The following is a 113910-nucleotide window of genomic DNA, read 5'->3' as shown; positions in this document are numbered from 1 at the left end:
ATCGGGCCGACCAATTGATCGACCAGGAAGTCGATGTCGGTGTCCGGTGGCAGCTCGCCGCGGTCGAGGGCGCGTCGCAGGGGTAGGCGTTCGCGGTCGCGTTGGTGGTGGAGATGGTCTGTGCGTAGCTTGGTCGCGACGTGTGGATCGTGCTGTGCCTGGCCGGTGAGGGCGCGGAAGACGGCTCCGGCGTCCGAGTTGGTCAGGAATTCGGCGAGGTTGTGCAGGTGGATGCGCAGGTCTTCGGCGAGGTTGCCGGTGTCGGGCGGGGTGAGGTGCTGGGCGGCGTCGTCGGTGAAGGCGTCCAGCAGGATCTCGGTTTTGGACGGCCACCAGCGGTAGATGGTCTGCTTGGCGACGCCGGCTCTGGCTGCGATCCCTTCGATCGTGAGCCCGGCGAACCCGCGCTCGACCAGTAGGTCGTCGGTTGCGTGGAGTACCGCGCGGCGCGCTTGCTCACTGCGCTGATGCCGGTTGCCGCGGTGGGCGGTGTCGCCTGCCATTCGAGTCTCCTCGGAGCTGGAGTGCGGCGTACTCGGCTAGACGCAACGCAACGTTGCGTCTACTCTAGCGGAATGGCCGACGTCGACGACACTGTCTCGAGCGAGCAACCGGACTGCGTCCGCGATCCGGCGAACGGCCACGTCTCGATCGACTGCCTCGGGGACGCCGGCGTGGAGACACGCTGTCGCCCGGGTTCCGCTGCCTGACCGGCGATTCCGGTCCCCTGACGAGAAACGCAACCATGTGCAATGCCTGCGGGGTCGCCACCCACGTCCCTGGATCCGATCCCGAAACCCCCGGTACCGCCCCGGTCCGCAAGTTCGCGGCGCTGCGCAACCGCGACTGCCGGCCGTACCTGTTCGGTGCGGGGCTGGCGATGATGGCCGACAATATCGAGCACGTCATCACCTACTGGGTGCTCTGGCAGAAGTTCCACTCACCAGCGCTGGCGGGATTCGAGGTCATCAGCCACTGGGTGCCGTTCCTGCTGTTCTCCGTCTACTTCGGATCGCTCGCCGATCGCTACGATTGCCGTCGGCTCATCCAGGCGGCGCAGGTCCTGTTCATGGCTGTCTCGGCGGCCTGGGGCGTGCTGTTTCTCACCGGCGCACTGCAGGTGTGGGAAGCGTGTGTGCTGCTCGTGCTGCACGGCTGCGCCGGAGCACTGTGGGGCCCGGGGGAGCAGTTGATGCTGCACGACTTCGTCGGGCGCGAGGAGTTGCCCAGCGCGGTGCGGCTCAATGCCACCTTCCGCAGCCTCGGCATCCTGTTCGGCCCGGTGGTCGGTTCGGCGCTGCTGCTCGGGCTCGGCCCGACCGCGGGCATCTTCGCCAATATCGTGTTCTACCTGCCGCTTACGCTGTTCCTGTTCCGGACCAAGTTCACCGGCCACACGCGCGACGGCCACGTGCCGCGGCCGCGGGTGGGCGTGCTCGATTCGGTGCGCGTGTTCCGCGAGGTCCGGTCGAACCGCACGATGGTCAGCATGATCGTGCTCGCCGGGCTCGGCTCGTTCTTCGTCGGAGCGTCGATGCAGTCGTCCATGCCGATCTTCGCGCACGACCTCGGTGCGGGCGATGCCGGACTGACCTACGGTGTGCTGCTGTTCGCTAACGGGGTCGGCGGAGTCATCGGCGGTGTGCTGCTCGAAGCGACCGGACGGATCAGACCGACGGTCACGGCCGCCGTCGTCAGCACCGCGATCTACGGACTGACGAGCCTGTGCTTCGCCGCCACCACCAGCTACCCGTTCGCAGTCGTGATGCTGGTGATCAGCGGGATAGCCAACCTGGCATCGATGTCGATCGGACAGACCGTCGTGCAACTGCTCGCCCCCGCCGCCGACCGCGGCCGGGTGATCGGGCTCTACGGAGTTTCGTCCAGCGGCCTGCGCGCGGGCAGCGGCTTCACCGTCGGATTGGTCGGAGCGGCTATCGGCGTCCACTGGTCGCTCGGGCTCAGCGCCCTCGCCCTGTGCCTGGGCACCGCGGCCACCGCGCTGTATGTGTGGCGGGGTCGCGCGGCGACCCTGACGACCGGGCAGATGCTTTGAGCGCGGCCTTCTTTCATGCATCCGTCCCGGCCGGGTTGGCCGGATGCGCAGCTGATCGGTGGTTGGGTGGTGCGCACGATGCTCTGCGCCGACAAACAGGTCGCGCGTGCGGACCGCCGCACGAAATGTGTTTCCCCTGATTGATTTTCGATTGATCGACGCTCGGTCGAACTAGACTGGAAGCATCTCGGACGCACAACGGTGTCGCCGTTCTCTTCCCACCAGTGCTGCTGTTCCAATGCCGAAAGCCGGTCCGCGATGTCGCCGTTTTCCCACAAACCTGCCGATACCCGCCTCTGGACCTCCGTCGCGATCGAGGGCGGCGCGTGGTCCGACCAAGCCCCGGTTCCCGGCGCCACCTCACCCACCGCCCCGGCGCTGGCGGTGTTCCAGCACAACCTGTACATGGCTTGGCGCGCAGAAGACAGCACCGACAGCATCTGGCTGTCCTGCACCAGCGACGGTGAAACCTGGTCCACACCTTGGAATCTGCCGTATGTCGGCACTTCCGAGCAGCCTGCCCTTGCCGCGTCGGGGGACGACGGGGTCGAAACACTGCACCTGGCGTGGAAGGGGCAAGGTCGTGATCAGAGCATCTACTGGTCCACCTCGACCGATGGCCAAAAATGGGAGGACCAGCAGATCCTGGGTGGCGCGGAAACCTCTCGAGCGCCGAGTCTTATCGTGTTTCGCGGTGTCCTGCACGCCTTCTGGCGCGGCGGCGAACATCTGATCACCTCGAATCAGAATCTCTACAGCGCCGTCCACGGCGCGACCGGGTGGAGTGCCCCCATGTCGCTGCCCGGTATGGCTTCGGTGGAAAGTCCCGCCCTCGCGGTGCTCGACGACACCCTGTACCTCGCTCATCGCGGAACGAAGGTGCCACTGGACGACGACACGTGGATTCGACTGTGGAGTACCGCGAACGGCGTCTCCTGGATATCGCGGGTCAACCCATCCCAGGCCTACTCCGACCTCGCGCCGGCCCTGGCCGCTCAGGACCGCCACCTACACCTGGCTTGGAAGTCGGCCAGCGGGCCGGAGATCTGGTACTCCGCGTTCGACGGCGACCAGACCTGGCAACCACCGGCACGGACCGCGGCGTTCGAAACCGCCTGCAGCCCAGCGGTATGCAGATTCCGATCCGCCGTCGGCACAGACGAGTTGCATATGGCGTGGCGCGGTTCGACATTGTGAACGGCGATGCGCCACCCCGACCGGCCGGTACCGCGATGGCCGGTACCGCCGCGGGCGTTGTACATCTGCTGGTCACCGCTGTCGAGGAAGACTGTCGGCGCCTGGTCAGGACCACGGCGCCGGGAAACGTCCAGGTCTGCACCAGGGTCAGATCGGCCCAGTTGTCCAGCGCGGTGAAGAACGGCGTGCCGCCACCTACCACGACCGGATGGGTGACGATCGCGTACTCGTCGATCGGCCCGGCCCGCATGGCCACCGCAATCCGTGGCTCGAGGTCATATCCTTTGCGGCGGCCGGCGACTGACATGGCAGCAGGTGGTCGAACTGTGCCGCAGGTGCATGAGTACCCAACGAACTCGGCCGAATTCGCCACGCTCGGCAATATCGTGCATTTGCGTGCGGACTGCTGAGTGGTCCTACAGCGTGCTCGGCGATGCGGCAAGGGGTGGCGAGGCCGAGGCGGATCCGGAACGCGCGGCGAGTTCGGGTCGGGTGCGGCCCGCGTCGTGGCCCACCGGCACCGCGGCCATCGAGAAAGCCGTCGGAATCGCCGGGCAGTGTGCGGCGCGGATGGGCCGGTGACTTCACGATCTGGACGGCCGGTTTCGGGGTGCCCGACCTTTCTCGGGGGTGGCTGCGCGCAACTGCGCTACACCGTCGAGCGCTGGACCGGTGAACGAGTCGAGCCCCGCGCCGAGAATCACGTACTGCGTGAGGGCGTCGGCAATCGAGCGATCCTCGACATACCGCCGCGGGTGCAGACCGCCGCGCGCGCTTCCGTATCCGGTGGACGTGTGTGGCCGACGTGCGGAGGCTGGACTGCACGGGTGGCGGGCGCTGTGTTCAGTGGCGGAAACCATTGCTGTCCGGCTGTGATGGTGTGCCGTACCGTTTCGGCGGCGGGTCGGTGTGCACGGCGAGCACGGCGGTGCCCTGGACCCGGGTGTGGGCGCCGAGGGTCTGCAGCCCGACGGACAACCGCCACGCAACCCTGGCGACGCTGAATTCGGTCCGCTCGTCCATGATCCGGTGGGAGTTGTCCGACTCGGCGTCCGCATCGTCCGGATCGCCCTCGCCGGGGTCGGTGCCGAACATCGAGATATGCAGCATGCGTTGTCGCATGCTGTTCGGCACTGCGGGGGTCTCGTCGGTGGGCGGTGGCCGGCCCGGGCTGCGGTCGATCAGCCAGGCACGCAATTGCTCGGCGTCGCAGTCGTCCGGGCCGATGACAACCCCGTCCTGCAGGTTGCCGTAGGTGGCGTGGTGGACGATCGCACCGTTCTCGGCGACACACCAGCCGGAGAGATAGGCATAGTCGTCCGAGGGCTCGTTGTACCAGTGGGCCGCCCCGAATCGACGGCTCAGCTCCGCGCAGCGGTGGTAAGCGGCCTCGTGCGACTCGTCGAGCATTTCATCATCGGTGAGCACCAGGGTCCAGCCGTCGAGTGCGGGCGTGACGAACACTTCTGGATAGTGACTGGTGTACGGCGGTTGTGCGCTGGTGGTGGGCCAGTCCAGGCTCGCGCGCAGAGCCGTGAGCCGGCGCCGATTCGCCCAGTCCCACATGGCGAATCCGATGCGCAGGGAGACTTCGACCGGTTCGCGCAGGCCGAACGCATCCAGGACGGCGGCCCGATCGGTGGTGGGTACCGCGTACCACGTACCCCGCGGTTGCCGCACGGGCTCGGGGGCCTCGCTGAGCTGTTGGACGCGGAGCAAGCGTCGAATCATGGCCCGATCGGCCGGATCGACCTCGTCCCAACCGATTTCGGCCAATGCCGCCAGCGCGGCGCGCCTGCCTGGGACGCGGGTGCGGCGCACCTGCCGCAATACTCCGGCCACGCCTGGACCCAACCGGACCAGTTGCGCTGTCGCCTCGTTACGCAATTGCTCCACCGAGCAGGACAGCAAGGTCACCAGGACGCGCACCTGTGCGCAGGTTGTTACGTGCTCCTCGCGTGTCTGCTGGTCCGGAGCACAGAACCAGCAACGCACCGAGCCTGACTGCGGCGGCGCGGGCCACTGCGGCGGATACAGCTCGCTGGGTAGCCCTATGGCGGCGGCCAGCCGTGCGCCGAGACCATCGGCCGAGTACGCCAGGACCCGCGCGACCGACGCGAGCACCTCGGACCACGAGGTGCACCCGTCGAGCACGGTGCGGCAATCCGGCCACGCATAGGCGTACTTCTGCGCGCCCAGCACCTCGAGGACGACATGGAAGAAGTCCTGTGGCTCGCCGTTGGCGAACGCCTGGTCATACAGCGTGAGCCAGACACTGCGCCGAACGCTTGGGTCGGGGTCGGTCAACCGAGCCTTGAACTCGGCTGGTTGCACGCTCTCGGGAGCGAAAGCCTGTTGCGTCAGTACACAATCCGGCCACGCGTAGTACAGGCTGTCGTCACCGAGCACCTCGTGTGCCGCCTGCAGCATCCACCGCAGCTGCACGGCGCTGAACCCCCCGACCGGCACCTCGCGCACCGACTTGCGGACCCGCGGATCCCGGTCGGCCAGAGCGGCTCTGTACGCCGTCACACCCATTTCCACGCCCCTGGGTTTTCGGGGTGGGTGCAGCCGGGTTGCGGTGCGGGCCCACGGTGCTGCAGCGGGAACACGGTGGCGACCTCGACCGGTCGCGGCGCAGTGGTGGGGATCATGCAAACCTTCGAAGACGCAGCGATATTCGATTCCGCGTGACGGCGGCGCCGGCACAGTCCAAGTTCCCAGGCTAGCCAATCCACGCCCCGGTTCTCGGTAGCTGCCCTCCGGCCGGCACACCCGGATCCGGGTTTCGGCCGAAACCGGCAGTACGTTTCACGCTGCGGTCCGGGACCCATTCGGTCACGGATCGAACGGACTTGGGCGTGCAACACCCGACCGAGTGCCCTGGCGTAACGCGTAACGCGTAACCGCCACCGGCAGAACGCTTTTCGCGCCCTCACGCCGCGGTAGGGAATAGCTACGAGATCGTTTGCAGGCCAGGAGCTGTGCCCGCTCGAATGCGCACGCCGCACGCATTACAGTACGTGTTCAAGGGGCGGGGAGTAGAGCCACGACGTAGGTGACCGGCAACCCATTCTGTACGCACACGTGATGGCCGGAATCGATGAACCCCAGGCGCTGAACCAGTCGCAGGCTCCGCGTGTTCCATGATTGAACCACCACACGCAGCATGGCTGTTGGATGCGCTCGGCGGACATAGTTGATCACCACACGACCGAAGCTCACACCGTGACCGTTACCGACCCAGATCGGATCCATGCCCACGCCGAGGTCGACCACACCGAGTTCGGCGCCGAGCCCGGGAACTCGCGCTTCTTCTCCGATGCAGTAGAACCCGACCATACGGCTGTCGTCGGCGTCGGCCACGGCCATGTACCCATCGTCTTCATCGGGAAGTTCCTCCTGAGCCGACAGGTTGTAAACCCTCCAGGGGCCGTCGTATCGCCACGCAGCCATGCTGCGAGCGTCTCCAGCGGTCCATGGGCGCACGGTCAAGTGTTCGGGCCATCGGTCACTCATTCGGCCCATCCTCTCTCGATTCGTGGCGCGGTCAAACGAATTAACGACCCGTCGTCGGCATGTGCGTGCGTTGGGAAGTGCTGTCAGCGAGCCGGTTTGGACGGCTGGCCGACGCGCGCCATGCGGCATATGCGGATGTTCGCGTCGACTGAAACCAGCCTGTCGGATTCTCCGTCGCCCTCCTCCCGCCCGCGGCGGGAGGAGGGCGACACGCGGCCTGGGTGACGGCACTCCGTATCCGAACAGCAGCCGACAGGCATTCGGAGCACGCGCTGCTTCCGGATGGCATCGAGAAGAAGATTCACGACGGTGCAGTCGAGGCCCGGGCCCAGTTCCGGTCAGGGATTGACTGCGGTCAGCCTCCATTGGTTGGCCGGAAGATTGCTATACTTCACTTCCTCCTGAAGTGCGAATCCCCTGCTCGACACCATCAGCGTGGTCAGGGAAGCGTCATCCGGATTAGGCTCCTTGATCAATACTTTGCCGTCACCGGCAGATTCGACGCTGAAGCGTGCGGCTTCCGCGCAATTAGCCATGCCGTACATGGGGTCATCGCCTGAACTACCCTGAGGCACGACCCAGACCAGGCATTTGCTCGACCCGTCGCTCTTCACGGTAAATCGACCGTCACTGAACATCTTGCCTCTCGTCCACTGCTGTGACTTCTTGCCTTCCTCGCATTGCTCCATCCCGACGGTATTCATCGCCAGCTCTGTCAGGCACTTCTGGTCGTCGGCGCCCTGCATGGTGAACGAACCTTCCGGAATGAGGTCAGAAGCGATGGCCTGCCCACTGCCGACTACTCCCATCCCTACCGCTGCACACAAAGTGGCCGTCACGCGCACGGCACGATCAATACTCATTGCAACTCCATCGTTAGGGGTGCACCGGCCGATCGGCACACGGTACGACCATCTATTCGGAGCTGCGGCGAATCTGGCTTGCCGCACCGCCGTAGCGTCTGCTCGCACCGTCGACCTGGTCAAGAATGGCCGTCCACCGGCGTCCCGGCGCCGATGGTGTCATCACCCGGCTCCGGGCAGAGCACGCGCTCTGATTGACCAACGCGCGGGTCGCGGCAGAAGAGGATGTTGCGCTCCACGTCTGAGAGGTCTTGGCGGACAACCAATCAGCGGCAGAAACGCCCCGAATGATCAACGGGACGTGGCTGCGGCGAGGGGCCGTCGGGGAACAACTTGTCGGTTTGAGCTTGCCTGCGGTCCCCGTTACCTCGGCAGATGTCGTCAAGGACACGCAAGTGATTCCTCGACGGCCCCAAACGTGAGAAGCGCCCACAACCTTGTCCAGTGATCCAGATCGATGCCAAAGCCGAATCACGAAAAGAGCGGGGCATCGGCGCCTCCGAACATCCGGCCGGTGCAGACACCGACGGCCGCGACGGTGGGCGTCGAAGGGTGAGTCATTATGGCTTGCCGGTGATTTTCAAAGGCCAAGCCACCGACGCATAGAGCGTCTTTGCGGGTTCGAGCCCGAGCTCTTCCTGCCTTAAAGCATCCAACCTCTTCTCGGCTTCTTCCTCGGAAATCCGGCCTTCGGACTGATCAATCTCTACTTGCCCCATATCGTCCCAAATGTCTGATGCCGATCGCCTACTCGTCTGTTCTGCATTGACGACAACCTTTCGGCTGACCCAGCGTGTGCCGTTTTTTACCACGATGCCAGCGCTGTACGGCTTACACGCGGAGTACCAGCTGGAACTGACGTCATAATCGGCTTTCGTGCAGGTGTGATCCGAGAAAGTGGACCCGTGCGTGGTGAGACCGCACGTATTGAAACTCGACTCGAAATTTCCCGCTTGATCGGGGACGGCTGTAGTTGTGTCACCTCTGAGGGCACCCATCGCCGCGTCGGTGCCGATCCGGAGATCAACGGTTTTTCCGGGCATGAAACCGCTGCCTTTGAAGACCGCCGTGAAGCAATCGTGGTCGTTTTTTACAGAGATCTCGGCCGGGCTGACCTTTTCCAGCCGAGGTTCGGGGTCGGCCATTGCGGACGGCGCAACGGTGAGCAAAGCAGCCGCCACAGCGCAACCGGCGCCGGCGAGTCGGAATCCACGATACATTTGCGAACCTCATTCCTGATGTGATGGGTTGCCACTACGTGCTCTCACAATTCGTTGATGTCCCGGTGCTGACGGAAAGCAGTGCAGCGCGTTGTCGGCCCGCACCGCCCCAACGATGCGATACCGCACTACAAACCGCACTAGGACAAGACCTTTCGCTCGGAAGTCGCCGATTAGGTGTTGTGCGTAGATTCGGAGCAGGCACCGCGGCGGATTGGTCGCGAGTCCGACATGCTGGACGCCAACGCTCTTCCGGGCCACCTACCACAACACGACGGCGGCCCGCCATCGATTCAACCGAACCCGGCGCGGGGCAAAGCAAGCGGATTGTGCTGGCGCGCATAAACTCTCGCCACGACTCGCACGCGTCGATACATCCCGTGCGCGGGATCGGGCCAGCTTGCACCCACAGACTTCGCATGGAGCAGGTGTGGTCGCTGTGGCACACGGTAATCGGCAGATGCGGATGTGCTGCGGCGCAGTCATCGTCTCGGCCCACCGTGCCCGGTCGGTCCTGAGGTAACGGTCAGGCCAGGGGCTGGCACTTCCACTCGTTGTCGTATGTCACCTGGAACTGGTCGGCCGCGCCGAACGCGGCTGCGGTGGCAGCGCAGGCTGCTGCTCGCATGGCTGTCGGCTCGGTATCGACCAGGTTCATGCCGGCCCAGATCAATCGCACCGTCCAGTCGGAAGCGTCGATGTCGAGCGTGCCGAGTGCGGCCAGCGCATCGGCTGCTCCTGCGAGCGCCGCGGCGACTTCTTCCCGGTCCCGTTCTGGTTGCACGGACGTAGCATCGGCTGGATCGACCGCCCAGACGACGGCGCCACCGCCAGCCGGATCGGCGTGCGTGAGAACCACTCGGACATACGCGAAAGCACCCCGGCCCCCCGCCTGACGCATCAGCCGGTACTCCCCGACAGACCCGTCCCGTGCCGGCATGAGAGACAGTCTTGCCAAGCGATCTCGGCGAGCACAAGCGTGCGCTCGAGCTGATCCTGGCAGTCGGCGAGAGCGATTGCCTTGCATAGCGTTTCGAGGCCGCGCTGCCAGTACCGGAAACCGGGTCTCGCGTCGGCCGGCGAGTGGGATTGTATGTCTCCGAGAGTGATTGGCGTCTTATCACCCAGGGGTTCGATGGCGGGCTCGTGCGACCGTGGCCATGTCGATCACTCGGATTGCCGCTAACGTGTCGCTTCCACGGAGTGAAAGGCGTTGAGCAGTCCGTAGCCGGATTCGTTGTTCGGCGCGGTGCCGGAGTCGATACCTCCGCAGTTGCTCGTACCGCCTTTCGCGGGCGCCGAGGCGCCGCTGGACAACACCGACAACATCTCCGCATAGGCGATTTGCGGTCTGGCGTTGAGGATCAAGGCCGCGACTCCGGCGGTGTGCGCGGACGCGAACTGGGTGCCATCGCGGGTGGTGTAGCCGCCGTGGTGGTCGGAGGTGGTGATTCCGGCTCCCGGAGCCACGAGGTCCGGTTTGACTCGTCCGTCGGCGGCCGGGCCGCGGCTGGAGAAGGATGCGAGTACATCGGACTCGTCGGTCGCCCCGGAGGCGATGACGCCCGCGGTCGAATCCGCCGGCGACGTGGCAGTTCCGCACTGCGGGCCGTTGTTGCCGATGCCGCCGAACGCGAGGATGCCCGCGGCGTGGAACGCGCGGACTACGTCATCGAAGAACGCGGTCCCACTGCCGCTGTTCCAGCCGATGTTGACGATGTCCGGAGCTTTCGAGCAGTCTGGGTTGGCACCGTCGGTGTCGGTCGGGCACACCAGCCATTGCCCGGCCGCGATGATGTCCGGCTCAGCACAGCCGTCCAGGTCGCATGCCTTGGCCGCGATCCACCTGGCTCCCGGCGCCACTCCGATCCCTTCGCCGCCGACCATGATCCCCGTGGTTCCCGTACCGGTACCGACAGCGTCTTTCGGTGCGGGGGAGTGATCTCGCGGGTCATACCAGCCGTAGTCGCTCCGATATCGAGCGGCCAACGCGGGATGGTCGAGCTGAACCCCGGAGCTCATGTCCGCCACCACGACACCGTGCCCGGTGTTGCCCGTCGCCCATACCTTCGGCGCACCGATACGGTCGATATTCCACTTCACCGAGGCCGCCGCGAGCAGGTCGGCTGTGCTTCTTGCCGCCTGCTGAGGTGCGGGGATGACCTCGACCGTGTCGACACGGCTCACCTCGGGGCGCGCGGCGAGTGGGTCGAGCAGGTCGCGGGAGCCGGTCACCCGGATCGCGTCGACGATCCAGAACGGCTGGAAGTCGGCCTTGGAACGGCGCAGGAAATCGCGTACCCACCGCTGCGAATCGTCGGCGGTCGCCTGCAAGCGCCGCACCACCTCGCTGCTTCTGTCCCCCTTGGCACCGCCGGCCTGCACGCCATCCAGGGCCGCCCCGGCACCGAAGGTGACCATGAACGTGATCGTCTCGCTTTCCGCAGCGGCCGCGCGCAATCCGGGCGATACCTTGCCGCCCAGGCTCGCATGCGCCAGGCCGCTGCCGGCAGGCACGGAGAACAGCACCGCGGCAGCGACTCCGACGACGGCCACGATCCGTCGCCCCTTGTTCGTTCGTCCCATCGGCAACCTGCTTTCCCTTCCGTACGACACGGCCGCTGTATTGAACAGAAGTAGGTTCGTAGCGGTCGAGCTTGCGGATGGTGGTCCGCACAACCGCGGTCCGGCGCGCTTCCGCGGGCCACCACGGGGACCGCGGGCGGAAGATCCCGGTCGCGCTAGAGTTCGGTCGTTCACGAAGACTTGTGTTGATTCGGGGTGTGTGGTGGCGTTCACCAGCCAACAACAGGAAGAACTGCTCGACGAGATCGAGCGGGTTTTACGGGGTGGTTTGCCCGCGGGCGGGTGCGGAGTGTTCACCTGGTCCTCGGTGGGCGATGGGGGCTCCCAGGCCGGGTTCGCGGTTCGCGATAGCGAGGGAAAGCCCATCGCGCATCGCCATCCGGACGGGTTGGCCGACCTGTGCTGGCAGTTGAAGAAGGGCATGCACCGGCCCGAGATCGGGACGTGGTTCACCGTGCGGTGCGAGGTCGACGAAAGTGGTTCGTTCCGTGCTGATTTCGACTACGACGGCGAGCCCTCGATGGGGGCGATACCGGAGCACTACGCCCGGGAGATGGAGTGGTTTCCCCGGGCCGCGGTGCATACTCCGGACTGGTTGAATGCGGTCCTCGATCGGGTTCCCAACGTCTACCTGGGAATCGTCGCCGAACCCGGCGACCGATACGAGGACGAGATCGGCCCGCACCTGGGTGAGGTCGCCGCCGCGTTTCGCCTGGCCGGCTGGGAAGTTCGTCGTGGCTACCGCGGCGAACTCGACCTCAGCATCGAATGGGGGACCCTCGAAACAGTTTCCAGCTACGGACACATTCGGCTGGCGGGCAAGATCGATCCCGAGCGGTGGGCCGTTCTCGTCGACTTGATGACGCGATCGGGTTGGAACGCAGGCGGCGAGCTTTACGAAAACGGCACGGTCGCCGCCGAATTCCATCGACCCGTCGACGGCGACGCACCAGCGGCCGAGTGACACCGCCTCGGCGGGACTGCCATTCGCGCCCGTCGGCGTGGCCTGCTCGCCTCGGGTTCGGTACGAGCGGTTCCGGTTTCGGGGCGGTTTGCCCGGGTAGGCGACCGGCATGGATGGCAACGAGCACGCGGACGACAGCCCAGCCGAGGAGCGGGTCTCGGTATTGCTGATCGCGGATCCGGGCAAACCTGCCGCGGTCGCCGAACGCCTCGCGAAGCGGCTGCCCGCCCGCCTGCTGCGTGGTGACCGTTCTGGGCGGCAGTGGACGGCCCGCGTGCGCCCCAAACCGTATCTCCCCGACGAGCAGGCCGGTCTCGCCGAGGCGATCGACACCGTCGATCCGTCCGCCGAAGCCGAAGACCTGGTTGTCTACCTCACCGATCTGCCCCGCCGCGACGACACCCTGCCGATCGTGGCCGATATCAGTACCGACCACCAGTTCGCGCTCATCTCCGTGCCCGGCGTCGGCGGGCTGCACCTCGAAAATCGCCTCCGCACCGTCACCGAACTCGCGATCAGCCACCTGGTCGGCGACCCGCGACTCACCCCCGCCGGCGCCGAGCGGCAGTTCCCCGCCACGGAAATCCCCGGCGGCACGCGGTATTTCACGCCGCCGGGACTGCGCCGACTGCGCCTGCTCTCGGGGATGGTGCGGGCCAACCGGCCATGGCGATTGGTCACCGGACTCTCGAAGGTGCTCGTCGGCGCCTTCGCCACGGGCGCGGTCGCGCTGGCCACCAGCACCATCTGGATGTTCGCCGACACCATGGGCCCCTGGCGCATGAGCGCGGCAACCATCCTGTCGATCGTGGCGATGATTCTGTGGCTGATCCTCGACCACGAACTGTGGGAGCGCCCGAAATCGCGGTCGGACCGCGATCGATCGGTGCTCTACAACACCGCGACCGTAGTCACCCTGGTCACCGGCGTCGCTGTCTTACACGTCGCTCTGTTCGGACTGTTGCTGAGCACTGCGTGCCTCACCCTTCCCCCGGATCTGTTCGCGCGCATCGTGGGCCACGGAGTGAACTTCGCCGACTACCTCACCCTCGCTTGGTTGCTGGCATCCATCGCGACCATCGGCGGTGCCCTCGGCTCCGGCCTCGAAGACGACACCGCGGTCAAGGAAGCGGCGTACGGGGTCCGGCAGCGCCAACGCCTCGACAAACACCGGAGCAGTTCGGACGCGCCATGATTGAGAGGGCCCGTTCGGGCGAATCGTTTTCCTTACGACACGTCGAGTCCCGGGTTCAGGGCGATCTCCTCGAGCAGCGCTGCTGGCAGGAGGTCGGCGGGGGCGTCGGCGAAGGAGATGTCGATGTGGGTTCCGGATGGGTGGGTGACGGTGACCGTGCGGTCGGTTCGTGGGGTGGGTGCCGGTGCGGCGCTCGGCTCTTCATGGGTCTGGACCACGGTGCCGTCCGGCAGTCGACGGCTCGCGTCGCCGTGCGTGGAGGTGCCGAGGTTTTGCGGGAGCGGTTGCCGGGTGCTGATCACGATGGCCAATCGCGACTGCCCGCCGGGCGTGGTTACGCGAGCCGCCTGGCACACGCCGCTGCCGCGCTCTCCCTGGTGCAGCGCTCCCAACGGCCGGTCCAGGGTCACGCCGTCGAGGGGGAGCTGCGCCAGTACCGCGTTCCATCGGCGAGCCTGGGCCTGATCGATCACCGCGCCGGGTTTGGCGAAGGGCAGGCAGACTTCCGGCGGGCTCGGCGTCCCGGGCGGGACCGGAGCGCTGATGCGTAGGTCGGGATCGGTCACGAGCGTGACGAGTTCATCGATGGCCAAGGGGACTCCTCGGGGACGGCCGCTGCCGTCGGCGGGTTGATCGGTGGCGTTCGCGTGGGCGACCGATCCGTCGGGCAGATATGCCGTGGCGTCGCGCGTAAGGGTGCGAACCCCGTTGATCTCATACCAGGTGTCATCGGTATCCACGATCGTGCCGTCGGGGAGGTGGCGGCGTTCGTCGAGTTCGCCTGCGACGCACGGTGGGATCGGCTTGGTGGCCTGGCGCACGGTCACCGACAGCGCGCCCGCGCGGCCGCCGCGCAGGAGCGTGGCGTTCGCCCTGGTCCACCCGCCGAAGCTCTGGTTCTGCGTGGCATCGCCGAGGATCGGCTGGAACACCAGCGAACGCGTCACCGGGGCGAAGGCGATCTCGACGTCGCCGGGCAGTCCATCCGCCAGCGCCTGCGTCATCACGCCCGCCTTGGGACCGGAGAACCACGGATAGGACGGATTGTCGTAGTCGTGGGTGACGGAGTAAGCCATCCCGAACGTCTGCCGCTCCCGCGGCGGTGCTACGACATCGCAACCGGGGATCCGCACCGGAAACGTGACCGGGGGAGTGACATAGGAGCTGGCCCGATCCGTGGGCTTCGACGACTCCGGCTCGTGCACCAGCCAGGCGACGAGGTAGCCGCCCGCGACGATCGCGACACAGGTCAAGACCACCTTCCAGCGGTGCACCGCCGGATAGGGCCGGGCAGCGTCGTTGTCCTCACCGTTTTTCACGTCCGCCATTGTGGCTGCCGGTACCGACATGTCGCACACTCGTCGGCGCGATCGTCAGCCGTTCATAAGGACATCGCAAGGCTGATGAAGATCATTGAGGCATCCGCGTCCGCGGTGTGACGCAAGGAGAAGCAGTGGGTGGCTTGGCCGATGAGCAGAGCGCGCGGGGTCCGATCTGGGCGCGGCCGCGTTTTCTCAACACGTTGACGTTCGTCACATTCTCGGTGCTGGTGATCGGGCAGGGCATGTGGTGGCTCGGGCATGGCAGACCGTTGTCGTGGATCCTGTTGCCCGCCACGCCGTTTCTGGCATTCCTGCCCTCGGGGGTGATCGTCAGATCGTGCCGGAAACGGTGGACCGCGTGGTGGGCCGGGCAACACGGGTTCAGTTATCACCGTGCGGCCGGCTGGGCGGTACCGGCGTGGAACTTCCCGCCGTTCACCACCCGCCGGGCGCGGCGCAGGCGAATTCGGGACGCGATGCAGGGCACAGTCGGCGCGTACCCGGCGAGCTTCTTCCATCTGACCTGGCTCAACAACAACAGAATCAACGTGAGCACCCACTACCGGAACGTCTTCGTGCTGGACCTGCCCACGGCGCTGCCCCGGTTGACGATGGGCCCGAACTTCGACACCACCGCAGGCACCCGGGTGGAGTTCGAATCCGCCGAATTCAACGGCAAATTCGCGGTGTACTCCGCGAATCCGGCGTTCGCGCATGCGGTTTTCACCCCGCGTACCATCGACCGGTTGATCGACCTCGGCCGGCGCGAACCGGCGGTGTTGCTGACCAAATTCGAGATCACCGGGAATCAGTTGGTCGGCGTGACCACGCTCGGCAACCGTCCGTGGGAGATCACCGCCGTCTTCGACGCGATGCGGGTAATCGCCGACGGAATCCCGCGGTTCGTGTGGTCCGACGGCACGACGACAGCGACCGCTCCGGAAAGGAACGTGGCATGAGCAGCACCGTCGGCATCATCGTCGCCCTGGCGGGAGCGATGATCGTGATCCTCTGGTATTTCGCGGTATACAACGATTTCGTGCGGTTGCGGAACCTGGCGGCCGAATCGTGGCAGCAGGTCGGCGTCGAACTGCAACGCCGTCACGACCTGGTGCCGAATCTGGTCGCGACGGTCGAGCAGGCCGCGGTCTTCGAACGCGGAAGTTTGACGGCAGTGGTCGAGGCGCGCGATCGGGCACACGCCGCCGGCCCGTCGGCGCCATCCCCGAGCCACCGAGCCGCGGACGTCTCCGAGGTCGCCGCTGCGGAGAACGCGCTCACCACGGCCTTGGGGAGCGTGCGCGCGCTCGCCGAGCAGTACCCCACCATGGGCGCCGTCCGAAACTACCTGGCGTTGCAAAGCGACCTGGCCGACATCGAGGACCGGATCGCCGCGGCGCGGCGGTTGTACAACGGCAATGTGCGGGCGCTGAACACGAAGATCGAATCCGTGCCCGCGGGCCTCATCGCTTCGTTCCACCACGTCTCGCCCGCCGAATACTTCGAGATCAGCGGCCCCGAAGCGGGGAAGGCGGCCGACGTCCGCCGACTGTTCGACGCCTCATGACCGCCGGCCGCGGTCGGCGCCGGACCGTGGTCACGCGGGATGTCTTGTCCTGATTACGGATTCGGTTGGTCGGCGGCGCAGCTGATCAGTACGCGGGTGGTGTGGGTGATGTGGTCGCGCAGTAGCTGCTGTGCGTGGCCTGCGTCGCGGGCGAGCACGGCGTCGAGCAGGGCCCGGTGCTCCGCGGCGACGTCGCGGCCGGGTTCGTTACCCATGGACACCGACCACTGCCGGTACAGCTCGGCCTCCTGACGCAGCGACCGCGCCGCGTCGAGCAGCCGCTGGTTGGCGCAACCCGCCAGCAGGGCGTAGTGAAAGGCGGCGTGGGCTTGCGACCACTCGTCGGTCAGGCGGTCCGGGTCCGCCGGGTCCCGATACGGCGCGCGTTCCAGCACGTGGTGTGCCGCGACGGCATCGCCCTCCCAGCGCATGTCACCCTCCAGCACGGATAGCCGCAGGACCAGGGATTCGATCTCCGCCCGCGCCTGCGTGAGCTCCGCCAGGTCGCGGTGCGACAGCGGCCGGACCTGGAAGCCCTGATGCGGCTTGGCCACCACCAATCCCTCGGCGACCAGCCTGGTCAGCACCTCGCGGGTGGCGCCGACGCTCACCTGGTAGCGGTCGGCGAGGTCCGGGAACTTGAGCCGTTCGCCCGGCACCAGCCGACCGCCGAGGATGTCGGCCCGCAACGCCTGGTGGATGCCGTCGGTTCGGGTCGTTCCGCCACTCTTCGTCATGCGCACATTCTAACAGTTTACGAATGTGTCTTGTACTTTCGAAAGTTAGCGGCTAGTTTCGAAAGTGTTGGCAGCCCGGCCGCCCAGGAACCGGAACCCGTTGCCGAGCAGAGCTATTCGAGGAGTTGACATGCGTTCGCACACCCTCCACCGTCCCTCCGTCTTCCGCGACGGGACCATCCTCACCATGGATTCCGCCCGTACCGTCCTCGAAGGTCACGACGTCCTCGTGATCGACGGCCGTATCGCCGCCATCGGCACCGACCTGGTCGTTCCCGACGGCACCGAGGAGATCGACGCCCGCGGCGGCATCGTCATGCCCGGGATGGTCGACACCCACCGGCACATGTGGCAGACCACGACCCGTGGATACGGTGCGGACTGGACGCTCACGCAGTACTTCGTCTGGTACTACCTGAACTGGGGCAAGAAGTTCCGGCCCGAGGACATCTACGCCGGGAACCTCCTCGGCGCGCTGGAGGCGCTCGATGCCGGGGTCACCACCTGCGTGGACTGGTCGCACGGCCTGCGGACGATCGACCATGCCGACGCCGCGGTCGACGCGCTCGCCGCGGTGCCGGGCAGGTTTGTGCTGGCCTACGGCAACATCCAGGACGCACCCGCGAACTGGACGGGCACGCCGGGATTCCGGGAGTTCTTCGACCGCCGGGCCGGCGATATCGAGGGCTTCCAGATCGCCTTCGACGTCACCGGCGATCCGAGTTTTCCCGAACGGCAGGCGTTCGAGGTCGCCCGCGAGCTGGACCTGGCCGTGACCACGCACGCCGGAGTCTGGGGCGCGACCGGCGACGACGCCGTGCGACTGATCCATGAGCACGGCTACGCCGAGGCCAGGACGGTGTATGTGCACGCCTCGACGCTGTCGGCCGACTCCTACGACCGCATCGCGGCCAGCGGCGGATCGGTGTCGGTGTCCACGGAAAGCGAACAGAGTGCCGGGCAGGGCTACCCCGCCACGGCCGCGCTGCGCGCACACGGAATTCCGGTGTCGCTGTCTCTGGACAGCTGCGTGCTCTGCAGCGGCGATCTGTTCTCCGCTATGCGCACGACGCTGGGCGCCGACCGCGCGGCCGAGCATCAGGCGGCGCACGCTCGCGGTGAGACCGTCACCCATGCCTCGCTGCATGCCGAGCAGGTCGTCGAGTGGGCGACGCGAGGTGGTGCGCGAGCGATCGGGCGCGACGCCGAGATCGGCAGCGTGGAGGTCGGCAAGAAGGCCGATCTCGTGCTCGTCCGCAACGACGACTCGCCGGCGATGGCGCCGCTGCTCAACCCGCACGGACACGTCGTCCTGCACGCGCAGCGTGCCGATGTCGACACGGTCCTGGTCGACGGCCGGATCGTGAAACGCGACCACCGGCTGGTCGGTGTCGACCTGGCCGGTGCGCGTCGTGCGGCGCAGGCGACGGTCGACTACCTGCGCGCCGAACTCGGGGAGCAGGCTTGGCGCGAGGGGATGAACCCGGAGATCCCCGAGACCAAGGTCCTCGACAACCCCTACACCTACACCGACTACCGGTCCGCGACCACGCACGGCGACCCCGTGCCGACGCTTCGCTGATCCGTCCGAACTGTTCACCCCTATTGGTCAGGAGCCCACACCATGCGTTTCGCCGCCATCTCGGATCAGCTGTCGCTGATCACCGCGTCCGATACCGTCATCGACCTCGCCCGCGCCAGCGGCGGCAGGTTCAGCCCGAACATTCAGGACGCCTATGAGCGCTGGGACGAGCTGCTCGAGTTCTGCGCGACCGTCACCGAGGCGGGCACACCGCTGTCCGATGTCCCCGCAACGGAATTCGGCAACCCGGCCCCTGGTCCTCGGCAGCTGTTCGCCGTCGGCCTCAACTACGCCGACCACGCCGCGGAGTCGTCGCTCCAGGTGCCCGAGGAACCGGCGGTGTTCACCAAATTCGTTACCTCGCTGGCCGATCCGTACGGGACGGTGACGCTGGTGCCGGGCAAGGTGGACTGGGAGGTCGAGCTGGTCGTGGTGCTCGGCCGCCGGGCGCATCGCGTCGCCGCGGGTGACGCGTGGGGATACGTCGCGGGAGTCGCTGTGGGCCAAGATATCTCGGAGCGCGACCGGCAACGGGTCGGCCCGGCGCCACAGTTCAGCATGGGCAAGTCCTACCCCGGCTTCGGGCCGATCGGTCCGATGCTGGTCACCCCGGACGAGTTCGACGACCCCGACGATCTGGAACTCGGATGCCTGATCAACGGCGAGCATATGCAGAAGGGCCGGACCTCCGACATGGTCTTCCCGGTGCCCGAGCTGATCGCGCGGCTGTCGGCGATCACGCCGCTGCTGCCCGGCGATGTCATCTTCACCGGCACGCCCGCCGGGGTCGGGTTCGGGCGGACCCCGCAGCGGTACCTCGCTGCCGGCGACGAGCTGGTCAGTTACGTGCGCGGCGTCGGTGAGATGCGCCACCTGCTGGTCGCCGGTCACTGAGCGGTTCCGAATTCCCAGGAGACACAATGGCATTACACCGACTGTCGTCGGTCACCATCGGCGTACCCGACCCGGCCGTGACCCGCGACTACTACACCGAATTCGGGCTCGCACCCCGACCGGACGGCTGGCTGGCCACCCGCGACGGCGGCGACCAACTCCGGCTCATCCGCACACCGTCCCGGCGACTGGCCGAAATCGTCATTGGCGCCGACGATTCCGACGATCTCGACGCGGTCGCGGCTCGCCTGCGCCGGCTCGGCCTGCCGGTGGAGCGCACCGCCGACTCGGTCGCCGGCATCGAACCGATCGCCAATTTCCGTGCCGTGGTACGGATCTCGAACCGCATCACGCAACCCGTCACGCCGGCCACCCCGTACAACGGGCCCGGCCGCATCGAACGCAGCGGCACCCGCGCCCCCGGTGTGCTGCGCGAGGATCCGATCCGCCCGCGCAAGCTCGGCCACGCGGTCCTCGGTTCGGTGGACTACGCGGCCACCCGCCGCTTCTTCGTCGACGGGCTGGGTTTCAAGCTCTCCGACGAGATCGCGGGCGAGGGCGCGTTCCTGCGCTGCTCCACCGACCACCACAACGTGCTGGTGCTCAACGCGCCGGTCAATTTCCTGCACCACACCTCGTGGCAGCTCGACGATATCGACGACGTCGGCCGCGGCGCCACCGCCATGCTCGAAGGCAACCCGGAGCGGCACGTGTGGGGGCTCGGACGCCACCACGCGGGCTCGAACTTCTTCTGGTACCTCAAGGATCCCGCGGGCAACTTCTCCGAGTACTACTCCGACATGGACTCGATCATCGATGACCAGCTGTGGACTCCTGAGGTCTTCACCGGCGCCCAGGGCCTGTTCAGCTGGGGCCCGCCCCCACCTCCGTCGTTCCTGCACCCCGAAGACCTCGCCGCGCTGATGACCGGCGCACACCACGCCGGATAGCGGCCTGTACACCAATCGAAAAGGGAGAGATCATGTCTGACCTGTATGTGCCGCAGATCCCGGACAACCTGAACATCCGGTTCGTCGAGAACCGCATCGTCGTCGAACGCCCCGCGCAGGTCGTCTACGACTGGGCGACGACCTGGTCGAATCTGCCGAAGTGGCTGCCCTTCGCGTCGGGAACCGAGGTGCTGCGCGGCACCGAGGGCGTCCCCGCCGAACTCGGGGATGTGCTGCGCGAGTACATCTTTCCGGAATTGAACGAGAAGCCGAAGGAATACACCGTGGTGGCACGGGTTCCCGGCAAGCTGTGGACGGTGGTCGGCCGGGACGTGCTCGACGACGATGTCCCGGCCCCGGCGATGCACGCCATCGCCACCTTCACCACCTTCGACCTCGGCGACGGAACCACCCTGTTCTGCCGGCTGTTCGAGCGGCTGATCCCCGACACCGAGCCGCCCGGCCCGCACCCGGTCGAAGATCCGGCACAGGTGCAGCCCGGACTGGAACTGTTGAAGGCGCACATCGAGGGCACGGCGAACGACGAGGTGACCCGATGAACAGCGACACCACGCTGGCCAAGCCCTACCTGACCGGCCACTACCAGCCGGTGCCGGACGAGGTGACCGCGCACAACCTACAGGTGCGCGGGACCCTCCCGACCGAACTGAACGGCCGTTACTTCCGCAACGGCCACAACCCGAAACCCGGTGACACACCAAAACATTGGTTCAAGGGCGCGGGCATGCTGCACGGCCTGCGGCTGCGTGCCGGGCAGGCCGAGTGGTATCGCAACCGGTGGGTGAAGACGCCCGCCCTCGACGGCGCACCCTATATCCGCGAGGACGGCAGCATCGATCTGACCGCCAGCGTGGCGGGCACCCACATCATCGAGCACGCCGGGCGCATCCTGGCGCTGCAGGAGTCGAACCTGCCGTTCGAGGTGACTCCGGAGCTGGATACGGTCGGCGCCTACGACTTCGGCGGCAAGCTGAAGACCGCGATGACCGCGCACCCGAAGGTCGATCCGGTCACCGGGGAACTGCATTTCTTCGCCTACTCCCCGGTCGCACCGCACCTGATCTACTACATCGCCTCCGCCGCCGGGGACATCCGCCACCAGCAGGTGGTCGAGGGCGCAGGTCCGTCGCTGATGCACGACTTCGCGATCACCGAGCACTACGCGGTGTGGCTGGACCTGTCGGTGACCTTCAACCTCGCCGAAACCTCCGGCATCCCTTACCGATGGGACGACGCCTACCAGGCGCGCATGGGCATCCTGCCGCGCACCGGCGCCGGACCGGTGCGCTGGTTCGACGTGGAACCCGGTGCGATGCTGCATGTTTCGAACGCCTACGAGGACGCGGCCGGGCGGGTCGTCGTGGAAGGCCCTCGGCTGGACCGGTCGGCCTGGGAGACCTCGTGGAAGTGGTGGACCGGCGCGCCCGGATATCCGACCGACCCGGTCGCCGGGGCGCTGCAGTACCGCTGGACCCTCGACCCCGGGCAGGGGGTCGCCCGCGAGGAGATGATGGACTCGCTGGTCACCGAGTTCCCGACCATCAACAACGGCTACCTCGGGCGCCGCAACCGCTACAGCTATGCGGTCGCGTATCCCGGCTCCGGATACGACGGCGTCGGAATCGTCAAGTACGACAACGACACCGGCGCCCGCCTGCTGGCGCCGACCGGCGCGGGCCGGATCCCCGGTGAGGCCGTTTTCGTCCCGGCCGCCGACGCCACGGACGAGGACGACGGCTACCTGCTCACCCTGGTCGGCGACCACGCCGGCACGGCGTCGGAGTTGCTCGTTCTCGATGCGCGCGACTTCACCGCGCCGCCGGTGGCGGTCGTCGAACTGCCCAGGCACGTGCCCGGCGGTATCCACGGATCCTGGATCGCGGACTGACCGGCGTTCCGGCTGCGGCACAACCGAATTCGTCAGTACAACCGCATGTGGCCGTCCGGTAGCCGCCGGACGGCCATATGTGTACGGATCTGGAGATAGATCATGAACCTCCGACGACAGCCCGTCGCCGTCACCCGAACCCCCGGCCCGTCGGCGCGAGCCTGGATCGGGCTCACCGTCCTGGCGACCGCGCAGTTCCTGGTCGTGCTGACCACCTCGATCGTCAATGTTGCCCTGCCCGACATCGGGCGCGGGCTCGAACTGTCACCCGTCGGGCTCTCCTGGGTCGTCAACGGCTACGTACTCGCGTTCGGGGCCCTGCTGCTGCTGGGCGGCCGGCTGGGTGATGTGTTCGGACGGCGTCGGGTATTCCTCACCGGCACAGCGATTTTCGCGGCCACGTCGATCGCGGCGGGGCTCGCTCCCACCGCCGTGGTCCTGCTCGCCGCCCGAGTCGGGCAGGGGGTGGGTGCGGCACTGCTCGCCCCGACCGCGCTCGCATTGGTGCTGACCTTGTTTCCCGCGGGCGCGGGCCGCGCGCGGGCCATCGGGGTATGGGGCGCGGTATCGGGCATCGGCGGCGTCGCCGGCGTGCTGTCGGGTGGCCTCTTGACCGGCGTATTCGGCTGGCGCGCGGTGTTTTTCATCGGCGCTCCGGTGGCGATCGCGGTGCTGGCCGCCACGCTGTCGCTGGTGCCCGCCGACCTTCCGGCGGGCGGCCGGATCGACCTGTGGGGCGCGGCCTTCGTGACCGGTGGCCTCGCCGCACTCACCTATGCGCTCTCGGTCGGTGGACAATACGGCTGGACCGCGCCCCGCGTCCTCGTCCCGCTGGGCGCGGCGATAGTACTGCTCATCCTGTTCGCCGGATCACAGCGGCGGCTGGCGCAGCCGCTGGTCGCGCCCGCGATCCTGCGTATCGGCGGGGTACTGGCCGCGAATATCGTCATGACGCTGCTCGGCGCGGTGTGGCTGGGACTGTTCTACTTCCTCCCGCTCTACCAGCAGAAGGTGCTCGGCTACACACCGATTCAAGCCGGCCTCACCCAACTGCCGCTGGCGATCATGATCACGGCAACCTCCATGATCACACCGAAACTGGCTCGACACCTCAACACCCGCGGCCTGCTGGCCGCCGCCCTGGCACTGCTCGCGGCCGGGCTGGCGTGGCTTGCGCGCACATCGGTCGACGGGCGGTTCCTGACCGGCATCGCCGCCCCGTCACTACTCATCGGCACCGGGCTCGGCGTCGCGTTCGTCCTGCTCACCGCTCGAGCCACGGCCGGCGTTCCCGCCGAAGACACCGGACTGGCAGGTGGTCTGATCAACACCACCCGCCAGATCGGCGGCGCACTCGGACTCGCCGGACTACTCGCCGTCGCCACCGTCACCGGCGACGCCGGACATCGACCCGCGGCATCCCAGCTCGCCCACGCCTACGGCGCCGTATTCACCGCAACCGCCGTCATCGCCGCAGCCGCGGCTCTGCTGTCCGCGATCCTTCGCGACAGACCCGAAGGATAAGTGGCCGGGCCTCGGCCGCAGACCCGCAGGGTAGGCGGCCGGCTCGGAGCTCAGCCCCGAGCTACCTCAGCGGTGTGCGCGGGGATGTAGCGCTCGCCCTTCACCTGATCGCTCAGTGGGTCCAGCGCGGCCAGCGCCTCGGCGTCCAGGGTGAGTTCCAACGCGGCCGCGTTCTGTTCCAGCCGGGCCGGGCTGCGGGTGCCGGGGATGGTCGCCACCGCCACCCCGAGCCGGACGGCCTGGGCGTACACCCAGGCCAGGGCCACCTGGGCCGGGGTGGCACCCAGCCGGTCGGCCACCTCGCGCACGGTCTGCGTGATCGTCTCGTTGGCCTCGCCCGCCGGGCCGGCGAAGCGGGGGTTGGTGCGCCGGAAGTCCTTCTCGCCCAACGTGGATCGGTCCAGGGCGCCGGTCAGGAACCCCCGGCCCAGCGGCGAGTACGGCACCAGTCCGGCGCCCAGCTCGGCCAGCACCGGGGTGATCGCCTCGACGTCGCGGGTCCACAGCGAGTACTCGCTCTGCACCGCGGCGATCGGGTGCACCGCGTGCGCTCGGCGCAGCAGCTCGCCGTCGACCTCGGACAGGCCCAGATGACGGACCTTGCCCGCCTCGACCAGTTCGGCCATCGCGCCGACGGTCTCCTCGATCTCCACGTCCTGGGGCGGGCGGTGGGCGTAGTACAGGTCGATCACCTCCACGCCCAGCCGCAGCAGCGAGGCGTCGCAGGAGCGCAGCACGAAGTCCCTGGCACCGCGGATGCGGCGTGCCCGGTCGCCGGCGCTGCGGTCGATGCCGAACTTGGTGGCCAGTTGCACCCGGTCCCGGCGGCCGTGGATGGCCCGGCCCACCAGGACCTCGTTGTGTCCGGTGCCGTAGGCGTCGGCGGTATCGAGGAACGTGATGCCCAGCTCCAGGGCTCGGTGGATGGTGGCCGTGCCGCCATCCCAGTCGGCGGCGCCGTAGCTCTCGCTCATCCCCATGCACCCCAGGCCCATCGCGCTGACCGTGAGACCGGGTGTGCCGAGTGTGGTTCGGGTGATCATGCGCGGATACTCCTCCTGCCCGGCGGGCCGGGCGGTACCTCGAGAGTTGACGAACGCTTCCGACACTAGGACTTGGAGTGCACTCCAGGTCAAGTCGCCGCCGACGGCGGTGGACCATGCCGTCGGCGGCGACCGCCCGCGACCGGTTACCTGTGATCGCCCACCCGGGTCCGTGCTCGCGTCATGCCATGCCTGCGCCGAAAGAGGTTCGGAGACAGGGGAAGCGGCGGGCGCTCCAGCAGGTCATCGGCAGCACCGGATGCTCTGTGCCGTAGTGCCGGCCCGGCAGACGCCACGGCTGCCGATGAATCTGCGTCCAGCGCACCTGACTACCCAAACGGGCCGCAGCGTCGCTCCGCACACTATTCGGACCTGAGCGCATTCTGGATCGGCGGATCCGGCCGGGCGTACGGGATGTACGCCCGGCAGGAGGGCCTGATCATCGGGTCAAATGCGCCGTCCCACCCGGGCGAGGATGTCGGCCGCCGAGGGGTCGGCCTTGATCGCTTGGTCGAAGGATTCCTTGGGCAGCACGGTGTTTTCGGCCAGGGTTACGGTTGTGGGCGGGTTGTCGTGGTCGGCGGGTAGGGCGTCCCAGAAGTTGCCGATGAAGGCGACGTTGTCCAGGGGCGGGCCGACCTGGAGGACGATCGGCGCGTCGGCGCGGTACACGATGTTGCCGATGACGGTGATCCATGCGGCGCCGTAGTCGGCGTAGAGGCCGAAGTTGTACGACGTGAGGACGTCGCGGATCACGTTGCCCCGGACCATCGCCCCGCCGGCGAACGAGGAGCCCTGCGGTGCGGACAGGTAGATCCCGCCGCCGTCCATCAACACGCTCATGCTCCGTTCGACGAGGTTCCCGAGCACCTGGGTGCCCGCGGTCCGCGCACCGCCGGTGATCACGATGCCGTTGTGCGGTACATCGCGGATCTCGTTGTGCGCCACGGTGATCTCCTCGGAGGCGGTGACCAGGACGGCGGGCGAACCGCGGTACTCGGTACCGATGTGGTGGACGAGGTTGTCCTCGATCGTGACGTGCGTGGAGCCGTGCACGGCGATCCCGCTGCCCGAGATCTCCTCGAAAACGTTTCCCGCGATCTCGACGGCGGTACTGTCGTCGATCCCCAGCCCGCCGGCGCCGAGGCGGGCGAAGTGGTTGCCCGCCAGCACTATTCGGCTGACCGAGTCGAACATGACGTCGGCCGGAAGCTGGGTCGGGGTCGCCGGGACGTGGACGTAGCCCACGTCGGCGCCCAGGTCGATCTTCTGGAATTCGCCGTGCTCGTGGCGGCTGTTGCCGTGGTAATGCAGGTAACCGCCGGTGCGATCGGGGCCCGACCAGTTCGTCTCGGTGAAGGTGAGGCCGCGCAGCGCGATGTCGTGCACGTTCTGCGCGCTGACGAGCGTCTCGAGCACGGGGACGATCACGGTGGTGGTGCCGATCTCCTCGCCGGGCCGCGGACGGTAGTGCAGGACATGTCCGCCCGGTTCGGAGCGGTCCACGGCAAAGGTGCCCGGCTCGTCGAGGAAGGCCACGTTGTGCTCGAGCGCAGTCGGTGCGGCGAGGCCGTCCCAGGTTCCGTCACCTCCCGCGCCGTACCACTTCGAGTCGTAGAGCGACCTGGCGTGATCGAAGGCGGGCTGGGCCATGGTGATGGTGGTCGAGGAGCAGTCGCCGGAGATCGCGGCGACCGCCAGGCGAGCTTCGGACCACGGATAGACGCCGGTGTAGACGAACTCCAGCCCCGAAGGGTCCGGCCACGACTGGGGCTCCACGCTGTCCGTGATGTAACCGGTCGCTGTTTTCGTCACGCGCCCCGGCAGCCCGGTGGTGCGGGCCGCGCGGCCGGCGGGGCGGCCGTCGACGGAGAGTCGCCGGGGTGCCAGCTCGCCGATCGGGGCGGTCCACACGCCGTCGGCGCCCGCGGACCAGCCGGTGATCTCGCGGCCGCCGCTGAGCACGACCTTCTCCTGGTCGGCCGTTCCGTAGCCGTGGGCCTGGTAGCTCACCCGGTAGCCGTTCGTTCCGGAATCAGCCTGCGTGCCATCGAGAATGAGCGGTTCCTCGAGGTGGTAGACGCCGGCTCGGAACGCGACGATGATGTCGCCGGTCATCTCGGCGGTGCGCGCCCGGACGGCTCGCTGGGCCGCGTGCGGGGTGGCGAACGGCCGGTCCAGAGTGCCTGACCAGTCGTCTCGACCATCGGGGGACACGTACAACCTGTTTTCGGGCATGGCGAAGCGCTCCTGAGTGGGGGAGTTTATAATATATACTGAGGTTTATTAGCTAAACACGATCGAGCGGCGAGCGTCAAGGGAGTAGCGGGTGGCTGAAGACGATGCGCAGCTGGATCCGGAACGGGCGATCGCGCTGCTGTGGGGTGCGCCCGAACCGGACCGGCCGGGCTTGAGCCTCGGCCGGATCGTCGCCGCGGCGATCGAGGTCGCGGATGCCGACGGGCTCGGCGCGCTGTCCATGCGCAAGGTCGCGGAACGGTTCGGCACCACGACGATGTCGCTCTACCGCTACGTTCCGGGCAAGGCGGAACTGGTGGAACTGATGCGGGACGCCGTCTACGGGGAGGTGCCGCTGGAGCCGGCGGACGGACTGGACTGGCGGACCGGCCTCGAACGCTGGGCGCGCTGGGTGTGGGAGATCCATCGGCGGCATCCCTGGCTGGTCTTCAGTGCGGGCAGCCGCCGCCTGGCCGGGCCGAACATCATGGCCGAGTACGACCACGCGCTCGACGTCGCCGCACGCGGCGGCCTGGCGCCGGCCCAGGTGATCGCGGTCGTGAATCTCGTGGGCGGGTTCGTCGAGTCGGTCGCGCGGCAGGCGGGGGAGACCGCGGAACTCCAGCGGCGCACCGGGATCTCCCATGAGCGCTGGTGGAGCGAGCGCGAGTCCCTGTTCGAGCGCTTGGACCCCTATCCGGCCTTGGGCAAGCTGTGGGCGGCCGGCGGAATGGACGAGCCGCTCGACCCCTTCGAGTTCGGGCTGCAACGCACCCTCGACGGCGTCCAGGTGCTCATCGGAGACCGGGATCGTGACGAAATCCGTGATGAAATTGATGAAGCGAAGTGTGTGATGTGCGGAAAGCCGGTGACCGGGGCAGCGCGAGGACGACCACGGGACTACTGCTCGAGGGCCTGTCAGCAACGTGCCTATCGCCGTCGTCGCTCGACTTCGTCTTGATACTTCCGCGTCGATACCCGCCACGTGGCCGGTATCGACGCGGACCGGCGGGATGCGCGGACGCGAATCGCATCGACCCGCCGGGTGTCATGCACCGTCCCGACTCAGTCGGTACCGTCCTGCACCGGATAGTCGATGATGATCGCGCCGCCGGTGGCGTAGTTGGGGAGATCGGCCGCCGCCCGGCGGCCTTCCGGCGACTCCCTGGCCGCGGTCATGGCGGCGGCGTCGGTGTAGTCGGCTTCGAAGATCGCGAAGTACGGCGTTTCCTCGTTGGCCGCGGTCACGTCGAAGCTGTAGCGCCAGGCGAGCACGCCGGGGATCTTGCGGACCAGCGGGAGGTGGTTGGTCACGTAGTAGTCGCGGAAGTGGTCGGGGTCGGCGGGCTCGGAATATAGGACGACAAGCTTATGCATGATGCGCAGGTTATGGCCTGATGTGTGGACGAGGGAAAGACCGGAACGGGATAGACTCAGAACGGATCGTTATCAATCGAGGGTGAGGGCACGTGGCGCCGGATACGGTGAGCCTGCGGTACTTTCTGGTGCTGGCGCAGGAGTTGAACTTCACCCGCGCGGCGGCACGGATCGGTATCGCGCAGCCCGCGCTCAGTGCCCGGATGCGCCGATTGGAGGCCGAACTCGGCACGAGTCTGCTGGTTCGGGACACGCGCAGCGTCGTATTGACCACGGCGGGTGCGGCTTTGGCGGAATCCGCGCCGCCCGCACTGGCGGCGCTGGACCGGGCATGGGACACCGCCCGGAACGCGGGCGCCGGCGAATGGGGCACGCTGCGCATCGGATACAGCCTCAGCGTGGGAGCCGAGACGGCACCGGCCCTGGTGGACCGGCTCATTCGCGGCACCCCGGGACTCGAGGTCGGCGCGGTCCCGATGGCGACGCCGGAGATCTCTCCCGCGGTCGCCGACGGTCGCCTCGACGCGGGGATCACCCGCGGTGAGCAGCCGGGTCGTGGCGTGCGCCGGTTCCTGCTGCGGCGCGAGCGCGCCGGAGTCCAACTGGCCCAGCATCATCCGCTGGCCGGATACGCGGAGATCGAGATCGCCGCTGCGGCCGCGTATCCGCTGCGGCTCCCGGATCGTACGGCCAATCCGGTGATCCACGATCAACTGTCCGCGCTGTTCCGCGACATCCGGCCGAGCCCCCGATTCCACACGTCCGCAGTCTCTTTCGACATGTCGCAGCGCGACCTGCGCGACGGGCGCACCCTCGCCCCGGCCGGTGCGGCCGCGGTCGCGACACTGCTGCCCGGTCTCACGTGGCGACCGCTGCGCGGCGCACCCGCCTTGACGATCCACCTGGTACTTCCGCGTGTGCAGTCACCACTGCACCGCCGCATCCGTGCTGTTGCCAAAACCGTTGCACGCGAGTTGGACTGGCTGCCGGACTGACCCGGCGGCTCAGGCGAGATGTGCGGCGTCAGTGCTCGGGCGGGCACACTCGGCGCACCTCGTCGACGAACATCTCGTGGAGCTCGGCCGAGCTCGACGCCTGCCCGAGCCGTTCGGCCGCCCGCCGCTGCTGTTCGGGCAGCAAACGCTCCATGCGTTCCTCCGCCTCGGCACCGGCGAGATAGGCATACCGCCGCGGATCGTCACCGATTCGGATGGCCTGATCGATCACCCACGCCCGCAACGCGATTGCGGTTTCCCGAACGTTCAGCGCCGCCAACGCGTGCGCACCGGCATAGATCACGCCGAGCAGGTCGAAAACGTTGCCCCAGTGCGCGAACACCGCCCACGCGCGTTCGATGGCGAGCAAGGCGGTCCTGGCCGGCGCCGGGTCCGGTTCGGCGCGCAGCAGATTGCGCGCCAGCACCACATCGGCGGTCCCCTGCGCCCAGGCGAACCCGCACTCCGCGGCGCACTCCCGCGCCGCGCAGAGCATCGCCTCGCCATCGGCCTGTTTGTGTTCCAACAGCAGCGTTCCGCCCTCGCACAGCAACGCGCTCGCGTTCATCCAGGGCGCGATCGGCCGGTCGGCGCTTTCGGCCTTGAACCAATTGAGGGTGGCGCGTGCGAGTCTCGTATCGCGGAGCACCAAAGCTCCTGCGGCGCGTCGCAACAGCGCGACGAGCAGCACGGTGCCCGCTTCGGCGCCGGCGGGGTCGTCGCCCAGCTCGACGATGGCCAGGTCGGCGAAGCGAATCGCCTCGACCGCGTCCCCGGCCTCGAAACATATGGACGACAGGGCGATCAAGCCCCGAGCCCGCTCCACGGCGGCGGAACGCGGGCACGCCGCCAGCGCTGTTTCGAGCAGATGCTTCCCACCCGGCAGCGCATCGACACGCATCGAGACCCATTCGACCGAGGACGCGGTCCGCATCGCCGCGACGGGGTGGTGCCCGATGTCGTATTCGATGCCCGCGCGGATATTCGCGAGCTCGGCGCCCAGCGCCGGGAACGCCCCGCCGACGCGCAGGAACGGCCCCCTCGCGACAAATCCGGCGATCAGGTCGCGAACCCAGGCGGCGTGCGCGGCTTCGGTATCGGCCGGATCCGGATCGATGCCGTGGCAGTACCGCCGGACGGTCTCGAGCAGGCGATACCGGGTCGGCCGAGTGGTCACGTCGGCGGCGATGACCGAGCAATCGACCAGCGCGGCCAGCACCGCGAGCACGGCGCGATCGCCGTGCGCCGGTGGCTGCACCGCCATCGCCGCCTGCCAGGTGAACCCGCCCTCGAACGGCCACAGCCGCACCAGGAATGCCCGATCCGCCGGTGCGAGCCGGTCGATGCTCCAGCCGATCGCGGCGTCCAGGCTGGCGTGCGGCGAGATCGAGCCGAGCGGGGTCGCGCCGAGGACGTCGAGCCGATCGCGCAGATGCGTTCGGAGATCGCTCGGCCCGAACGCTCGTGCCCGTGCGGCCGCGAGTTCGATCGCCAACGGGAGGCCATCGAGCAGGCGGCAGATTTCGCGGGTGGCGTCGAGCTCGGCCGGCGCGAGATCTGATCGAGTGTGGTTGGACCGCATCCGGTCGAGAAACAGCTCGACCGCCGCGCCGTCGCCGCCGCGCTCGTCGGCTATCGGCAAGGGGTCGACGGACATGACGTGCTCGCCGTCGATGCCGAGCACACGCCGGCTGGTGGCCAGGACGCGCAGCCGGGGACAGCCGGCCAACAACGACAGGGTCAGCTGCGCCGTGGCGTCGACGACATGCTCGCAGTTGTCGAAAATCAGCAGACCCGTACGACTTTCGAGCACCCTGCGCAGCTGCGAGATGGGCGCGTCATCGATGTGCGCCACCCCGATGGCCGCCGCCGCGGCCGCGACGACCGCGTCGGCCGCGTGCACATCGGCCAGTCGCACGAACCACACCTCCGCGGCGGAGTTCGCGGCGTGCTCGAGTGCGAGCCGGGTCTTGCCCACACCCGCCGGGCCGAGCAGGGTCACGGCCCGGTTTGCGCCGAGGGATTGGTCGAGCCGGCGCAGCTCCCGGGCTCGCCCGATCAACCTCGACAGCGGTTTGGTGAACGCCGGGGCGGTGGAATTCGAGTGTGCCGGCGTCGGTTTCGGCGATCCGACGGCCAATAGCTGTGGTTCGTGAGCCAGCATTTTCTGTTCCAGCGCGCGGAGCACCGGCCCCGGCTCGATCCCGAGTTCCTCGATGAGCAGCTCCCGCACGCGGCGCAGCTCGGCCAGCGCATGACTTTGCCGCCCACTGCGATACAGCCCGAGCGCCAGCAACTCCCACCGCCGCTCGCGATAGGGCGCTTCGGTGACCGCCTCGCTCAACGACGCGACCGCACCGGCGGTGTCGCCGCAGGCCAACCGCGCCGCCTGCCATTCCTCGACGGCGACCTCGCGGAGCTCGACGAGCCTGGCGCGCGCACCCGCCAGCGCCGTCGAATCGCCGAGTTCGAACCATGGATCGCCACGCCAGATGGTCAGCGCCGACTCGAAGGTCAGCACCGCCGCGGCCGCGTCGTCCTCGGCCAGCTGCCGCAACCCGGTTTCCACCGCGGCGACGAACTGACCGCGGTCGGTCCACTCCGGCGGGATCACCAGCGCGTAACCGGCGTTGGTGCGGGCAAGGTATTGACGTCCGCGCGGACCGAGCGCGACGCGCAGCCGGGAGACGACCACACTCAGCGCGGTGGCCAGGTGCCGGGGTTGGTCGTCGCCCCACACGAGCTCGGCCAGCCTGCTGTCGGCGACCGGCGCGCCGTCGCCGACCGACAGGGCCGCCAGCATACGACGCCCCTTCGCGCCGCCGAGGTCCACGACGGCACCGTCCACCTCGACAACCACCGGGCCGAGGATCCGGCAGGTCAGCATTTTGCCAGGATATCGGTTCGGCCCGGGCGGTATTCGAAGCGAATGCCGCCGGGCCGGCTGTTCGCTCCGGGCGCCGGGCCGGACACGGTGACGTGCCCGGGTCGGTCGCCGCCAACCCAACGGGCGACCGATCCGGGCACGCGTGAACCGGCGATCGGGGCTCGGCCACCGATCGCCGGTTCTGCTCAGGGATGTGTCATCGGGAGAGCGTGCCGCGCAGGTCGGCGAGGGTGGCGCGGCGCTCGTAGGCGATCCAGGCGAAGATCGCGGCGAGTGCCAGGGGGAACAGCGCCGTGGCGGGCTGGCCGGCGAGGAACGCCTGGGTGCCGGCGGCGAGCACGGTGAGCACGGACAGGCCGGCGGCGGCCAGGGCGCTCAGGCGCGGCACCAGCAGGCCGATGCCGCCCGCGACCTCCGCGACGCCGATGAAGATGAGCAGCCCGAACGGGATGGTCAGGTTCGCGGGGGCGTTTTCCATCAGGGTGTTCGGTATCACGAGCTTCGGGCCGCCGGAGGCAATGATGAAGAACAGGCCGAGCACGATCTGCAGGGTCCACAGGACGCGGTTGCGGACCTTGCCGGGACGGTAGGCGGCATCGGTGGTGAAGGTGGCGGTGGGGTTTGCGGTGGTCATCGTTCTGGTCCTTCTCGTCGGTCGCGCCGGGTTGGTAGCGCGTTCGAAAGCTGAGACGGAGCGCCGCCGGAGAACTCATCGCTGTCGTTGAAGATTCTTTTCGACCGGGTCGCGCGCCGGCGGCCGGGCGGTGCGACACCTAGCCGGATACCGATGTCGGGGACATACCTATTCATCGATGCTGCTCCCATGGCCTACGTTGTCGCCGCCGTTGTCGTGCTCGCCGTTCTGGTGGTCCTTAATCTGCTGCTCACCTTTGCGGTGCTGCGGCGCTTGCGGATTCACGAGGAGCGGCTGGCGACACCGGGTGCGGCTCGGCCGGGCGACCGGGATGAACTGATCGGGCGGCAGCTGCCGCAGTTCGCCGGAACCGGGGCAACGCGGCTCGTCGCGTTCTTCTCCGCGGGTTGTGCGCCGTGCGTGGAGCAGGCGGCGGAGTTCGCGGAGCATCCCGACGCGGAACGGGTGGCGATTCTGGTGCTGGGGTTGGCATCGGAAGCCGAGCGTCAGCGGCTGCGCACCGCGCTCGGCGATTCGCCGACGGTGATCGGCGAACCGACCGGCGATACGCTGGCCGGGGAGCTGGGCGTGCACTCGTTTCCGCAGTTGCTGCTGCTGGATCAGTCCGGAACCATTGTGGCGGCACGACATTCGCTCGCCGCGTTGTCCGCGGGCGTCGCGTGACGGTGTGGACGCGGTTGCGCACCGCATGGCAGCTGTGCTGGGCGACCGGCCGGGGACTCACCCTTGTTCAGGTGGTGATCACGCTGATCGGGGGATTCCTGGCCTCCGCGGTGACGTGGTCGACGAAGTTCATGATGGACGGGCTGGCCGAGCCGGGGCACTCGCGGCAGTTGGTTGCGGCCGTATCGGTACTGGCGGTGGCGGGCCTGCTCGGCGCGTGCGAGCCGCGCATCGCGGAATACGTCCGGGCCGAACTGAATCGGCGCGCCTACCTGCTGATGAACGACCGATTGTTCACCGCCGTAGGCGAATTCCAGGGATTGGAGCGATTCGAGGATCCGCGGCTGCTCGACCGCATCCGATCCGCGCAGCAGAGCACCTCGAACGCGGTGGCGCCCGCGACCACCGGATTGTTCTCCGCGGTGCGCGATCTGGTGTCGCTGACCGGGCTGCTTGCCACCGTGTATCTGCTGGCGCCGGTGATGGCGCTGATCCTGATGCTGTCGGCGGTGCCGGTGTTCTTCGCGCAGCTGTCGCTCTCGCGCCGGTTCGCCGGGATGCTGGACACGATGTCGGCGTCGAGCCGGCGGCAGTTCCAGCTGAGCGCGCTCAACAGTGATGTGCGGGCGGTCAAGGAGATTCGGCTCTTCGGGCTCGTGGACTTCTTCCGCGAGCGGGTGCTCTCGGCGATCGTCGCGACCAATCACGCACAGCGCGACCTGGATCGGCGGCAGCTGCGGGCGCAGGCGTCGTTGTCCGCGCTCGGCAGCGTGATCGGCGCGGGCGGGCTTGCCTGGGCGGTGTACGCGGCGAGCCGGGGGCGGTTGTCGATCGGCGACGTCTCGGCCTTCGGCACCGCGGTCGCGGCCGCGCAGGCGGCGCTGTCCGGACTGGTCACCAAGATCAGCGGGGCGCATCGAGGGCTGTTGCAGCTGGATCACTATGTGCGCGTAGTGAATATGCCGCCGGATCGGCCCGCGCCCGCGCTGCCCGCTGTGCTGCCCCCGCTGACCGACGGGATCGAGCTGGTCGACCTCTGGTTCCGCTACGACGAGTCGCAGCCCTGGGTGCTCCGCGGACTGGATGCCCGGATCGGGCACGGCGAGTTGGTGGGGGTAGTCGGTCGCAACGGGGCGGGTAAGAGCACGCTGATCAAACTGCTGTGCCGCTTCTACGAGCCCGATCGCGGGGCGATCCGCTGGGACGGCGTGGATATTCGCGATGTCCCGATCAAGGAGTTGCGGCGGCGGCTCGGCGTCCTTTTCCAGGATTTCATGGAATACGATCTCACCGCGGCCGAGAATATCGGAATCGGTGATCTGCCCGCGCTGTCCGATCCGCGGCGAATAGAACAGGCGGCGGCCGCGGCCGAGGTATCGGCGAAGATCGAGACGCTGCCTCATGGTTATGCCACCATGCTCAGTCGAATCTTTTTCAAGGAGACCGACAAGAATGACGCGGAGCACGGCGTTACCCTATCCGGCGGGCAATGGCAGCGCATTGCCATTGCCCGCGCATTCATGCGCGACGACCGGGAACTGCTGATCTTGGACGAGCCGGGTTCCGGCCTCGACGCGGAGGCGGAGCATCGAATACATCGGCGATTGGCGGCACATCGGACGGGCCGGACGAGTGTGCTCGTCTCGCATCGGCTCGGCGCGGTGCGCGACGCCGATCGGATTCTGGTGCTGGACGAGGGGCGGATCGCCGAGGCGGGTACGCATGCGTCTCTGATGGCGCTGAACGGGCAATATGCGCAGATGTTCACGGTGCAGGCGCAGGGCTACGCCGGCACCCGCGCGGGCTGACGAACCCCCGGTCCGGCGACGCCTCCGGACCGGGTGCGCTAGATCATGGGCAGCCCTGGCGGCAGCCGTAGCCACCGCAGGTATAACCGGTGCCGGGGCAATAACGGCATTGTTGGCAACAATACGACGGATAATTATTGTCGTGATCGCACCAGCATTCCAGCTCTGGCGCGGTACAGGCAGACGCGTCCATTTGTGGTACGAACTTCGCCAGCAACCGGTCGCCGGCCCTCCGTGCGATTCCGATCATGAATTCACCTCATATCTCGCCGGCCCGTCCGGCGGCGGACCGATCATAACCACATTGCTTTCGATTACGGCAAGCGAAATTGCAGGAGAAGAATATGAGATCGCTGGGAGTGGTCGCCGCGCTGCTGGCCGCGGGCGCACTGTTCGTCGCGCGGCGAATGTTGGTCCTGGTGAATGTCACCGGCGCCAGCATGGAACCGACGCTGCGCGACGGTGACCGGATCCTGGTTCGCCGCCGCGGTCCCGGCGGCCTGCGCCGCGGCCGGATCGTGGTGCTGATGGCGCCCGCGGCGGCGCAGGGACCGGACTGGCAGTGTCCCGGCTGGCACGTCAAACGTGTGGTCGCGCTGCCCGGTGACCCGCTGCCCGCCGACGTCCCCGCCCCCGACGGGACCGGTCTGGTGCCGCGGGATTCGGTGGTGGTCTTCGGCGACAACCCGTTCGGCGGCGACTCACGCAACTGGGGGCCGTACCGCGTCGACGGTTTCGTCGGCACGCTGGTCTGCCGCACCCGGACCGCCGGCCGGCTCGGATGATCTACCTCGTGCTGTCCTGCCGGTATCTGCTCGGGGGAGTGTTCCTCGTCGCGCTGGTGGGTAAATTGCGAAGTCGCGCAGCGTATTCGGAGTTCGTCGCGGCGACGGGCGCGCTGCTCGGAGCAGGTGGTCGGACGGCGCGGTGGGCGGCGCAGGCGACCATCGCGGCCGAGGTGGTCATCGTCTGCGCGCTGATCGCCGAACCGGCGGCTCGGATCGGGCTCGGGCTGGCGGCGCTGCTGCTGGGATGTTTCAGCGTCGCGTTGGCGCGGGCATTGCGGCGCGGCTCGACCACACCGTGTCGTTGCTTCGGAGCGTCCGCCACGCCGATCCGGATCGAGCACGCGCTGCGCAGTGCGGCGCTCGGCATCCTCGCCCTCTGCGGGTTGCTGATCGATCTGACCCTAGAGACGCACCGCTACGAGCTAGCCGGTGTCGCGGTCTCGGTGCCTGCCGTGGCGGCGGGCATCCTGCTGACCATTCGGCTCGACGACGTCATCGATCTGCTGCGCTGACCCACGGACAACGTTTCGAAGAAAATCCGGCTGGAGGTGTCGGATCGGGTCGGCGGCGTTCGTAGCAGTGTTGAAGCCGCCCAGCGGGGGTGGCGCGAGAAAGGAAAACCGATGACCACCACCCTGACCGTCGACTTCTTCTGCACCCTCGATGGCTACGGCTCGGCCAACGGCTGGCCCGGATACTGGGGCAAGGAAGGCCCCGAGGTCATCGCGGACCGGGTGCGCACCTTCGCCAAGGACCAGGTGCTCGTCTTCGGCGCGACGACGTTCCGGCAGTTCCGCAAGTTCGTCACCCTGTTCGACGAGCCCTACTACGACAGCCTGAACAAGCTGCCGAAGCTGGTGTTCTCCAGCACGCTCGAAGCGCCGCTCGGCTGGGCGAACTCGACCGTCCTCGATGAAGACGCGGTGACGGCGATCGAGCGGCTGAAGCGCACCACGGACGTGCCGATGCGTTCGCACGGCAGCATCTCGCTGAACCGTGCGCTGCTCGCCGCAGGTCTGGTCGACCGGCTCGAAATCCTCATGTTCCCCGCGGTTTCCGGCAGTGCGGGCGAAGCGGCGCTGCTGCACGGCGGGGCGGAGTTGGACCTGGAACTCGTCGAGTCGACCGTGCTCGACGGCCGGACGCACAAGCTCGTCTACATCCCGCACCTGCACACGGCGGTGCCCGAGGGCGCCGGGCCGAAGCTCAGGAACACCACCCAGGTCGCCTGACCGCAGTGTCTTGACAGCACAGGAGAGGATCTTCGTCTGCGCTATCTGGTTTCCGTGATCGATGACAAGGAAAATCCCGGCAGCACGGACCGGCAGCCGGCGATCAGCGAGTTCAACGACCGGCTGATCGCCGATGGGTACTGGGTTTTCGCGGGTGGACTCGCGGACGTCGACACCGCCACGGTCATCGACAATCGGGGCGAGCAGGCGGTGTTCAGTGACGGGCCGTTCGTCGAGTCGAAGGAGTACCTGGCCGGCGTGTGGGTGTGGGAGGCCCCCGATCTGGACGTGGCATTGCGGCTCGCCGCCGAAGCGTCGAAGGTCTGCGATCGCAAGATCGAGGTGCGGCCGTTCCAGTGAACGACATCGAGGAGGCGATCACCCGCGCGCTGCACACGGAGTGGGCCCGGGTGGTCGCCGGCTTGACCAGGCGATTCGGTGATCTCGACATCGCCGAGGAGGCGACGGCCGAGGCGTTCGCGACCGCCGTCGAGCGGTGGCCGGCCGACGGCGTGCCGCCCAACCCCGGCGCCTGGCTGACCACCACCGCCACCCGCAAGGCCATCGACCGGATCCGTCGCGAGAACAAGCGCGACGACAAGCACAAGGAGGCTCGGATGGTGTTCGACGACGACCCGCCCGAGCCCCTCGGCGTCATCGATGACGATCGGCTGCGGTTGATCTTCACCTGCTGCCACCCGGCGCTGGCCATGGAGGCCAGGCTCGCGCTGACGCTGCGCATGGTCGGCGGCCTGACCGTGCCCGAGATCGCCCACGCCTTTCTGGCGACCGAGGCCGCCACGGGACAGCGGATCACCAGGGCGAAGGCCAAGATCAAAGCGGCGCGCATTCCCTATCGGATGCCGTCGGCCGAGGATCTCCCGGCCAGGATCACCGGTGTGCTCGTCGTCTTGTTTCTCGTCTTCAACGAGGGTTACCTGGCGACCGGCTCGGGCACCGATCCGGTGCGGCAGGACCTGACCGCCGAGGCGATTCGGCTCACCCGCCTGATCCGGGCGCTGCTGCCGGACGACGGTGAGGTGACCGGGCTGCTGGCGCTGATGCTCCTGATCGAGGCCCGGCAGCCCGCCCGGGTCTCGGGCACCGGCGAGCTGGTCGCGCTCGACGAGCAGGACCGCGGGGCCTGGGACCAGGAGCTGATCGCCGAGGGGCACCGGCTGGTGCGCGAGCGCCTTGCCGCTGCCGCCGCCGGGGTGGCTCCCGGTCGCTACCAGGTCCTGGCCGCGATCAATGCCGTGCACACGTCCGCGCGCGACATGCGCGACACCGATTGGTCCCAGATCCTCGCCCTCTACGATCAGCTCGTCCGCCTCGACCCGTCGCCGATCATCGCGCTCAACCGGGCCATCGCCCTAGCCGAGCTCGACGGGCCGGAGGTGGCGCTCGCGGCCGTCGACCGGCTCGAGGACAGGCTCGGGGGATATCACGCCTATCACGCGACCCGGGCCGACCTGCTGCGCAGGCAGGGCCGGAGCCAGGAGTCGCGCGGCGCGTACGACAGAGCCATCGAGTTGGCCGGTAATACCGCCGAGACCGCCTATCTGACCCGCCGGCGCGATCAATTGCGTTGAGGCAGTGCGGGTCTCATGTGTCGGATCCGGTCAGCACCGGGCCGAAGCGACGGTCAGCCGGGTCGAAAAGTATTGTGAGCGGCCGTCTTTCAGCGGGCGCGGATGAAGGACAACACGATTTCGGCGGTACCGGTGGGATCCTCGACGAGAGGGGAGTGGCCGACGCCGGGCAGTGTCCGCACCGTCGCACCGGGGACGGTGCGGTACGCGTCGGTGGAGCTCGCGGGGCGCCAGCGGCGGTCCTGTTCGCCGAAGATCACCAGCAGGGGTGTGCCGAGGGCGGTCAGCCGATCCGGCAGCGCCCGCTCGTTCAGGAAGTCGCGGCCGGCCGCCGTGGTCGAGACGAGGGCGTGGTAGGTCATGCCGCGCAGGTCATCGACGAACTGCTGCGGGATCGGGACGTCGTCGGTGGCGAAGGCGCCGCGCAGCGCCTGGCGCAACAGGTCGTCGGTGCGTACCTGCCAAAGTGCCTCTCCGACAAGGGGAGTCGTGAGCAGTCGGCTGGCGGGTGTCTCGGAGATGTCGTCGCCGATGCTGGGCCCGGTGTCGATCAGTATCAGCGCGCTCACCAGGTCGGGGCGTTGTTCGGCGAGCGAGGTGGCGACCAGGCCGCCGGTGGAGTGACCGGCCACGATAGCCCGCTGGACGCCGAGCTGATCCAGCACTCCGGCGACCCGGTTGCCCTGCGCCGCAATCGAGTAGTCGCCGCCGTCGGGTTTTGCCGAGCCGCCGTGCCCCAGCAGATCGAGGCGGATGACTCGGTAGGAGCTGGTCAGGAGCGGCACGAGCCGGTCCCACCAGTGCGTCGAGCCGGCGAGCCCGTGGATCAGGACCAGGGCCGGACCGTCTACGGGACCGTCCTGGGCGACCTGGATCTGTTGTCCCCCGACGGTCAGCGTCGATTCGCCGGTGGCCGCGACACTTCGGTGCGCGGCCACCACCGAGCTGCCCAGCAACAGCAGGACGAGCGCGCCGACCACGGCCGCAGCGTTGCAGCGGCGTCTTGCTCGGTGTTCAGGTACAGGTGAAGTCATGCAGCCACTATCGCTGCCTGCGGGGTTCGGTGGCTTGTACGAATATTCCCGCCCCGTCGACGTGGACGGCGTCGATCTTCGCGATTCAGGCTCGAACCCGCATCGCTTCAGGGCAGCGGTTTGTTGTAGATCATGAAGTCGCAGGGGGTGGCCAATAGTGGGGCGAGATGTGGGTAGTCGTCTTCGAGGGCGCCGCGGCGGACTACGCGATAGCCGATGCGGGTGTACCACTCGGCAAGGAACTTCTTCGCCGGATGGGTCCAATCTCTCGGGACGAGAAGCTCCAATTGCATAGTGTGCGCGCCTTTTTCGGCGCTCTGCCGTTCCGCGAACCGGACCAGGTCGCGTCCGATGCCGCTGCCGCGCCGTGCGGGTGCGGCGACCAGCATGCCGAACTCGCCGAGCCCGTCGCCGAGCTGCTGAATCCGCACCGAGCCCACGAGCTCCCCGGCCGAGTCGTGCGCCGCCGCGATCTCACCCGCCGCGACGAGATCCGCAACCTCCGCGGGCGTGGTGCGCGCCGCCCCGCCCACCCAGATTCCCTCCTCCGCGACCTCGTATACCCGATTGATCAGCGCAGTCAGCTCGGCAACCACGTGCTCATCGGATGCTGCCGCGCTCGAAAGCATTTCGATGCGGACCACGATCACCTCCTCGTCTGCCGGCGGCATCGCCGACGGTCACATGCTCGTCCAGTCAAACCTGTGCCGTCAGGGCATGGTCAAGTCCCCGGGAAGCTGCGTCCCGGCAGAAGTTCAGCTAGGTGTCCTGCGCGGCCAGTGATGGGACGAAGTCCCGTACACTACTCCCATGGCTCGCTGGCAACCCGACGCACCAGGACGGCTTGCCGCCGCTGCCCTCGAGCTCTTCGAGGAGCGCGGGTACGAGAACACGACCGTGGTCGAGATCGCGGAGCGCGCGGGTCTCACCAAGAGCACGTTCTTCCGGTGCTTCACCGACAAGCGCGAGGTGCTCTTCGGCGGGGGAACGGTGGCCGACGCACTCGTCGAAGGGATCGTCTCGGCACCGCCGGAGGCCGGGCCGCTGGCGGCGGTGGCGGACGCCCTAGATGCGCTCGGCCGGACGTTCTTCACCGCCGACCGCCGCGAGTTCAGCGCCCGGCGTCAGGCCGTGTTGAACGCCAATACCGAACTGCGCGAACGCGAAGCCCTGAAGCGGGCCGACCTCGCCGCCTCGATGATCGAGGCACTCGACCGCCGCGGGGTTCCGAATATGACCGCGCGCGTGGCCGCGCAACTGGGCACCCTCGCCTGGGAAATCGCCTACGAGCAGTGGATCGGCACCGGCAACGGCGAGGACTTCGGCCCGCTGGCCCGGCAAGCGCTCGCCGAAGTTCGCCGGATTCGGACGTAGGGTGACATCCTGTGGAATCAGACAGCAACCTGGAGGACTTACGGTCGGTGCTCTCGTGCGTTTTCGAGAAGCTCGGCGCCGAGAGCCTCACCGAGCCCGACCGGGTCGAGTTGGTGGCACGCGCCGAGGTGGTTCAGGACCGGATCGACGCGATCCAGGACGTCTTCGACGACGAGGAGCCCGTGGCCACGTCCGCGCCGGAGTCGCCGGCTGACCGGCTGTTCTGAGGCGGCCGGGCGGTCGACTCAGGACGCGAAGTCCGGGCACAAATGCGTTGTCGCCGCGCTGACGAACAACGTGCCCTGCCCGAACTGGTAAGCCCGTTCGACCGCGGAAACCTCATCGAGCACCGGCACACCCCTGCGCAGGTGGTCACACGTCGCGTAGCCCGCGCTGATCATCTCGGCGGTCGATCGTCCGGGCAGGGTGGCGTTGTTCACGCTGATCTCGTCGACGAACGCCGCTTCGGCGCCGCCCGCGTCGGCCGTCGCGGCGGCGCCGACCGCGGCACCGCCGAGTGCGACGAAGGTCGCGGCACAGGCGATTGCGAAGGTGCGGAGGCGAATTCGGTCGATAGCCATGCTGTCATCCTTGGGTCCGGGCGTCGTTGTCGATGTAGCGTCAACAATCCCGCAGTCGACAGCGCCGGGAAACCCACCCCAGGGCTGACCCTGAACCACCCCTGCCCGCCGGTCCACCTCGAGCCCGCGCACCGCACGCCGGCACCGCGCCACCGTCGTCTCCCGCGTGCGCTGTCGAAGTGCCTCTAGGATGCTCGGCGTGCCAGTCTCCATCGCCGACCTCGTCGGCTACACCGAACGCGACCTCGACGCCGATCTCGCGCGTTGGTTCGCCGCCGCGCCTCCGGTTCGGGTGCCGGGCGAAACCCGTTCGGTGACAGCATTTCTCGCTCGCCTCGCCCCCTCCGATGCCGCAGCATTGAGCGCCCTCGACCGTCGTGTGCGCTCCGGCCTGCTGCCGCAGTTCCTCGACATCTTCGACTGGTCCTACGGCTTCGATTTCGCCGGAAACGATTGCGGTATACGCGATTCGGACTATGTGACCGAACTGACCGACGATGACGTCTATTCGATCGGCGCCGACGGCGGGGGCAACCTCTACGTGGTACTCACCAATGGCCAAGTGGCCGTGTGGTTTCACGAGGAAGAGGTGGTCGAGGGCGGCACCCGCTTCGACAACCTCGACGTCTTCCTCTGGTCCTACGTGCGCTACCGCGCGGTCCGGGACGGCCGTCTCGCGCGCTCGGCGGTCGAGGCCGACTTCCTCGCCCTCGGCCAGGACGGTGCGCTCGACCCCGGCCTGGGCCTACTCCGCCTCATGCGCTAGCGAACTCCGCCATTGCAGGCCAACGGATTTCAGCGACCCAGGCACCTGCGACGGCCGGACCGTCGGCAGAAATTGCTACTCCGCTGCGCCCGCTCGGGTCCCCCATAACCGTCGGCCTGCTGTGGCGGCGTTCGCGCGGTTCACATCGATGTCGAGGGTGTCGTCGGCGAGGCGGTACGGGACGATGATGTCGATCGCCTGCCCTTCGCGATGCTCGAGGGCGACCTTGATGGCCTTGCCCCGGACCGGCGCAGCCGCGTCGACAGCGAAGACGGTCGCCCGCGCCCGTAGTTCGGCGCCGTCACCGGGTAGTTCGAGCCGGGCGCGGATGGCGTCCTCGGTCGTGGCCGCACCGGGCTCGCCCAACGCGCGCAACACGCGTGCGCCGGTCCCGTCGATCACCAGCATGAACGGTGCGAAACTTCCGTATTCGCCCAATGTGTCGGCCGCCGCACCTATACTTGCCTCGAACAGTGTGTCGAGGTCGTCGCGGGCTTGCGGGGAGGCCGAATCTCGCCAATCCAACTGTTCGCTCCAGGGGATTCGTTGCTTATGCGGGGAGGCAGAGCATGGCACAGCAGATCTTACAGGTCGGTCTCGCCCAGTTACGGCGTGGCGCAAGCCGATTCGCCGAACATCATGGGGACTTGTCCGGCGTGATGGCCGATATCCACCGCGGCCACGGCGAGTTACAAGAAACGTGGTCCGGAGCAGCGGCCAGTGCGATCCACGAGGTGTGGGACGACCTGCATCCCCGGATCCGCGCCCATATCGACCGAATCGCCACCTACGCCGAGCAGCTGAACTCGGCCGCGATCACCTACCAGAGCACCGATTCCGGCAACGCGTCGGACATCGGCGGCACCGCGGCGCAGCGGAAGGCGTAGCGACGATGGCGCACCGATACGATCTCACCGAAATGGACCGATTCCTCACCGACCTGGACGTACACATCCGCAGGCTGGAAGGGATGCGCGGTGCCGTCGGGCAGTCCGCCGCCGAGGTAAAACCCCATTTCGTCGGAGCAGGCGGCGACGGCTTCGACACCGCCCATGCCGACTGGCAAACCGAATGGGTCGGGCACCTCGACCAGTTGCGTGCCTTGCGCAAGCAGGTGCACGCGGCCAAGGCCAACTACGCCGAGGCCGAAAGGCTCAATCGCGAGATGTTCGGCTTCGCGGGTTAGTCGATGAGTGCCCGGCATATCGCGGCATTTACGCTGCTGGTCGTCATGACGGGGTGCGGGAGCTCAATGGACGGCCCGCTTCCGGAGCAGACGAGCCCGGACGCGTATTCCTGCGATGCGGAAAAGCCGAGTGGGCAGGTGTTCGTCCGGGAGTCCGGCGGGCGTCAGCCGTTTCCGATCTCGCTGCCCCGGCTCGACGGCTGGGCGGTGAATCCGGTGTCTACCGGCGAACTGTCGGTGGTACGCCGCGATGGCGGCGCGTTCGCGCTGGTGTCGGCAATCGCCGGGGTGGCGCCGCACCGCGACGACGAGGCGAACGTGACCTATCTGGCAGGCCTGGCCGGTGTGCCGAATACCGCGGGCTGGCGCCAGCGAGCCAGTGTACGCGCCCAGGTGTGCGGGCATCGCGCCGTAATCGTGGACGGCGAATTCCAGCAGCCGTATCTGTACGAATCGGAATCGTTTCTGGGACTTGTCGTTCCGTGCGGGGCTAGGACCGCCACGGTTCAGCTGTCCGGTCTGGTGCACGGCGCGAGTTCTGCGTTCGATGACGAGATCGCGACGATCATGCGGAATTTCCAAGTCGGGACCTGCGTGAAGGAATAGATGTCATGACGACAGTGCATCCCGAATGGTATTGGGACGTCGCGCGCCAGCTGGGTGCCTTGAGCACGAGACTGGAGCAGAAGGTCCGCGAACTCGACGGGGGTCTGGACGTGTCCCGCTCGGCCGGCGTGCACTCCACCGCTGGAACCGGTTGGGCCGCTGCCTATTCCCAGTCCGCCACGGACGTCTTCGAGCTCAGCTCGCTCAGCGCCATCGCGGCGGGCAACTTCGCGAAGATGGTGCACGCCGCGGGCGTCAATCACGCCGAGGCGGAGAACAAGAACGCACCGGGCAAATCGCAGATTCCGATCCCGCCCGCGCCGCCGGTGACCAGCTTGCACTATTCGCTGCATCCGACCCGGCTGTGCAACGGCGGCACCGACGACGTTCCTGACCGGTGGTATCTGATCGAGGGGCGGCATCGAAAGGCTTGGGCCGATTGCGATACCGGCAAGATCAACCATGCGAGCCAGATGTTCGGCAAGTTCAGCACCGACTTCAAGAACGTCCAGCTGAAATGCCCGCACAATCCGGATGAGCCGGAGGATGTGCCGATGATCCGGGCGGCGGCCGGTAGCCTGCTGACCGCGCTCGACGACGTCTCGGCGTTCTCCGATTATCTCAGCAAGGCCTGCCACCAGGTCGCGGACAAGTCGAATATCGAGCGGGAGACGATCAAAACGATCCTGTTCTATGCCGAACTGACTATCAACACCTGGAAGGTCACCCGATCGGCGCCGATCCTGAAGTGGTACCTGAAGAGGTTGATCGACGAGTACATCGAAGAATTGAAGAGCCAGGCCGGGCGCGATGTCGATGCATTGCTGACGGAACTGGACGAATTCGTCGACGGCGCGATTCAGCAAACCGGCGGTTCGATGGCCGGCGCGACCGGCGACGTGCAGCTGTTTCTGGCTCCGCTGCTGGGGCGGTATGCGCGCCAAGGATATCCGACGAGTGGTCGCCTGCTCTTCGACAACATTCGAGCCGGGCGCGATGGCGAACTGCGCGCCGGACTGGATCCGACCGCGCCCAAGCGCGCGGTGTACATCAACGGGCGCACCCGTATTCCCGACCGGATCGATGACGTGAACCGGCAGGTCACCGAGGTCAAGAACACCAACGACACGCAACGGTCGGCGGAGCAGATCCGTGACGAAGCCGATTGGGCGGCGCAAAATGGATACACCATGACCCTGATCGTCGATCACCGCACACAACTGGCGCCCGACACCCAGCAACTGGTCAATGAAGGCAAAGTCACCGTGATTCGCGAGGAACTCGACGACAACCTCGGCAAGGGGCAATCGCCGGCGCCGTTCATTCCCAAACCGGGTTGGGGTCCGCCGCGAAGTAACACGGATCCGCGCGGGTCGACGGGGGTGCCGGTGCCATGAGTTTCGAATACGCGCGAATGCCGAAGGGCGACAACTGGCTGGATGAGCTGCCCGCGGGCTACCGTGACGGCCAGAATGGATTCGACCTGCGGATCGCCAGGGAACTCGCCGCGGTCGGCGTGCGCTGCTACACCTTGGACGATCTGGCGAACGGACCGCGGACGATCCCGCCGGCGATTCCCATTTTCGTCGATTGGCTCGAACATCTCGACGAGCGCATTCCCGGGCCCGAAACCCACCACAAATGGGCCATCCGCACCGGGTTGATCCGCAACCTCATCGACCCGGCGGCCAAGCGCAACCGGCGGGCGATCGAGGTCTTGTTCCGCGAGATCGAACGCACCGACGTGCCGCTGCAACCGCACGTCGAATTCTGGGCGGCGCAGGCGCTGGACACCATCGCCGAGCGCGGCGACTACGAACGCATGGTGCACCTGCTGCACACCCTGCCCAATATCGCGTCAAAGGTGCCTATCCTGCGTTTTCTCGGGCGGTTCAACACCGAGGAGGCGCGCGAGCTGGTGCTGCCCTACGTCACTGATCCGAACACCAGGGGTCCGGCGATCAGGGCTTTGGCCCGATTCAAGAATCCGGCCGATCGTGCCCTGGTCGAGCAGTACGCGGGCGACCCGAACAGCCAGGTGCGCACGGCCGTCAAGGCAGCCCTCGGGAAGATTCCGGTTCGATGACCTCCGACTACTCCAGGTTCGGAGCGCAGGGGGCCGAGCTGTTGAACCGGCTTGCGGAGCAGGCGCGCGAGCTCTCGGCGATGGTCGAGGAGGTCGAGGCGCTCGAGGCAGAGGTCACCGACGACCAGCACGCGGTCACCGTGCGCTGCACCGCGGGTGGGCTCGTTCAGGCCGTGACGATTCATTCCGCCGCGCGCAGGCTGAGCAATCAGGTCCTCGGCGAGCTGATCGTCGCGACCACGAATTCCGCGTTCGCCCAAGCTCAAGCCGCCGCGGCGGCGCGCACCGGCGAGTACCACGCCGCGCAGCGGGAGATCAATGAGCAACTGCGTCACCCTGATCCGGCCGCGGCCGCGGCGCTCGCCGAACTCACGGCCAAGATAGGTGGACCTCCAGCGCCCGTGACTCCCGACGAGCAGGACGACGAGGACCGGCACCGCAGGCCCGCCGTCTTCGACGACTAGCCCGGTCGCGTTCCCTCCCCGGCCAGCCCCCGGAGTGGACCCGCCAAACGATGCCCATGAGCGCCGAAGAGAAACCGCGGCGAACCCGTGACCGGAAGGGCCGCCGTCTACGGGGTGCCCGAGGCGGTCGTCGCGATGCCGCCGTCCACCGGGATGATGGCGCCCGTGAGGTAGGAGCCGGAGCGGCCGGCGAGGAACACGGCGATACCCGCCATGTCGTCGTCGCGGCCGAGCCGGCGCAGCGGGGTCGCCGCCGCGATCGTGTCGCCGATGGCATCGAGCGTGGACTCCATCATCTGCGACGGGAACACTCCCGGTGCTACCGCGTTCACCGTGATGTGCTGCGGGCCAAGCTCTCTGGCGAGCACCCTGGTGAGTTGATGGAGTGCCGCCTTGCTGCTGGCGTAGGAGTAGTTGGGCGACTGGGCGACGTGGATGGCGGCGATACTGCCGATGTTGATGATCCGCGCGGGATCATCGGCGGTACCCGCCCGGCGCAGTGCGGGGAGCAGCGCCTGCACCAGCCAGAACGGCGACTTGAGGTTGAGATCGATCACCGTGTCCCAGGCCTCGTCCGGGAACGTCGCCAGCGGTTCGCGCCACATCGCTCCCGCGTTGTTGACCAGGATGTCCAGGCGTTCCGAGTCGGCCTCGACCAGTTCGGCGAGGCGCCGACACTCGTCGTGCCGGGACAGGTCGGCGGGAATCGCTTGCACGTCACCGAATTCGGACAGCAGTTGCCGTGCCGCCGCGCACGCGTCTGCGTTACGTGAGCTGATGACGACGCGGGCGCCCGCCTGGAGAAGACCGCGCGCAATCATCATCCCGATGCCTTTGGTGCCGCCGGTGACCAGGGCGCGCTTTCCGCTCAAATCGAAAAGCTCTGTGTGAGAGTTGAATTGGTTTTCCGCCATGGTTTCCGCTCCTTCTGTCGTGGAAGATTGCGCCGACGTGCGCATGCCGGGCAGCTGAATCGAACTGAACGCCGCGTTGTGTCCGTGGGTGTTGTCGGCGCTTTCGGCTCAACTAGGTTGGCAGGCGATTTCGACGTCCGGGAGACCCTGGTGATACAGGCACTGTGAGACCCTCTTTCCTGGTGCGCGGACTCGGCGGCTTTCTCCGCGGCACGGCAGGGCGTTCGTGTAATGCGTTGGGCGCATTACCATTCCATTCCCACCGCAGCGCCAGGTGGCCGGTGTTGCGTGCCGATTTGACCTCAATACGTGTTGAGGTTGGAGGCTGTCCGCATGCGAGAGATCAGAGTCAGTCGCTTCGGCGGTCCCGAAGTCTTGGAGTTGATCGACGATCTGCCGAGGCCGACGCCGGGTGCGGGCGAGCTCCTGGTGGATGTGGCCGCGGCCGGGGTCGGTTGGCTCGACACTCGGATTCGGGCCGGCCAGGCGCCGTCGGTGTTCGAGGTGACGCTTCCGTTTGTTCCGGGTAGCGCGGTGTCGGGCCAGGTCAGCGCGGTCGGTCCGGGGGTGGACCGCGACTGGGTGGGCACCGCGGTGGTTACCCACGCCATCGGCGGCTACGGCGGCGGATACTCCGACACCGTCGTCGCCGCGGCGGACGCCACCTACTCGATCCCACTGGGCCTCGATCACCGTGCCGCACTTGCCGTGCTGGATGACGGCAGCACCGCCCTTGCGCTGCTGGAGAACACGCCGGTCGCACCCGGAGACCTGGTGTTGGTGCAGCCAGGCCTCGGCGGTCTGGGCAGTCTCCTGGCGCAGCTGGTCGCGCGGGCAGGCGCACAGGTGATCGCGGCGGTCGCGGGAGCCGAGAAGGTCTCGCACGCAAAGCGTTCGGGCTTCGCGGTGGTGGACTATTCGGCGCCGGACTTCACCGGCCAAGTCGTGGCCGTCACGGGCGGCCGCCCGTTGAACGTGGTGTTCGACGGCATCGGCGGAGCGCTCGGCGCAGCCGCACTGGCGCTGATCGGGGACGGCGGCCGATTCTGCGGCTATGGCATGACAAGCGGTACCGAAACCGTCGTCGAGGCCGCCCATCGTCAACGGCTGACGGTCACCGACATGTCCCAGCTCCCGAGTTTCTGGGCGGACGCGCCCCGCAGAATCAGGCAGGTGCTGACCGAAGCCGCCGCGGGCCGCTTGCTCCCACTAATCGGCCAAACCTACCCCCTCACCGACGCCGCCCGAGCGCACGCCGACATCGAGGCCAGATCGGTCGTCGGCAAAAGCGTGCTGCTGCGTTAGCCGCTGCGTGTCCGAATCATGGTGCGAGTTCTAGACAGACGCCCACGCGATCGTCGAGCCGGAGCCCGACACCCGGGCCTGGTTCGCCGTCCAGTTCGATGCGTCCCCCTTCGGCATCTTCGACGTGTTCCCAGACGGCGCCGGCCGGCAAGCCCACCTGGCCGGGGACGTCGCGCCGCCCCACCGCGGAAGCCCGTGCGCCCGGTGCCAGCCTTCGCAGCCGGTCTTGTGCCGCACCACCGGACGTCGCGGCCGGGACCGGGCCGAGATCATGTGCTTCGGGCGGACGGTGGTTCTGCGAACGCGAGGTGGGTCGCGGCGAGCCCGGGGTTACGGGCGAGGGTGGTGGGAGTGGTGCCGGTGAACGCCGAGACGTCTCGATGTAGATGGGATTGGTCGGTATAGCCGCATTCCGCCGCGACCAGGGCGGTGCTGCGGCCCGCGGTCAGCTGGTGGGCGGCATGGTGGAAGCGCATCAGCTTCGCGGCATGCTTGGGCGCTACGCCCACCTGCGATCGGAACTTCGTCCACAGGCGTTTGCGGCTCCAGCCGAGCTCGACGGCCAGGTCATCGACCCGGATCCGGCCACGGCTGGCGGCGATCCTTTCCCACGCCCAGATCACCTCAGGGGCCATCGGCGGTCCCGCCGTGATTCGACGGGTGAGAAATGTATCCGCCACGGTGAATCGATCGCTCCACGACGTGGCCTCGTTCAATTGTTGCCGGATTCTCGATGTTTCCCGGCCCCAGACGGCGTCGAGGTCGATCATGGATTCGAGGTCGGTCGGGCAGCCGCCCAGCACAGTGTGCGCGACCACCGGGGACATGCGCAGCTCCAGGCATGCGATGTTCCGGCCGCGCATTCCGGCTGGGCGGAGTGTGAGACCGGCTGCGAGACTGCCGTGCCGCTGTCTGCCGGCGGGGTCCTCGACGACAAGTGCGCCGTCGCCGAATTCGAGTATCACGGTGATCGATGGGTGCGGGATCACCTGTTGCTCGATCGGATCCGTACGCAGACTGCGGAACCCGGCCATCCGGACGCCGCGGACCGGAGTTGGCCGCGTCGGCCGCACGACATCCCAGGCTGCGTCATCCGAGTGGACCACGCAAACACCCCTATTTCCGGTAGATCACACCACCTGATGCTACGAGCGGATACCCGCCTCATGGTGGATCGACAGACCTGGGAACAAACGTACAAGACGATGTCGTGCCCGGCGCGGACAGTAATACGCGACCGGAATGCGAGTTCGGAGGGAATGTGCCGTGGCGACCGTACGGATGGACATCGAGATCGACGCTGATGCCGATGTGGTGTGGAAGGCGGTGGGCGACTTCGCCACCGCACCCGAGCGGATCACGCCGGGTTGGGTACGTGCGTGCGTGGCCGACGCCGGTGTGCGGGTAGTGACTTTGCGGGACGGGATCATCGTGCGCGAGCGGCTCGTCGCTGTGGACGAGGAACATCGGCGCATCGTGTACTCGATCATCGGCGACACCGTGCAGCCTGTGCACAACAATGCCGCCATGCAGGTCTTCGCGATCTGTCCCGGACGCTGCCGACTTACCTGGATCCACGATGTGTTGCCGGACGAGCTGGCCGGACTGCTGTCCACCAACATGAGCGCCGCCGCCGACGTCATTCGGGAAGCCTTGGCCGCCAATTGAATCGCCGGGCATCTGCGCGCGTACCTCACGGTCGCCGTGGGGTACGCGGCGCTTCGCTCCAGTAGCACCCGTCAAGCGAACGTCTCCCTCTAACTAGTTGCTTAGTTACTAGTGTGTATGACACTATTCATGGGGTTGCCGGTTTACGCCGGACACGGCAGATGGAAGAGACGGAACGCTCATGGGAACAAAGACCGCATTGATCATCGGCGCCGGCATTGCCGGTCCCGTGACAGCGCTCGCACTGCAGCAGGCGGGCATCACCGCGACGGTGTTCGAGGCATACGAGGGCACCGCCGACAACGTCGGCGGCACACTCACTGTCGCTCCGAACGGCCTGGCCGCCCTGAAGACGGTCGGTGCCGATGAGCTTGTGCAGGCCGCCGGACACCGGCTGCACGCCATGGTGATGGAGACCGGACGCGGCCGCAAACTCATGCAGGTCGATGCCCTGCCTGGACTACCGCCCAGCTACGTGATGCGGCGCGCGGACCTGTTCGGTGTGCTGCATGACCACGCGGTCGCGAGCGGCATCACGATCGAGCACGGCAAACGGCTGGTCGACGTCAGCGAGACCACGACCGGCGTGGTCGCGACATTCGCCGACGGCACCAGCGCCGAGGGCGACATTCTCATCGGTGCGGACGGCATCCACTCGACCGTGCGCACCCTGATCGACCACACCGCCCCCAGCCCCGAATACACCGGACTGATGAGCTTCGGCTTCGGCGACTTCGCCGCTGCCACAAGACTTTCCGATGGCGCCGCCGGCGATATCGACGCCATGCACTTCGCCTTCGGCAAGCGCGCGTTCTACGGCTACTGGCGTCAACCCGATGGCAGCGACATGTTCTTCAGTAACTATCCCCAACCGCAGCCGATGACTCTGGCCGAGGCCAAAGCCATCCCCGCCGAACAATGGCTGGCCAACCTCCGCGCCGCACACGCCGAAGACGTTCCGGGGCAGCAACTCTTCGAGCGCACCAGCGTCGACAAGATGATCGTCGCAGGTCCCATGGAGCGCATGCCGCACCTTCCGCACTGGCACCGCGGCCGACTGGTCCTCGTCGGCGACTCGGCTCACGCCCCATCCTCCAGCTCCGGCCAAGGGGCATCACTGGCCATCGAGTCCGCGATCGAACTGGCTCGCTGCCTACGCGACATCCCAGACCCGGCAACAGCATTCGCCGCCTACGAACACCTCCGCCGCCCCCGTGTGGAGGACATCTCCGACAACGCCGCCAAAACCAACAACGGCAAAACCTCCGGCCCCATCGCCAAGGCCGTCTTCGGCCTCGTCATGCCGCTCGCCACCCGCACATTCCTGCAGCCGGAGAAGATGTTCGGCCCGGTCCACCGGTATGTCATCGACTGGGATCAGAAGGTCACGAGCTAATCGGGTCCGGTTGAACCAGGAAGCCGCACCGCGTCGAGGGCGGGTCTCGGCTCTCCGGGCGGCAATGCGCCCGCGATCTCCTCGGCGAGTAGGAAACTGGCCAATCCGTGGCCGTGCTTGGCTCGGCGCACGAGGGAGATGATGTTGTCGCTGAAGGCGTCGCGAACCTTGCGGAAGGCCAGGCGGCCGTCGCGCAGTTCCTCGGCGACGTCGAACTCGCTGAGAAACGCGATGGCCTCGCCGGAGGTGGCCAGCCGTTTCATCGTCTCGATCGAATTGGTGTGGAACGCGGGCTCGATGTCGAGATCGGCATTGGCGAAGGCTTCGGCGACGATGCCGTGAATCACCATCGAGCGGTCGGCGAAGATCAGCGGGTACGGCGTGCACTGCGCCAGCGGGATCGTGTCCATGTGGGCGAGCGGGTGTTGCGGGGAGACAACGACTCCCAGCCGGGTGTTGGTCTGCCAGCAGATCTCGATCTGCGTCGATGACGGAACGTTGAAGCCGAGGCCCAGATCGGCCTCGCTGCGCTCGACCGCCCGCAAGATCTCCAGCGCCGTCATGGTGCGGATGGATATCCGGACCTGCGGATGGCGGGCGCGGAAGGACGTCGCGGCGGTGGCGACGACGCTGCTGGCCAGGCCGGTCATCGTGGCGATCACGACCTCGCCGCTACCGAGGGCGTGCAGATCGCGGATGTCGGCGACCGTCTCGCGGTATTGCTGGAGCGTGCGCCGGATATGCGCGAGCAGCGCCTCGCCGGCCGGGGTGGGGCGCATGCCGCGCGGCAACCGCTCGAACAGCGGTTGGTCGAGCTCGGCTTCGAGCAGCAGGATCTGCCGGTTGATCGCCGATGGCGCGACGTGCAGCCGAGCGCCGGCCGCGCGAATGGACCCGAGCCGGGCCACCTCGTCGATGTATTGCAGCAACCGTGAGTGGAGCACCGCGCCTCCTGAGCAATGTGTACGAAAAAAGAGTACGCGTTGTGCGAAAACGGATGCTTGTCAGCAACGGTACCGATCGCGTTCTATCAGTACCAGGCGAAGCGGCCGCCCGTAGCGACCGCGTTCACCTGCAAGTACCCGAACATCGACGTGAGGACCGCAGTGCTCAAACAAGATTCGACGACCGACGCCCCACGCACAGACGTGGCCGCCGAGGACGATCACGTACGGACGATCTTCGGCATCCTGGAGGGCGAACGGGAAGCAGACCTGCTGCTGCACAACCTCAACATCCTCGATGTGCACAGCGAAACCGTCTATCCCGGATCCCTGCTGGTCCACGGGCAGCGCATCATCGCGCTGAACCCGGACGAATCGATCGTGCGGTTCCGCGAATCCTTCGACGGCGAGGGCCTTTACGCCATTCCCGGCCTGATCGATGCGCACCTGCACTTCGAATCCCAGCTCGCGCATCCGGCGGCGTTCGGCGAAGCCATCGTGCCCAGCGGAACGACCACGGTGTTCGGCGAGACCCTCGACTTCGCCAGCGCGGCAGGCGCGGAAGCGGTCGACGCCGCCCGGGCGCTGTTCGCCGACCACGACAAGCTGCCCTACCGGCTCTACGCCTTCGCGCCGGGAAAGAAGACCTCGCCGGAGGTCACGGAGGCGATGCTGGCGATGGACCCGGTCATCGGGCTGGGGGAACTGGCCCACCTGTCCTACATGACCGGCAACGCCGACGATTTCCGCAAGTCCGCGCTCGGACGAGCGAACGCGGGCTTCGTGAACTGCCACTGGGGTGTCACGTCCCTGTCGGACATGCTGCTCAACTACATGCCCGCGATCGGCGTCGACAACAACCACGACGTCTGGAACGAAGCCGACATCGAGAAGAGCATCCGCTACGGCCTGAACACTCAGATCAAGTTCGGCGTCGGTAGTCCCGAGGTCATTCGAACCATGTTGCGCGCCATCGTGAAACGCCGTTGGCCCGCCGAGAACTTCGCGCTCTGCGCCGACAACATCTCGGTGGATCGGGTACTGCGGCAGGGTCATATCGACTGGGTCGTGTCCTTGGCCATCGAGATGGGCATGCCGCCGATCAAAGCCATCAAGATGGGCACGCTGTACGCCGCGCGCTCTTTCCACAAGGACCGCGACCTCGGCTCGCTGAGCCCGGGGCGATTCGCCGACATCGTCCTGACCGACAGCCTCTCGAAGATCAACCCGCGCTACGTGTTCAAGGGCGGGGAACTCGTCGCGAAGGATCGCACACTGCTCGCGCCGGTCCGCATCGACTATTCGGTGCTGGCCAAGCAACCGAAGCCCGGCCTCGGCGACCTGCGCGCCGAGCAGCTCGACCTTGTCCCACTCGAGCTGTCCGACAACGGAACTCAGGCGAAGGTACTGCTCTTCGACGTGTACGGTCGCGGGCATCTCAAGTTCGCGCAGGAGGTTTGGGTCCCGTACCGCGACGGCGCGGTCGTCCCCGAACTCGACGGCGAGCGGCTCAACCGGATCGCCATCGTGCAGCGGTACGCCGACGGTGCGCGGCACATCGTCAACGGCCTGTTCAAGGGTGTCTCGATCGACAGCGGCGCGGTCGCCACCTTCTGGCCTGCGCCATCGGCCTACTTCGTGGTCGTCGGCACCGACAGCGCCGAAATGCGGGACACCCTCGGGCAACTCGACGGTCTCGTCGGCGGCTGCGTGGTGACCGCGGACGGGCAGGTGAAAGCCGTTCTGCCGCTGGACTTCTACGGCGTGATGGCCGACATGGACCTGGCCGAGCTGGTCGAGGCGACCCGCGCGATCGACGACGCCTTGGCGAAGCTGGGCAATCACAACGAGGGCGAGCCGGTGGTCAACAAACTATTGACCCTGTTCATCTCCCTGGACCGCTTCGGATTCATGAAATAGCCCCGGGATTCTCCCGATACCGCGACAGAGATGCGACCGTCATGCAGCACGACAAAGACGCAGGAGTCGTCGACACCGGAAACAAGGTGCGGCGCTGGATCACCTACGTTGCCGGAATCTATATCCTGACGCTAGGCCTCAGCCTGGCCATCAGGGCGGGGATCGGCATTTCCCCGCAGAGCAGCCTCACCCGCACGATGACGCTGGTGCTTCCCCCGCTCAGTCAGGGCACATTCAACCTCATGCTCGAGGTCATCATGCTCGTCCTGACCTTCCTGGTCCGACCGCGAGCATTCCGGGCGGGCCACCTGCTCTCGATGATCCCGGCGCTGGTCCTGGCCTTCTTGCTCGACTTCAACCTGATGCTCACCGAATGGATCGACGTCGAGCCGTACCTGGGCGATCTGGTGCTGCTGTTCTTCGCCGACGCAATGCTGGCACTCGGCCTCTTCCTGATGATTCGCGCCAATCTGGTGCTGATGCCGATCGACCTGTTCGTCAACACCATCCAGCAGAAGACCGGCCGGAAGTGGGGAAACATCAAAACCGTCTTCGACTGCACCCTGCTTGCCCTTTCGGCGGGCATCGGGCTGTTGTTCCTCGGCGCACCGCATTTCATTCGCGAAGGCACGATCATCAATGCCGTCCTCGTCGGACAGTATGTGAAGGTGTACTTCTTCCTGTACAAGAAGTTCGCGGGGCGAAAGGCGCTCGCTCCGGCTGTCCCTGATCCCGTGGTGGATTAGCGCGCGCCGGCCACCCGGCGGGCTTGCGGTCAGTCACGAAAACGTTTGTGCAGGAATGTAATCACTGCTTCCGGCGGGATGTTGTCCGGTCGGTCGCTGACCTGCCCGTCGCCGATTTCGATCAACCGCCAGACGCCGTCTTCCCGCTGGGCGAAGTCGGCGGTGACGAAGGGGAGGCGGAGGTGGGCGATCAATCGGGTGACCGGGGTGGGATCGAAATCGGGGGTGGGCTGATGCTGGGGCGTGTCGGGGTGCGGGCTGATCAACGCGCAGGCGCCGTCCACCCACCATGTGCGTATCTCGGCCGAGCGGAAACGCTCGAAGCGGCGCAGAACGAATCCACCGGTCAGGTCCGCGTCGCGCAGTTCGCGGAATCTCTGCGCCACCCGCCAGGCGCCGTCCGCGTCGTTCAGCTCGGGGATGAACACCGCCTCGTCCCAGTAGTGCTTCATCGATTTGGTGTAGTCCCGCAGCACCGCGGGGCCGGAGCCGAGTTCGGCACGCGCGCGGTCGAATTCGGCGCGATCGGTACCGGAGGTCCAGACCGCCGGGGGCGTCGCTTCCGCGACCGCGGAGTACCAGCCCGGCAGCTCGTGTGCCCGGCGGTACTGTTCGGGACCGGTCCGCAGGGTGACGCCGCGTCGTCGAAGTGCCGCGGCGAACGCGGCGTACTGCTCGCTGCGCAACATCCAGCCGCGATACCATGCCGCACCGCCCGTTCGCACCGCGCGTACCGCGGCCTCGGCGCCATCGGGTTCGGTCAACGCGTCGTGATCGACCAGCGCGACCTCCATGCCGGCCGCGCGAGCGGCCTCGGCCTCGGCGGCGAAATGCTCGTCGGCGCGACGGGGGCGAAGCACATCGGCGGGAACGAGCAGCAGCATGGAGCCCATCCTGGCGATCGAATCGGTCAGTCTTCAAGTCGATTTCGCGCCGTCCAGGCGGGGGAGCGCTACCCTGTGCTGTTTGCGCCGGTGAAGGGTATTGGGCAGCAAGAACTTTCGCTGCACGCGAGCAGATCGTCACAGCCGGCGGCGAGTGCCGCGCGCAGGGTGTCGCGCACGGCAGTCAACTCGGCGAGTTTCGCGTCGACCTCGCCGAGTTTGGTGACCGCGCGGGCGTGCAGCCCCGCGTCGGCACGACCGGCCACTCGGGTGGCTCGGAGCAGGTCGGCCACCTCGTCGAGGGTGAATCCCAGATGCTGTGCGGCTTTGATGATCCGCAACGTGGCGACCGTCCCCTCCGGGTAGCGACGGTGCCCGCCGAGCGACCGGTCCGGTTCGGCGAGCAGGCCACGTCGTTCGTAATAGCGCAGCGTCTGTATGTTCACCCCCGCCGCGGCGGCGACCTCGCCGGTGCGTAACCCCTCGCTCATCGCGACGCGCCTCCGATCCGCCGTTCGAGGGCATCCAGGATCTCGACCCGACCGATCGGGACGTCGATGTGCACCACCGTCCCGCCGGCGGCCGGTTCGAAGGTGAACGCGAAGAACGAGCAGCAGTCCGTTTCCCGCGCCGCCAGGTCCCGCCCGAGCGGCACGGCATCCGCGTCGATCAGCAGATCCAGGCGGGTCCGACCGGGTCGCTCGGCGCGCAGCACCGAGTCGGTGAAGAACCGATCGAACTCGGCCACTCGCGTCGGCCGCTGAGCGGTCGGCAGGGTGCAGGACTCCGGTACCCAATCGGTCGTCATGAATCCACGGTAAACCTGTACCCAGGTACCGGAGGCAAGCCCGAAATCGGCAGCTATTTCAGGAGTTCGAGCACCGGCGCGAACGCGTCCAGGTCCGGTTCCATCATCGTGAAGTAGGTGACACCGCGCCCGAGACCCGGTTCGCGGACGAGTGGCGTTGCCGGCCTGCTGATCAGGGGTGGGTGCTCGACCATCCGTTGTCGAGGAGGGTGAAGATCTGGTCGAGGGCGGGTTCGGGGTCGGGTCGGCCGTGGACGAGGGTGACGGCCTCGAGCGCGAAATGGGCCAGGGCCTGGCAGGTGGGGTCGTCCTGGGGGAGTCCGCTGTCGTCGGCGATCGCCGCGGCCAGGGCGGTTTCGTGGCGCAGCGACATGCGCCGGGCGTGCTCGCGCAGGGCCGGCGTGGTCTCGATCAGGCGGAGGAAGTCGGCGAAGCGCGGGTCGGCGCGGGCTTGCCGGGACCGTTCGTCGCGCAGCAGCTGGCGCAGCGCCTCGGGGATGGACCGGCCGGCGGGGCGCTCGCGGACGGCGGCGACGAGCGCCGCCTCGCGGTCGGCGTCCTGGTCGAAGACCAGCGCTTCCTTGCCGCCGGGGAAGTGCTTGAACAGGGTGGTCGTCGAGACGTCGGCGGCGTCGGCGATCTCCCGCACCCCGACCGCGTCGTAGCCGCGGGCCAGGAACAGCTCTATCGCCGCGTCGGCCAGCGCTCGGCGGGTGGCGGCCTTCTTGCGCTCGCGGCGCCCGGTCTCGGTCACCTCTCCACTCTAGCGTTCTGTTGAACGGTTCACAAAGTTAAACAGTTGCACTTTTTCAACGGTTGCACTTATTGTTGGAAGCATCCACCGGCGAGCACCCCGCCGGACCAAGCGGGAAGGAACCCTCATGACCACACCTCGAATCGCCATCATCGGCGGCGGCCCCGCCGGCCTGATGTGCGCCCGAATCCTCCAGGGGCACAACATCCAACCGACCGTGTACGACGCGGACGCGGCGGTCGATTCCCGCGACCCTGGCGGCACCCTCGACCTGCACGCCGACTCCGGCCAGATCGCGCTGGAGGACGCCGGGCTGATGGACGCCTTCCACTCGCTGGCCCGCGTCGAGGGTCAGGCCAAAAGCCGCCGGGACCAGCACGGCACCATCCTCGGCCAGTTCATCCCCGCCGAAGGCGACGAGGCGGCCCCCGAGATCGACCGCGGCCAGCTGCGAACCATGCTCTACGAGCACGTGCGCCCCGGCACCGTCCACTGGGACCATCGACTCGCACAGGCGATTCCGCTCGGTAATGGAACGCACCGGCTGGAGTTCACCAATGGCGTGAGCGCCGAGGCCGACCTCGTCATCGGCGCGGACGGCGCGTGGTCCAGGATCCGTCCGCTGCTCACCGACGCGAAGCCGCGCTACCTCGGCGTCTGCTTCCTCGACGCCCGATTCGACGATGTGGATACCCGGCATCCCGAGGTAGCCGCGATCGTCGGCGACGGCCACATGTTCTCCACCGACGGCGACGGCCGCGCGGTGATCGTCCAGCGCAACAGCAACGGTGTCGTCCGCGGCTACATCGCCTTTCGCGCCGAACTCGATTGGTACGTCAAGGTCGGCGTGGACATCACCGACCACGCGGCGGTCCGGTCCTACGTGCTGCGCGAGTTCGACGGATGGGCTCCGGGCATGCGCCCGCTGATCACCGACAACGACAGCGACTACGTGCAGCGCAGTTTCTGGGCCCTGCCCGCCCCGCTGACCTGGAACCGGGTTCCCGGCGTCACCCTGATCGGCGACGCGGCCCACCTGATGGCCCCCTTCGGCGGCCACGGCGCGAACCTGGCCCTGCTCGACGGCGCCGAACTCGCGCGTGCCATCGCGAAGGAGGACACCCTCGACGACGCGATCGCCCGGTACGAGCCGCCGATGTTCCAGCGCTCCGGCGAACTCGCCGCGGCCTCGAACGCCGCGCTCACCAAGTTCTTCGCCACCACCCCCGCCGACGCCCCGCACCTGCCCCCGGACCACGCGCGGGAACACCGGAACTACGAGGCCAGGGCGGCGGAGTACCGGCGCAGGCAGGCCGCGGAGGCTTAGTCGGTATCAAGGAGCGCGGCGAGGGTTTCCGGGGTCCAGGTGAGGTCCGCACCCGGGCGGGTGGCCAGGTAGGCGGCGGTGGATTCGATTGTCCAGCCGTGGGATTCGATGAGACCGACCGCGAGATGGCGTAAGTAGTTGGGGGAGGGGGAGTTCCCGGGTAGGTCGGTGTAGCGCCAGGGAGCGGTGCAGGTGAGAATGGGGTGGGTGTCGAGTGTTCCTGCGTAGGAGAGGGTTTCGTAGCGTCCGGGGCCTTGCGGAGACCGTCCGGTGGCGATCGCCTCGGTGAGGTCGAGGTCGGTGCCGGGGGCACGGTACATCTCCTGGGCGGCGATATCGGAGAACTGCGCGGTGCTGAGCAGGTACGCGCGGGCGGCGGTTTCCCCGGGACCGTCCGGATCGTAGAAGGCCCGGCCGCCGGTCCACACCAGCGATTCGGTGGCGAAATAGAGCAGCCCCGGCAGCATGAGGGGAATCGAGCGGGCGGGCTCGGACGGATCGCGGCAGCCGGGAACCGCCCGCGCCCCACCCTCGGGCGTCCCTCCGGTGAGGTAGCACCGGAGCCGGCTCAGATGCATGTTCGACCCGTACGCCGCGTACCAGACCAGGCCGTCGCCGTTCTCGGTCATACCACCATCGTGCCAATGCCGCCCGCCCGGCGGACGGCACCGGCGCAACGGCTCAGCTCCGCTGGAACAACGCGCGCCAGCGGACGAAGTTCGGCCGCCCGGCCGGGGAGGCCTGCTCGACTCGAACCGCGCGAAGATCGTCGCCGGCGAACGCGTCGATCTCGGTTCGAGTCAGCGGCCAGGGTGGCCCGTCCACCTGCGCGCCCTCCTCGCGGATCCCCGCGATGACCAGCAGATCCCCACCGGGCGCCACCATCCGCGAGACATTCGCGGTCGCGGCGCCCCGCAGGGAAATGGGCAGGGACTGCACGGTGATCGACTCGACCACCAGATCGAACGCCCCGGTCCACTCGGCGGGCGGATCGAGCAGATCGCCGACGACATAGTTCACCTTGGACGCCGGAAAACGTTCCCGCGCAGTCCGTATCGCGGTCTCCGCGACATCGAACGCGGTGGTCTCGAAGCCGAGCGCGGCCAGATGTTCGGCATCGCGCCCGAGCCCGCAGCCGACCACCATCGCCCGCATCCCACCGGTGCGGTCATGTCGCTCGAGCCAGTCCACCAGCAGTTCGTTCGGCTCGTCCGCGTCCCACGGCACCACGGCCACACCCGTCGCGGCCGCGACATACAGCTGCTCGAACCATCCGGTCGGATCACCTTGGCGCAGCGATTCGGTTGCCAGCCGGGTCGCATCCCTATCACGAGAATCGGTCACTTGCCGAGTCTGTCAGGCGCCCTCGGCGCCCGCGCAACGACCACCGGGCATGATCATCGGGTGACTTCGCTACGCCGCCCGATCGCGGTCTTCGACGCAGGCCTCGGCAGCTATTCGGCCGTGGAACTGCTGCATCGGCGCCTGCCCGACCGCGACCTCGTCTACCTCGCCGACCGGGCCAGCTTCCCGTACGGCGCGAAGAACCGGACCGAGCTGCTGACGGTGGTCGACCGCGCCGTCCGGTTCCTCGCCGGATTCGAACCGAGCGCGATCCTGCTCGCCTCCAACGCGCCGTCGGTGACCATCCTCGACGAATTGCGCAGCCCGGTCCCGATTTTCGGCGTGCGCCCGCCGGTGCGGGAAGCGCTGGCGGTGGCGGGCGAGGTCGCCGTGCTCGGCGTGCGCTCGCTCGTGGAGAGCGCCGAACTGGCCGGATTCCTCCGTGCCGAAGCGGATTCGGCGATCACCCGGGTTCATGCCGTAAACGCCTCCGCCCTCGTGGAACTCGTGGAGAGCGGCGACTTCCTGTTCCGTCGCGAGCACACCTCGGCGGTCGTCGCCGAATTCCTGGACACCCTGCTCACGGCGCATCCGGGCATCGCCGCGATAACCCTGTCCAGCACCCACTTGCCTTGGCTGCGTGACTATTTCGAACGCGCACGCCCCGAGCTGCGTCTGTTCGACCCGATCGACGGCGTGGTCGATCGGATCCGTCCGCTGTCGACCGCGGGGACCGGCACCGTCCGCGGCCTGGTCACCGAGAACGAGCAGTACCCGGCCGGCGAGTTCCGCGCGATGCTCGCCCGGCTGGAGATCGACCTCGAGCTGGAGTCCGTCGTCATTCCGTGAGCGCCCACCTGGCGTCCGAATGAACTACAGTTAATGAAGTGCAACGAGGCCAGGGAGGTGCAGGAGCATGACCGGTGAACCGATCGACCTCGGGCGACCCGCCCCGCATCCGGTCGCGGCCACCTTCGACCTGCTCGGCGACCGCCTGACGCTGACCATCCTGCGGCACGCCTTCGTCAACCACACCCGCAGGTTCAACCAGTGGATCGAACGCACCGGCGCCCCGCCCGCGGTGCTCACCGCGCGCCTCGCCGCCCTGGTCGACGCCGGCGTCTTCGTGCGTACCCCGCAGGCCGGATCCCCGGACCGCTTCGACTACCTACTCACCGATCTCGGCCTGGCGACCTGGCAGATCCTGGTCTCGGTGTGGAGCTGGCAACGGGAATGGACCGCCGCGGGCGCGCTGCACCCCGACCTGGTGCACGACGCCTGCGGACACCGCGGGCCGCCGGTCCTGATGTGCCGATCCTGCGGCCGCACCGTCACGCCGCGCGACACCGAGGTCGACCTCGGCGACGATGCGTTGTGGCGCTTCACCTCCAGCGGCCGCCGTCGGGGCCGCGCCCCGGTCTCCGCGCGCAGCGACATGCAGTTCGACGAGGTCATGGAGGCGATCGGCGACCGCTGGAGCGCCACCGTCACCGGCCTCGCCCTGGCCGGCGTGCGCCGCTTCGGCGACTTCCGCACGGCCATGAACATGTCGCCGACCACCTTGACCGAGCGCCTGTCCCGCCTGTGCGATGCCGAGATCCTGCGCCGATCCGGCGAGGGCGCCGCGCGCGAATACCGCCTGACCCCGCGCGGGCGGGCGCTGTTCGCGATCTTCGCGTTCCTGCTCGCCTGGTCGGAGCTCGCACACCCGGACGCGCCCGAACCCGGTCTGCGCATCCGCCACCGCGAATGCGGCACCCCGCTCGCGCCCGCCCTGCGCTGCCGGGGCTGTGACGCCGAACTCGACCGCCCCGACGTCCGATTCGAACCGGTCGCCCAGTCGGTGCTCGACCGCCTGGCCTGAGCCGCCCACCGGCGCCCTTGACACCCTCGCTTGAGACGCGTATCACTTCAATAACTGTAGTGAAGGGCAGGCGACTCATGACGCTCAACGAAGAACTCATCGCACCGGCGGCGCAGGCGCTGACCAATCCGTACCTGGAGGGCATGTACGCGCCGACCGCGGACGAGATCACCGCGACCGACCTCGCCGTCCTGCACGGCGAACTCCCCGCCGACCTCGACGGCGTCTACGTTCGCAACGGCCCCAACCCCCAGTTCGCGCCGATCGGCCGCTACCACTGGTTCGACGGCGACGGCATGCTGCACGCGGTGCATTTCGAGCACGGCAAGGCCACGTACCGCAACCGCTACATCCGCACCCCCGAGTTCGAGGCCGAGCGCGCCGCCGGAACCGCCCTGTGGCGCGGCGTGATCGAGCCCTGGGACGACAACCCGCCCGGCGATCGCCGGGAACGCAACTCGGCCAATACCGACGTCGTCTTCCATCACGGCAACCTGCTCTCGCTCTGGTACCGCGCCGGCAAACCCTATGCGCTGGACCCGATCAGCCTGGAGACCCGCGGCGTCGACACCTTCGGCGGCACCCTGCCCGGCGAGATCTCCGCGCACGCCAAGGTCGACGAGCGCACCGAGGAATTCATCTTCTTCGACTACGGCATCCACGCGCCCTACCTGCGCTACGGCATCGCCGACCCGTCCGGCACGGTCACCCACTACACCGGCCTCGAACTGCCCGGTCCGCGGCTGCCGCACGACATGGCGATCACCGAGAACTACTCGATCCTGATGGACCTGCCGCTCTACAACGACCCGCGCGCGGCCGCGGCGGGCCGATTCAAGCTGTTCTTCGACCGCGACCTGCCGAGCCGTTTCGCGGTGCTGCCCCGCCGCGGCGACGGCACGCAGGTCCGCTGGTTCGAGGCCGCGCCCGGCTACATCTATCACACGGTCAACTCGTGGGAGGAGGGCGACGAGATCGTCTTGATCGCCTGCCGGGTCAGCAAGCCGAGCCCCGTCTCCGACCGCACCAACCCGCTCGCTCAACTGCTGGCCTACCTGCGCCCCGAGGCCACACTGCACAGGTACCGCTTCAACTTGCGCACCGGCGCCACCATCGAGGAGCCGATGGACGACGTCAACACCGAGTTCCCGGCGATCGATCAGGGCAGCACCGGGCAGCGCGGCCGCTGGTCCTATCAGATGCGGTTATCCGTGGACAGCACAATGCTTTTCGACGCGGTGATCAAGTACGACCTGCGCACCGGCGCGAAGCAGACCCAGCCGTTCGGCGACGGCTTCTTCGGCAGCGAACTCACCGTGGTGCCCCGGCCGGACGCCCGCGACGAGGACGACGCCTGGCTGACCATGTTCGCGTTCAACAGCCACACCCAGCTGTCCGAGGTGTGGATCTACGACGCGGCGGACCTCGCCGCCGGTCCCGTCTGCCGCCTCGGCCTGCCCACCCGCGTGCCGCTCGGCTTCCATGCCACCTGGGTCAGCGGTGCGCGGATGCGCGCGGCCGCCCATCCGGTCGGGTGAGCACCGTCGATCACCGGCTGAGCGTGAGCCTGCCGTACTGGCAGGACCGCGATCCGCTGGACGCGCTCGCCGTCGCCGAGGCCGCCGACGAACTCGGCTACCACCGCCTGTGGATCGGCGAAATGGCGACCTTCGACGCCTTCGCCCTGGCCACCGCCGTCGGCCTGGCTCCGGGCCGGATCCCGCTGTGCCTCGGACCGTTTGCCGTCGACGTCCGCACGCCCGCCACCATCGCCATCGGTGTCGCGAGCGTCGCGGCACTCACCGGCCGATCCGTCGATGTGGCCATCGGCAGCTCCAGCACGGTGGTGGTGAGCGGCTGGCACGGTCGCGAACGGCGACGCACCGCAACGCATCTGGAGGAGTCGGCGCGGATCCTGCGCGGATTGCTCGCGGGGGACAAGGTCGACTTCGAGGGTGTGGTGGAGCGGACGGCGGGCTATCGTCTCCGTCTCACGCCGCCGAAATCATCCCTGACCGTCGCCGCCTTCGGTGCCCGCGCGTTGGCCGCGGCCGCCCGCACCGCCGATCGCGTGGTGCTGAATCTGGTCACCCCGGAACAGGTTTCACGATGCGCCGAGATAGTGCGTCGGGCGGCGAAGGAGGCGGGACTGCCGGCGCCCGCACTCTCGGTGTGGGTCACCGCCGCCGCCGACCCGACGGCCGACATCCGCGCGACCGTCCGCCGCGGCGTAGTGGGCTATCTCCGGGCGCCGGGCTACGACGCCATGTTCGAGGAGGCGGGCTTCGGCGAGATCGTGCGCCTCGCCCACGGCGGCGCACACCCGCGTGACGTCCTGGCCGCCGTACCCGACGAATTACCCGCAGCCGTAGGCATGTTCGGCGATACCGCCACGCTGACCCATCGGCTCGCCGCGTACCGCCAAGCCGGCGCCGACGAAATCGTGGTGGTGCCGGCCACTTCGGCCGAGGACCCGGCAGGCAGGCACACGCTCGAAGCCCTCGCGAGGATCGACCATGCCTGACGCCTACCTCTACGACGCGATCCGGCTACCCCGCGCCCGGGTCCGCAGAACCGGCGGCACCCTCGCCGAGGTCCCGCCCTACGAACTCTTCGGTCAACTGCTCGTCGCGCTCGAAAACCGTTCACTGAGCCCCGATTCCGTCGACGACATCCTGGTCGGCGTCAGCACGACGGCGGGGGAGCAGGGCGGCAACCTCGCCCGCGCCGCTGCCCTCTGGGCCGGCTGGCCCGACCGAGTACCGGGCGGCGTGGTGTCCCGGCTGTGCTGCTCCGGCCTCGACGCGATCGAGAGCGCGGCCGCCCGGGTCGTCGCCGGCTACGCCGACGTGATCGTCGCGGGCGGAGTCGAATCGATGTCGCGCGTCCCGATGCTGTCCGACCGGCCCGCCATCGCCGTGGACCCCGACCTCGGCGAACGCACCGGATTCGTCACGATCGGCGTATCCGCCGATCTCACCGCCGCGGCCAACGGCATCACCCGCGCCGAACTCGACGCCTACGCCGTGCGCTCACACCAGAAAGCCACCGCCGCACCGAGTTCCGACTCCGTGATCCCGGTCCGCACAGGCGGCACCGGGTTGCTCGACGCGGACGAGGGCGCCCGAGCCGATGCGAGCGACGACGCGTTCGCCGCCCTACCCGCCCTATTCGGCGACGATCCGGCCTGGGCGCGGGTGGCCCGCCGGCTACCCGGTTCGCCGCGCCCAGCGGACGGACTGCACACCATCGCCACCGCACCCCAACTCGCCGACGGCGCCAGCGCCCTGGTCGTCGGCAATCACCGCGCCGGACAACTGCTCGGCCGCCCACCCATCGCCGCCATTGTGGGCACCGCGCAAACGGCGGTGCGCTCCCCGCTCCTGACCGCACCGGCCCTCGCGGCCAGGCTCGCCCTCGACCGCGCGGGGCTCACCGCCGCCGATCTGCACGTGGTGGAGGCCAACGAATCCTTCGCTGTCACACCGATTCTGCTCACCAGGGAGCTCGCCCTCGACGAGCACCTGGTCAACCCGTCCGGCGGCGCCCTGGCCGTCGGACATCCGCTCGGGGCGACCGGCGGCAACCTGATCGTCCAAGCGCTCGACGCGCTCACGCGCACGGGCGGCGAACACGCGCTGGTCACCATTCCCGCGGCCCTCGGGCTTGGCTCCGCGGTCGTGCTGCGGCGTCTGAATTGAAGGAACACCCATGGTCGACGCACCGATCACCGCGGCCGAGGTAGCCGCCGCCAACGCCGCCGCGGCCGCCGATCCCGGCGGGCCCGCCCCTACCTGCCACCCGGCCGACACGGTCCGCGAATATCTCGAACGTGGCTGGTGGCAACCGGATACGCTGCCGGAACTCCTGCTGCGCCGGGTGGCCGTCGCACCGAACGCGCCCGCCATCACCGACCCGGCCAACCTTGCCGCATTGACCGGTGCGCAACCGGAGACCCTGACCTGGCGCGAACTCGACGAGCGCGGTAGCGATCTCGCGGCGGTGCTGTACCGCAACGGCATTCGGCAGGGCGACACCGTCGCGATCCTGCTGCCGAACTCGATCGCGTTGACCGCCACCTACTTCGCGCTGTGGCGGCTCGGCGCGGTCGCTACCCCCATGCCCGCCTCCTACCGCCGCCACGAGCTGTCCGGCATCGTCGCGGCGGCCGACGCGAAGGCGATCATCACCGCGGGCGAGCTGTCCGGGCGTGAACTCGCCCGCGAGGCACTGGAAGTCGCCGACACCGTCTTCGCGTTCGGCCCCGGCGTGCCCGGCGACGCGATTCCCCTCGACGGCCCGGCCGACGCCGCCGACCGCGAACGCCTGCGCTGCTACGTTCGCGGACTGACGGTTTCGGTCAACGACCGCGTCACCGTCTGCTGGACGAGCGGAACCGAGGCCGCTCCCAAGGGCGTTCCCCGATGCCACGGCGACTGGATCGCCATGGCCTGGGGCGTCCAGGACGGACTGCACCTCACCGCGGAGTCCGTGCTGCTCAACCCCTTTCCCATGGTCAACATGGCGGGCTTCGCGGCGGCGTTCCTGCCGTGGCTGCTCACCGGCGGCCACCTGGTGCAACACCATCCCTTGGACCTGCCGGTGTTCCTCGGCCAGATCGCCCGGCACCGGGTGACCCACACCAGCATGCCGCCCGCCCTGCTGACGATGCTGCTGCACAACGAACCCCTGCGTGCCTCGGCCGATCTGTCCTCGCTGCAACGTGTCGGCTCCGGTGGTGCGCCGCTGCCGCCCAGCGTTGTTCGCGGCTGGCAGGACCAGCTCGGCATCGAGGTACTCAACTTCTTCGGCTCCAACGAAGGGGTGTCCCTGCTCGGGGCTCCCGCAGACTTCCCCGATCCGGAGATCCGCGCCCGATATCTGCCGCGCTACGGAGCGCCGGGCGTCCGCTGGTCGACCCGCCTGGCCGAGCGCACCCTGGTCAAACTCGTGGACGTCGGCACCGGCGCCCCGGTCACGGAAGTCGGTGGTATCGGCGAACTCCGGCTGCTCGGCCCCGCCGTCTTCGGCGGCTACCTGCCCGGGACGGCAGCGGCCGAACCGTTCGACGACGACGGCTTCCTGTGCAGCGGAGACGTATTCGAGCTCTGCGGCCCCGAGGGCCGCTACCTGCGTTTCGTCGACCGGATCAAGGAGATCATCATCCGCGGCGGGATGAACATCGCCCCCGCCGAGATCGAGGGCCTGCTCGCCGACGCGCCCGGCGTCGCCGACGTGGCGGTGGTCGGTTACCCGGATCCGGTGCTGGGCGAAAAGTGTTGCGCCGTCGTCGTTCCCGCTCCCGGCGCGACCGTCACCCTGGACGGCCTCGTCGACCATCTGCGCGCCCACGAGGTGGCGTCGTTCAAATTGCCCGAGCGACTGGAGATCGCCGAGTCGCTGCCCCGCAATCCGGTCGGCAAGCTGCTGCGCCGCGCGTTGCGGGAGACGCTTCTGGACGACCCGTCGACTACCAACCACACGTAGGAGTTCCCATGCCCACCAGCACCATTCACCTACTCGGCGGCAGCCAATCCGACTTCGCCGTCAACTGGCATCGCGCGGGGAAGGGCTTCGACGCGCTCATCGGCGAGGTGGTCGGCGCGACCCTCGCGGCGACGGACGTCGCGCCGAGCGAGATCGGCGTGATCCACGTCGGAAACGCGTTCGGCCAGTTGTTCACCGGCCAGGGCCAGCTCGGCGGCATGCCGGCCACGGTCATCCCGGAGCTGTCCGGGATACCGGCGAGCAGGCACGAAGCCGCCTGCGCCTCCGGCAGTATGGCGTTGCTCGCGGCCATGGCCGACCTGGAGTCCGGTCGCTACGACTGCGCGCTCGTGGTCGGCGCCGAGCTGGAGAAGACCGTGCCGGGCGACCAGGCCGCGGGCTATCTCGGCGCCGCCGCGTGGGTCGGCCACGAGGCGCAGGACGTGAAGTACGTGTGGCCCACCATGTTCGCCGAACTGGCCGACGAATACGACCGGCGCTACGGACTGGACGACACGCACCTGCGCGCGATCAGCGAGCTCAACATCACCAGCGCCCGCGCCAACCCGCTTGCGCAGACCCGGAATTGGACCTTCACCCCGGACAGCTTCGGCGCCGACGACACCGCGAACCCGCCGGTGGCCGGTCGGCTCCGCCGCCAGGATTGCAGCCAGATGACCGACGGCGCGGTCGCGGTGATCCTGGCGTCGGATCGATTCCTGGCCCGCCGCAGCGACTTACGCCGCGCGGAGCGCGCCGTGATCACCGGCTGGGGCCATCGCACCGCGCCGCTGTCGTTGGCGCAGAAGCTGACTGCCTCCGCCGGCCAGCCGTACGTGTTCCCGCATGTGCGCCGGACGATGCTCGACGCACTGGGACGCGCAGGCCTGCCCGACATCGACGCGGTCGACGGTGTCGAGGTACACGACTGTTTCTCCATGTCGGAATACATGGCGATAGATCATCTGGGCATCACCGGCCCGGGGGAGAGTTGGAAAGCGGTGGAGGGCGGCGATATCGGGCGTGACGGCCGGATTCCGGTCAATCCCGGCGGCGGATTGATCGGGGGTGGTCATCCGGTCGGCGCGACTGGTGTACGAATGGTACTCGATGCCTACAAACAGGTCACCGGGAAAGCAGGAGCTTACCAAGTGCCGGACGCGCGCCGGTTCGCCACCCTCAACATCGGTGGGAGCGCCACGACCGCAGCGAGTTTCGTCGTGGAGAGCCAGACGAAACGGTCATAGTGAAGTCGGCTCGTTCCTGATCGCGCCGTATTCGCCGCCGGGGCAAAGACACTCGGACCCGCCACGCGACAACGGCAACCCTGCGGTTGCGGATCGTCGTGCCTGTTCTATGATCATCCAGGAAACGCGTTCGCGGCACGCCGCATTCTCCCGGCAAATCGACGGTTTTCGCTGGCAACGGTGCGTCGACGGCGAATGCGATGTAGCCTTCCCACGCGTGATCACTTGTCTGCCATCGAATCTCCTCTTGGAGCCGAAATGACCATCCAGCATCCCATTGAGGACGAGGTCACACAGCTGGCACGGCGGGTCGAGAAGGCCCGTGGCCGGCTGGCATACCAATTCGATCCCGCGTTGACCGAAGCGCTGTCCGAGGACGAGCTGCTAGCCGAACGCGAGCTTGCCGAGAAGATCCGCGGGCAAGACCGTGGTCAGCGCTGGAAAGAGGCTCAAGCCGCCGCGGGAGCGGCCGACCGCGCCAGGCAGACCACCGAAGCGATCGAGAAGGCCGACATGCGAGATCTACTGGTGGCCCGCAAGGCAATTGCCGCCCAGCGTCGTGAGTCGAGCCCGCACGCCAAACTGGCCTCCCTATATCGGCACCGCGCCTGGTCACTGCGGGCGCTGGCCGGTGTGGTCGCCGCGGGCATGCTCTGGTCCGCGGTCAACGTGCAGCACAACATCGCGCCCGGCGGCCCCGGTGACCCGCTGTACTGGTTCAGCTACCTGCTGGAAGGCATGATCAGCGTCTGCCTGATCATCATCATGATCGGCACCAACAAGGTGGCCGAGTGGGGTGTGGTCGACAACCGCAAGCAGGTCGTCGCCGCCGAGGTCGCCCTGCTCGGGCTGACCGTCACCCTGAACACGTATCCGTACCTGCGCGCCGAGCACTGGTACGACGCCGCGGTGCACGCGGTGGCGCCGGTGATGATCGGCGTCTCGCTGCTCATCCACGACGCCGCCAGCGCACGCTACGGCCTCGCCATCCACCGCGCCACCGACCAGGTCCGGGATCTGCCCGACCCGGCCGAGCAGATCCGCCGCACGCTGCCGAACCTCGCCAGCTACCGGATGCGCCGCCCGGCCGCGGCCGAGATGATGGCGTCCAGCGCGTTCGCCGAGCTGACCGTCGAGGCCGAACCGGATCCGCTCGCGGAACTGAACGCGGCTCCGGCGGGCATCGTCGATCCCGAGATCGAGGACGCACCGGCCGTCGTGATCGCCGACGAGGACGACACGCCGCCCGAGACCCCGGCCCCGGCCCGGTCCGCCTTCCGTTCGGCCGCCCCCGCGCCCTCGGCGAAGGTCGTGGCCGCCGCCACCCTCGGCAGCGACCTGTCCGACAGCACGGCCGAGACCCGGCCGGTGTCGAAGTCCGAGAACGGCTCCGCGGCCAGCGCTGCCAAGCCGGTCCAGGTCGACGAGCCGGCCGCGAAGAGCAAGCCGGTGAACGGCGAGCAGCACAGCGGCGTCGACAGCAAGCCGATCACCCCGGTGAACGGCGCCGGCGCGCCGACCAAGCCTGCCGCTGCGGCCGCCGCCAAACCGGTCGTCGCCCCGGCGGCCGCGAAGGCGACCACGCCGACCAAGCCGGTCACGCCGACCAAGCCCGCCGCGCAGGCCGCACCGGCCAAGCCGACCAAGCCCGCCGCGGAGAAGGTCGCCGCCACCCCGGCCGACCGCCCCTCCGCGACCGCGGCCGCATCCGCCACGACCGCCGCCATCAAGCGGCAGCCCGCGGCCGACGACAAGGCGACCACCGCGACCGATCCGAAGGGCGCCAAGGAGACTCCGGCCACCCCGGAGATCCACGACACCGGCCAGTTCCGCATCGCCGAGATCCTCGAACAGGAACTCGCCGAGTTGCAGGCCGCCCGCCGTCGCGCCCGGACCAGCCGCAAGACGTCCACCCCCGCGGCCGGTCGCGACCGCTGACGGTTCCGGGCGTACAACTCCATAAAGTCTTCAGCCGCTTCGTGTTTGCCCCGGAACCCGGGCACACGGGCGGCTTTAGACGGTCTGCCGCAGCGCGTCCAGCAACCAGTAGTGGACGGCGCCGACGGTAGTTTCGGTGCCGGTGATGTCGGCGGTGAGCCGCCAGAAGCGATGCAGCCGCGGATCGGTATCCGTCCCGCCGGTGGTGAGTAACGCGCGCCGGAACCGAGGCGTGTCCCGTTCGCGCCTGGCGGCCGCGTGCGCGTGCACGTACTGGTCGAGTTCGGCTCCCGGATGCGGGCTTTCGTGCGCCGCGACCACCGGCGCCGCGACCTCGAACGCCCCGGCCACCGAGGTGACGAATTGCAGCCGATCGCTGATCCGGTCGCGATCCGAGCGCCAGATCTGCTGCTTCATCGCCGTTTTCACCTGCGGGTCGGTGGTGAGGGCCGTGAGCTCGGCACACGCGACCACCTGCGCGGGGCAGGGCTCGCTGGGCATCGGCGGCACGTTCATATCGATGAACGAATCGAACTCCTCCTGCGGCAGCGGGCCCAGGATCGGCCGCCAGAACGCGACCACGCTGTCGATGACCACACTCCGATCGTGCACTCGGGCAAGCAGTTCCAACCGGCGCGCCCGCTCCTCCGGCGGCGCGCTCTCGATGGCCAGCAGTGTCGCCCGGCGCCAGCGCAGCGCCTCCAGTTCCGCGTCCAGCGCGGCGCGCTCCGCGGCGGCGACCTCGCTGATCGACTCGCTACCGTCCAGCACCCGCATGATCGCGGCCAGCGGCAATCCCATGGCGCGCAGCCGGCGAATCAGCAGCAGCCGATCCGCCGCGGCCGGGTCGAACACCCGATGACCGCCTCCGCTGCGGCGAGACTCCAGAACCCCGCTGTCACAGTAGAACCGGATCGTGCGCACCGGCACGCCGGTGCGGCGTGCCAACTCGCCGATGCTTACCGCGGCGTGAAGTGTGTCCTCGGTCACATCAACTTGCACCTCCACTTGAGTGGAGTTCTTACGGTAGTGGAACTTCGGACGAGAGGTTTGAGCTATGAACCACATCGAAACCATGACGGAAGAGGACATCTGGCGCGCCGTCGCCGCCGAGCGGCAGGCCATGGCCGACCTGCTCGCCGACCGCACGGAATCCGACTGGAATCACCAATCCCTGTGCGCGGACTGGCGGGTCCGGGACGTGGTCGCGCACGCGGTGCTGTGCACCCGCGCGAACCTCGGCTGGATCCTGATCAACCTGATCCGGGCCGGCGGCAGCGTGCACGGGGCGTTGCGGGACAGCGCCATCCGGCACGCGGACAGCGTCAGCACCCGGCAGCTGCACGCGGAGCTGCGGGCCAGCGTGCCGTCGCGGTTCTTCCCGGTCGGCACGGTGCCCACCGACCGGCTGCTGGACATGCTGGTGCACGTCCAGGACATCGCGATGCCGCTCGGCCTGGCCCGCGACGTGCCGTCGATTCCGGCGCGGGAGTCGCTGAATCGGGTGTGGGCCACCGGTTCCCGCTTCGGCATCGAAGAGCGGCTGACCGGCTATCGCCTCGTCGCGACCGACATCGACTGGTCGGCGGGTGACGGCCTGCGCGTGGAAGGAACCGCGGGCGCTCTGCTGTTGCTCGCCACCGGCCGGACCGTGGCTGCCGCACAGCTCACCGGCCCCGGCGCGGGCACCCTCGCCGCCACCCTGATCGCGGGCGCGGCCTAACCGCGGGGGCCGCCGCCGGTCGTGGCGGCCCCCGGTGCGCTCAAGACGGCTTGACGGCCGTCAAATACCGCATGCGGTTGAACATCTGGGCGAACGGCTCGAGCATCGCGGTGAGCGGCCGGTCGAACCGCTCGGCCAGTTCCTCGGGTGACGCGGTGGTCGTGGTCCAACCCTGCGTGGTCAGCCACTCGGCCGGATCCGCGCGATCGTCGGTATACAGCAGGTCGGTGATGTCCAGCTTGCCGTAGGGGGTATCCCGCAGTCGCTCCGCCCGGAAGGCGGCGAGCTGTTCGAAGTCCACGTCGGGGTCGAAGGCGTCGCAGGCGACGCTGCTGCCCGGCGCGGAAAGCTGATCGATGCGCGCGAACAGCGCGTCCTGCGCGGCGCCGGGCAGATACGGGAGCAGTCCCTCGGCCGACCACACCGTGGGCCGGGCCGGGTCGAAGCCCTCCTCGATGAGCGCGGCCGGCCAGTTCTCCCGGAGATCCGCGACCACCTCCCTGCGGTCCGCCTTCGGCGTGGCCCCGGCGTCGGCGAGGACCTGCCGCTTGAACTCCAGCACCTTGGGCTGGTCGATCTCGTAGACGACCATGTCCTGCGGCCAGTCCAGGCGATAGGCGCGGGCATCGAGTCCGGCGGCCAGGATCACCGCCTGGCGCACCCCGTTCGCGGTCGCCGCGAGAAAGTGATTGTCGAAGAACTTGCTGCGCAGGCCCATGAATTCGGTGCCGAGCGGGCTGTCCGCCCACACGTCCGGCTCGTTGATCAGCCGATTCGTATCCGGATCGCCTGCCGCCGCGACGAACAACGCGGCGAATTCGTCGTGGACCAGGGCGTCGGGTTGCTTCGACTCGGCCGCTCGGAGCGCCGCGACGAACAGTGCGGTCATCCCGACGCTGCTGACGATGTCCCAGGTATCACCTTCGGTACGCATGCTGCTCTCCTCGAAGTCTTCGAATGACCAGCGCGACAAGCGATCCCGGTCGGATAAGCACGCGAACCACGGTGTCGGCCTGGCACTGACGCTGCTGTCGATAAAGGGTCGAGCGGTAACCAGAATTGATCCTACGACTGAGCGGTCTGTTTTGCAGAACGCGTGGTCAGGGCCGTGGATCGGCGAGCGCCCGCTCGGCCGCCGCGCGCAGCTCCGCCAGTTGGGCTCGCTCCGCCGGGCCGTAGTCGCGCGCGTGGTCGTCGAGCACGCAGACCGTCCCGTAGACGCTGCCGTCCGGATTGTGCACCGCCAACCCGAGGTAGTTGACCAGCCCGAACTCCACCTCGTCCGCATTGCCGGCGAAGGCAGGGTCGGCGCGCGAATCGCGGACGAACAGTTCGGCATCGTTGTCCACGACCCGCTCGCAATACAGCTCCTGTGCCGCCGCGAAGGCCGCGCCCTTCTCACCCTCGGCGCCGACGGGGTAGTGAACCTCCGCCGCACCGGCTGTCGCCTCGACCGCCATGTGCGTCGGCGTGGACCGCATCACCAGCACCGACCGCACCCCGAGCGCGGTCGCGGTCTGTTCGAGCAACGGTTCGATCGACCGGAACTGCGCACTGCTGTCGGACATGACGACCTCTCTCGGCTCGCGACACGGGACAAGTCGTCCACTCTCCCCGGCGAACCGCGCGGTGGCCACGATTGCGCTCACCCTGCGGCGAACCGCGGGTTCAGGCGACGATCCGGGCGTAGGCGCCGCGGATGTGCGACTCGGCATCGGTGAGGTAATCGGCGAGCATCCGCTCCGCCTCGACGGATCGTCCGGCGATCATCGCCGTGTAGATCTCGTGATTGCGGGCCAGATAGGGCTCGTGGAAGGTGAGCGGATCGGCCATCACATGGAAGACCAGCCGCAGTTCGTTCCACACGCTCGCCATCATCTCGTCCAGCCGCTTGCTCCGGTTGAGTGCGGCGATCGCCTTGTGGAAATCGATGTCGGCCGTGCCCACCCCGGTCCAATCCTGTTCCGCCGCACACGCATCCGCGCGCGCCAGGGCGGCGGCGAGCTCGGCCGGGTCCTGATCGCTGCCGAATCCGTGCACCGCCGCGCCCTCGACGACCCTGCGGCACTGATAGAGCTCCGCGACATCGTCGGCGGTCGGAATGCGCACGAACGCACCGCGGTTGAGCTCGTGGTTGACCAGCCGCTCCTCGATCAGCGAACGGAACGCCTCGCGCAGCGTATTGCGCGAAACGCCCAGCGCCGCACAGATATCCGGCTCGGACAAGCGCTGACCCGGCCGCAGTGACCCGTGCAGGATGCTCGCGCGCACGATGTCGGCGGTCTGCGAGCTCCGGCTGGACCTGGCGAGTAATCCCTTGTGTTCGGAAAGGGCCGTGTAGACGGGATCGGGCCGATCTACCGGTGTCGTCATCCAAACCTCCGCGGACCAGTGGCTTTGCCGTTCGAGCATAACCCAGGGATCGCACGCCCAGCCGACGATCCAACTTTAGGATTGCAGAATCGTTCAACGATCCGTACGCTGCTGTGACGTACGTCGCTCTCCTGAGCTCGAGCATTGCGAGGCATCCATGAGCCTTTCCACAGACCTCCCGGTGGACCCCGCCGAGAAGTCCCAACCCTTCGACTGGTTCCGCACCCTCAGCGCCAAAGGCAAGAAGGCCTTCCTCGGCGCGTTCGGCGGATATGGCTTGGATGCCTACGATTTCCAGGTTCTGCCCTTGGCGCTGGGCGCCATTTCCTCCTACTTCGTGATCAGCTCCGGCAAGGCCGGCCTGCTGACCACGGTGACGCTGTTGGTGTCCGCGCTCGGCGGCGCGCTGGCCGGCGTGCTCGCCGACAAGATCGGCCGAGTGCGCACCCTGCAACTCACCGTCGCCACCTACACCCTGTTCACGGTGCTGTGCGGCTTCGCGCCCAACTTCGAGACGCTGCTGGTCTTCCGCGCCTTCCAGGGCCTCGGCTTCGGCGGCGAATGGGCGGCGGGCGCGATCCTGGTCGCCGAGTACGCGCAGACCAAATACCGCGGCCGGACGGTGGCCTATGTGCAGAGCGCGTGGGCGGTCGGCTGGGGCTTGGCGGTGCTGGTCTACACGCTGGTCTTCCAGTTCGTCAGCGAGGACCTGGCCTGGCGGGTGCTGTTCTGGACCGGCGCGCTGCCCGCGCTGCTGATCATCTGGGTGCGCCGCAACCTGACCGACTCCGACACCGTCACCCAGCGGCGCGAATCGGCGGGCAAGCGGGCCGGTTCGTTCGCCGCGATCTTCCGGCGCGACCTGGTGCGGACGACGCTGTTCGCCTCGGTGCTGGCCACCGGTGTGCAGGGCGGCTACTACACCCTCGCGACCTGGCTGCCGACCTATCTGAAGAAGAGCCGTCACCTGAATGTCGTTGGTACCGGCGGCTATCTGTTCATGCTGATCGGCGGCGCGTTCCTCGGTTACGTCACCGGCGGCATCCTCGCCGACCGGATCGGCCGCAAGCGCACCATCCAGCTGTTCGCCGTGCTGTCCGTCGCGTTCATGGTCGCCTACATCCAGGTGCCGGAGGGGGCGAACACCATGGTGCTGATCCTGGGCTTCCCGCTCGGATTCTGTACCGCCGCGATCTTCTCCAGCTTCGGCTCGTTCCTTTCGGAGCTGTATCCGACCGCGTCGCGCGGCACCGGGCAGGGCTTCACCTACAACTTCGGCCGCGGCGTCGGCGCGGTATTCCCCACGGTCGTCGGGTTTCTGGCCTCCACGACGCTGGGGTTGGCCGGTGCCATGATGTTCGGCGCCTTCGGCTATGTCCTCGCTGTGCTCGCGTTGTTCGGCCTGCCGGAGACCCGCGGCCGCGAATTGGCCTGAGGGAGTGTCGATGTCCGCGATCACCGGGCCGTCCGCACCGTTGCGTATCCTGCCCGCGGGAGATCGGTCGCTGCTCGTCGCGCCCGACCGGCACGCCGACCTGGCCGCGTTCATCGACCTGCTGCGACGCGAATTGCCGGTCGGTGTCAGCGATGTGCTGCCCGCCGCGCAGACGGTACTGGTCACGCTGCACGATGCGGCGGACCTGCGGGCGGTCGAAGAGCAACTGCGGCAGCTGTTTCGGAGTGGGCAGGGTGCCGGAGCGGTCGCGGCGGAACCGGAGTCGATGTGCGTGATTCCGGTCCGCTATGACGGGCCGGATCTGGAAAGTGTTGCGGCACAGCTGGGCATCTCGGTCGCCGAGCTGGTCGCCGCGCACACCCGGGCGGTGTGGCGGTGTTCGTTCATCGGATTCGCCCCCGGCTTCGGCTATCTCGAAACCGGCGGGTCCGGCCTCGCCGTGCCGCGCCGGGCGGAGTCGCGGACCGCCGTGCCCGCGGGCTCGGTGGCCTTGGCCGACGGCTACAGCGCCGTCTATCCCCGGCGTTCACCCGGCGGCTGGCAGCTCATCGGCACCACCGATCTGCGGATGTGGGACCCCGACCGGGCCGAGCCGTCGCTGCTGCGCCCGGGCACCCTGGTCCGGTTCATCGAGGAGGGGACGCAATGAGCTCGACGGTTCGCACCGTGGTGCGGGTTCTCGACGCGGGTGCGCTCAGCACCATTCAGGACCTCGGCAGGCCCGGCTGGTTCTCGGTCGGCGTCGGGGTGTCCGGTGCGGCCGACCGGGGTTCGCTGCGGTTGGCGAATCGATTGGTCGGCAATCCGGAGGACGCCGCGGGCATCGAAACCTTGCTCGGCGGACTGGAACTGGTAGCGGAGGCACCGGTGCTGCTCGCGGTGACCGGTGCTGACGCGCCGATCACCGTGGACGGCATGGCGGAGGCCAATTCCTCGGTGCTGGCGCTGCGCACCGGACAGCGATTGAAGCTCGGCACGGCCGCCGCCGGGTTGCGCGTGTACGTCGCGGTGCGCGGGGGCATCGCCGTGGACGAGGTGCTCGGCTCGCGCAGTCGGGACACCCTCGCCGGTCTCGGCCCGGAGCCGCTTGCCGCGGGTCAAGCGCTGAGTGTCGGCGCGGCGGACCGGTACCCGTGGCCGAATGTCGCTGTGGCGCCGGTGCGCTCGATGACCACGGGGATCGTCACCGTCCGGGTCCAGCTCGGGCCGCGAGACGACTGGTTCACCGAGCCGCGGTCGCTGTTCACCGGCGTCTGGGCGATGACCGACCGGGCCGACCGGGTCGGCGTCCGGCTGGCCCGGGTCGGCGACGCGGCGCCGCTGACCCGGATCAACGACAAGGAGCTGCCCACCGAGGGCATGCCGCTCGGCGCCATCCAGGTGCAGCCGAGCGGTGAACCGGTGGTGTTCCTCGCCGATCACCCCATCACCGGCGGCTATCCGGTGATCGGGACGGTCGTCACCGCCGACGTCGACCTGCTCGCGCAGCTACGTCCCGGCCAGCACCTGCGGTTTCGCCCGGCCGCGCCCTGACCGGCTTATGCACACTGCACAGCGGCATCCGGCAAACCCCGGCCGTTTGCGTAGTGACACACCGGCGAACCGTCGTGTGAACTGAGACCCTCTTTCGGTCCGTCGGGCGCTCGATGGTGTCCCGGTTGGCGGCCGCCGTTCTCGGCGGCTTCTGGCTTCGATGTCGTCTTCGCCTGAGAGGTACTCCGCTCGTGCTCCGTGTCTGTCGTGCCACATTCACCGCAGGTTTCACGCTCGCGCTGTCCCTCGCGGTCGCCGCCCCGGCCACCGCGGGACCGGATCTGCCGAACACCGGCCAGGTGGGCGCTCAGCCCGCCTGGCCGGTGCGGCCCGACGAGAACCAACTCCCGCCGCTGCCCAGGGAAACGGACATCTACTCGGTCATTCCCGTGCCCATGCCCAAGGACGACCGGTGGTACGACGACCCGGCCGACCTCGACCGCTATGCCAACGGCGACGTGATCCGCAAGCGCGTGGTGACCAGCTATCTGCTGGCCGTGCCGTGGCCGCCGGTGCACACCGAACAGATCCTGTACCGCAGCACCGACAGCCGTGACCGGCCGATCGTCACCGCGACCACGGTCATGATTCCGGGCATCCCGTGGCTCGGCCCCGGCCCGCGCCCGGTCATCTCCTACCAGGAGGCGATCGACGGCCTCGACCCCGCCTGCAACCCGTCGCACACCGTGCGCGCGGGGACCATGAAGGAAACCCAGCTGCTGCTCCAGTTCCTCGGCGAGGGCATGGCGGTATCGGTGCCCGACTTCAACGGCAAGACCAGCACCACCCTCGCGCCGAGCGAAGGCCGGATGGTCCTCGACGGTGTCCGCGCTACCCGCCGCGGTGGTCTGGGCCTGGCCGATTCGCCGGTCGGGCTGTGGGGTTACTCCGGCGGCGGCAGCGCCACCGGCTGGGCGGCCGAACTGCACCGCGGCTACGCGCCCGAACTACCGATCAAGGGCAGCGCCCAGGGCGGCGTCCCCGGCGACAAACACGCGATGACCATGTTCGCCATGGACGCGGGCACCGGTCCGGCCGGCCAGGCCGATTTCGTCGGCTGGATCTGGCTGATCGGATTGTCCAGGGAATACCCGGATTTGATCCCGCTCGACAAGTTCCTCACCGCCGACGGCATGACCCTCGTCCACGACATCGACAGCCGCTGCCTCTACACCGCGGCCGCCACCGGCGCCTGGCGGCCGCTGAAGAACTACCTGAAGAACCCCGAGGCGTTCCTCGATCCCGACATCCAGAATGTCCTGCACCGAGACAGTCTCGGCTACGCGGATACCCCGGATGTACCGGTGGCCATGTGGCACTCCACGACCGACCCGATCATCCCCATCGCCGCCATCGAGCCCGTCGTGCAGCGCTACTGTGCGGCCGGCGCGAACCTGCGGTTCTTCAGAGTCCCCGCGACAGAACACATTTCGGCCGAACTGGTCGGCTATGAACCGTCACTGCTCTGGCTGACCGCCGTCCTCGCCGGTGGCGATCCCGGCCCGACCACCTGTTGAGCGCGCGTCGCCCGGGCGCAAGACCGCGCCGGGCGTCGGGCCGGACGGCAGAAAACCGGAGGTGATGAACTCGCGGATGTAGGCGTCGAGTCCCGCCTCGGTGATCGGCGGGCAGGCGATGCCGGTGTCGGCCAGGGCCGTCCGGGTGTGTGCGTCACTCCAGTCGAGGTTCGCGAGGCCGAGGTAGTTGGTGCTCAGCAGGGCGGCGCGGACGAGCGAATCGTCGCCGATCGCATTGCGCCGCTGGGATTCCTCGGCGAGGGCGGCACGGACGGTGTCGAGCGGGGCGACGGTCACCGGGAGACCGTGATAGCGCAGGCAGGTGAAGATGTCGCGGACCGTCACCGGGGTCTTGTTGACCAGGTGGTACACGGATTCCGAGCGGGGCCGGAGCGCCAGTTCGACGATCGCGCGGGCCACGTAGGTCACCGGAACCAGGGAAACCGTCGCCTCCCCGACGTCCGGTGCCAGGCCGAGGATCGCGGCGGCGCGGACCATGTTCCAGAACGAATCGTCGGCACTGTTCACGCCCGCCTTCAGATCGCCGCTGATGGTTCCCGGCCGGTAGATGCCGATCGGGACGCCGCGTTCGCCCGCCTGGCGGACCAGCTCTTCGGCGGCCCACTTGGAGCTGACGTAGCCGTTGTCGGAGAGCTGGTCGGCGCGCAGCCGGATGCTCTCCTCGATCACCGCCGGGGTCTGCGTCGCGGGGACGGTGGTGCCGAGGGTGGAGACGAAATGCACCGGCTTGAGCCGTCGGGTCGTCGCGAGACGGAGTACGTCCCGCGTCCCCTCGACGTTGGCCGGGCGTAGTCGGACGTACGGATCGATGTGATTGACCCGGGCGCCGTTATGCAGGATCACGTCAACGGTATCGGCGAGATGGGCATGGTCGGCGTCGGAAAGCCCCAGTCGCGGCGCGCCGAGATCGCCTGGGACAGCGACGATCCGGGCCGCGACGGCGTCGTCCCACAGCCGATAGCGATGCAGCGCCTGCCGGATCCGATCGCTGCCCTGCGCGGCGGTCTCGGACCGGACCAAGCACAACACCCTGGCGTCGGTGCGGGTCAGCAGTTCTCGGAGCAGATGGGCGCCGAGGAAGCCGGTCGCGCCGGTCAGCAGCACCGCCCGCGGCGGACCCGGGTGCGCGGGCAGGCAACCGTGGCCATCGATGCCGGCCTCGAGGACGGCGTCCTCGGCCGGTGTGGTGGCCACGGTCCGCTCCGCGGCGCCGGTGAGCTGAGCGGCGAGGCCGCCCACGGTGGGCGTGGTGAGCAGCGCCGCCATCGGCACGTCGCGCTCGAGCCGGGACGAAAGTCGTTGGTGCAGAGTGAAAGCCAGCAGCGAGGAACCGCCGAGCTCGAAGAAGTCGTCGGCGACCCCGATCGGGGCGACGCCGAGGACCTCGGCGAAGACCTCGGCGATCGCCCGTTCGAGGTCGGTCGACGGTGCGACACCGTCTCGGGCGGCGAAGACCGGCTGGGGGAGTGCCGCACGATCGAGCTTGCCGCTGGTGTTGACCGGCAACGCGTCGAGCACCATCACCGCCGCCGGCACCATGTACGCGGGCAATCCGCGGGATACGCGCTGCCGCAGCGAATTCGGGTCGGCGACCAGATCGGGCGCCGCGACCACGTAGCCGACGAGACGGTCACCGGCGTCGGAGTGCTGCACGGCGACTGCCGCCTGAGCGACGGCGGGATCGGCGAGCAACGCGGTCTCGATCTCGCCGAGTTCGATCCGGTGCCCGCGCACCTTGACCTGAAAATCGCTGCGTCCCAGGTATTCCAGTGTCCCGCGCGGGTGCCAGCGGACCAGGTCCCCGGTGCGATACATGCGCGCCCCGCGCCCGGCCGGGTCCGCGACGAACCGTCCGGCGGTGAGCCCGCTCGCGCCGTGATAGCCGCGCGCGAGTTGTATCCCGGCCAAATACAGTTCGCCGACCGCGCCCACCGGCACCGGCCGCAGCCGGGCGTCGAGCACCACGGCCCGCGAATTCCATTCCGGCACACCGATCGGCACGGTGGCCGCCGGATCGGCGGGATCGAACCGATGCTCGGTGATGCTGACCGCGGCCTCCGTCGGCCCGTACAGGTTGTGCACCTCGGCGCTGCCGATCGCGTCGAATGCCCGCGCCGTCTCCGGTGCCAGCGCCTCGCCGATAACGAAAACGGCACGCAGAGAAGATACTTCGGCGGGCGTCGCATGACCGGCGAACGTGGTGAGCATCGTGGGCACGAAATCGGTGAGCGTGACCCGATGCGCGGCGATCAATCGGCACAGCGCCGCCGGATCGCGATGGTCGTCCGGCCCGGCGATCACCATCCGCGCGCCGGCCCGCAGCGGCAGGAAGTATCCCCACAGCGACACATCGAACGTCACCGGAGTCTTCTGCAAGTAGACGTCGGTGGCGTCGACGCGGTACCGATGCCGCATCCAGTCGAGCTGGTTGACGATCGCCTCGTGGCTGACCACGACGCCCTTGGGGCGGCCGGTCGACCCGGAGGTGTAGATGACATACGCTGGATGCGCACCCCGCAACGGCGTGCGCCGCTCGTCTCGGCGCACGGGTGCGGAGTCCAGGTCCGTCAGCTCGAGGGTGTCGACGGCGTGCGCGGCCGGGCCGGTGAACCCGTCTCCGCTGGTGGTCAAGACACAGTGCGGCGCAGCCGAATCCAGCACGTGCCCGATCCGTTCGGCCGGATGATCCGGATCGATCGGGACCCACGCGCCGCCCGCTTCGGCGATAGCGCACAGCGTCACGACCTGATCGATGGACCGGCGCATGGCCACCGCGACGACGGTCTCCGGGCCGACGCCCCGCCCGATCAGCCACCGCGCCAACCGGTTACACCGGTCCCGGAGCTGCGCATAGGTCAGCGTCGCCGATCCGGAGATCAGGGCGACGGCATCCGGCGTCGCCTCGGCATGACGCTGCAGCGCCGCACCGAGCGGTTCGGGCGTGACCGCGTGATCGGCGCCGGCCGACCAGGACTCGATCAGCCGCCGCTCGTCCGGATGTACCAGATCCAGATCGCCGACCGCCCCGGCCGGATCGGCGGCCACCTGATGCAGCACACGAATGTAGGCGTCGAGGAACCGCTGCACCGTCGGCTCGTCGAAAAGGTCGGTGGCATAGCCGAACCGGATGATGATGTGGCCTGGTGTCCCGTCGTCCGCGTGCTCGTCCACCACGGCGATGTGCAGATCGGTCTTCGCCGTCCGGGTATCGATGTCGAGCCCGGAGAATGTCAGGCCGGGCAGCTCGAGGCTGGCCTTGCCGAAGTTCTGGAACGCGAACCCGACCTGATACAGCGGATGCCGCCCCGGCGACCGCACCGGGTTCACCGCGTCGACGACATGCTCGAACGGCACGTCGGAGTGCGCGAAGTTCGCCAGATCGCGCTCCCGCGTCCGGTCGAGCAGCGCGGCGAAACTCTCCCCGGGATCGATCCGGGTCCGCGACACCGTCGTGTTGACGAACATGCCGACCAGCTCGTCCAGGGCCGCCTCGGCCCGGTTGGTCATCGGCACCCCGATGGCGATATCGGTGCTGCCGGACAGCCGGGACAGCAGCACGGCCAGCGCCGTGCGCATCACCATGAACAGCGTCGCCTTGTGCCGGCGCGCGACCGTGAGCAGTTCGCTGTGCAGACTGGCCGGCACCGGGCGCTGGATCGCCGCGCCCCGCAGCGACGCGGTAGCCGGCCGGGGCCGATCGGCCGGCAGGTCGAGCTCATCCGGCAGGCCGGCCAGTTCCGTGGCCCAGTAGGAAAGCTGCTGGGACAGCATGGAATCCGGGTCATCGCGCGAACCGAGCAACTCCTGCTGCCACAGCGCGTAGTCCGCGTACTGGATCTCCAGCGGACGCCACATCGGCGCGGCGCCCGCGGACCGGGCGGTATAGGCGAGGGCGAGGTCGCGGGCCAGCGGGGCCAGCGACGAGCCGTCGGCACAGATATGGTGCACCGCGCACACCAGCACGTATTCGCTCGCCGTCCGCAGCAGCCGAACCCGCAGCGGTACCTCGCTCGACACATCGAATCCGCGCCACAGGATCGCGCGGATGCGCTCGGCCACCGCGTCAGGGGACGCGGCGGGCAGGTCTTCCACCGCGAAATCGGCGACGACACTTTCCGTTTCCAGCGCCAGCTGGCGCGGACCGGTGGCATCGGCGGGATACATGGTGCGCAGAATCTCGTGCCGCGCAACGGTATCGGCGAACGCCGCGCGCAGGACGGCGATGTCCAGATCCCCGGACATGTTCAGCGCGAAGCCGATGTTGTCCACCGACGACTCCGGATCGAACTGATTGCGCAGCCAGAACCGCAGCTGTGCCGGCGACAGCGGCACCCGCTCCGGTCGTGGCCGGGCCAGCAGCGCGGGCCGCCCCGTGTCGAACCGCTGCGCCTGAATGGCCTTGGCCAACGCCGCCACCGTCGGATGATCGAACAGCAATCGAGTCGGAATCCGGGCCTGCCAGGTCTCGCTCAACCGCGCCGCCACCTGCGTGGCGAGCAGCGAATTACCGCCCGAGGCAAAGAAATCCGAGTCCGCGCCCAACTGATCCTGACCCAGCACCCGAGCGAACACCTCGGCGATCAGCTCCTCGCCGGGCCCGGACAGCGACCGGCACGCGAACTGTTCGACCGCGCGTAAGCGCAACGCCGCCCGGTCCGCTTTTCCGGTGGGGGTCAACGGAATCCGATCGATCACCGTGATCGAGCCGGGCAGCATGTACTGCGGCAGCTGACGCGCCAGCGCGTTCGCCAGATCGGCGGCGTCGAGCAGATGTCCCGGCTCGGCCTGGACGTAGGCAGCGAGCATGGTCTCGCCCGCCGGGGTCCGGCGGTCGACGGTGACCGCCGCCCGCACCCCCGACTGCCGGCCGAGCACCGATTCGATCTCGCCGAGCTCGATCCGGAACCCGCGCACCTTGACCTGATCGTCACTGCGCCCGAGGTATTCGAGGTCGCCGTTGGTGCCCCGGCGGACGATGTCGCCGGTCCGGTACATCCGCGTGCCGGCCGCGCCGTGCGGATCGGCCAGGAAGCGCTGTGCCGTCAAGCCGGACCGGGCGTGATAGCCGCGCGCCAGTCCTGGCCCGGAAACATACAGCTCACCCGCGGTACCGACACCGACGGGGCGAAGTCGCTTGTCGAGCACCCGGCAGTTCATGCCCGACAGCGCCGACCCGATGGTCACCGGATGGTCCGGCGCCAGCGGCGAACTGATCGCCACCATGATGGTCGTCTCGGTCGGACCGTAGCCGTTGAAGAACCGGCGACCGGGCGCCGCCCACCGACGAACCAGCGGCGCGGAACAGGTTTCGCCGCCGACGACGACCACGCGCAGCAGGTCGAGCCCGGCCGGTTCGAGCGAGGCCAGCGCCGACGGTGTCATGAACGCATGGCTGACCCGGTGCCGGGCGATCAGGCCCGCCAGCTCGGCGCCGCCGTACACGGTCGGCGGCACGATCACCATGGTGGCGGCCGCACCGACCGCGAGCAGCAATTCGAGCACCGACGCGTCGAAGCTGGGCGACGCGAAATGCAGGGTGCGCGCCGCCGGAGTGAGGGAGTACCTGGCGATCTGTTCGGCGCAGAACGCGGCGAGCCCGGCATGGGTGACCGCAACCCCCTTCGGCCTGCCGGTCGAACCGGACGTGTAGATCAGGTATGCGATATTCGAAATCCGCAGCAGCGCAGGACGATCGAGATAAGATATGGGGTTGGTGGATTCCGTCGAGGTGCGCAGCACGAACTCGGGATCGTCGATCGCCAGCCAGCGGACGCCCGCGGGCAGCGCGGGCGCGAATTCGCGGTTGGTCAGCCCGATCTCGGCGGCACAGTCGGTCAGCTGGAACCGGATCCGCCTGCGCGGCAGACCCGGATCGATCGGCACGAACGCGGCCCCGGTCTTCGCCACGGCCCACACCGCGAGCACCGAGTCGATCGACCGCGGCAGCGCCACCACCACGGCCGTCTCCGGACCGGCCCCCAGCGCGAGCAGGGTGCGCGCCAATTGCGCGGAGCGCGCGTCGAGTTGGCGGTAGGTGATCGAGCTGTCCCCGCACACCGCCGCGACGCCGTCCGGATTGCGTTCCACCGCCGCGGCGAGCAGCGCGGCGAGGGTGGGCGAATGCGATGCCGAGGTCCGGCGGGAACGTGCGCGCCGAGCGGCCGAGGGGGTCCGCTGAATACCACTGGTCAAGCTCTGGTCCCGCCATGCGAAGTGACAAAGGGGCATGATGGTACAACGCCGCCGTGGGGTTCACCACCGATGTAGGAACAGCTATAAGCGCACGTGCGAAGCCCGGTCGCACGGCGCGGAGCAGTACATTACGGTACTGAGTGGCAAGAGATTTCGAATTCCGAGGATTATCGTCCGACGTTTGTTCCTGCGCCGATTCCGGCCCGCGCCCAGCGCCGGCTCGGCTCCAGGCAACGCCGTTGCGCATCGGCGAACAGCCGCACGCTGTCCAGCCCCGGCCAGTCGGCGGGCAGCATCCGCTCGGGCAGGCCGGGATCGAGATACGGGATGATCCGCCACTCGTCCAGCAGCGGCACGAAGCGATCGAAGGCCGCTCGATCGGTGAGCCGGTGCACGGCGAGGATGTCGCGGTGACGATCGAGGAACGTGCGATGCCGATCGGCGAGGGCGGGCAGATCCCACCACTGCGCCGCCGCCGCGCGCAGCGTGCCCGGAACCGTGAGTTCCGTTGCGCGGAAGGAGGTCACGTACTCGTCCAGACCCAGCGCCGAGACGATGGCGGACGCCTCCGCCGCCAGATACTCCGGGCAGATCCACAATCCGGCCGAGACGGTACCGCAGCCGATCGAGGACAGCCTGCGGCGCAGCTGATGCCGTGCGGCGCGCTGGGATTCGGGGATGCCGAACGAGATCAGGTGCCACGCGTCGCCGTCGGCCATCTGCCGGAACCCGAAGATGCGCGGATCGCCACGGGAGTACATCGCCTCCGCGGCGTCGGTGATCCGGTATCCGCTGCGCCCAGCGCGCGATTCGGCGTCGAGCACCCCTTTGCTCTTCAGCCGCGTCACCGCCGTCCTGGTGCTCTGCTCCGGCACTCCCAGTCCGGCCAGCAGGCCGCTGAAGTCGGCGATCGCGATCCAGCCGCCGAGATCGCGGACGTACGCGCCGAGCACGGTCCGGGCCAGCGAGGTCGCGCTGCCCGGCCGCGAATCGATATCGTCGAGGACCGCGCCGGCGAGGTCAGCGCGCGGTGAGTTCATCGCGGATCGCCGCCACCCCGGCGAGCACCTCGGCGTAGGTGGTGCTCAGCGGGCTCAGGCCGATCCGGATGCCCTGGGGCGGCCGGAAATCCGGGATGACGCCGCGTTGCCATAGTCGTGCGGTGATCTCCTTGAACTGCGGATGGTCGATGGTCACGTGGCCACCGCGGCGGTCCGGGTCGGTCGGTGACGACACCGAGACGCCGAGCGGCAGCAACCAGGATCGCACGAGTTCGAGCGCGAACTCGGTGAGGGTCACCGACTTCGCCCGCACCGCCGCCATGCCCACCTCGTCGATCAGGTCCAGGGTGTCCTCGATCGGCAGCATGCCGATGATCGCGGGCGTTCCGCTGATCACCCGCCGGATGCCCTGGGCCGGAACGTATCCCTGCGCCATCTCGAATGGACTCTCGCGCCCCATCCACCCCCAGATCGGCTGGCTGAAATCGGCGAGGTGCTCGGTGCGGACATAGGCGAACGCGGGCGCGCCTGGGCCGCCGTTCAGGTACTTGTAGGTGCAGCCGACCGCGAAATCGACTCCCCAGGAATCGAGTTCGATCTCCACCGCGCCCGTCGAGTGGCACAGATCGAGCAGCAGCAACGCGCCGGCGTCGTGCACCGCGGCACAGATCGCGGGGGCGTCGAGCAGGTACCCGGACCGGTAGGCGACGTGACTGAGCACCACCAGCGCGGTCCGCTCGGAGACGGCGCCGGCCACGTCCTGCGCGGTGACGCCGCCGGTGAACTCCGGTTCGATCCAGCGCAGCGTCAGGTCCAGCTCGCGGGCGATCGCCTCCAGCAGGTAGCGGTCGGTGGGGAAGTTGTCGCGGTCGAGCACGATCTCGGTGCGGCCAGGCCGCAGCGCCAGCGCGCCGCGGGCCACCTTGTACAGCAGCACCGTGGTCGAATCGCCGATCGTGGTCTGACCGGGCGCGGCGCCGAGGGTCGACGCGCCGATCCGCTCGCCGATCCGCACCGGCAGGTCGAACCACTGCTCGTCCCAGCCGCGGATGAGCCGCCCGCCCCACGCCTCGGTGACGAAGGAAGCGAGCCGATCCGCGGTCGCGCGGGTGGGGCGGCCGAGGGAGTTGCCGTCGAGATAGGCCACGATCGCCGGATCGTCGCTGCCGAGGAACCGGCTCGGATAGTCGCGCAGCGGGTCGGCCGTGTCGAGCACCATGGCGCGCGTCGTGAAATCCTCGGGTGCGGTGGTCATGTGGTCAACGTCCGATCTCGGTGCGGACCGCGAACAGTTCGGGGAAGAAGGTGAGGTCGAGCGCGCGTTGCAGGAACCCGACCCCGCTCGATCCGCCGGTGCCGCGCTTCATGCCGATGGTGCGCAGCACCGTGCGCATGTGCCGGTACCGCCACAGCTGGAAGTTCTCCTCCAGGTCGACCAGCTCCTCGAACGTCTCGTAGATCGACCAATTGCGTTCCGGGGCTTCATAGATGGACTTCACCAGCGGTAGCAGCTCCGGATCCAGGACGTAGGCCTTCGTGACGTCGCGGTCCAGCGTCGACCTGGGCACGTCGAGCCCGATCCGCGCCGCGTGCCGCCAGAACGCGTCGTAGAGACTCGGTTCGTGCAGTAGCGTGTGTAATTCCTTGTGCGCCATCGGATCTGCTTCGAACACCTGCAGCATCGAGGCATTCTTGTTGCCGAGAATGAACTCCACGGCCCGGTACTGATACGACTGGAACCCCGACGAGTTGCCGAGGCAATCGCGGAACTGGGCGTACTCGGTGGGCGTCAGCGTCGCCAGCACCGACCACTGCTCGGTGAGGGTCTTCTGGATGTGCTTCACCCGGGCGATGCCTTTGAGCGCGACCCCGACGTCGTCGGCCTCGAAGGCGGTCCGCGCCGCCCGGGTCTCGTGCAGCACCAGCTTGAGCCAGAGCTCGGTGGTCTGGTGCTGGATGATGAACAGCAACTCGTCGTGATGCTCCGGCCTGCTGACCGGGTGCTGCGCGCTGAGCAGCGTCGGCAGGTCGAGGTACCCGCCGTAACTCAGGCGGGAACTGAAGTCGGTGACGATCTCGTGTTCGAGTGCGCGGGTGTTCTGCTCGACGGTCATGCCCATTCCCCATCGGTCGGGTGCTGCCTTGACCCCACGGTATGACATCAACGTGACGAACGCTAGATGAGTGTCATACCTGCGCCCGTGTCGCACCGGGTTCGGCGGAGGGAATGCCGTCCTATGCGGGCCGGTCCGGCCGGACCGGCCCGATTCAGCGGGCGGCGAGCGCGAAGATGGGGATGGTCCGGTCGGTCTTGCCGCGGTAGTCCGCGTAACCGGCGTACATGGCGTCCAGCGCGGCCCAGGCGGCCTCGCGCTCGGCGGCGGGGATCTCGGTCGCGGTGACCGGGATCGTCTGCTTCCCGATCTCGACCTCCGCGTCGGGATTGGCGCGCAGGTTCAGCACCCACGCGGGATCCGTCGCGGCACCGCGATGCGACCCGGCGACCAGGTAGCGGTCGCCGTCCTGCCGGTACAGCAGCGGCGTCGTGCGCCGCTGACCCGACTTGCGCCCGACGGTATTGAGCAACAGGATCGGCGCCTGCCCCATCTTGCCGCCGAGCCTTCCGCCGCTGACCCGATACAGGGATGCGTTGAGACCCACAAAGATTCGTTCGAGTTGATGCTGAATCGACATGCCCCGAGCCTAAGTTGATCTTCGGTGTCCGGCCTTCGGTCGAACCTGACATGAGACTGCCAACTTTTGACAGATCGCTGCGCGCCGGGAGCCCCCGAAACTATGGCTATCGGCCGCATTCGGCGCTCTCTAGGCTGTGTCGCACATCTCCGTGCGCGTCATCCGCGGCTGCGCGGATCGGACAAAATCCGGACAATGTGGACATACCACGGCTGGTCGTCGGCACTCTCGGCGGTTAGCCGGATAGACAGCGCTAGGTGGTACAACAGAATGAAGGTCGGCGTCACAGGTGGGTCGGGATTCATCGGCTCCTATGTCTGCGAGGAACTCGTGCGCCGCGGCCACGAGCCGGTGATCTTCGACCACCGAAGGCACGCGCGCAGGCAACCGTACGAGGTCATGCTCGGCGACATCCGCGATTCCACCTCGATGACCGAACTGGCCGCGCACTGCGAGGGCATCATCCACCTGGCCGCCGTGCTCGGCACCCAGGAGACGATCAAGCAGCCGCGCCCGGCGGCCGAGACGAATCTCGTTGGCGGACTGAACTTTCTGGAAGCGGTCGCGCAGTACGAACTGCCCGGCGTGTACATCTGCGTCGGCAACCACTGGATGAACAACAGCTACTCCATCTCCAAGACCGCCGTCGAACGCTTCGTGCACATGTTCAACGCCTACCGCGGCACCCGGGTCACCAATGTCCGGGTGGTCAACGCCTATGGGCCACGGCAGACCGCGGCCGCACCGTTCGGGGAGGGCAAGGTGCGCAAGTTCACCCCGGCGGTGATCTGTCGCGCGCTGTCCGGCCTGCCGGTGGAACTGTACGGCGGCGGCGTCCAGCTCTCCGACATGGTGTGGGTGGGTGACGTTGCGCGCGTGCTGGTTTCGGCGCTGGAGTCGGCCGGCAACGGCGTCGTACCCGACGCGGTGATGGAGGTCGGACCGGCGCGATCGCAGTCGATCCGGTCGGTCGCCGAGCTGATCATCGACCAGTGCGTCGAACTCGGCTATCCGCGGGTTCCGATCGTCGACCTGCCGATGCGGCCCGGCGAGATCCCCGGCGACACGGTCCGGGCGGATCCGATGACGTTGCCCGCCATCGGCGTCGACCCCGAATCGCTGCTGCCGCTCGAGGAGGGCATGCGGCGCACGATCGAATGGTTCATCGAGACGCGCGGCACCCACTGGGTCGCGCCGGAACCGTGCGAGACGGCCACGGCGTGACGGCATCGTTCGCGATGTTCGGCGTCACCGTTGTCGTCCCGTGCCGGGACGAGGAAGCCAATATCGTTGCCGCGCATCAGGCTATCGTCGGGGAACTCGGTGGGCACGACGTCGAGGTCCTGTTCGTCGACGACGGGAGCACCGACGCGACGCTGTCGCTGGTGACCGGCCTCGCCGCCGAGGACGAACGGGTGCACTACATCTCGTTCGCCCGCAACTTCGGCTTCGAGGCCGCGTTCTCGGCGGGCTACAAGTACGCGACGAAACCGTGGGTGCTGCATGTGGATGCCGACCTGCAAGGTCATCCGAACCAGGCGCACAAGCTGATCGAGGCGGTGACGGATCGGGTGGACGCGGTCTTCGGCGTGCGCGACCGGCGCGACGATCCGCTGCTGCGGCGGTGGGGCTCGACGCTGTCGGATCTGATCGCCCGCCGCGTTCTCGGGATCGAATTGCCGCCGGGGGCGACGACGTTCCGGCTGGTGCGTACCGGTGTCGCCCGGCGGATAGTCGAATTGCGCCGTCCCGCACCATATTTCATGGCCTCGCTACCCGCACTCACCGATCGGTATGTCACCGTGCGGACGGCGCATCAGGCGCGTCGGGCCGGATCGTCCAAGTTCACGGTTCGCCGATTGGCCAGGCACGCACTCGATCTGTACGTCGGGCACTCCACCGCGCCGGCGAGCGGAGCCATCGGGTTGATGTGCGTCGGCGTGATCGCCGGAGTCCTGCTGAGTGTGTTCGGGGCCGGTGCGGTGGCGGTGCTGTTGGTGCAGTCGGCGATGCTCCCGGCAATGGCGCTGCTGCTGCGCTATTCGGTCATGGCGTCGAGCCGGGACGGCCGCGCGCTGTACTACGTGCGCGAATCCGACCTCGCCATCGATGCGGCGGACCGGCTGCACCTGGAGCGGGTCGCCCTCGGGGAGGGTGCGCGATGACGGGCACAGTGGTGATCCTCGGCGGTGCGGACGGTTCGGCATCCACCTATCGCCGTGCCCGCGAACTCGGCTATCGCACAATCTGTGTCGACCGCCGCGGTGATGCCGTGGCGCGACCGCTCGCCGACGAGTTCGTGCGGGCCAGCATCCGCGAACCGAAGCTGATCGCGGCGGAACTGGCCGGGCGCGCCGATATCGTCGGCGTGCTCTCGCCGGCCAGCGATACCGGGCTGCCCGCTCAGCGGGAGCTGGCTCGGCGGTGGGGGCTACCCGATCTGTCCGCGGCGGCGGTCCGTGCGTCGCAGGACAAGTCGTATTTCCGTGCCGTGTGCGATCGACTCGGCTTCGCGAGCTACGGCTACGTCGCGGGAGCCGCCGACGGTGAACTCGTGCTCCGGGCCGCGGCACTGCGATTTCCGGTGCTGGTGAAACCCTTGGACGCGCAGAGCAGCCGAGGCATTCAAGTGTGCGACGACGCGTCCGCGGTCGCGGCCGCGGCGCGGGAGGCGGCGCGCTTCGCCAGCGACGGCGGCGTGATCGTGGAGGAGTACCTGGCGGGAAAGCATTACAGCGCCGAGGCATTCGTCGATCGCGGGCAGATCGCTTTCGCCGGGGTGAGCGCGCGAACCATGACCCCCGCCCCGTACTTCGTGACCACCACCCATCGGGTGCCCGCCGATCTCACCGCAGAACAAGAACGGGAGCTGACCGAGGTGTTGAACATGCTGGTCGCCGAGCTGGACTATCAGCGCGGCCCACTGACCATCGATCTGCTGATCGATCCGGCGGACCGAATGCACTTGATCGAGATGGGTGCCCGGGTGGGCGGCAACGGGCTCGGCGAACTGGTCCGGCATGCCTACGGCGTGGACACGGTCGCGGCCTCGATCGCCGCGGCGACCGGCGACCCCGCCGACCTCACCCGGACTCGTTCGCGGGCTGCGGTATCCGAGGTGCTCTACACCGATCGTCCCGGCGTGGTCACCGAGGTGGTCGGCGCCGACGACGTCTCCGCGATCCCGGAACTGGTGGAGCTGATCCTCTTCGCGCGCGCCGGGCAAAAGGTACTTCCGTACCACAATGCGGCGAATAAGCTGGGCCACTTCGTGGTTGTCGCCGACGAGCCCGGCCTGGCCGCCGCTGCCGCCGCCACCATTCGCGCCACGCTGCGCTTCGACCTGAGCGGTGCGGCATGAGCCCCGCGGTGCGCACCACGATCCTGGCGACCCTGGCGGTAGTCGCCGCGGCAGTCGTGTGGTGGGCATCCGGCCGCCAGCACAGCATCGAGAACATCTGGACGCTGCTGGCCTCGCTGATTCCGTTCGTGCTGGCCGCCGAGACGATCGCGAGCCTGCAACCGCACTGGTTCCGGCGCGGCCGGCTGGTCGAAATCTGCGCTCTCGGTGCGTTTGTCGTCGTGTTCTGCTTCCTGGTCCCGAAGATCTTCGCCGCCGCCCTCGACGACGATTTCAACCGCCTGTACTCCTGGATGCGGATCCTGGTCCCGCTGCTGATCCTGTGCCTGGCGCTGATGCTCAGGCTGGGTGGTGCGCTACCCGCCGTGACCCGCCGGGTCAGCTACGCCGGAATCCTCATCATGCTCTCGGGCATCGAGGATCTCGCGTTCCAGCTGTTGCGCGGCAAGCCGCTCGCCGACCGCTGGGATTGGGCCGACCACATGACGGTGCGGCTCGGCCACGTCGCCAGCCGGAACGAGGCCCTGGCGTTCATCGTCGTCCACCTGCTGCTCGCCGGGGCGATCGTGGTTCTCCCCGACCGATTCTGGCGCCGGATCGGCGACGGCCTCCGGCGGCGCCCCGGCGGTGCGCGGCGCCGCCCGGCGAGTGTCCGGCAACGAGCGGCCGACCGCACGCATTGATGGTGTCGACTCCCGCGGCGCTGCCCGCGGCCCGGACGGTGGCGTCGCTCGTCGCGGGCCGTGGCGGATTCCGGATCGCCTACCACGGCATAGCGCTCGGGCTGCTGGCGATCTGGGGCGCCGATGTCTTCGCGGTGTACGCGAGCGCGGTCGGCGCGACGGCCTGGATCGCGCTGCTCAGCTCGGGGCCGGAGAAGGCGGTGCTGAAACTCGTTCCGCGGCTGCCGCATACGGCCGCGGCGGTGGTGCGGACCGCGCTGGTCACGGCGGCTGTCCCCGTGGCGATCGCGTTACTGCTGGTGGTCGCGACGGCCGGTTCGCCGGCCGTGGTGTATCCGCTGGCGGCGGCCTGGAGCGCGGGCGTCGGGCTGATGACCGTCGCCGTCGCGGTACACCGCGCCGCCGGGCGGCCCGCACGGGACAGCCTGGGGTTCCTGGTCCTGGCCGTCCTGCTCGCGGCCTCGGTGGTGCTCGCCGCGGTCGGTGATCTGTCGCCGGCGGGCGAGTTGGCGCTGCTGGTCCTGGTCACACTCGGCGTCGCCGCGTGGTCGGGCCGGGCGGTAGCGCCCGTCGCGTCGCTGCTGACGCGTCCGCGCCGCGGAGTAACCGGCGCGGTCCTGCGCGCCGAACTGATGCTCGGACTGTACGAACCGCTGGGGAGCGCGGGCGTCGGCGTGCTGTACGCGGTCCTCGCCCTCAGCGATCAACGCGACAGCAGCACCACTCTCTATCTGGCACTGCTGATTTCGAGCGTGGTCGGATCGTTGACGCTCTACCTGTTGCGGATCTACCAGCCGGTGTCGTCGCTGCGGCTGCGCGGTGCCGGTGGACCAGCGGGCATGGTTCTCGCGCGGCGGCTGCTGACCGCGGCACTGATCTCCGGCGTGCTCGGCTGTGCCCTCGTGGCTATGCTCGCCGAAAACCTCTCTGCCACTGCACTTATCGCACTACTGCTCGGCTTCGAGATCCCCATCCACGCGGTGATCAGCCTTGCGCTGTTCGTCCTGGAGAACGCGGGCCGCCACGAGCTGACCATCGCCGCCTCCAGTGCCGCAATACAATTCGGCGCGGTCGTGCTGCTCGCCGCAGTGCTGGTGCCCGCGCACGGCCCGCCGGCGGCGCTGTGGGTGCTGGTCGCGTCCTACGCCGTACTCGCCGCGACGACAGTGCCGCGGCTCCGGGCGAACACCGAGCCGCGGGAGGCGTGATGAAACAGCGTGTCGACATCCTCGACCCCCGCCGCGATCCGGAACCGCCGTGGTGGGCGGCGCTGCGCGACGCGGCAGGCCTGCGCGCGACCTGGGCCTGGGACGTACTGGCCGTCGCGGGTACCCGGTTCGGCATCGTCGTCGTGCACGAGGGCGCCGACATCGTGGCCATGGCGGCGGCCCGCTGGATGCTCGGCCTGGCCAATGTCGCGGCACCCGGCAGCACCGGCCAACCGGGCTGGTGGGTGGCCGATCCCGCACGGCAGGCCGAGCTGTTCGGCGTGCTGGCCGGGGGACTGCGCACCCGATACCGGCACGCGGTGCTCGCCACCCTGTGGCGCGAGCTCGATCGCGAGCAGGCCGACGGCCTCGGCACCGTGCAGGTCATCCGGGAGGTGAACCCGACCGCCGTGCTCCCCATCGCCTGGCCGGACGAAGCGGGCTGGCTGGGCACGCTGTCCTCCAATCGCCGGCGCAGCCTGCGTGCCGAGGCACGGTGGCTGTCCCGGGACCACGACCTGATCGCCGGCAGCGGCCCCGCCTACGACCTGGACGCCGACCAGCTCATCGGCCTGTTCCGCCGCACCGAGGAGAAGTACGACGGATTGGGCCGGGCGCCGCGCATGCCCGACGAATGGCTGTACCGGCTGCTGTCCCGCCCCGACGTGCGGGCCGTGCATTACCACGACTCGGATCGAAACCTGCTGGCGGCGTTCACGATTCTGGACCATCCGAGCTGGCCGCTGGTGCACCGGTGGGGTGCGTTGCCGGTGGAGGAGGGCGGCCGCAAGCACCTGTACTTCGACGCCTTCCGCCGAACCGTCGGGTGGGCGGTCGCGGAGGGGAAGCAGGGACTCATCTGGGGTAAAGGACTGCCGGAGGTGAAAGAACGGCTCGGCTGCCGGTTGGTCTCGCGGTATGCGGTCGGCGTCGCCTGGTAATCGCGCCAATTCGTCGTTTCCACCCTGAATCTTCGGCGCTCGCGTTATTCGACCGCAGTAATGAACGCGCGCCGTTCCCGGTATTCGACGATAGTTTTTGTAATGTGTGACGAATGACCGTGCAACTGGCTCGGGGGCAGGTAAATGTGCTCGAAGCCGAGCACATCATTGTCACGGTCCGGCACAGCGCGGCCATCGATCTGTCCGCGCTGCTGCTCACCGCGGACGGCATGGTGCGCGCGGACGCCGATCTCGTCTTCTACAACCAGCCGCTCGGCCAGGGCGCCCGCCTGCTGCCGGGCGAGGACGGGCGGCCGAGCGCGCTGGCGATCGATCTGCGCGCGATTCCCGCCGATATCGACCATGTGCGCGTCGTCGTCGCACTCGACGACCAGCACGACAGCCTCGGCAATTACGCGGCGCCCGAGCTGTGCGTCACCGATGTCATGGGAAACCGGATGTGCGACTACCTGATCACCGGCCTGGGCCCCGAGTCGACGGTCGTCGCCATGGACTTCGACCGGCACGACCCCGACTGGCACCTGCGTGCGCTCGGTCACGGCTATCGCAGCGGGTTCGCCGCCCTGGTCACCGCGCACGGCGTCGCGGTCGGCCGCACCCCGAAAGCACCGGCGCCGCAGCCGCAGGTCGAGCCGCCCGACACCGGGTTGCTCGGCCTCAATACCGAATTGGCACTGCGCAAACCGGGTGGCGACGAATTGTCGCATGTGAAAATGGCATTGGGCTGGGACCCGGTCCGTGAACCGGGCCGATTCGGACTGCGTGAGGTCGATATCGATCTCGACGCGTCGGCTCTGGTCTTTTCCGGTCGGCAACTCATGGACGCCGCTTTCTATGGCCATTTGTCCTCCAAAGACGGATCCGTCCGCCACCAAGGCGACAATCTCACCGGTTCCGGCAAAGGCGACAACGAAATGATCGATGTCGACCTCACCCGATTGTCCGCCGAAGCGTCGACGGTCGTTTTCGTCGTCACCTCCTATGCCGGGCACACGTTCGAACGGGTCCGAAACGCATTCTGGCGGTTGGTCGACGGAAAGACCGATGTCGAACTCACCGGCGGCAATCTGCGGGTCGGCGGCAGGCACACCGGCATGGTCGTGGCCAAGGTGCAGCGCGAAGCCGACGTCTGGAAATTCCACACCGTCGGCGCCCCGATCCAGGCCGGGCACCCCGTCGAGGCCGCCGAACAGGTCGCCCGCTACCTCTGACCGTCACCGGCCCGGCGACCGCGCATTGATCGGGGCGGAGTTGCCGAGGAGTATGGAGGTTGTGGGCGGCGGTACGGGTATTCGAGCGAATCCGTGGGTAGCGCTGCGCCCGGACGAAGACGCGGACCAGGTGGGCACCGATGTGTCGGCCGCGCACGAATCCTTTGTCGAGCGGGGCGAGGCGCCGACGTCGATCCGGCAGGTGGTCGAGGCCTCCTGGGTGCGCAGCCGCGGCAACGGCATCGATCCGGACCGGCAGATCGGCCGGACGTCGCTGACCGGAATCGAACTGGAGCGTTACCGGCGTACCCATCCCATGTCGGCGGTGCGACCGGTCGTGCGGACCCTGCTGGTCGAGGACGCCGAGGACACCGGGCTGCTCATCGCGCTGAGCGACGCGCACGGCCGATTGCTCTGGGTGGAGGGCGATTCGGCGGCCAAGGATCGCGCGGCAGGCATGAACTTCGTCGACGGCGCGGACTGGAGCGAGGCCGCGGTCGGCACCAACGCACCCGGAACCGCACTGGCCCTTGATCATTGCGTGCAGATCTTCGGTGCCGAGCACTACAGCCGATTGGTGCACCCGTGGAGCTGCGCGGCGGGACCGGTGCACGATCCGGCGACCGGCCGGATCCTCGGCACGATCGACATCACCGGCGGCCCGCGCGTCGCTGCCCCTGAGGTACTTTCGCTGATCCGGGCGACCGTGGCCGTCGCGGAGTCCGAGCTGCGCGCGCATCCGGTGACCGTGCGCACCGCACCGCGGGTGGAACTGCTCGGCGCCCAGCCCGCGCTGCTGTTCGGCAACGAGCGAATCGCGTTGTCGCGCAGGCATTCGGAGATCTTGCTGCTGCTGATGGAACATCCGGAGGGGCTCGCGACCGAGCACATCGCGGTCCTGCTCGACGAACGCGACCTCGACGCCGTCACCGTGCGCGCCGAGATCTCGCGCCTGCGCCGGATTCTCGGCGGCGCCGCGCTCGGTTCGCGGCCCTATCGGCTACTGACCGAACTGGATTCGGACGTCGGCGAGCTGCGGCGCAGCCTGCGCCGCGGCGACATCGCCGCGGCCGTCGCGCGCTACCGCGGCCGACTGTTGCCCGCCTCGCCGGCGCCCGGCGTGGTCCGGGTCCGTGAATCGCTGCGTGCGCGAATGCGCGCGGCGGTCCTCACCTCCAGGGACCCGGCGATCCTCGGCTGGTGGATCTCCTCGGTCGACGGCCGCGAGGACCGCGGCGCGTGGTCGGCCTACCTGGCCTCGCTGGAGCGGGATTCGTCGCTGTATGCCCAAGTGGCGGCGCAGATCGCCATGCTGGACCGCGAGTTCGGCGGTCGCTGACCGGTTCCCAACGGTGATGCAACGTTAGGGTCATAGTGTCGTGGATCACAGTGCACACCCGCCGTGACCGCTAGGAGTTTCGATGACCGTATACGCCCGTCCTGGTTCGCCGGAGTCGCCGACGAGCTTCCAGCCTCGCTACGACAACTGGATCGGCGGCCAGTGGGTTGCGCCGGTCAAGGGCCAGTACTTCGAGAATCCGACCCCGGTCACCGGCGAAACTTTCTGCGAGATAGCGCGTTCCACCGCCGAGGACATCGAGCTCGCGCTCGACGCCGCGCACGCCGCCGCACCGGCCTGGGGCAAGACCTCCGCCGCCGAGCGCGCGGTGATCCTGAACCAGATCGCCGACCGGATCGAGGACAACCTCGAGGCGATCGCCATCGCCGAGACCTGGGACAACGGCAAGCCGATCCGCGAGGCGCTGGCCGCCGACATCCCGCTGGCCATCGATCACTTCCGCTACTTCGCCGGAGCCATCCGCGCGCAAGAAGGTTCGCTGTCGGAGATCGATGACGACACCGTCGCCTACCACTTCCACGAGCCGCTCGGCGTGGTCGGGCAGATCATTCCGTGGAACTTCCCGATCCTGATGGCGACCTGGAAGCTGGCCCCGGCCCTGGCCGCCGGCAACGCCGTGATCCTCAAGCCCGCCGAGCAGACTCCCGCCTCGATCATGTTCCTGTGGAGCATCATCGGCGACCTGCTGCCGCCCGGCGTGGTCAACATCGTCAACGGATTCGGCGTCGAGGCGGGCAAGCCGCTCGCGTCGAGCAACCGGATCGCGAAGATCGCGTTCACCGGCGAGACCACCACCGGCCGGCTGATCATGCAGTACGCGTCGCAGAACCTGATCCCGGTCACCCTCGAACTGGGCGGCAAGAGCCCGAACATCTTCTTCTCCGACGTCATGAGCGCCGACGACGACTTCCTGGACAAGGCTCTGGAAGGCTTCACCATGTTCGCGCTCAACCAGGGTGAGGTGTGCACGTGCCCGTCGCGCTCGCTCATCCAGGCCGACATCTACGACCGCTTCCTCGACCTCGCCGCATTGCGGACAAAGGCCGTGCGCCAAGGTGATCCGCTGGACTCCGAGACGATGATCGGCGCGCAGGCGTCCAACGATCAGCTGGAGAAGGTGTTGTCCTACATCGAGATCGGCAAAGGTGAAGGCGCACAGCTGGTCACCGGCGGCGAGCGCGCGATGCTCGGCGGCGACCTGAACGGCGGCTACTACGTGCAGCCGACCATCTTCACCGGCCGCAACGCGATGCGGATCTTCCAAGAGGAGATCTTCGGCCCGGTCGTCTCGGTGACCTCGTTCACCGACTACGACGACGCCATCTCCATCGCCAACGACACCCTCTACGGCCTCGGCGCCGGGGTCTGGTCGCGCGACGGCAGCCGGGCCTATCGCGCGGGCCGCGACATTCAGGCCGGGCGGGTGTGGACCAACACCTACCACCAGTACCCCGCGCACGCGGCGTTCGGCGGCTACAAGCAGTCCGGCATCGGGCGGGAGAATCACAAGATGATGCTGGACCACTACCAGCAGACGAAGAACCTGCTGGTCAGCTACGCGCCGAAAGCCATGGGATTCTTCTGATGCCGAGCCGTCCGGCGGTGGTGGCGCCGTGAGCGCCGCCCCGCCCCGTTTGGTCGCGACCGCGGGGGCGGCGGCGCTGCTGCGCCGCCTCCGCGACGTGCACGGTGCGCTGATGATGCACCAGTCCGGCGGGTGCTGCGACGGGTCGTCGCCGATGTGTTATCCGTTGGGGGAGTTCATCGTCGGCGACCGGGACGTCCTGCTCGGCATCCTCGATCTGCGCCTCGCGGTGGGGGAGGTGCCGGCGAACCTGCCGTCCGCCGACCTCGACGCGGTGCCGGTGTGGATCTCCGGTTCGCAGTTCCAGGCGTGGAAACACACCCAACTCGTCCTGGACGTGGTTCCTGGGCGCGGCGGCGGGTTCAGCCTGGAAGCCCCCGAGGGTTGGCGATTCCTCAGTCGGGCACGAGCTTTCACCGAGGAGGAGAACGCCGCACTCGCACTGGCGCCGCCCGTGGTCGGCAGCGACTACGCCGACGGCGCGCGTCCACCGGTCCCGGATTCCGGACAGGTGGTGGCCGAAGCCGTGGACGCCTGCCCTGTGCCCACCTCGCTCACCTGATCTACCCAAGGATCCGCACTCCCGCTCGGGATCGGCACGCGCAATACGGCTCTGAAGTCGGTGCGGACCTCGAGAGGGAGTGCGGATTCAGTTAGCAGGGGTGGGGGGGTGTTGCTTGCTTGGGTTGATTCTTGCTTGGGTGAGCAAAGCGGGGTACGGTTTGCTCATGCAAGCAAAGGGTGGCTCGGGTAAGCAATCGGGGCGGACGTTCACCGAGGCCGCGCGGCGGACGCAGATCGTAGATGCGGCGATCGAGGTGGTGGCCGAGCATGGGCTGCCGAATACGTCGTTCGCGAAGATCGCGCAGGAGGCGGGGCTGAGCAGCACCGGCATGATCTCGTATCACTTCCGGGGCAAGGACGAGCTGATTCGTGAGGTCGCGGACGAGATCGTGCGCGTGAGTACGGAATTCGTCGTGGCCAAGCTCCGGCACGAGTCCGGATACGCGGCGACGCTGCGCGCGTACTTCGCCGCCAACCTGGCCCTGCTCGATGAGTATCCCAAGCATCAGCGGGCGCTGGCCAGCATCGTCGCCAATGCCCGGCCCGCCGACCCGCAGACGGTGAGCCTGATCGAGCACGTCGACGAGATCGCCCGCACTCAGGAGCAGTGGCTCCGAGATGGGCAGCGGGCCGGGGCATTTCGGGCGTTCGACCCCGCGGTCATGGGGCTGGCCATTCGTGCCGCCCGCGACGCGGCCGTCGCGCGTGCGGCGGAGGATCCCGATTTCGACGCCGCGGCCTGCGCCCGCGAACTGGCCGACCTCTTCGAACACGCCACCCGCAACCACTCGTGATCACTACCGGAGCCGACATGAATGCACCGCAGACGCTGACCGCCGAACCGACGCCACAGCAGAAGCGCGCCGGAGTCCGGCGCCACCTCGCCCGCCAGCTCATCCTCGAGCTGGTGCTCCCGCTCGGCGGCTACTACGCCCTCCGCGCGGCCGGGGTGAACCCGTGGGCCGCGCTGATCGCGCCCACCCTGCTCATCGCGGGACTCCTTGTCTACCATGCGATTCGAGAGCGCCGCATCGACGCGTTCGCCCTGTTCGTGCTCTCCATGATCGTGCTCGGGTCGGTGCTGACGCTGGTGACCGGAGACCCGCGCACGCTCATGGTGCGCGACAGCTGGATCTTCGGTCTGCTCGGCCTGTGGATGCTGGGTTCGCTGCTGACCCAGCGTCCGTTCATGCGCGTCGCCTCGCGCGCGATCGTCACCGCGAAGATCGGCGAGGAGGGCTACCGGCAGTGGGATGCCCGCTGGGACAACGACTCCCGGTTCCGCTATCACCTGCGCGTGCTGACCGCGGTGTGGGGTGCGGTCTTCCTGCTGGACGCGTTCGTGCGGGTAGTGCTGGCCTACACGCTGCCGATCGACTCGATTCCGTTGGTGAGCACCGTGCAATGGCTGGTCGTCCTCGCGCTCCTGCTCACCTTCCACAACTTCTACCTCACCAAGCACGGCCTGAAAGCTTGAGTTCAGGAAGCCGGCTGGTGGAAGTGCTCGATTGCCCGCTGGACGCGCAGGCCGGCGGCGAAGTCGGCGAGGGTCGATGGCCGTCCGCGGATCGCGTCGGCGAACGCGCTCAATCGGGTGTGTTCGCTACCGCGTGGACCGCTGAGCGGGAGCTCCGCCCACGGGCCGCCGTCGCTGATGTGCAGGCGCGACCAGTCGGTGATCCGGTAGGAACGCTTGGTGCCGTGCAGGATCCATTCATACGACTCCGGTACCGCGGCGACATTCCCGGTGAGGGTGACCGGAACTCCGCCCGCGGTGAAGACGCCGAAGGCGGAGGTTTCCGCCGCCGGGCCGTAGTGGACTCGAGTGGATACCGGAGTCAGCGGGCCGAGCAGGCGGTCGGTGAAGAACACGTAGTGCGAACCGACCTCGCGCAGCAGGCCGCCTTGCTCGCGACCGGCGACCCAGTGGGCATCGCGTTGAAAGGCGCGCGGCCAGCAGGGGAACCCGAATCGCAGGTCGACACCGAGGATGTCACCGGCTTCGCCGGCCCGCACGGCTCGCCCTACCTCCACCGCGGCCGCGCGATCGGACAGGGTGAAGTTGACCGCGTTCACCGCACCGGTTTCGGCGGCGATCCGGACCATCTCCGCGCCGTCCGTAAGCCGCACCGCCAGCGGCTTCTCCGAGAACACGGCCGTGCCCGCCAGCATCGCCGATACCGCGTAAGCCGCGTGCGTGTCCGGTGGTGAAGCGAGGTAGAGGGCGTCGAGCCGGTCGTCCTCGGCCAAGGACGAGGGGTCGTGGCCGAGGGCGATGTCCGGATAGCGAGCGCGAATCCGTTCGACGGCAGCCGAATTCGGATCGGCCGCCGCGACGACCGTGAAATCCGGATGCCGGTGGGCCACGTCGAGCATTTCGGTGCCCATCGCACCCAGGCCGATGAGGCCCAATCGAATCTTCATCTCGCCAGCCTGTCGTCCGGCCATGCAACAGCACAAGCGATGATTTCTAATGGACGCTTAAGTACCACTGTAGAATTCTGCGATGCTCGACGTGCATCGATTGACCGTGCTTCGCTCGGTCGTGGAAAACGGCTCGATCCAAGGGGCGGCGACCCGGCTCGGCTACACCCCGTCCGCGATCAGCCAGCACATCGCCGCATTGCACCGGGAAACCGGAATCCCCCTGGTGGAGCGGCACGGACGCGGCATCCGGCCCACTGCGGCCGGGCTGCTGCTCACCGCGCACACCCGTCGGATTCAGGACGAGATCGCCCGCGCCGAAACGGCGCTCGCCGACCTGCGGGCCGGAAAGTCGCAGCGCCTGACGATCCGCTACTTCGCCACCGCGGGGGCGGTGCTGATCCCGCCCGTCGTGTCGGAACTCGGCCTCCGGCATCCGGAGGTCAGGGTAGCGCTCCGCTTGGGAAAGGGCCTGTCCGAGAACGAGTCCGCCGACGCGGAGATCATGGTCATCGACGACACCGTGCGCGTTCCGGCCGGGCTGCGCGTCCTGCACCTGCTCGACGATCCCTTCGTCGCGGTGCTGCCGCCCGACCATCCGCTCGCCGCGCGGGCGGTGATCGAGCTGGGGGAGTTGCGGTCGGAACGCTGGATCGACAACGAATGGCCGAGCAGCCGCTGCCGGGAGACAATGCTGAAGGCTTGCGGCGCGGCCGGATTCAGCCCGGATTTCGCCGTGGAGGCGCACGACTATGCCGCCGCCGTTGGCTTCGTCGCCGCGGGACTAGGGGTGACGCTGATCCCGCGCCTCGCGCTCGGCGCCATTCCGGCGACGTCGGCGGTCTACCGCCCGGTCGCCGCCCCGGTGCCGACGAGGACGATCGCGGTGATCGTCACAGCGGGCACCGAGTCCCGGCCGCCGTTGTCCACCTTCCTCGAACTGCTGCGGCAAGCCGCCGGCGAACGTGGCGGCCCGGACATTCTCCGGGTCTTCCCCCATGCCGGCATCACCCCAGAGGGGTAGCTGAGATCCCCTGCGGAGGTGATGAACTCATGGGACCAATTCCCTACGATGAGGGCCGTGTCCGTCGCCCGCGCTGTTCGCCGCCGAGTTCTGCTCGTCGTCGGGCTGTGGATCCTGCTCGCGTCGGCGGGGATGGCGCCCGCGATCGCCGACTCCGCCGCGGCGGGCGCGGACCTTTCGGTGGCGCAGTCGCTCGGGGATCGGGAACTGACGATCGTGCTCCGGCGAGTCACCAGCGTTCCCGGGCCGTTGCGCGTGGATGTGGTCACGCACGCGGGCACTGCCGCCGGGCCGCTGACGCTCGTGGTGACGCCGATGGGGGCCGGCGCGGAGCTGCCTGCCCCGGGAGCGCCCACCGCCGAGGCCGTCGTCGAACTCGGTGCCGAACCGGGGATGTACTCGGCCACGCTCGACATGGATCGCCCAGGGCCGTGGGAACTGGCCGTGGGCGACGGGTCCAGGGTGGCGCGGATTCCGTTCGTGGTGCCCGCGCAGGTGACCTCGCCGCCGGAGCGGCTGGTCTATGCCGGATTCCTGATTGCCGGTGTGCTGCTACCGGTTTCGGTGCTGATCGCCATGCGCGCCCGGCGCAGTGCGTGGGCGTTGATTCCGGCCGGCGGGATGGTCGCCGGGGTCGCGGTGTCGGTGACCGCCGCGCTGCTCTCGGCGTCGCTGCCGCTGCCGCCGCAACCCGGCGGTCAGCTGGATCCCACGATCGGTAACGTCACCGATCCGTATTCGCTGAGCCAGCCGGTGATTTCGGACTTCTCGCGCCCGCCGGTCAGCCTCGCCGTCGAGGGATCGGTAACCGCAGGGCGGCCGGGGGATCTGGATCTCGTGCTGATCGACGCGGCCACCGGCGCGTCCGTGGATGATCTGCTCGTGCACGACAGTGCGCTCATGCACCTGCTGACGGTCGCCCCGAGTGGTGGACTGTCGCACCTGCATCCGATCCGGACCGGACCCGGCCGCTACCAGGTTCATCTGACCGCTCCCGAGCCCGGTCGGTACGCGCTGTCGGCCGAGTTGGCCCGGCGCGGCGGTGGGGTTCAGCTGGTCCGTGCCGCAGCCGGATTCACCGCGTCGCCGGGCGATGCGAGCATCCCGCCCCGGACCTCCGGCGCCGCACTGCGCCTCGGCGGCAGTGCCAAGTCCGCGTCGACGGTTCTGGCCGGCAATCCCATCACCGTCCGGACGACCGAGGCGGTGGCCGGCAAACCGACCACCATCACCGCCGAGATCGGCGACAAGTCCGATCTGCAACCGTGGCTCGGCATGGTCGGCCACCTGATCATGGCGGGTCCGGTGCCCGATGGCGGCGTGGATGTCGCTGCGGCCGTGCAGGACTCGACCGTCTGGGGGCACGCGCACTCGATGGGCCCGACCTCGATGTCGGACATGGGCGGACACGATATGGCGGGGATGCACGACATGTCGGGCATGACCGGCGATGCCGCCGCCGGGCGCGGAGTCATGCTCATGCCGCCGGCGAACGGCGCGAGTCCGCCCGATGAGACCGTCGCCGCGTACGGACCCGACGTGCCGTTCACCTTCACCTTTCCCGTCGCGGGCCGATACCGGCTCTGGATCCAGGTCGAACGGAACTACACCGTGCTCACCGTTCCGGTCGTGCTCGATGTCGTTGCGGCACAGGGGGAGCACCGATGAGCGTAGCCAGCCGGCCGCTGCGTATCGCCGCCGCCGTGGTCGCCGTGGTCGTGATCGCCGTCATCGGCTGGCTGGTCTGGCCGAACTCGCGCAACCCGGTCGTGCTGAAAACCGGTACGCCCCACCATCTCGTGACCGTCACCATCGACAGCCTCCGACTCGGTGAGACGGCGATGGACGTCACCGTCACCGACCGGGCCGGCGCGCCGATCGACCATGCGGTAGTACAGGTTCAGGCGATCCAGCCGTTGATGGGTCACGCCGGTGCGCCGGTTCCGTTCGCCGCCAACGGATCCGGGCACTTCCATGCTCCGGCGGTATCGCTGATGATGACCGGTCCTTGGGAACTGCGCCTGTCCATCGATGCGCACGACGGTATCGACCAAGTCACCCTGCCGCTGTGGGTCGGCGGCTGAGCGGCGCATGCGGATCGGCACGAATCGCAGGAGCACGACACAGGAGGGACCGCTCGTCATGAACAGCTCAGTAGCGTCCGGCACGTTCGCAGGAGGTGGCGCGCCACCGGCCGCCGGTTCGGACAACAGCGCGGCGGCCCGCGCCGGGGCATGGGGCGTGCTGCTCGGCACCGCCGTCACGTTGCTCGGCCTGAGCTGGGATATCCAGTGGCACAACGACGTCGGCCCGGACACCTTCTTCACGCTGCCGCACCTGTTCCTGTATTCCGGCAGCGCCATCTCCGGCTTCGCCAGCCTCGCCATGGTGCTCATCGCGACCTTCGCCCAGCGCGCCGGACGCCCGGTGCCCGCGATGGGCGGCGCCGCGATCCGGGTGTTCGGCAGCAACCTCACGGCTCCGCTCGGCTACATGGTTGCCGGTGCGGGTGCGGCGTTGTTCCTGCTCTATGGGCTGTTGGACATGCAGTGGCATTCGATCTACGGCTTCGACGCGGTGCTGAACACCCCCTCGCACGTCGCGCTGTTCCTGTCGATCACGCTGACCATGATCGGCAGCATCATCGTCTTCGCCGCGCATCGTGATCATCGCTGGGGCCAGTTCGGCATCGTCCTGGCCATTCCGATCATGATCACCTTCGCCCCGATCCTCACCCAGGCGCTGGACAACTTCGACCTGCCCCTCGATTCGACCATCCTCGGCGTGCTGTTCTTCGGGCCGATGCTGCTCGTGCTCGGCGCCGCCGCGCTGGCCCGCCCCGGCGCCGCCATCGCCATCGCGCTCGCCCTCGGGCTCATCCAGGCGGTTCTGTGGTGGTTCTCGCCGTGGGCCGCGCAGGTGTACGCCTCGTCGATCGGGCTGCCGCTGCGCGACGGGCTCGGGTCTCGCCCGCCGTCGCTGCCCGCCATCATGCCGATGTTCCTGATCATCGCCGCCGTTGCCGTGGAGGGGCTGTTCCTGCTCGCCCGCACCCGCGGCTACGACCCGAACAAGATCGTGGTTGTGGCCGGTCTGGTGACGGGTGTCGTTGTCGGACTTACCTTTCCGGTGCAGTTGCAGCTCACCCACTTCTTCTCCGGTATCGCGGCCAAGGACGTCGTGCTGTCCACGGTCGTCGCCGTACCGCTCGGCCTGCTCGCCGGCTTCCTCGCCGGCCGCTTCACCCGCATGCTGCCCACGCCCGCAACGGAGATCGCCCGATGACCACACTGCGCAAGCTCGCCCTCACCGTGCTGGCGGCGATCACCCTCTCGTTCGTCGCGATCGCCCCCGCCTCCGCCTACGCCCCGGTCGACATCGTGCATACCGAACGCGTCCAAGTCGGCCCCTACGCCATGACCGTCGGCTTCTCCACCTGGCCGCTGCGCGCCATGCAGTCCCTCGACTTCACCTTCATGCCGGAGGGCGGCATCGCCGACAAGTCCGGGACATACCGCATCGCCGGCCCCGCCTACCACTCCTGGAAACGCGGCGCCCCCTTCGCCCGCCACCCGCGCAAACGCGACTCCTGGGGCCTGGACATCTTCGCCATCAACGACCCCGGCACCTACACCTTCCTCTTCACCCTCGACGGACCGCTCGGCCACGGCGAAGGCACCCTCGACGGCATCCACGTCGCCGACCAACCCGGCCCACCCCTACCCCTGAGCTGGACAATCGCCTCCCTCCCCCTGCTCGCCCTGATCGCCTTCCTCGCCATCTGCTGGCGCCGCACCCACCCCGCCCACCAACCCCTACCCCTCTAACTGCTTCGGCACCCCTCGAGGGTCGAGTAGCCCTCAACCTAGGTCGGTCCCTTCGGCGCAGACGCCAGAACGACGACACGGCTGACGCGGCCGTGGCAGCTCCCCACATTGTCGGCTGGTACATCCAAGGTCGCTTTCTCGGCGACCTTCACCGAGATCTGTTGTCGCCGTTTGGTTCCTCGGCTCAGGATGCAGCGCCGCGATGTTTCCGGAACGTCCCAGCCATGGCACTAGGCCCAGATCCGCAGTCTGGCAATGTGACTCGGGTATGAACTGATGAAGACGGTTGTTTTCGGTGTCTCCGCAGTACACCTACGCACGGTCGTACGCGTCACGGTGTCTCGGAGATGGCGCATGGAAATGGCGCTGACGATCTACGCGTCCGGCGAGCGGACAGGGGGGAGGTCCGTCAGCATGTCGGGTGCGGGCAGCGAGACTCCCGAATCGTCGGTTCGGCCCGTTGCGATGCGGTCGAGGGTCACGGTTACTGTTCCCGCCGAGTCGATTTCGATGCGCTTGTTTCCGCTCTGCTCGTCGACCAGGACGGTGGCGAGGTAGCGGCGGGCCGGGGGGAGTACTCGCACGGTGATGTGGCCGTCTTGGACCTTGTCCAATTCCCTTGTCGCCACGTGGCGGACGCGGGTGCTGAGCAGGGCAGGGGCGGTTTCCAGGCCGCCGTCGTCGAGCAGCATTACCTCGACTCCGCGTTGGCGGGCGCCGCGGGCCGCGGCGAGTAGTTCCGGAGTGGAGAGTTGGGGGGCTCGGAGTTCGTCGCGGAGTTCGGCTTCCAGCAGCCGGCATTCCTCGCGTTCGTCGGCGTCGAAGGGAACCGCGGCGGCGATGCGTTCGAGCATGGGGCGGGCGCGGCGATCGAGGCGATTGAGTTGGCGTTTGCGTTCGGCGTTCTGGGCGTCGAGGCGGGCCTGTTTCACCGCGCGGGCGGTGGACTCGATCTCGAGTCGGCGCAGGGAGCGGAGGGTGGGGCGCATGATCGCGGCGAACGCGGCGGCGATGGCGACATTGACCAGGGGCACGACGGCTTGCACGTAAACGGTCGGTTCGCCACCGGCGGCCAGCACCACGGCGAACCACGTCGCCGCGGTTCCGGCCCAGGCCAAGACATTTCGGCCGCGCAATACCAGCATCGCCAGCGCGCTGCCCGCGGTATAGGCGGTCCACACGCTGGTATGCGCGTGGATCTCCGCCGTCACGTGCTCGTTGGCGATCAGGGTAGCGATCGCGCCCGCGGACGCCACGAACACCGCCGCGTACTCGTGGATCGGGTTACCGGTGTCGAGCACCACGACAACCGTTGCCGCGGCGATGATTACGGCGGCGGCGACCAACGCCACCGTGATCGGCAGTTCCGCCTTGCGCACCGAACGGATCACCACGGCGGCGTCGGTGGCCAGCACCACGGCGATGATCGTGATCATTGTGGCGCGGTGTTCGCTGAGCAGCCTGCTCAGGTCGCCGTCGTCACGTGTCATCAGGTGCGCTCCACTCCAGGATGATTCGGGTTCCGGCGCCGGGGCGGGAGTCGATGGTGGCGAGGCCGCCGGCTTCACGCATCCGCTGCACGATGCTGACGGTGAGGCCGAGCCGGTTGGCCGCGACGAGCGCGGGGTCGAATCCGGCGCCGTCGTCCTCGACGACGACGGTGATGCCGCACGCGCGCGCGACGATGGTCAATTGCCGTGCCACGGTTCGCCCCGGCACGTCGGCGTGCCGCACGCTGTTGCGCACGGACTCGGCGGCGGCCTGGGCGAGCGCGGTCACCGCCGCGGATTCGATGCGCAGGTCGGCGGAGCTGTAGTCGTGGCGAACCTGCACGCGCAGTTGGGCTTCGGTGGCGCCGACCACTTCGCGCGCGATGATCTCGATGGCCTCGAGGTCGGTGCACATGTCGTTGGTCCGGCCGATGGCGGCGAGCTGGCCGAGGGCCTGATTGGCTTGGCGCGCAAGCATGGTGGCGCAACCGCCGCGGGACATGTCGAGCAGGGTGGCGAGCACCTTGTCGTGGATCACGCCGGCGAACCGCGCGCGCTCGCTGGCCCGCGCCTCGTCCGCCGCGGCGAGCGCGGCCTGATGGTGGGCGCGCGCCTGTTCCTTGTCGAGCAGCCGGGCCGCGCGCCGCGCCGTTTCGGTGATGTAGACGAAGGTCACGGTGATGCCGAGGATGCGCAACGAGGTGAGTCCGAACTCGGTCCAGCTGAGGTCGCCGGTGGCCTGACCGGTGGACGACGCGGCGAGCAACCCGACGACGACCACGTAGATCGCGGTCGTCGACCTGCGCCAGGCCAGCGTCGCCGCCACCCCGCCGAGCGGAACCAGTCGATAGATCCAGGCCACGTCGTCGGTGATCTGACCGGGCAGCACGGCGAACCCGGACAACCCGACGGCCACCGCGAAGACCACGGCGTGCGTCGCCGCGATGATCCGCACGGTGGATCGCTCGACATACAGCGCGGTCCCGGCCAGCAGCAGCGCGGTGCCGAACACCCCGAACAGGGCGACCGCGGTCCACCAGGTCTGGAAATGCCGGGACTGCGCGGCCATTTCGGCGGCATCGCCCGCGCCGAAGATCCACACGCCGATGCCGAGCGCGAAGGCGAGGATGCGATCGATCCGGTCGGTGGCCGCCCGGCCGATGGAGGTCTGCCGGTTACATCGACCCGACAAGACGGCCACGATGCGGCCGAACAGCGACGGCGACATCGAGGTCATCGTGGTTCGCTGGCCTCGACCCTCGACAGCTCGCGGCTCGACACCCGCCTCGGCACGTACACGGCGCGCGCCTCGCGCTTCGGGCGCAGGTTGATCGTCAACTTCATCGCGACATCGCGGTCGATGTGCACCGAGCCGCCGTTGAGCAGCAGCGCGGTGAAGATCTGTCCCTCGAGCAAGGCGAGGGCGGAGCCGATGCACACGTGCTCGCCGGCCCCGAACGGCAAGTAGGACATCCGCTCCCAGGATCGGTCCGCCTCCTGCGCGAAGCGATCGGGGTCGAAGGCCAGCGGATCCGGGTACTGCCGGGCCGACCGATGCATCACGTACGGCGCGACGAACACGATCGTGCCCTCGTCGATCGCGTAGTCGCCGATCCGGGTCGCGCCCGCGGCCTCGCGCAGGAAGGCCGGCGAGGGCGGATACAACCGCATCGACTCCTTGAACACCTGGAGGCAGTAGGGGAGCCGGTCCAAATCCGCGGCGGTCGGCGTCGCACCGCCGAGCACCCGGTCCGCCTCGGCGGCGGCACGGTTGGCGACGGCGGGGTGGCGCGACAGCGCGTACGCGGTCCAGAACATCGCGTCCGCGCTGGTCTCGTGCGCGGCCGCCCACAGGTTGATCACCTCGTCGACCAGCCGGTCCGCGCTCATCGGCGCGCCCTCGCGGTCGCGCTGGGCGAGCAGGGCCGAGACGATGTCGTCGTGGCGATCGGGGTTGCGGCGTCGCACATCGATCGCGCGCGCTGCCCAATCCCGAACCAGGGCGAGGTCCTGGATGAACTCGCGATTGCGCTTGGTCGGAATGTTCAGCGGCGCGACGATGGGTCGCGACATCGCCCGCATCTCCCAGTCGAAGATCCGGGTCGCCGCGTCGACCACGTCCGTGTGCTCGTCGAGCGGCTCGTCGATCAGCAGACCGGCGACCACATCGTGCATCATCGCCTGCACCCCGGCGAGCAGGTCCACCTCGCCCGCGGCTTGCCAGCGGCGCAGGTGCGCGTGCATGCGAGTCGCCATCGTGTCCACATACTTCGGCACCCGCCGCGCGGTGAACAGCGGCGCGACCATCGCGCGCTGGGTGCGATGCACCTCGCCCTCGGAGATGATCAAGCCCTCGCGCAGCGCGGGCCACAGCGTTCCGGTCACCGCCCGCGCGCGCCGGAACTCCGCGGCGCGCGACACCAGCACCTCGTTGATCTCCGCGGGCCCGGTCACCAGCACCGCGGGAAACATCCCGATGCGGAACCCGGCCACCGGCCCGTGTTCCGCGGCCAGCCGCTCCATCACCGCGAGCGGATCACGGAACCAGCGCAGCGTCGTACCCAACCCGAGCACACCACCGCGTCCGTGGTCCAGGTGCTCGATTTTCCCCGCCCGATCATCGTTCACTGACGATTCCTCCCATGGTCGTCATCGAAGTCAGAGCGATTCGTCAGCCCCGCCGCCCGGTGATCAGGACGTCTGACGAGCAGTCTGTCTGTGCCGGATCGTATGTGGGCGGCGGGCCGTAGTCATGCCCGCAGAACTGGGGTCGGGAACGCGAAATCGCGCTGTTCGCCCAGGTCGGCGGCATTCATGAGATGCGTTCCACACCAAGGAGTTCGGGTCGCGCGGCACGCGCGAGTGAAGTGCTAGGATGATTTCCTCTTAGTTTAGCTAAACAGTTGCTGGTCTGCGTGTGTTGCCTCACCTGATGAAGGAAAAACAACTCCATGGCTGTCATGCTGCAAACAGGCGAACAGCGCGGTGCCGGTGCGATCGAGAAGCCTCGTACCTCGCGTAGGTTCGTGGCGCTCGGTGCCGCGATCGTGTTCGCCTGCGTCTCCGTCGGCGCCTGGCTGGAATTCATCCGGCCGAACTGGGAAATGTACTGGCACCAGGTCGACCTGCAGGTCTACATGTGGGGCGGCTCGATGGCCGCGCTGCATCCCGAGCTGCTGTACGACGGACGCGGACCGCTGGGCTTGCCCTTCCTCTATCCGGTGTTCGCCGCGTGGATCTGCGCGGAATTGGCGCAATTCCCGATCAACTATGTCGGGACCGGCGTCACGATCCTGACGTTGGCGTCGCTCGGGATCAGCGTATGGAGCGCCGGGATGCTGCAGCGTCGCCGGCGTGGACTGGCGTTGGTCGCGATCACGATCGCCGTCGGCGCCGCCGGGCTCTGGCTCGAACCGGTCCAGCAGACCTTGCAATTCGGACAGCTCAGCGTGATTCTCATGGCGATGGTCCTGGCCGACCTGGCCCTGCCCAAGAATCGTTGGTATCGCGGCATTCTCACCGGCATCGCGACCGGGTTGAAACTGACGCCCGCGGTCTTCGTCGTCTATCTGCTGATCACCCGCCAATTCAAGGCCGCGGCGACGGCCGGTGCCGCCTTCGCCGCCACCGTCGCGATCGGTTTCTGGTATCGGCCTGCGCAGGCGCTGGAATTCTGGACCACGACAATGACGTCG

Annotated in this window: 109 protein-coding genes and 1 pseudogene (2 of these 110 cut by a window edge); 68 read left to right on the top strand and 42 right to left on the bottom strand. The window is 68.3% G+C overall.

Features of this window, described 5'->3' with window-relative positions:
• Positions 1-503, bottom strand: partial view of a TetR/AcrR family transcriptional regulator gene (locus tag ACFQ9K_RS10960; protein ID WP_378723148.1) — the 5' portion only. The gene continues 79 nt to the left of window position 1, outside the view; the window shows 503 of its 582 coding nt (coding positions 1-503); the start codon lies at positions 501-503; its stop codon lies beyond the left edge, outside the window.
• A 242-nt stretch (positions 504-745) separates the two neighbouring features.
• Here ACFQ9K_RS10960 and ACFQ9K_RS10955 point away from each other — a divergent pair, with 242 nt between their 5' ends.
• Both ACFQ9K_RS10955 and ACFQ9K_RS10950 read left to right on the top strand, forming a co-directional pair.
• Entirely contained in the window at positions 746-2056 is a 1311-nt protein-coding gene (locus ACFQ9K_RS10955; protein WP_378723150.1) for an MFS transporter, read from the top strand.
• 258 nt (positions 2057-2314) lie between these two features.
• The gene (locus tag ACFQ9K_RS10950; protein WP_378723155.1) at positions 2315-3253 is read left to right on the top strand and encodes a hypothetical protein; all 939 of its coding nucleotides are present in this window, start codon (positions 2315-2317) and stop codon (positions 3251-3253) included.
• Positions 3254-3353: 100 nt separating this feature from the next.
• On the opposite strand, the pseudogene ACFQ9K_RS10945 reads toward ACFQ9K_RS10950, so the two are convergent.
• A pseudogene (locus ACFQ9K_RS10945) lies at positions 3354-3512 on the bottom strand (dihydrofolate reductase); the annotation flags it as partial.
• A 137-nt stretch (positions 3513-3649) separates the two neighbouring features.
• Between ACFQ9K_RS10945 and ACFQ9K_RS10940 the strand changes: the two are divergent.
• Positions 3650-3835, top strand: coding sequence for a hypothetical protein (locus ACFQ9K_RS10940; protein ID WP_378723152.1), 186 nt, complete (start codon positions 3650-3652; stop codon positions 3833-3835).
• A gap of 261 nt (positions 3836-4096) precedes the next feature.
• On the opposite strand, the gene ACFQ9K_RS10935 is transcribed toward ACFQ9K_RS10940, so the two are convergent.
• The 6 genes from ACFQ9K_RS10935 to ACFQ9K_RS10910 all read right to left on the bottom strand — a co-directional run bounded on the left by ACFQ9K_RS10935 (position 4097) and on the right by ACFQ9K_RS10910 (position 11276).
• Positions 4097-5785, bottom strand: a complete 1689-nt coding sequence (locus tag ACFQ9K_RS10935; RefSeq protein WP_378723153.1) for a hypothetical protein — start codon at positions 5783-5785, stop codon at positions 4097-4099.
• A 495-nt stretch (positions 5786-6280) separates the two neighbouring features.
• The gene (locus tag ACFQ9K_RS10930; RefSeq protein ID WP_378983099.1) at positions 6281-6772 is read right to left on the bottom strand and encodes a GNAT family N-acetyltransferase; all 492 of its coding nucleotides are present in this window, start codon (positions 6770-6772) and stop codon (positions 6281-6283) included.
• 338 nt (positions 6773-7110) lie between these two features.
• On the bottom strand, positions 7111-7635 hold the full coding sequence (locus ACFQ9K_RS10925; RefSeq protein ID WP_378723424.1) for a hypothetical protein: 525 nt from the start codon (positions 7633-7635) through the stop codon (positions 7111-7113).
• Between the two features lie 560 nt (positions 7636-8195).
• Complete coding sequence (locus ACFQ9K_RS10920; RefSeq protein WP_378723425.1) at positions 8196-8855, bottom strand: hypothetical protein; 660 nt, start codon at positions 8853-8855, stop codon at positions 8196-8198.
• A gap of 526 nt (positions 8856-9381) precedes the next feature.
• The gene (locus tag ACFQ9K_RS10915) at positions 9382-9714 is read right to left on the bottom strand and encodes a hypothetical protein (protein WP_378723426.1); all 333 of its coding nucleotides are present in this window, start codon (positions 9712-9714) and stop codon (positions 9382-9384) included.
• 323 nt (positions 9715-10037) lie between these two features.
• Positions 10038-11276, bottom strand: a complete 1239-nt coding sequence (locus ACFQ9K_RS10910) for a S8 family serine peptidase (RefSeq protein WP_378723427.1) — start codon at positions 11274-11276, stop codon at positions 10038-10040.
• On the opposite strand from ACFQ9K_RS10910, the gene ACFQ9K_RS10905 reads away from it, so the two are divergent.
• Together ACFQ9K_RS10905 and ACFQ9K_RS10900 are read left to right on the top strand one after the other, a co-directional pair.
• On the top strand, positions 11275-12405 hold the full coding sequence (locus ACFQ9K_RS10905) for a hypothetical protein (protein ID WP_378723428.1): 1131 nt from the start codon (positions 11275-11277) through the stop codon (positions 12403-12405). The two genes, ACFQ9K_RS10910 and ACFQ9K_RS10905, sit on opposite strands and share 2 nt — an antisense overlap.
• A 109-nt stretch (positions 12406-12514) precedes the next feature.
• The gene (locus ACFQ9K_RS10900) at positions 12515-13600 is read left to right on the top strand and encodes a hypothetical protein (RefSeq protein ID WP_378723429.1); all 1086 of its coding nucleotides are present in this window, start codon (positions 12515-12517) and stop codon (positions 13598-13600) included.
• A 32-nt stretch (positions 13601-13632) separates the two neighbouring features.
• Here the strand turns inward: ACFQ9K_RS10900 and ACFQ9K_RS10895 are convergent, their stop codons facing one another.
• Entirely contained in the window at positions 13633-14919 is a 1287-nt protein-coding gene (locus ACFQ9K_RS10895) for a hypothetical protein (protein WP_378723430.1), read from the bottom strand.
• 134 nt (positions 14920-15053) lie between these two features.
• Here ACFQ9K_RS10895 and ACFQ9K_RS10890 point away from each other — a divergent pair, with 134 nt between their 5' ends.
• Positions 15054-15881, top strand: coding sequence for a DUF3137 domain-containing protein (locus ACFQ9K_RS10890; protein ID WP_378723431.1), 828 nt, complete (start codon positions 15054-15056; stop codon positions 15879-15881).
• Entirely contained in the window at positions 15878-16489 is a 612-nt protein-coding gene (locus ACFQ9K_RS10885; protein WP_378723432.1) for a LemA family protein, read from the top strand. The genes ACFQ9K_RS10890 and ACFQ9K_RS10885 overlap by 4 nt, the downstream gene beginning before the upstream one ends.
• A gap of 53 nt (positions 16490-16542) precedes the next feature.
• Here the strand turns inward: ACFQ9K_RS10885 and ACFQ9K_RS10880 are convergent, their stop codons facing one another.
• On the bottom strand, positions 16543-17226 hold the full coding sequence (locus tag ACFQ9K_RS10880; protein WP_378723434.1) for a GntR family transcriptional regulator: 684 nt from the start codon (positions 17224-17226) through the stop codon (positions 16543-16545).
• Between the two features lie 130 nt (positions 17227-17356).
• Here ACFQ9K_RS10880 and ACFQ9K_RS10875 point away from each other — a divergent pair, with 130 nt between their 5' ends.
• The 6 genes from ACFQ9K_RS10875 to ACFQ9K_RS10850 all read left to right on the top strand — a co-directional run bounded on the left by ACFQ9K_RS10875 (position 17357) and on the right by ACFQ9K_RS10850 (position 24085).
• Positions 17357-18808: an amidohydrolase family protein gene (locus ACFQ9K_RS10875; protein WP_378723435.1), complete on the top strand. Its 1452-nt coding sequence runs from the start codon at positions 17357-17359 to the stop codon at positions 18806-18808.
• 42 nt (positions 18809-18850) lie between these two features.
• Complete coding sequence (locus tag ACFQ9K_RS10870) at positions 18851-19702, top strand: fumarylacetoacetate hydrolase family protein (protein WP_378723436.1); 852 nt, start codon at positions 18851-18853, stop codon at positions 19700-19702.
• Positions 19703-19728: 26 nt separating this feature from the next.
• On the top strand, positions 19729-20652 hold the full coding sequence (locus tag ACFQ9K_RS10865) for a VOC family protein (protein WP_378723438.1): 924 nt from the start codon (positions 19729-19731) through the stop codon (positions 20650-20652).
• 32 nt (positions 20653-20684) lie between these two features.
• Complete coding sequence (locus ACFQ9K_RS10860) at positions 20685-21212, top strand: SRPBCC family protein (protein WP_378723440.1); 528 nt, start codon at positions 20685-20687, stop codon at positions 21210-21212.
• The gene (locus ACFQ9K_RS10855; protein ID WP_378723441.1) at positions 21209-22561 is read left to right on the top strand and encodes a carotenoid oxygenase family protein; all 1353 of its coding nucleotides are present in this window, start codon (positions 21209-21211) and stop codon (positions 22559-22561) included. Before ACFQ9K_RS10860 ends, ACFQ9K_RS10855 begins: the two co-directional genes overlap by 4 nt.
• Positions 22562-22663: 102 nt before the next feature.
• Positions 22664-24085: an MFS transporter gene (locus ACFQ9K_RS10850; protein ID WP_378723442.1), complete on the top strand. Its 1422-nt coding sequence runs from the start codon at positions 22664-22666 to the stop codon at positions 24083-24085.
• A 50-nt stretch (positions 24086-24135) separates the two neighbouring features.
• Here ACFQ9K_RS10850 and ACFQ9K_RS10845 read toward each other — a convergent pair whose 3' ends face one another.
• A complete protein-coding gene (locus tag ACFQ9K_RS10845; protein WP_378723443.1) occupies positions 24136-25128 on the bottom strand; it encodes an aldo/keto reductase in 993 nt (330 codons plus the stop codon).
• 447 nt (positions 25129-25575) lie between these two features.
• The gene (locus ACFQ9K_RS10840) at positions 25576-27366 is read right to left on the bottom strand and encodes a right-handed parallel beta-helix repeat-containing protein (protein WP_378726413.1); all 1791 of its coding nucleotides are present in this window, start codon (positions 27364-27366) and stop codon (positions 25576-25578) included.
• Between the two features lie 91 nt (positions 27367-27457).
• Here ACFQ9K_RS10840 and ACFQ9K_RS10835 point away from each other — a divergent pair, with 91 nt between their 5' ends.
• The gene (locus ACFQ9K_RS10835) at positions 27458-28327 is read left to right on the top strand and encodes a TetR/AcrR family transcriptional regulator (RefSeq protein ID WP_378726411.1); all 870 of its coding nucleotides are present in this window, start codon (positions 27458-27460) and stop codon (positions 28325-28327) included.
• Positions 28328-28431: 104 nt separating this feature from the next.
• Here the strand turns inward: ACFQ9K_RS10835 and ACFQ9K_RS10830 are convergent, their stop codons facing one another.
• Entirely contained in the window at positions 28432-28743 is a 312-nt protein-coding gene (locus ACFQ9K_RS10830; protein ID WP_378726409.1) for an EthD family reductase, read from the bottom strand.
• A 92-nt stretch (positions 28744-28835) separates the two neighbouring features.
• Between ACFQ9K_RS10830 and ACFQ9K_RS10825 the strand changes: the two genes are divergently transcribed.
• A complete protein-coding gene (locus ACFQ9K_RS10825; protein WP_378726407.1) occupies positions 28836-29738 on the top strand; it encodes a LysR family transcriptional regulator in 903 nt (300 codons plus the stop codon).
• Positions 29739-29766: 28 nt separating this feature from the next.
• On the opposite strand, the gene ACFQ9K_RS10820 is transcribed toward ACFQ9K_RS10825, so the two are convergent.
• Together ACFQ9K_RS10820 and ACFQ9K_RS10815 are read right to left on the bottom strand one after the other, a co-directional pair.
• Complete coding sequence (locus tag ACFQ9K_RS10820; RefSeq protein WP_378726405.1) at positions 29767-32625, bottom strand: ATP-binding protein; 2859 nt, start codon at positions 32623-32625, stop codon at positions 29767-29769.
• A gap of 196 nt (positions 32626-32821) precedes the next feature.
• Entirely contained in the window at positions 32822-33259 is a 438-nt protein-coding gene (locus ACFQ9K_RS10815) for a DoxX family protein (RefSeq protein WP_378725962.1), read from the bottom strand.
• 189 nt (positions 33260-33448) lie between these two features.
• Between ACFQ9K_RS10815 and ACFQ9K_RS10810 the strand changes: the two genes are divergently transcribed.
• The 7 genes from ACFQ9K_RS10810 to ACFQ9K_RS10780 all read left to right on the top strand — a co-directional run bounded on the left by ACFQ9K_RS10810 (position 33449) and on the right by ACFQ9K_RS10780 (position 39363).
• Complete coding sequence (locus ACFQ9K_RS10810; protein ID WP_378725960.1) at positions 33449-33943, top strand: TlpA family protein disulfide reductase; 495 nt, start codon at positions 33449-33451, stop codon at positions 33941-33943.
• Positions 33940-35751 carry an ABC transporter ATP-binding protein gene (locus ACFQ9K_RS10805; protein WP_378725957.1) on the top strand — a complete coding sequence of 604 codons (1812 nt, stop codon included), beginning with the start codon at positions 33940-33942 and terminating at the stop codon, positions 35749-35751. Before ACFQ9K_RS10810 ends, ACFQ9K_RS10805 begins: the two co-directional genes overlap by 4 nt.
• 344 nt (positions 35752-36095) lie before the next feature.
• Positions 36096-36536, top strand: coding sequence for a S26 family signal peptidase (locus ACFQ9K_RS10800; protein WP_378725955.1), 441 nt, complete (start codon positions 36096-36098; stop codon positions 36534-36536).
• A complete protein-coding gene (locus tag ACFQ9K_RS10795; RefSeq protein ID WP_378725953.1) occupies positions 36533-37051 on the top strand; it encodes a MauE/DoxX family redox-associated membrane protein in 519 nt (172 codons plus the stop codon). The genes ACFQ9K_RS10800 and ACFQ9K_RS10795 overlap by 4 nt, the downstream gene beginning before the upstream one ends.
• Positions 37052-37162: 111 nt before the next feature.
• Entirely contained in the window at positions 37163-37771 is a 609-nt protein-coding gene (locus tag ACFQ9K_RS10790) for a dihydrofolate reductase family protein (RefSeq protein ID WP_378725951.1), read from the top strand.
• A gap of 36 nt (positions 37772-37807) precedes the next feature.
• Positions 37808-38131: a YciI family protein gene (locus ACFQ9K_RS10785; RefSeq protein ID WP_378725964.1), complete on the top strand. Its 324-nt coding sequence runs from the start codon at positions 37808-37810 to the stop codon at positions 38129-38131.
• Positions 38128-39363 carry an RNA polymerase sigma factor gene (locus ACFQ9K_RS10780; RefSeq protein WP_378725949.1) on the top strand — a complete coding sequence of 412 codons (1236 nt, stop codon included), beginning with the start codon at positions 38128-38130 and terminating at the stop codon, positions 39361-39363. The genes ACFQ9K_RS10785 and ACFQ9K_RS10780 overlap by 4 nt, the downstream gene beginning before the upstream one ends.
• An 89-nt stretch (positions 39364-39452) precedes the next feature.
• Here ACFQ9K_RS10780 and ACFQ9K_RS10775 read toward each other — a convergent pair whose 3' ends face one another.
• Together ACFQ9K_RS10775 and ACFQ9K_RS10770 are read right to left on the bottom strand one after the other, a co-directional pair.
• On the bottom strand, positions 39453-40397 hold the full coding sequence (locus ACFQ9K_RS10775; RefSeq protein WP_378725947.1) for an alpha/beta fold hydrolase: 945 nt from the start codon (positions 40395-40397) through the stop codon (positions 39453-39455).
• A gap of 107 nt (positions 40398-40504) precedes the next feature.
• Positions 40505-41041, bottom strand: a complete 537-nt coding sequence (locus ACFQ9K_RS10770) for a GNAT family N-acetyltransferase (RefSeq protein ID WP_378725945.1) — start codon at positions 41039-41041, stop codon at positions 40505-40507.
• A gap of 166 nt (positions 41042-41207) precedes the next feature.
• Between ACFQ9K_RS10770 and ACFQ9K_RS10765 the strand changes: the two genes are divergently transcribed.
• Together ACFQ9K_RS10765 and ACFQ9K_RS10760 are read left to right on the top strand one after the other, a co-directional pair.
• Positions 41208-41771 (top strand): helix-turn-helix domain-containing protein, encoded by a 564-nt coding sequence (locus tag ACFQ9K_RS10765; RefSeq protein ID WP_378725943.1) that lies wholly within the window; start codon positions 41208-41210, stop codon positions 41769-41771.
• An 11-nt stretch (positions 41772-41782) separates the two neighbouring features.
• A complete protein-coding gene (locus ACFQ9K_RS10760) occupies positions 41783-41998 on the top strand; it encodes a hypothetical protein (RefSeq protein ID WP_378725941.1) in 216 nt (71 codons plus the stop codon).
• An 18-nt stretch (positions 41999-42016) separates the two neighbouring features.
• Here the strand turns inward: ACFQ9K_RS10760 and ACFQ9K_RS10755 are convergent, their stop codons facing one another.
• Positions 42017-42352 (bottom strand): DUF732 domain-containing protein, encoded by a 336-nt coding sequence (locus ACFQ9K_RS10755; protein WP_378983094.1) that lies wholly within the window; start codon positions 42350-42352, stop codon positions 42017-42019.
• Between the two features lie 199 nt (positions 42353-42551).
• On the opposite strand from ACFQ9K_RS10755, the gene ACFQ9K_RS10750 reads away from it, so the two are divergent.
• Positions 42552-43118: a hypothetical protein gene (locus ACFQ9K_RS10750; protein ID WP_378721681.1), complete on the top strand. Its 567-nt coding sequence runs from the start codon at positions 42552-42554 to the stop codon at positions 43116-43118.
• A 75-nt stretch (positions 43119-43193) separates the two neighbouring features.
• Here ACFQ9K_RS10750 and ACFQ9K_RS10745 read toward each other — a convergent pair whose 3' ends face one another.
• The gene (locus tag ACFQ9K_RS10745) at positions 43194-43643 is read right to left on the bottom strand and encodes a hypothetical protein (RefSeq protein WP_378721680.1); all 450 of its coding nucleotides are present in this window, start codon (positions 43641-43643) and stop codon (positions 43194-43196) included.
• A gap of 44 nt (positions 43644-43687) precedes the next feature.
• On the opposite strand from ACFQ9K_RS10745, the gene ACFQ9K_RS10740 reads away from it, so the two are divergent.
• The 6 genes from ACFQ9K_RS10740 (at position 43688) to ACFQ9K_RS10715 (ending at position 47460) form a co-directional block, all read left to right on the top strand.
• Entirely contained in the window at positions 43688-44005 is a 318-nt protein-coding gene (locus tag ACFQ9K_RS10740) for a WXG100 family type VII secretion target (RefSeq protein ID WP_378721679.1), read from the top strand.
• A 5-nt stretch (positions 44006-44010) separates the two neighbouring features.
• On the top strand, positions 44011-44304 hold the full coding sequence (locus ACFQ9K_RS10735) for a WXG100 family type VII secretion target (RefSeq protein WP_378721678.1): 294 nt from the start codon (positions 44011-44013) through the stop codon (positions 44302-44304).
• Positions 44305-44370: 66 nt separating this feature from the next.
• Positions 44371-44910, top strand: a complete 540-nt coding sequence (locus tag ACFQ9K_RS10730; protein WP_378721677.1) for a hypothetical protein — start codon at positions 44371-44373, stop codon at positions 44908-44910.
• 5 nt (positions 44911-44915) lie between these two features.
• Positions 44916-46307: a putative toxin gene (locus tag ACFQ9K_RS10725; protein ID WP_378721675.1), complete on the top strand. Its 1392-nt coding sequence runs from the start codon at positions 44916-44918 to the stop codon at positions 46305-46307.
• Positions 46304-46996 (top strand): HEAT repeat domain-containing protein, encoded by a 693-nt coding sequence (locus tag ACFQ9K_RS10720; protein ID WP_378721674.1) that lies wholly within the window; start codon positions 46304-46306, stop codon positions 46994-46996. The genes ACFQ9K_RS10725 and ACFQ9K_RS10720 overlap by 4 nt, the downstream gene beginning before the upstream one ends.
• Positions 46993-47460, top strand: a complete 468-nt coding sequence (locus ACFQ9K_RS10715) for a YbaB/EbfC family nucleoid-associated protein (protein WP_378721673.1) — start codon at positions 46993-46995, stop codon at positions 47458-47460. Before ACFQ9K_RS10720 ends, ACFQ9K_RS10715 begins: the two co-directional genes overlap by 4 nt.
• 107 nt (positions 47461-47567) lie before the next feature.
• Here the strand turns inward: ACFQ9K_RS10715 and ACFQ9K_RS10710 are convergent, their stop codons facing one another.
• Positions 47568-48374: an SDR family oxidoreductase gene (locus ACFQ9K_RS10710; RefSeq protein WP_378721672.1), complete on the bottom strand. Its 807-nt coding sequence runs from the start codon at positions 48372-48374 to the stop codon at positions 47568-47570.
• A gap of 333 nt (positions 48375-48707) precedes the next feature.
• Between ACFQ9K_RS10710 and ACFQ9K_RS10705 the strand changes: the two genes are divergently transcribed.
• A complete protein-coding gene (locus ACFQ9K_RS10705; RefSeq protein WP_378721671.1) occupies positions 48708-49679 on the top strand; it encodes a zinc-binding dehydrogenase in 972 nt (323 codons plus the stop codon).
• 269 nt (positions 49680-49948) lie between these two features.
• On the opposite strand, the gene ACFQ9K_RS10700 is transcribed toward ACFQ9K_RS10705, so the two are convergent.
• Positions 49949-50785 (bottom strand): helix-turn-helix domain-containing protein, encoded by an 837-nt coding sequence (locus ACFQ9K_RS10700; RefSeq protein ID WP_378721670.1) that lies wholly within the window; start codon positions 50783-50785, stop codon positions 49949-49951.
• 160 nt (positions 50786-50945) lie between these two features.
• On the opposite strand from ACFQ9K_RS10700, the gene ACFQ9K_RS10695 reads away from it, so the two are divergent.
• On the top strand, positions 50946-51347 hold the full coding sequence (locus ACFQ9K_RS10695) for an SRPBCC family protein (RefSeq protein ID WP_378721669.1): 402 nt from the start codon (positions 50946-50948) through the stop codon (positions 51345-51347).
• Between the two features lie 181 nt (positions 51348-51528).
• Positions 51529-52743, top strand: a complete 1215-nt coding sequence (locus tag ACFQ9K_RS10690) for an FAD-dependent oxidoreductase (protein ID WP_378721668.1) — start codon at positions 51529-51531, stop codon at positions 52741-52743.
• Here ACFQ9K_RS10690 and ACFQ9K_RS10685 read toward each other — a convergent pair.
• Complete coding sequence (locus tag ACFQ9K_RS10685) at positions 52740-53687, bottom strand: LysR family transcriptional regulator (protein WP_378721667.1); 948 nt, start codon at positions 53685-53687, stop codon at positions 52740-52742. The two genes, ACFQ9K_RS10690 and ACFQ9K_RS10685, sit on opposite strands and share 4 nt — an antisense overlap.
• Before the next feature lie 57 nt (positions 53688-53744).
• On the opposite strand from ACFQ9K_RS10685, the gene ACFQ9K_RS10680 reads away from it, so the two are divergent.
• Together ACFQ9K_RS10680 and ACFQ9K_RS10675 are read left to right on the top strand one after the other, a co-directional pair.
• Positions 53745-55607, top strand: a complete 1863-nt coding sequence (locus tag ACFQ9K_RS10680) for an adenine deaminase C-terminal domain-containing protein (protein WP_378721666.1) — start codon at positions 53745-53747, stop codon at positions 55605-55607.
• 86 nt (positions 55608-55693) lie between these two features.
• A complete protein-coding gene (locus ACFQ9K_RS10675; protein WP_378721665.1) occupies positions 55694-56353 on the top strand; it encodes a YitT family protein in 660 nt (219 codons plus the stop codon).
• A 29-nt stretch (positions 56354-56382) separates the two neighbouring features.
• Here ACFQ9K_RS10675 and ACFQ9K_RS10670 read toward each other — a convergent pair whose 3' ends face one another.
• The 5 genes from ACFQ9K_RS10670 to ACFQ9K_RS10650 form a co-directional block, all read right to left on the bottom strand.
• Positions 56383-57237 (bottom strand): ATP-grasp domain-containing protein, encoded by an 855-nt coding sequence (locus tag ACFQ9K_RS10670; RefSeq protein WP_378721664.1) that lies wholly within the window; start codon positions 57235-57237, stop codon positions 56383-56385.
• 68 nt (positions 57238-57305) lie between these two features.
• Positions 57306-57728, bottom strand: coding sequence for a MerR family transcriptional regulator (locus tag ACFQ9K_RS10665; RefSeq protein ID WP_378721663.1), 423 nt, complete (start codon positions 57726-57728; stop codon positions 57306-57308).
• Positions 57725-58045 carry a hypothetical protein gene (locus ACFQ9K_RS10660; protein ID WP_378721661.1) on the bottom strand — a complete coding sequence of 107 codons (321 nt, stop codon included), beginning with the start codon at positions 58043-58045 and terminating at the stop codon, positions 57725-57727. Before ACFQ9K_RS10660 ends, ACFQ9K_RS10665 begins: the two co-directional genes overlap by 4 nt.
• Positions 58046-58098: 53 nt before the next feature.
• Positions 58099-58239, bottom strand: coding sequence for a hypothetical protein (locus ACFQ9K_RS10655; RefSeq protein ID WP_378721660.1), 141 nt, complete (start codon positions 58237-58239; stop codon positions 58099-58101).
• The gene (locus ACFQ9K_RS10650) at positions 58218-58799 is read right to left on the bottom strand and encodes a TetR/AcrR family transcriptional regulator (protein WP_378721659.1); all 582 of its coding nucleotides are present in this window, start codon (positions 58797-58799) and stop codon (positions 58218-58220) included. The genes ACFQ9K_RS10655 and ACFQ9K_RS10650 overlap by 22 nt, the downstream gene beginning before the upstream one ends.
• A gap of 127 nt (positions 58800-58926) precedes the next feature.
• On the opposite strand from ACFQ9K_RS10650, the gene ACFQ9K_RS10645 reads away from it, so the two are divergent.
• Entirely contained in the window at positions 58927-60126 is a 1200-nt protein-coding gene (locus ACFQ9K_RS10645) for an FAD-dependent oxidoreductase (RefSeq protein WP_378721658.1), read from the top strand.
• On the opposite strand, the gene ACFQ9K_RS10640 is transcribed toward ACFQ9K_RS10645, so the two are convergent.
• Positions 60123-60755: a histone deacetylase gene (locus tag ACFQ9K_RS10640; RefSeq protein WP_378721657.1), complete on the bottom strand. Its 633-nt coding sequence runs from the start codon at positions 60753-60755 to the stop codon at positions 60123-60125. The genes ACFQ9K_RS10645 and ACFQ9K_RS10640 overlap by 4 nt on opposite strands.
• A gap of 52 nt (positions 60756-60807) precedes the next feature.
• A complete protein-coding gene (locus ACFQ9K_RS10635) occupies positions 60808-61470 on the bottom strand; it encodes a class I SAM-dependent methyltransferase (protein WP_378721656.1) in 663 nt (220 codons plus the stop codon).
• A gap of 60 nt (positions 61471-61530) precedes the next feature.
• On the opposite strand from ACFQ9K_RS10635, the gene ACFQ9K_RS10630 reads away from it, so the two are divergent.
• The 8 genes from ACFQ9K_RS10630 to ACFQ9K_RS10595 all read left to right on the top strand — a co-directional run bounded on the left by ACFQ9K_RS10630 (position 61531) and on the right by ACFQ9K_RS10595 (position 72006).
• Positions 61531-62319 carry a glutamate racemase gene (locus ACFQ9K_RS10630; RefSeq protein WP_378721654.1) on the top strand — a complete coding sequence of 263 codons (789 nt, stop codon included), beginning with the start codon at positions 61531-61533 and terminating at the stop codon, positions 62317-62319.
• A 67-nt stretch (positions 62320-62386) separates the two neighbouring features.
• Positions 62387-63334 (top strand): winged helix-turn-helix transcriptional regulator, encoded by a 948-nt coding sequence (locus ACFQ9K_RS10625; protein ID WP_378721652.1) that lies wholly within the window; start codon positions 62387-62389, stop codon positions 63332-63334.
• Positions 63335-63411: 77 nt separating this feature from the next.
• A complete protein-coding gene (locus tag ACFQ9K_RS10620) occupies positions 63412-64872 on the top strand; it encodes a carotenoid oxygenase family protein (RefSeq protein ID WP_378721651.1) in 1461 nt (486 codons plus the stop codon).
• Positions 64869-65858, top strand: a complete 990-nt coding sequence (locus ACFQ9K_RS10615; protein ID WP_378721650.1) for an LLM class F420-dependent oxidoreductase — start codon at positions 64869-64871, stop codon at positions 65856-65858. Before ACFQ9K_RS10620 ends, ACFQ9K_RS10615 begins: the two co-directional genes overlap by 4 nt.
• Positions 65851-67035 (top strand): thiolase family protein, encoded by a 1185-nt coding sequence (locus tag ACFQ9K_RS10610; RefSeq protein WP_378721649.1) that lies wholly within the window; start codon positions 65851-65853, stop codon positions 67033-67035. The genes ACFQ9K_RS10615 and ACFQ9K_RS10610 overlap by 8 nt, the downstream gene beginning before the upstream one ends.
• Positions 67036-67045: 10 nt before the next feature.
• Positions 67046-68821 (top strand): class I adenylate-forming enzyme family protein, encoded by a 1776-nt coding sequence (locus tag ACFQ9K_RS10605; RefSeq protein ID WP_378721648.1) that lies wholly within the window; start codon positions 67046-67048, stop codon positions 68819-68821.
• A gap of 8 nt (positions 68822-68829) precedes the next feature.
• A complete protein-coding gene (locus tag ACFQ9K_RS10600; protein WP_378721647.1) occupies positions 68830-70068 on the top strand; it encodes an acetyl-CoA acetyltransferase in 1239 nt (412 codons plus the stop codon).
• Between the two features lie 258 nt (positions 70069-70326).
• On the top strand, positions 70327-72006 hold the full coding sequence (locus tag ACFQ9K_RS10595) for a hypothetical protein (RefSeq protein WP_378983091.1): 1680 nt from the start codon (positions 70327-70329) through the stop codon (positions 72004-72006).
• Between the two features lie 75 nt (positions 72007-72081).
• On the opposite strand, the gene ACFQ9K_RS10590 is transcribed toward ACFQ9K_RS10595, so the two are convergent.
• Positions 72082-72996, bottom strand: a complete 915-nt coding sequence (locus ACFQ9K_RS10590) for a MerR family transcriptional regulator (RefSeq protein ID WP_378722644.1) — start codon at positions 72994-72996, stop codon at positions 72082-72084.
• A 67-nt stretch (positions 72997-73063) separates the two neighbouring features.
• Between ACFQ9K_RS10590 and ACFQ9K_RS10585 the strand changes: the two genes are divergently transcribed.
• The gene (locus ACFQ9K_RS10585) at positions 73064-73729 is read left to right on the top strand and encodes a maleylpyruvate isomerase family mycothiol-dependent enzyme (protein ID WP_378722645.1); all 666 of its coding nucleotides are present in this window, start codon (positions 73064-73066) and stop codon (positions 73727-73729) included.
• Positions 73730-73769: 40 nt separating this feature from the next.
• Here the strand turns inward: ACFQ9K_RS10585 and ACFQ9K_RS10580 are convergent, their stop codons facing one another.
• From ACFQ9K_RS10580 to ACFQ9K_RS10570, 3 genes are all read right to left on the bottom strand, one after another.
• Entirely contained in the window at positions 73770-74663 is an 894-nt protein-coding gene (locus ACFQ9K_RS10580; RefSeq protein ID WP_378722646.1) for an SAM-dependent methyltransferase, read from the bottom strand.
• Positions 74664-74829: 166 nt separating this feature from the next.
• Positions 74830-75297 (bottom strand): GAF domain-containing protein, encoded by a 468-nt coding sequence (locus tag ACFQ9K_RS10575; protein ID WP_378722647.1) that lies wholly within the window; start codon positions 75295-75297, stop codon positions 74830-74832.
• Between the two features lie 100 nt (positions 75298-75397).
• Positions 75398-76102, bottom strand: a complete 705-nt coding sequence (locus ACFQ9K_RS10570) for a GntR family transcriptional regulator (RefSeq protein WP_378722648.1) — start codon at positions 76100-76102, stop codon at positions 75398-75400.
• Between the two features lie 157 nt (positions 76103-76259).
• On the opposite strand from ACFQ9K_RS10570, the gene ACFQ9K_RS10565 reads away from it, so the two are divergent.
• From ACFQ9K_RS10565 to ACFQ9K_RS10550, 4 genes are all read left to right on the top strand, one after another.
• A complete protein-coding gene (locus ACFQ9K_RS10565; protein WP_378722649.1) occupies positions 76260-77537 on the top strand; it encodes an MFS transporter in 1278 nt (425 codons plus the stop codon).
• A 10-nt stretch (positions 77538-77547) separates the two neighbouring features.
• Positions 77548-78207 (top strand): allophanate hydrolase subunit 1, encoded by a 660-nt coding sequence (locus ACFQ9K_RS10560; RefSeq protein WP_378722650.1) that lies wholly within the window; start codon positions 77548-77550, stop codon positions 78205-78207.
• A complete protein-coding gene (locus tag ACFQ9K_RS10555; RefSeq protein ID WP_378722651.1) occupies positions 78204-79091 on the top strand; it encodes a biotin-dependent carboxyltransferase family protein in 888 nt (295 codons plus the stop codon). Before ACFQ9K_RS10560 ends, ACFQ9K_RS10555 begins: the two co-directional genes overlap by 4 nt.
• 191 nt (positions 79092-79282) lie before the next feature.
• Complete coding sequence (locus tag ACFQ9K_RS10550; protein ID WP_378722652.1) at positions 79283-80608, top strand: lipase family protein; 1326 nt, start codon at positions 79283-79285, stop codon at positions 80606-80608.
• Here ACFQ9K_RS10550 and ACFQ9K_RS10545 read toward each other — a convergent pair.
• The 5 genes from ACFQ9K_RS10545 to ACFQ9K_RS10525 form a co-directional block, all read right to left on the bottom strand.
• Positions 80549-86821 carry an amino acid adenylation domain-containing protein gene (locus ACFQ9K_RS10545; RefSeq protein WP_378722653.1) on the bottom strand — a complete coding sequence of 2091 codons (6273 nt, stop codon included), beginning with the start codon at positions 86819-86821 and terminating at the stop codon, positions 80549-80551. The genes ACFQ9K_RS10550 and ACFQ9K_RS10545 overlap by 60 nt on opposite strands.
• 167 nt (positions 86822-86988) lie before the next feature.
• Positions 86989-87861 (bottom strand): PaaX family transcriptional regulator C-terminal domain-containing protein, encoded by an 873-nt coding sequence (locus ACFQ9K_RS10540; protein WP_378722654.1) that lies wholly within the window; start codon positions 87859-87861, stop codon positions 86989-86991.
• A complete protein-coding gene (locus ACFQ9K_RS10535; protein WP_378722656.1) occupies positions 87842-89077 on the bottom strand; it encodes a kynureninase in 1236 nt (411 codons plus the stop codon). The genes ACFQ9K_RS10540 and ACFQ9K_RS10535 overlap by 20 nt, the downstream gene beginning before the upstream one ends.
• A 4-nt stretch (positions 89078-89081) precedes the next feature.
• Positions 89082-89936 carry a tryptophan 2,3-dioxygenase gene (locus tag ACFQ9K_RS10530; RefSeq protein ID WP_378722657.1) on the bottom strand — a complete coding sequence of 285 codons (855 nt, stop codon included), beginning with the start codon at positions 89934-89936 and terminating at the stop codon, positions 89082-89084.
• A gap of 154 nt (positions 89937-90090) precedes the next feature.
• Positions 90091-90516 (bottom strand): nitroreductase family deazaflavin-dependent oxidoreductase, encoded by a 426-nt coding sequence (locus ACFQ9K_RS10525; protein WP_378722658.1) that lies wholly within the window; start codon positions 90514-90516, stop codon positions 90091-90093.
• A gap of 270 nt (positions 90517-90786) precedes the next feature.
• Here ACFQ9K_RS10525 and ACFQ9K_RS10520 point away from each other — a divergent pair, with 270 nt between their 5' ends.
• The 12 genes from ACFQ9K_RS10520 to ACFQ9K_RS10465 all read left to right on the top strand — a co-directional run bounded on the left by ACFQ9K_RS10520 (position 90787) and on the right by ACFQ9K_RS10465 (position 102927).
• Entirely contained in the window at positions 90787-91740 is a 954-nt protein-coding gene (locus tag ACFQ9K_RS10520) for an NAD-dependent epimerase/dehydratase family protein (RefSeq protein WP_378722659.1), read from the top strand.
• Positions 91737-92681 (top strand): glycosyltransferase family 2 protein, encoded by a 945-nt coding sequence (locus ACFQ9K_RS10515; RefSeq protein ID WP_378722660.1) that lies wholly within the window; start codon positions 91737-91739, stop codon positions 92679-92681. The genes ACFQ9K_RS10520 and ACFQ9K_RS10515 overlap by 4 nt, the downstream gene beginning before the upstream one ends.
• Positions 92678-93877 carry an ATP-grasp domain-containing protein gene (locus tag ACFQ9K_RS10510; protein WP_378722662.1) on the top strand — a complete coding sequence of 400 codons (1200 nt, stop codon included), beginning with the start codon at positions 92678-92680 and terminating at the stop codon, positions 93875-93877. Before ACFQ9K_RS10515 ends, ACFQ9K_RS10510 begins: the two co-directional genes overlap by 4 nt.
• The gene (locus tag ACFQ9K_RS10505; protein ID WP_378983087.1) at positions 93874-94560 is read left to right on the top strand and encodes a hypothetical protein; all 687 of its coding nucleotides are present in this window, start codon (positions 93874-93876) and stop codon (positions 94558-94560) included. Before ACFQ9K_RS10510 ends, ACFQ9K_RS10505 begins: the two co-directional genes overlap by 4 nt.
• A 2-nt stretch (positions 94561-94562) precedes the next feature.
• Positions 94563-95768 (top strand): hypothetical protein, encoded by a 1206-nt coding sequence (locus tag ACFQ9K_RS10500; RefSeq protein WP_378983084.1) that lies wholly within the window; start codon positions 94563-94565, stop codon positions 95766-95768.
• A complete protein-coding gene (locus ACFQ9K_RS10495) occupies positions 95768-96709 on the top strand; it encodes a hypothetical protein (protein WP_378983081.1) in 942 nt (313 codons plus the stop codon). Before ACFQ9K_RS10500 ends, ACFQ9K_RS10495 begins: the two co-directional genes overlap by 1 nt.
• Positions 96710-96822: 113 nt before the next feature.
• A complete protein-coding gene (locus ACFQ9K_RS10490) occupies positions 96823-97941 on the top strand; it encodes a TerD family protein (protein ID WP_378726765.1) in 1119 nt (372 codons plus the stop codon).
• Between the two features lie 61 nt (positions 97942-98002).
• Positions 98003-99280, top strand: a complete 1278-nt coding sequence (locus tag ACFQ9K_RS10485) for a transcriptional regulator (protein ID WP_378726767.1) — start codon at positions 98003-98005, stop codon at positions 99278-99280.
• 82 nt (positions 99281-99362) lie between these two features.
• A complete protein-coding gene (gene adh / locus ACFQ9K_RS10480; protein ID WP_378983078.1) occupies positions 99363-100886 on the top strand; it encodes an aldehyde dehydrogenase in 1524 nt (507 codons plus the stop codon).
• A 28-nt stretch (positions 100887-100914) separates the two neighbouring features.
• Entirely contained in the window at positions 100915-101448 is a 534-nt protein-coding gene (locus ACFQ9K_RS10475) for a DUF779 domain-containing protein (protein WP_378983075.1), read from the top strand.
• Between the two features lie 166 nt (positions 101449-101614).
• Positions 101615-102244 carry a TetR family transcriptional regulator gene (locus ACFQ9K_RS10470; protein ID WP_378722119.1) on the top strand — a complete coding sequence of 210 codons (630 nt, stop codon included), beginning with the start codon at positions 101615-101617 and terminating at the stop codon, positions 102242-102244.
• Between the two features lie 17 nt (positions 102245-102261).
• Positions 102262-102927: a VC0807 family protein gene (locus tag ACFQ9K_RS10465; protein WP_378722118.1), complete on the top strand. Its 666-nt coding sequence runs from the start codon at positions 102262-102264 to the stop codon at positions 102925-102927.
• Between the two features lie 2 nt (positions 102928-102929).
• On the opposite strand, the gene ACFQ9K_RS10460 is transcribed toward ACFQ9K_RS10465, so the two are convergent.
• Positions 102930-103874, bottom strand: coding sequence for a Gfo/Idh/MocA family protein (locus ACFQ9K_RS10460; protein ID WP_378722117.1), 945 nt, complete (start codon positions 103872-103874; stop codon positions 102930-102932).
• A gap of 82 nt (positions 103875-103956) precedes the next feature.
• On the opposite strand from ACFQ9K_RS10460, the gene ACFQ9K_RS10455 reads away from it, so the two are divergent.
• Genes ACFQ9K_RS10455 through ACFQ9K_RS10435 form a run of 5 tightly spaced genes read left to right on the top strand, consistent with a single transcriptional unit; the run spans position 103957 to position 108725 of the window.
• A complete protein-coding gene (locus ACFQ9K_RS10455) occupies positions 103957-104898 on the top strand; it encodes a LysR family transcriptional regulator (RefSeq protein WP_378722116.1) in 942 nt (313 codons plus the stop codon).
• A gap of 57 nt (positions 104899-104955) precedes the next feature.
• Positions 104956-106566, top strand: coding sequence for a hypothetical protein (locus tag ACFQ9K_RS10450; RefSeq protein ID WP_378722115.1), 1611 nt, complete (start codon positions 104956-104958; stop codon positions 106564-106566).
• Positions 106563-106982, top strand: a complete 420-nt coding sequence (locus ACFQ9K_RS10445; protein ID WP_378722114.1) for a FixH family protein — start codon at positions 106563-106565, stop codon at positions 106980-106982. Before ACFQ9K_RS10450 ends, ACFQ9K_RS10445 begins: the two co-directional genes overlap by 4 nt.
• Positions 106983-107040: 58 nt before the next feature.
• Positions 107041-108183 (top strand): hypothetical protein, encoded by a 1143-nt coding sequence (locus ACFQ9K_RS10440; protein WP_378722113.1) that lies wholly within the window; start codon positions 107041-107043, stop codon positions 108181-108183.
• Positions 108180-108725: a hypothetical protein gene (locus tag ACFQ9K_RS10435; protein ID WP_378722112.1), complete on the top strand. Its 546-nt coding sequence runs from the start codon at positions 108180-108182 to the stop codon at positions 108723-108725. Before ACFQ9K_RS10440 ends, ACFQ9K_RS10435 begins: the two co-directional genes overlap by 4 nt.
• A 374-nt stretch (positions 108726-109099) precedes the next feature.
• Here the strand turns inward: ACFQ9K_RS10435 and ACFQ9K_RS10430 are convergent, their stop codons facing one another.
• Genes ACFQ9K_RS10430 through ACFQ9K_RS10420 form a run of 3 tightly spaced genes read right to left on the bottom strand, consistent with a single transcriptional unit; the run spans position 109100 to position 112843 of the window.
• Positions 109100-110215 (bottom strand): hypothetical protein, encoded by a 1116-nt coding sequence (locus ACFQ9K_RS10430; RefSeq protein WP_378722111.1) that lies wholly within the window; start codon positions 110213-110215, stop codon positions 109100-109102.
• A complete protein-coding gene (locus ACFQ9K_RS10425; protein WP_378722110.1) occupies positions 110205-111452 on the bottom strand; it encodes a sensor histidine kinase in 1248 nt (415 codons plus the stop codon). Before ACFQ9K_RS10425 ends, ACFQ9K_RS10430 begins: the two co-directional genes overlap by 11 nt.
• Entirely contained in the window at positions 111449-112843 is a 1395-nt protein-coding gene (locus ACFQ9K_RS10420; RefSeq protein WP_378722109.1) for a cytochrome P450, read from the bottom strand. The genes ACFQ9K_RS10425 and ACFQ9K_RS10420 overlap by 4 nt, the downstream gene beginning before the upstream one ends.
• 323 nt (positions 112844-113166) lie before the next feature.
• On the opposite strand from ACFQ9K_RS10420, the gene ACFQ9K_RS10415 reads away from it, so the two are divergent.
• Positions 113167-113910, top strand: partial view of a glycosyltransferase 87 family protein gene (locus tag ACFQ9K_RS10415; RefSeq protein ID WP_378722108.1) — the 5' portion only. The gene runs 693 nt beyond the window's last position; only the first 744 of its 1437 coding nucleotides appear in the window; it begins with the start codon at positions 113167-113169; its stop codon lies beyond the right edge, outside the window.

The sequence above is a fragment of the Nocardia sp. NPDC056564 genome, assembly GCF_042793755.1.
In the GTDB taxonomy this organism is placed as follows: domain Bacteria; phylum Actinomycetota; class Actinomycetes; order Mycobacteriales; family Mycobacteriaceae; genus Nocardia.
Note: the sequence above shows the minus strand (reverse complement) of the source record. Positions and strands in the feature narration are given on the sequence as shown.

Excerpts from the sequence above, each read along its gene's own strand:
- ACFQ9K_RS10955 (WP_378723150.1), top strand. The coding sequence starts at position 746 with ATGTGCAATGCCTGCGGGGTCGCCACCCACGTCCCTGGATCCGATCCC.
- ACFQ9K_RS10950 (WP_378723155.1), top strand. The coding sequence starts at position 2,315 with ATGTCGCCGTTTTCCCACAAACCTGCCGATACCCGCCTCTGGACCTCC.
- ACFQ9K_RS10930 (WP_378983099.1), bottom strand. The coding sequence starts at position 6,772 with ATGAGTGACCGATGGCCCGAACACTTGACCGTGCGCCCATGGACCGCT.
- ACFQ9K_RS10925 (WP_378723424.1), bottom strand. The coding sequence starts at position 7,635 with ATGAGTATTGATCGTGCCGTGCGCGTGACGGCCACTTTGTGTGCAGCG.
- ACFQ9K_RS10920 (WP_378723425.1), bottom strand. The coding sequence starts at position 8,855 with ATGTATCGTGGATTCCGACTCGCCGGCGCCGGTTGCGCTGTGGCGGCT.
- ACFQ9K_RS10905 (WP_378723428.1), top strand. The coding sequence starts at position 11,275 with ATGAACGTGATCGTCTCGCTTTCCGCAGCGGCCGCGCGCAATCCGGGC.
- ACFQ9K_RS10910 (WP_378723427.1), bottom strand. The coding sequence starts at position 11,276 with ATGGTCACCTTCGGTGCCGGGGCGGCCCTGGATGGCGTGCAGGCCGGC.
- ACFQ9K_RS10900 (WP_378723429.1), top strand. The coding sequence starts at position 12,515 with ATGGATGGCAACGAGCACGCGGACGACAGCCCAGCCGAGGAGCGGGTC.
- ACFQ9K_RS10885 (WP_378723432.1), top strand. The coding sequence starts at position 15,878 with ATGAGCAGCACCGTCGGCATCATCGTCGCCCTGGCGGGAGCGATGATC.
- ACFQ9K_RS10880 (WP_378723434.1), bottom strand. The coding sequence starts at position 17,226 with ATGACGAAGAGTGGCGGAACGACCCGAACCGACGGCATCCACCAGGCG.
- ACFQ9K_RS10875 (WP_378723435.1), top strand. The coding sequence starts at position 17,357 with ATGCGTTCGCACACCCTCCACCGTCCCTCCGTCTTCCGCGACGGGACC.
- ACFQ9K_RS10870 (WP_378723436.1), top strand. The coding sequence starts at position 18,851 with ATGCGTTTCGCCGCCATCTCGGATCAGCTGTCGCTGATCACCGCGTCC.
- ACFQ9K_RS10865 (WP_378723438.1), top strand. The coding sequence starts at position 19,729 with ATGGCATTACACCGACTGTCGTCGGTCACCATCGGCGTACCCGACCCG.
- ACFQ9K_RS10860 (WP_378723440.1), top strand. The coding sequence starts at position 20,685 with ATGTCTGACCTGTATGTGCCGCAGATCCCGGACAACCTGAACATCCGG.
- ACFQ9K_RS10855 (WP_378723441.1), top strand. The coding sequence starts at position 21,209 with ATGAACAGCGACACCACGCTGGCCAAGCCCTACCTGACCGGCCACTAC.
- ACFQ9K_RS10850 (WP_378723442.1), top strand. The coding sequence starts at position 22,664 with ATGAACCTCCGACGACAGCCCGTCGCCGTCACCCGAACCCCCGGCCCG.
- ACFQ9K_RS10845 (WP_378723443.1), bottom strand. The coding sequence starts at position 25,128 with ATGATCACCCGAACCACACTCGGCACACCCGGTCTCACGGTCAGCGCG.
- ACFQ9K_RS10840 (WP_378726413.1), bottom strand. The coding sequence starts at position 27,366 with ATGCCCGAAAACAGGTTGTACGTGTCCCCCGATGGTCGAGACGACTGG.
- ACFQ9K_RS10830 (WP_378726409.1), bottom strand. The coding sequence starts at position 28,743 with ATGCATAAGCTTGTCGTCCTATATTCCGAGCCCGCCGACCCCGACCAC.
- ACFQ9K_RS10820 (WP_378726405.1), bottom strand. The coding sequence starts at position 32,625 with ATGCTGACCTGCCGGATCCTCGGCCCGGTGGTTGTCGAGGTGGACGGT.
- ACFQ9K_RS10815 (WP_378725962.1), bottom strand. The coding sequence starts at position 33,259 with ATGACCACCGCAAACCCCACCGCCACCTTCACCACCGATGCCGCCTAC.
- ACFQ9K_RS10810 (WP_378725960.1), top strand. The coding sequence starts at position 33,449 with ATGGCCTACGTTGTCGCCGCCGTTGTCGTGCTCGCCGTTCTGGTGGTC.
- ACFQ9K_RS10800 (WP_378725955.1), top strand. The coding sequence starts at position 36,096 with ATGAGATCGCTGGGAGTGGTCGCCGCGCTGCTGGCCGCGGGCGCACTG.
- ACFQ9K_RS10795 (WP_378725953.1), top strand. The coding sequence starts at position 36,533 with ATGATCTACCTCGTGCTGTCCTGCCGGTATCTGCTCGGGGGAGTGTTC.
- ACFQ9K_RS10790 (WP_378725951.1), top strand. The coding sequence starts at position 37,163 with ATGACCACCACCCTGACCGTCGACTTCTTCTGCACCCTCGATGGCTAC.
- ACFQ9K_RS10775 (WP_378725947.1), bottom strand. The coding sequence starts at position 40,397 with ATGACTTCACCTGTACCTGAACACCGAGCAAGACGCCGCTGCAACGCT.
- ACFQ9K_RS10765 (WP_378725943.1), top strand. The coding sequence starts at position 41,208 with ATGGCTCGCTGGCAACCCGACGCACCAGGACGGCTTGCCGCCGCTGCC.
- ACFQ9K_RS10755 (WP_378983094.1), bottom strand. The coding sequence starts at position 42,352 with ATGGCTATCGACCGAATTCGCCTCCGCACCTTCGCAATCGCCTGTGCC.
- ACFQ9K_RS10740 (WP_378721679.1), top strand. The coding sequence starts at position 43,688 with ATGGCACAGCAGATCTTACAGGTCGGTCTCGCCCAGTTACGGCGTGGC.
- ACFQ9K_RS10735 (WP_378721678.1), top strand. The coding sequence starts at position 44,011 with ATGGCGCACCGATACGATCTCACCGAAATGGACCGATTCCTCACCGAC.
- ACFQ9K_RS10730 (WP_378721677.1), top strand. The coding sequence starts at position 44,371 with ATGGACGGCCCGCTTCCGGAGCAGACGAGCCCGGACGCGTATTCCTGC.
- ACFQ9K_RS10725 (WP_378721675.1), top strand. The coding sequence starts at position 44,916 with ATGACGACAGTGCATCCCGAATGGTATTGGGACGTCGCGCGCCAGCTG.
- ACFQ9K_RS10720 (WP_378721674.1), top strand. The coding sequence starts at position 46,304 with ATGAGTTTCGAATACGCGCGAATGCCGAAGGGCGACAACTGGCTGGAT.
- ACFQ9K_RS10715 (WP_378721673.1), top strand. The coding sequence starts at position 46,993 with ATGACCTCCGACTACTCCAGGTTCGGAGCGCAGGGGGCCGAGCTGTTG.
- ACFQ9K_RS10710 (WP_378721672.1), bottom strand. The coding sequence starts at position 48,374 with ATGGCGGAAAACCAATTCAACTCTCACACAGAGCTTTTCGATTTGAGC.
- ACFQ9K_RS10705 (WP_378721671.1), top strand. The coding sequence starts at position 48,708 with ATGCGAGAGATCAGAGTCAGTCGCTTCGGCGGTCCCGAAGTCTTGGAG.
- ACFQ9K_RS10690 (WP_378721668.1), top strand. The coding sequence starts at position 51,529 with ATGGGAACAAAGACCGCATTGATCATCGGCGCCGGCATTGCCGGTCCC.
- ACFQ9K_RS10670 (WP_378721664.1), bottom strand. The coding sequence starts at position 57,237 with ATGCTGCTGCTCGTTCCCGCCGATGTGCTTCGCCCCCGTCGCGCCGAC.
- ACFQ9K_RS10665 (WP_378721663.1), bottom strand. The coding sequence starts at position 57,728 with ATGAGCGAGGGGTTACGCACCGGCGAGGTCGCCGCCGCGGCGGGGGTG.
- ACFQ9K_RS10660 (WP_378721661.1), bottom strand. The coding sequence starts at position 58,045 with ATGACGACCGATTGGGTACCGGAGTCCTGCACCCTGCCGACCGCTCAG.
- ACFQ9K_RS10655 (WP_378721660.1), bottom strand. The coding sequence starts at position 58,239 with ATGGTCGAGCACCCACCCCTGATCAGCAGGCCGGCAACGCCACTCGTC.
- ACFQ9K_RS10645 (WP_378721658.1), top strand. The coding sequence starts at position 58,927 with ATGACCACACCTCGAATCGCCATCATCGGCGGCGGCCCCGCCGGCCTG.
- ACFQ9K_RS10640 (WP_378721657.1), bottom strand. The coding sequence starts at position 60,755 with ATGACCGAGAACGGCGACGGCCTGGTCTGGTACGCGGCGTACGGGTCG.
- ACFQ9K_RS10625 (WP_378721652.1), top strand. The coding sequence starts at position 62,387 with ATGACCGGTGAACCGATCGACCTCGGGCGACCCGCCCCGCATCCGGTC.
- ACFQ9K_RS10620 (WP_378721651.1), top strand. The coding sequence starts at position 63,412 with ATGACGCTCAACGAAGAACTCATCGCACCGGCGGCGCAGGCGCTGACC.
- ACFQ9K_RS10610 (WP_378721649.1), top strand. The coding sequence starts at position 65,851 with ATGCCTGACGCCTACCTCTACGACGCGATCCGGCTACCCCGCGCCCGG.
- ACFQ9K_RS10605 (WP_378721648.1), top strand. The coding sequence starts at position 67,046 with ATGGTCGACGCACCGATCACCGCGGCCGAGGTAGCCGCCGCCAACGCC.
- ACFQ9K_RS10600 (WP_378721647.1), top strand. The coding sequence starts at position 68,830 with ATGCCCACCAGCACCATTCACCTACTCGGCGGCAGCCAATCCGACTTC.
- ACFQ9K_RS10595 (WP_378983091.1), top strand. The coding sequence starts at position 70,327 with ATGACCATCCAGCATCCCATTGAGGACGAGGTCACACAGCTGGCACGG.
- ACFQ9K_RS10585 (WP_378722645.1), top strand. The coding sequence starts at position 73,064 with ATGAACCACATCGAAACCATGACGGAAGAGGACATCTGGCGCGCCGTC.
- ACFQ9K_RS10580 (WP_378722646.1), bottom strand. The coding sequence starts at position 74,663 with ATGCGTACCGAAGGTGATACCTGGGACATCGTCAGCAGCGTCGGGATG.
- ACFQ9K_RS10575 (WP_378722647.1), bottom strand. The coding sequence starts at position 75,297 with ATGTCCGACAGCAGTGCGCAGTTCCGGTCGATCGAACCGTTGCTCGAA.
- ACFQ9K_RS10570 (WP_378722648.1), bottom strand. The coding sequence starts at position 76,102 with ATGACGACACCGGTAGATCGGCCCGATCCCGTCTACACGGCCCTTTCC.
- ACFQ9K_RS10565 (WP_378722649.1), top strand. The coding sequence starts at position 76,260 with ATGAGCCTTTCCACAGACCTCCCGGTGGACCCCGCCGAGAAGTCCCAA.
- ACFQ9K_RS10560 (WP_378722650.1), top strand. The coding sequence starts at position 77,548 with ATGTCCGCGATCACCGGGCCGTCCGCACCGTTGCGTATCCTGCCCGCG.
- ACFQ9K_RS10555 (WP_378722651.1), top strand. The coding sequence starts at position 78,204 with ATGAGCTCGACGGTTCGCACCGTGGTGCGGGTTCTCGACGCGGGTGCG.
- ACFQ9K_RS10540 (WP_378722654.1), bottom strand. The coding sequence starts at position 87,861 with ATGAACTCACCGCGCGCTGACCTCGCCGGCGCGGTCCTCGACGATATC.
- ACFQ9K_RS10535 (WP_378722656.1), bottom strand. The coding sequence starts at position 89,077 with ATGACCACCGCACCCGAGGATTTCACGACGCGCGCCATGGTGCTCGAC.
- ACFQ9K_RS10530 (WP_378722657.1), bottom strand. The coding sequence starts at position 89,936 with ATGACCGTCGAGCAGAACACCCGCGCACTCGAACACGAGATCGTCACC.
- ACFQ9K_RS10525 (WP_378722658.1), bottom strand. The coding sequence starts at position 90,516 with ATGTCGATTCAGCATCAACTCGAACGAATCTTTGTGGGTCTCAACGCA.
- ACFQ9K_RS10520 (WP_378722659.1), top strand. The coding sequence starts at position 90,787 with ATGAAGGTCGGCGTCACAGGTGGGTCGGGATTCATCGGCTCCTATGTC.
- ACFQ9K_RS10510 (WP_378722662.1), top strand. The coding sequence starts at position 92,678 with ATGACGGGCACAGTGGTGATCCTCGGCGGTGCGGACGGTTCGGCATCC.
- ACFQ9K_RS10505 (WP_378983087.1), top strand. The coding sequence starts at position 93,874 with ATGAGCCCCGCGGTGCGCACCACGATCCTGGCGACCCTGGCGGTAGTC.
- ACFQ9K_RS10495 (WP_378983081.1), top strand. The coding sequence starts at position 95,768 with ATGAAACAGCGTGTCGACATCCTCGACCCCCGCCGCGATCCGGAACCG.
- ACFQ9K_RS10490 (WP_378726765.1), top strand. The coding sequence starts at position 96,823 with ATGACCGTGCAACTGGCTCGGGGGCAGGTAAATGTGCTCGAAGCCGAG.
- adh (WP_378983078.1), top strand. The coding sequence starts at position 99,363 with ATGACCGTATACGCCCGTCCTGGTTCGCCGGAGTCGCCGACGAGCTTC.
- ACFQ9K_RS10470 (WP_378722119.1), top strand. The coding sequence starts at position 101,615 with ATGCAAGCAAAGGGTGGCTCGGGTAAGCAATCGGGGCGGACGTTCACC.
- ACFQ9K_RS10465 (WP_378722118.1), top strand. The coding sequence starts at position 102,262 with ATGAATGCACCGCAGACGCTGACCGCCGAACCGACGCCACAGCAGAAG.
- ACFQ9K_RS10460 (WP_378722117.1), bottom strand. The coding sequence starts at position 103,874 with ATGAAGATTCGATTGGGCCTCATCGGCCTGGGTGCGATGGGCACCGAA.
- ACFQ9K_RS10455 (WP_378722116.1), top strand. The coding sequence starts at position 103,957 with ATGCTCGACGTGCATCGATTGACCGTGCTTCGCTCGGTCGTGGAAAAC.
- ACFQ9K_RS10445 (WP_378722114.1), top strand. The coding sequence starts at position 106,563 with ATGAGCGTAGCCAGCCGGCCGCTGCGTATCGCCGCCGCCGTGGTCGCC.
- ACFQ9K_RS10440 (WP_378722113.1), top strand. The coding sequence starts at position 107,041 with ATGAACAGCTCAGTAGCGTCCGGCACGTTCGCAGGAGGTGGCGCGCCA.
- ACFQ9K_RS10435 (WP_378722112.1), top strand. The coding sequence starts at position 108,180 with ATGACCACACTGCGCAAGCTCGCCCTCACCGTGCTGGCGGCGATCACC.
- ACFQ9K_RS10430 (WP_378722111.1), bottom strand. The coding sequence starts at position 110,215 with ATGACACGTGACGACGGCGACCTGAGCAGGCTGCTCAGCGAACACCGC.
- ACFQ9K_RS10425 (WP_378722110.1), bottom strand. The coding sequence starts at position 111,452 with ATGACCTCGATGTCGCCGTCGCTGTTCGGCCGCATCGTGGCCGTCTTG.